Origin of the sequence: Kineosporia sp. NBRC 101677 (assembly GCF_030269265.1) — a bacterium.
Lineage (GTDB): Bacteria > Actinomycetota > Actinomycetes > Actinomycetales > Kineosporiaceae > Kineosporia > Kineosporia rhizophila.
The window spans coordinates 171,407-284,320 of sequence record NZ_BSTA01000009.1; the positions used below are offsets into that span (position 1 = coordinate 171,407).

Genomic DNA, 112,914 nt, shown 5'->3' on the forward strand with positions numbered 1-112,914 from the left:
AGGCGTCCTCAGTCTGGCTCTGGCTGTTCTCCGCATTGCCACCGGCCGGCCGCGCGGCTGGGTGGGCGGCACGTTCTTCGGTCTCGGGGTCACCGCGGCGCTCGGCTCGATGCTGGTCGGGGCGATCAGTCTCTGGGGTTTCCGTCCGCTCGACCTGCCCGAGCCCGGCGGCGAGCACCCGGTGGGCACCACGGTCGCCTACTGGACCGACGCGAAGCGGCCCGAGCCGGGCACCCCCGAGAAGGACGACAAGCGCAACGTCACCGCGCAGATCTGGTACCCGGCAACTGCTTCCGGAGCGGCAGCACCGTATCTGGGGCAGCAGGCCGAACTGGTTTCGGAAGGGCTGGGCAGCTCGCTAGGAGTGCCGTCGTTCCTGCTCAGCGAGGCGGCCAAGGGGCACAACCACTCCACCACCGATGCCGAACTGGCCACCGGCGGCCAGTTCGGTGTGGTGCTGTTCTCCCCCGGCCTGCTCGGCGTGCGCACCCAGAACACTGCCTGGGCCGAGTTCCTGGCGGCCCGTGGCTACGTGGTGGTGGCACTGGACCACCCCTACGACTCGGCCACCACCGTCACCCCCGACGGCCGGGCCATCCGCTCGACGCTGCAAGCCACCGGCGATGAGGGGCGGGACGAGGCCAACACCAACCGGGCCACCGGGATCCGCGCCGCCGATCTGAGCTTCGCCCTCGACCAGCTCGTCGCCATGCCGATGTTCCAGAACCGGCTCGACCTCGACCGGGTCGCGGTGGCCGGTCACTCCGCCGGGGGCGCCGCCGCACTCCAAGCCGCAGCGCACGACGGGCGATTCCGGGCTGCGATCGACATCGACGGGCTCCCCCGCAACAACGCCCGGCCCAGTCAGCCTGTTCTGGTTCTGGTGGCCGGCGACGGCACCGGCAACCCCGAGAACGACGCCGAGTATGCGGCCGCCGTGGCCGACGTGGTCAAGAATTCTTCCGGCGGGCGCGAGATCACCGTCGAGAACACCAAACACCTGAGCTTCACCGACGCGCCGTTCTTGCTACCCCCCGTCCCCACGCTCTTCGGCAGTAAAAGCCCGCAGGCGGCCTACGCCGCCACCACCAGCGCGACGCTGCAGTTCCTGGACAAGGTGTTCAGCGGGCCCGATGCCGGCGCTTCGGAGTGACGGGCGCCCAACGAGTCACCCAGGCCGCGTGCTTGAAGCTCATTGATGGCTCCTCGACGAACTTCCACGACAGCGCCGACACTCCGGCGGTCAGCACCAGCGTGAGCACCACGAAGGGGAAGTGGGTGTAGTCGGCGATTCCCAGCGCCACCAGAGTCTGAGCGATCGGCCAGTGCCAGACGTAAAGCCCGTACGACAGGTCCCACTTGGGCTCCCAGAACACCGGCATACGCACCATCAGATACAGGCACAGGTAGGCGAAGGCCGGGGCGCCCACCACCCGGTAGTCGTGAAAGATCAGCAGAGAAGCGACAAGAACGGCGAGACTGCCCAGGGCCAGGAAACCGTTGATAGGTAGCGAGTCGGCGAACAGCAGTGCAGCGGTGCCGAGCAGGAACACCAGGCCGAAGCGCAGCAGATAGCTGGATCCCACGTCGATGCCGGCCGCCGCAGCCACCGTGGCGGCCCAGAGCACGCCGATCAGGACCAGCACCAGTTCGGGCCGGTGCCTGAGCACGCCGGTCACTCCCAGCAGCGCGATCAGCCCGTAGCAGGCCGCCTCGTAGAACAACGTCCACAGCGAACCGTTGATCACGTCCGGGTTGCCGCCCACCCCGGGCAGGCCGGAGATGCCGAACTGGTGGATGAACAGGGCCGCGTTGGACACCAGATAGCTGAGCGCCGAGTTCTCGCCGGTGAACACTGAGGTTCCGGGCCGCCCCATGATCACCGCGAGCACCGGCGCCACCAGGAAGGCGGTGATCACCAGGCACACCCAGAACCCGGGCATGATCCGCAACGCCCGGTGCCACAGATAGCGCGGCAGCGACTCGATCCTCAGGAAGCTGCGCGCCACCAGGAACCCGCTGAGCACGAAGAACGCGTCCACCGCCAGGGCGCCGACCTCGGTCACGCCGATGTGCGGCTGGTGCCCGAACCCCAGGAACATCGCGTGGACGACCGCCACCAGGCCCGCCAGCAGCAGCCGCATGATGTTGAGCGCGTTGTTGCGGGGGTCGAACTCGGTGGCCAGCGTGGCCGGTCGGGTGGCGTTGTGGCGAGCGAGGCTCAGCTGGTCCAGCACTCGAAAACTCTAACCTTACGTAAGGGGAGAGTTAGCTGAGAGAGGCTCGAGCGTTCGCGGTTGCGCACGATCGTAGGAGCTGCTGGGCCGAATGGGTGACGTAACGGGACAGTTGAACGGCCTGCCGGTACCCCTGCGAAGGTGCCCCGAAGCGTCCGTACATCTCAGCTCCCCAGCGCTGAGGATCTGCCGTGGCCGGCTGAGCCCATGCTGAGTAAGGCCGTGGACCATCTGCCCACCGCCCGCGCACTGCCCGGGGGCTGCCTGTACGAACCAAAATGGGACGGGTATCGCGGGCTTGTGGGGGTCGGTCCCGGTGGCGGGGTGATGATTCGCTCGCGGCGCCACACCGACCTCACGCCGATCTTTCCCGATATTGCCGACGCGGCAGCGGCCCAGCTTCCCCCGGGCACCCTGCTCGACGGGGAACTGGTGATCTGGGCTGGCGACCGACTCGACTTCAGCGCCTTGCAGAGCCGTATGGCCTCGCGCTCGCGCATCAGCGAACTGTGCCGCAAGGCCCCGGCCTCATTCGTGGCTTTCGATGTGCTGCAGTGGGACGGGCAGCCCTACGCGCCGGAACCGCTGCGCGTGCGCCGTCGCAAACTGCAGGCTTTGGTCACCCGACTCTCCCCGCCGTTCGCCATCACCCCCGCCACCCGCGACCAGGAAGTAGCGGCGAACTGGCTGCGTGACTACGCGGACGCCCGGGTGGGCATCGAGGGGCTGGTGATCAAAGGGCTTGCGGTGCGCTATCAGTCGGGCCGCCGGGCCTGGCTCAAGCTCCGCATCCGGGACAGCAACGAGGCCCTGGTGGCGGCAGTGACCGGCACCCGGGCCCGGCCCGAGCGGCTGATCCTGGCCCGGCCCGGCGAGGACGGAACCCTGCACATCGCGGGGACCACCACCGACCTCAGCCCGAGCCAGCGCCGCGAGCTCACGCGACACCTGCGAGTGGCCACGGCGGAGCACTTCCTGCCCGACGACCACATCTCCAGCGGCCGGCTCGGGGCCTGGACCAACCCGCGGCGCCTGCCGATCGTGCGGGTGGAACCGGACGTGGTGGTCGAGGTGCACGCGGATCTGGCCGACCAGGGCGGCTACTGGCGCCACCCCACCCGCTTCCTGCGCGTGCGCCTCGACCTGAGCCCGGACGATCTGCGCCCCTGACTGTGATCAGTCGCCACCCTCGATCAGGATGGCCATGTTGCCGTCCTGGTCGGGGAAGGTGAACATGGGCGGCGCGAAATCGGTGTAGAGCACCTCCTGGTGGGGCGTTACCCCGGCCTCGCGCAGGGCCCGGTGGGCGGCCTCGGCGTCGGGTGTGCTGTAGCGGACGCCGATCGGCAGCCCGCCGGCCCGGGTGACCAGGACGATGCCCACCGGCGAACCGGGCGCCACGACCTCCAGATAGCGGGCACCGGGCCAGGGCTCGGCATCCACCCGCACCTGGCAGCCGAGCACGTCCCGGTAGAAGGCCAGGGCCTTCTCCTGGTCCTGCACCTCGATCGACACACTGAGAACGGCGGTGATGATGTCCATGAAGGTAGGACCGGTCATCACCGCCGTCCTCATCGGCGACCGGGCTCAGACGGTGAGACCCGAGGGGGCCTCGGCCAGGTCGGCCAGCTGACGGGCCTCTTCCAGCACCGAGCGCACGTGCTCGCGCCGGCCCTCGGTGACCGGTGTCATCGGCTCGCTCAGCGCATCCGACGCAATGACGCCCTGCTGCACCAGCGCCGACTTGAGCGCGCCGATCGCCGTGCTGTTGGGCCCACGCTCGACCTCGGTGGGCACGTAGACCTGCACCAGGATGTTGAGGACCCGCAGAATGCTGGACAGCTCGGCCCGGCGGCCCCCGGCGTGCGCGGCCATCGCCCCGGCGAAGTGGTCGGCGGCGATGTTGGACAGGCCGGTGACGGCGCCGTTCGCCCCGATGTCGAGCGCGCAGTCGAGCAGCGTGTCCGAGCCGGTGAAGATGAGCTTCTTGTCCACGTTGGGCACCTCGACGGTGACCCGGCGCAGGTTGGTCAGGTCGAGCGAGCTGTCCTTGATGCCGACGATGAGGTCCTCGGCGAGCAGCTCGATCATGTTGTGCGCGGTGAGGGCGTAACCGGTGTTGCTGGGCATGTTGTAGGCGAGAACCGGCACCGGAGAATGATTTGCGATCAGCTCGAAGTGCCGCAGAATTTCCGGCTCACTGACGTTGGCGTAGAACGGGCCGGTGACCACGATGCCGTCGACCCGGTCCGAGACCAGACGGTCTATTCCCTCCAGCACCCGTGGGGTGCTCGGCTCCACGATGCCGACAAGCAGTGGCTCGTCGTGCTTCTCGGCGGCCAGCGTCTCGACCACCTGGATCGACTGACCAGGGGTGAGATAGTGCCCCTCGCCCATGGTGCCGAGCGCGAAGATGCCGGCGGCGCCCTGCCTGATCAGGTGGGCCCGCAGGTTCCGCAGCGAGTCGAGGTCGAGCTGCCTGTCCGGCGTGAGGGGGGTGCAGATCGGCGGGACGACCCCACCGATCGAACTGAATAGGGCCGATGTGTCTGTACTGTCCGCCACCATGATCGTCAGTCCCGATCTTCTGTTGTTCGCCTTTGTCCAATGTCCGCAGGGGCGTGCGCCATTGAGCAGCGCCCATGCTGTTGCCTGGCCGCGCGCCTGAGGCGGCTTACCTGCACCTATCGGCACGCGGGCACGGAAAACCCAGGTCATCAACAGTGATTTCACGCCACTGAATACGTGGCGCCCCGGGCCGCCGCTCGTGGGGGCTGCCGGGTCCAACAGGCGATCGTCGGGCCGTGCAGAACTTTCCGCCCACGATGCTCAATGTTAACCCTTTCGGCCCCGAACGCAGTCACAAACGGGCAGGTATTCTCACTCGGCCCGGCCCAGAACGGGTTTCAGCCCGAAATCGGCACTACGCCGTCGGCGCCCAGCAGGTAGGCCGAAGCCAGTCGCTCACCGTCACCGGCGCCCGTACGGCCGCGTCCCAACGGGTCACCAGCAGCCAGAGCAGCGAGTCGCACCAGCTCAGAACCAAGTTCCAGCTCGGTCAGCACCGGGCCCAGACCCGCCACCAGGGCCGCCACACTGCTCCAGGCCGAACGCCCGATGCCCCCGGCCCGCTCCCGAAAACGGTGCACCAGCCGTACCTGGTCACCCGGGGGCACCAGGACACAGACGAAGCGCAGATGCACTCCCAGGCGCTGCGCCTCCCACGCCACATAGGCCGCCAGCGGCTCCAACGAGTGAGAGAAGGCTTCCACCCCAGCCGATGTCGCCCCGGCGGCCGACCCCGTCAACCCCACCGTCTCGGTCAGTTTCATCGGAGTGATCGATCCCGTCGAGTCGATCAGTTCCGTCGACGCAACCGGCTCAACCGCCTCGACCGGCTCACCGGAAACAGCGAAGACCGTGGCCGGCTGCCCGCCCCCGGAAGCAGCGACCCGCAGGGCGGCAGCCGCCCAGTCGAACGCCTCACTGGGGTCGAGCCGACGATCCGTCCCGTCGAGCGAGGTAGAGGTGATCACCAGCAGTTCGGGACGATGAAGCCGGAGCAACTCCTCACCACAGGCCACGCCGGCACCGACCACCTCGGCCCCGGCCTCGGTCATCGCCTCCTCGACGGCGCGCCCGAACCCCCGGGCGCTCCCGATGACCACGACGGTGACTCCGTCCAGCTCCCCCACGTCGTCCCCCGCCCCTCGCCGGCCTCTTCAGTAATGACGCGGGCGAGGCCGGGAACTCATCGCCCGACCGGGGCCCGGCCGTCACTTCTGACCCGCCGGTATCCTGAGGACAACCGTGGTCAGCGGCCAGAGTCGACCGAACAGCTGATCGTTCAGGAGCATGATGACCCTCGTCGCCGGTGTGGACTCCTCCACCCAGTCCTGCAAGATCGTTATCCGCGATGCCGACACCGGAGAGCTGGTTCGCTCCGGCCGGGCCCCGCACCCCGACGGCACCGCCGTGCACCCGGGCAAATGGCTGGAGGCGTTCCAGACCGCTGCCGCCGAGGCGGGAGGCCTGGCCGACGTGGCCGCACTCTCGGTCGGCGGCCAGCAGCACGGCATGATCGCCCTCGACGAGGCGGGCGAGGTGGTCCGCGACGCCCTGCTGTGGAACGACACGCGTTCCGCCCAGGCCGCCACCGACCTGATCGCCGAGCTGGACGAGCAGCAGTGGGCCGACGCGATCGGCTCGGTGCCGGTGGCCTCGCTGACCGTGACCAAGCTGCGCTGGCTGCGCGACGCCGAGCCGGAGAACGCGGCCCGCACCCGCGCGGTGGCCCTCCCCCACGACTGGCTGACCTGGCAGTTGGCCGGCGGCCAGAACCTGCAGAACCTGGTCACCGACCGCTCCGACGCTTCCGGCACCGGCTACTGGTCGCCCCGCACCGAGTCCTACCGGGAAGACCTGCTCGAGCGCGCGCTGGGCCACGGCGCGGTCCTGCCCCGGGTGCTCGGCGCACACGAAGGGGCCGGAACGGGCACGACCGGGCTCTACCAGGGTCTGCTCGGTCCGGGCGCCGGCGACAACGCGGCCGCCGCCCTGGCCCTGGCCCTGCAGCCGGGCGACGTCGCGGTGTCGATCGGCACCTCCGGCGTGGTCTCGGCCATCGCCGACGCCCCCACGGCCGACGGCTCCGGCATGGTCAACGGTTTCGCCGACGCCACCGGCCGCTACCTGCCGCTGGCCTGCACGCTGAACGCCGCTCGGGTGCTCGACTGGGCGGCCGGCCTGCTCGGGGTCGACCACAAGGGTCTGGCCGAGCTCGCCCTGAAGGCCCCGGCCGGCGCCGAAGGCCTGGTGCTGGTGCCCTATTTCGAGGGCGAGCGCACGCCCAACCGGCCCCGCTCCACCGCTGCTCTGCACGGCATGCGGCTGTCCAACACCACCCCGGCGCACATCGCCCGGGCCGCGGTGGAGGCGCTGCTGTGCTCGCTGGCCGACGGCATCGACGCGGTGCGGGCCGCGGGCGTGCCGGTGCAGCGGGCCTTCCTGATCGGCGGCGCTGCGCAGTCCGAGGCCGTGCAGCAGCTCGCGCCCGGCATCCTCGGCCTGGACGTGCTGGTGCCCACGCCGGGTGAGTACGTGGCCGACGGTGCCGCTCGTCAGGCCGCCTGGGTGCTCTCCGGCAAGCCCGAGCAGCCCGAGTGGTCGGCCAGCGGCGCCCCCAAGGTGCTCGCCGCCGACCAGCTCACCCCGCAGGTCCGCGAGCAGTACGCCGAGGTGCGCGAGCTCACCGCCGACCGCTGAGGTAAAGCCCGAACCCTGAGGACGTTTGTGGGCCCCCAAAGGGGCTCACAAACGTCCTCAAGTTGTTTCAGTTGAACTTCTGCAAGGCGTTCAGCCGGGTGAGGAACTCCCGCGCACCGACCTCGTGGATCAGGGCCAGCTGCTCGGTGTACACCGCGGCGAACCGCGGGTCTTCGGCCAGGTCACCGAACCAACGGGTGGAACGGGCCAGGGCCAGCGGATCTTCGCCCTGCCGGGCGCCGCGGGCCAGCACGTCGTCCTTCTCCACGTCGACCAGCTCGATCGGGCCGCCCTGCTCGTCGACCGCCTCGGCGTAGCGCGCCCAGGTCACCGCGATCGCGATCGCCCGGGTGCTGATCTTGTCCTCGGCCAGGTTGGCGCGGATCACCGGCACCACGAACTTGGGGATCCGGTCCGAGCCGTACGAGGCCAGCCGGGCCAGCGTGTCGCGCACCTGCGGGTTGGCGAAACGCTCGACCAGGGTGTCGCAGTAGGCGTCCACGTCGATGCCCTCGACCGGGGCCAGGGTGGGCCGGGCCTCTTCCCAGTAGTCGCGCAGGAACTGCACGAACAGCGGGTCCTGGGCGGTGTCGTGCGCGTAGGTGTGCCCGACCAGGTGCCCGGCGTAGGCGATGGCCTGGTGGCCGGCGTTCAGCAGCCGCAGCTTCATCAGCTCGTACGGCTCCACGTCGGCCACCATCTGCACGCCGACCTCCTCCAGCGGCGGACGCCCCTGGCCGAACGCCTCCTGCAGCACCCACTGGGTGAACGGCTCGCAGGCCACCGGCCAGGCGTCGTCGATGCCGAACCCGGCCACCGCCTCCAGCACGTCCGGGGTGGTGACCGGGGTGATCCGGTCGACCATGGCGTTGGGGAACGGAACCTCGGTGCGGATGTGCTGGGCCAGCTCCGCGTCGATCAGCCCGGCGAACGAGGCGATCGACGAGCGCGCCACGTCACCGTTGGACTGGATGTTGTCGCACGACATCACCGTGAACGGCGGGATGCCCCGCTCCTGCCGCAGCCGCAGTGCCTCCGCGACGTACCCGTACATGGTCACCGGCGGCTCGCCCCGGCCGTGTCCCTCGACCTCGGCCCGGATCACCGGGTTGTCCACGTCGAAGGCGCCGGTGGTGTTGTCGATGTTGTAGCCACCCTCGGTGACCGTCAGCGAGACGATCCGGGTGGTCGGCGCGGTCATCACCTCGAGCACGCGCTGCGGGTCCTCGGGGGCGTAGACGTAGTCCACGATCGAGCCGATCACACGCGCGTCCAGGTGCCCCGAACCGTCCTTGACCAGCAGCGTGTACAGGTGGTCCTGCTTGTGCAGGGCCTCCTGCATGGTCTTGTCGCCAGGCATCACGCCCACCCCGCAGATGCCCCAGTCCAGGGCCTTGCCCTGGTTCATCAGTTCGTCCAGGTACATCGCCTGGTGAGCCCGGTGGAAACCGCCCACCCCGAAATGGACGATCCCGACGCTGACCTGGGACCGGTCGTAGTGCGGGCGGGCCACCCGCGGGTCGAGGTCGGCGAGCGTCTTCTGGCTCAGCGGCGTTGCTTTCACAGATTCCACGTCGATCACGATAGGACTTCCGCCCGGCCGGCCCCAGACATGCGGGCGAAGCGGTCAGCGTTTGGGCGCAAACGGTCATCCGGTGCCTGTCCGTGACCATCCGCCCACCTGGTGCGATGCACTGTGGTCGGCCCGGCGACCTGCCGATGTCGGTGCGGTGCAGCCGCCTCCCCGCCGTCGCCGGGAATGCTCCCAGTTCTCCGGACTCGTCGGTACTGTGCAACTGCGAGTGAACGGCGAACGTGCGGATGCGGTGGACGAGAGGGTGTCAGGCGGATGACGGTGGACAGGTCGGTGTTCCAGGCCTTGGAGAGCGCGGCGGCGAACATGGCGCCCACCGACCCGACGAGTGTTCCGCTGCGGGTGCACCTGGCTGGGCTGTATCTCTCCGCGGGCGAGGCCGAGCAGGCGCTCAAGCACGCGACCGCGGCCCTGGCGGCGGCTCCGCACGACACCACGGCGCTGTCGGTGGCTGCGGCGGCGGCCTCGGCCACCGGTAACGAGCAGCTCGCCGACGGGTACCGCGCGGTGCACACGGCGTTGCTCTCCCCCGAAACCGCCCAACAAAGGACGCCCGAAGCGCCTCCCGTACAGAGGCCCACCGAGAGCGGTGGTCACCAGCCTCCGGTCCCGGTTCTCGAGCCGGTGGCCGAACCGGGTGGCTGGGACTCCAGCGAGCCCAACCTGGTCACCCTGGCCGACGTGGCCGGGATGAACGACGTGAAGCAGCGGCTGCAGCGTTCCCTGCTCGGCCCGATGCAGAACCCGCAGCTGCGGGAAGCGTTCGGCAAGCAGCTGCGCGGCGGTCTGATGCTGTGGGGGCCGCCCGGCACGGGTAAGACGTTCATCGCCCGGGCACTCAGCGGTGAGCTGGGAGCCAAGTTCTTCTCCGCCACCCCGGCCGACATCTACGGCAGCTATTTCGGCCAGAGCGAGCAGAACATCGCCCGCCTGTTCATCGAGGCCCGCCTGGAGACACCGGGCGTGGTGTTCCTCGACGAGCTCGACGCCATCGGGGGCCGCCGCTCGCGCCGCAACACCGACCAGGCCCGGGCCGTGGTCAACCAGCTGCTGGTCGAGCTCGACGGCATGTCCAGCAACGACGGGGTCTACGTGCTGGCCGCCACCAACGCGCCGTGGGACGTGGACGAGGCGCTGCGCCGCCCGGGCCGTTTCGACCGCACCGTGCTGGTGCTCCCGCCCGACGCGCCGGCTCGGGAGGCGTTGCTACGTCTGCAGTTCAACGGCCGTCCCATCGCACCGGACATCGACGTGACCGCGCTGGTGCGGGGTACGGAGATGTTCTCCGGCGCCGACCTGGTGCGCCTGGTCGAGGCCGCCACCGAACGGGCGCTGGAGCGCTCGATGCAGGTCGGCCTGGTCAGCCCGGTCACCAACGCCGACTTCCAGGCCGCGCTGCGCGACACCCCGCCCTCCACCCGGGCCTGGCTGTCCACCGCCGCCACCTACCTGGCGCACGCCGGCACCGGCGAGGACTTCGACGAGCTGCGGGCCTACCTGCGCACCCACAAGATCGGCTGAGCCCGGCAGAGATGGCAAGCACCGGCATGCCCGGGCCGATCATGGTCCGGCGGCCCACCTGGGCCCTGGATTCCTGGCACGACGGCACCTACCTGGGCACGTACCTGCTGGCCGGGCCCGCGGGCTGGGAACGCTGGTACGACGCGCAGGGGCCTTTGGACACCCGGCGTCTGCCGCTGGCCCTGGACGCGGCGCCCGACGCGTTGCGCCGCCTCGGCGACATCCCGACCCACCTGCGCGGGCTCTCCCTGGTCGGGCTGCCGGCCACCGACGACGACGTGCGGCTGATCGCCCGGCGCTGCAAACAGCTGCGCTGGATCGATCTTCGCGGCACCCAGGTCACCGCGGCCGGCCTCGACGAGCTGCGGCGGGTCCGGCCGCTGCGGCACATCGGGGTGGATCCGCACCTGCTGCTCTCGCGCGATCCCAACGGTCGTCAGCAGCTGATCAGTGGTTCGCAGCCGCTGATCCCGGTGAGCACCGGAGTGCCTGCCCCCGACGTGGCCGGGCTGCACGAGACGCTGCGCAAGGCGGTGAAGAACAACCCCGGGGCCGGGGCGGTCGACCCGGACGAGGCCACCGCCCGGGCCCGCGTGCTGCTCGACGCGGGCACCTCGGAGTCGGCCCAGGCCGGTCTGGCCCTGCTGGCGCCGTTCCTGGCCACCGGTGATCCCGCGGTGCTGATCGTCACGTCCCGGTGCCTGCTCAAGCAGAACCTGCCGCTGCAGGCCCTGGCCGCGCTGGCGCAGGCTCCGCCCACCGGCGCCGTGCTGGCCTGGCGGGCGGTGGTGCTGACCACGATCAACCCCTCCGAGGCGGCCCGCGTGGCCCGGGCCGCGCTGCGCGAGACGATCGAGAACCAGGTGGCCGAGTGGGCCCTGGTCACCGCCTACCTCAACCGGGCCCAGCTGGTGCTCGCCGAGGAGGCGCTGAACCTGCTGCGCTCGCGCACCTACGACGAGATCGACGAGGCCAAGCTGTCGGCCCGGCTGGCCCGGGCGAAACGGCGCTACAACGAGGAGGCGACGGCCTGGCAACGGCTGCTGGCCGTGGTGCCGGACGACGCCGACGCGCTGGCCGGCCTGGCCCGCGCCCAGCGCTCGGCCCGGCCGTACTCGCTGCGCTGGGTGCACACCCTGAACCGGGCGGCCACGGCCGACGTGGGCAAGTACGGCCGGCGGATGATGGAGCAGGTCAGCGGGCACCGGTTCACCACCGCCCTGGCCGCCGCGGCGCTCTCCTGGCCGGTGTTCATGATCGCCGGGGCCAGCTGGGAACCGACGCAGCGGCACGTCTGGGGCTGGTCGCTGGCCGGCGTGATCCTGGTCGGCAACCTGGTCAGCCTGGCCATCTGGTTCACCACCCCGCGAGAGGTGCGCCGGGTGATCCGCAACAGCGACCGGCTTACCGGCCAGCATCACGGCCCGAGCCGCCGGGCGATGCTCACCGGTGCCGTGATCGCGGCCTGCGCCGTGCTTCTCATCCCCGCCAACAATCCGGACCCCGATCCCTTCACCCCGACGGGTCCACAGCGGGTGCCCACCTTCGACTTCACCCCACCGCCGTCGCCCACCTTCTCGTTCTCGTTCCCCGACACCACTTTCTCGTTCCCCGACCTGTCCGAGACTCCCTAGGGCATCTAAGTGCTGAAGCGGCGCAAGGTCTCGTCCACGTCCTCATCGGTGAGTTGCCGGAAGTCCTCGTACCACTCCCCCACCGCCCGGAAGTCCTCCGGTTCCTGCAGACACACCACTGCGTCGGCATCTTCGGCCACCGCAGCATGGGCCCGGCGTGAGCCGACCGGAGCCGCCATCACCAGATAGGCCGGCTCGTGATCGCGCAGCCAACGCAACGTGGCCCGCGCCGTGACCCCGGTGGCCAGCCCGTCGTCCACCACGATCACCATGCGCCCCTTGGCCTCTACCGCCCGGCCCTTGCGGTAACGCTGCACTCGGCGCTTGGTCTCCGCACGCTCGCGCTCCACCGCTCCCATCAGATCGCCCTCGGTGAGCCCCAGCGTCGTGAGTGCCGAACCATCGAAAACCGGTGGTCCATCCTCGGCCAGCGCCCCGATGCCGTATTCCGGCTGCTCCGGCGCGCGGATCTTGCAAGCGACCACCAGGTCCAGATCGCCGTCCAGCGCAGCCGCCACGTGCGTGGCCACCGGCACCCCGCCCCGCGGCAGAGCCAACACCAACGGCCGCAGGGCCCCCGGGGGCCGTTGCGCATGTGCCGCCGGACTTCCGTCGTCCGGTTCACCCGGAGCATCCGGCACCAGGAACCCGAGCCGGTCGATCAGATACCGGCCCAACTGGTGCCCCGCGTCGTCGCGGTCTGCGAACTTCGTCATCCGGCCTCCCCGAGATAATGCTCGAACCACGCTCCCGCCCGGTCCGAGACCTCTTCCAGTGCGCCGCGTTCGGTGAACAGATGAGTGGCCCCCGGAATGACGTGCAACTGGCTGGGTGCACTCATCACGGCCTGGGCCTGCTCGTTGTAGTCGAGCACGTTCGTGTCGGCGCCCCCGACGATCAGCAGCGTGGGCGCCCGCATCTCCTCCAGCGCGGGCCCGGCCAGGTCGGGCCGGCCGCCACGCGAGACCACGGCCTGCACCTCTTGCGGACGATAGGCCGCGGCGGCCAGCGCGGCAGCCGCTCCGGTACTCGCCCCGAAGGTGCCGAACGGCAGCCCGGCCAGCGAGGGTTCGGCGCCGGCCCAGTCGACCACCGCGATCATTCGCTCGGTGAGCAGGTGGATGTCGAACCGGAACTCGGCGGTGTGACTGTCGATCTGCTCCTCCTCGTCGGTGAGCAGATCGGTGAGCACCGCCGCGAGCCCGCGCCGGTTCAGCTCGGCGGCCACCGCCCGGTTACGCGGGCTGAACCGGGAACTACCGCTGCCGTGCGCGAAAAGCACGACCCCGGTGGGGCTCTGCGCCGGATACTGATCTGGGAAGAGCGTGTCCGAGCCCAGATCTACCCGGCCCGCCGGGATGCGGCAGGCGGCCGTGGCTGTGGTCATTTCAGACTCCTGTCGGAAAGGTCTCCGGTTCCGTGACGTCGGTGAAGAACGTGTGCAGCGGCCGCACCGCGTGCGACTCGTCGCACCAGACGAACGCGTCGTACCGCTCGCCCAGCATGGTGGGCACGTAGTTGCCCCAGCGCTCCCAGTCCGGGCGGTAGACCACACCGATGGCCCGGTGGCCCAGCCGGTCGCGCAGCACCGCGGGCTGCTGGGCCCGGGCCGGGAAGACGAACAGCGACTGATCCGGAGCAGTTTCGTGCAGGACGTGCTCGAGGGAGTCGCGCCGGGCCTCGGGCACCGGCATGACCTCCATCGGCCGGCCCCAGTCCTCCCCGGCGACCACAGTGCCGTGGTGAGTGCCGAAACCGACCAGGACCACCCCGTCCTCACCGTAGCGCTGCCGGGCCAGCGTGCCGATGGTGGTCTCGCCCTGTTCGGCCATCACCGAACCCCACGCGTCTCCCACGTGAGTGTTGTGCGCCCAGACCACAGCCTTGGACTGCGGCCCGTAGTGGTCCAGCAGCCGGGCCAGCGTCGCGTCCATGTGCCGGTCACGCACGTTCCACGAGGCCGCGCCGCCCTTGACCAGCGACCGGTAGTAGTGCTCGGCCCCGGCCACCACCTCGGCGTTCTGCCAGGCGTTGAAGTCGTCCGAGCGGCGCAGGGCGGCCAGCAGCCCGGAGACCTCGCAGCTACACCCCTCGGGCCGGGTGTGGATCGACCGGGCGTACTGCTGGGGCTGATCGACGAACGGCTCGAAACAGTGAAAGGCGTCCAACCCCAGCGGAACCAGCTCAGGGTGACGCTCGCGCAGGTGAATCAGGATCTCGTCCAGCGATTCCCACAGCGAGTACACGTCGAGGCCATGGAAACCAACTCTCCGGGCCGGTTCCTGGAACTCGTTGTGTCCCCGCAGCCATCGGGAGAAGTCGCTGACTTCCTCGTTCGCCCACATCCAGGTGGGCCAGCGCCGGTACTGCTGCAGCGCCTCGCGGGGATCGGCGTCCTCGGCGAAACGCACCGACTGATCCACCCGTTCGCAGTCCGGCCAGTCGCCCTCGACCGCCACGAACGTGAAGCCCAGTTCCTGGATCAGGCGCTGGGTGATCCGTGATCGCCAGTCGTAGAACTCGTGCGAGCCGTGGCTGGCCTCACCCAGCATGACCACCCGGGCATCACCCACCCGGTCGATCAGGACGTTCAGGTCTTCGCTGTGCTGGAGCGGCGTGGCCAGGCCGGCCACCTCGTCACCGTAGCGGCCCATCAGAAAACCCTCCTCCGAGTCGGGTTCGGCTCCACACTGCCACCTCGGCCGGGGGTGCGCATCCACCTGTCAGGCGACTACCGGGAAAATCAGAGGACGGGCGAACGCTCGCCTGGTCATCATGGCCGGGTGCTGATCACCTGGCGCCGGCTGACCGAGGAAGACTTCCCGATGATCCGCGACTGGCTGAGCGAGCCTCGGACCAGGCGCTGGTGGAATCACGAGACCACCCCCGAGGCCGTGCAGAACGACTTCGGCGCCTCGGCCCGCGGCGAGGAGCCCGGCCAGGACTGGCTGGCCCTGCTCGACGGGGTCCCGTTCGGCCTGCTCCAGCGCTCGGCGTTCAGCGACTACCCCGAATACCTCGACCCGCTGTCCGAGATCACCGAGGTCCCGCCGGGCGCGATGAGCCTGGACTACCTGGTGGCCACCGAGTCGCTGCGGGGCCAGGGCCTCGGCGTGCAGATGATCAAATCGATGCTGGCCCGGACCTGGGCCGAGTATCCCGACGCGCCCTGCGTGGTGGTGCCGGTGGCGGCCGGCAACCGGCGTTCCTGGCGGGCCCTCGAGAAGGCCGGATTCCACCGGGTGGCCGAGGGCGACCTGGAACCGGACAACCCGATCGATCCGCCGCTGCACTACGTGTACCGGATCGACCGGCCCTAACGGTCCAAACTCGCACAACCACAACCACAACCACAACCACAACCACGCCCTGCCCGCCACTGTCCTGCCCAACGCCGCCCCACCCAACGCCGCCCCACCCAACGCCGCCCTGCCCAACGCCGCCCTGTCCTACCTCGCCATGCCCACCCGCGCCCTGCCCTGCCCACCGCGTCCTGCCCACCGCCGTCCCAACCACCGCCGTCCTGACCGCCGCTGCTCCGTCCTGCCTCGCCCTGCCCACCCCCGCCTGCCCCGCCCACCCCGCCCGGGCCCGGGCCCGGGCAGTCGGCCCACCGCATCACCGGCGGGCCAATGACTTCTCCTTGCGGCGTAACGGTCTAAGTCTCTTCACCCATGACAGCGACCGAACAACACATGCCTCCTCCGCCGCCGGCGCCCGCCTGCTCGCCTACCCGCATGCCCGCCGGCCTTCGAAACGCGCGCCGACAGGTCGACCACTGGCCCGCACCCGCACCTCGCAGGCGACTGAGCCGTCACCGAATCTCACATCGCAAGATGGGACTCTCACTATGCGAGAAGCTCGAGTACCGTCACGGGCATGTCCAACGCTGCCAAATACACGCATGGCCACGCCGAGAGCGTGCTGCGATCGCATCGCAGCCGCACCGCGCAGAACTCCGCCGCCTATCTGCTCCCGCATCTGAGGCCCGGGCTGCGCCTGCTCGACGTGGGCAGCGGGCCGGCAACGATCACCGCTGATCTGGCCGAACTGGTTGCGCCAGGTACGGTTACAGCGACCGAGATGAACGAAGAGGCGGTGGCGATCACGCTCGCCGAGCTGGAGCGGCGGGGCGTGAAGAACGTCGAGGCGGTCGTGGCCGACGTACATGCCCTGCAGTTCGAGTCGGATTCGTTCGATGTGGTGCACGCGCACCAGGTGCTGCAGCACGTCGCCGATCCGGTGGCGGCGCTGCGCGAGATGATCCGGGTCTGCCGCCCCGGCGGTGTGGTGGCGGTGCGGGATGCTGACCACAGCGGATTCGTCTGGTACCCGCAACTGCCCGCTCTGGATCAGTGGCTGACGCTCTACCAGACGGTCGCGCGGACCAACGGCGGCGAGCCGAATGCCGGACGGCGGTTGCTGGCCTGGGCACACGCGGCGGGCGCGGCCGACGTGACTGTCTCCTCGTCCACCTGGTGCCACGCCGAGCCCGAGTCGCGTGAGGGCTGGGGCGGCATGTGGGCCGACCGCATCCTGAATTCGGCCATCACGCAACAATTATTGACGAGTGAACTGGCCGCCCAGCGCGACCTGGAGTCGATCTCGGAGGCCTGGCGGGAGTGGGCCGCGCACGAGGACGGCTGGATCAGCATCCTGCACGGCGAGGTACTGATCCACGTGCACTGACGTTCAGCGGCGCTCGTCCATGAACACCATCGGCACCTCGTTGTCGGTGACCACCCGGCCGAGCAGCGCGCTCAGGGTGTCGCGCTCGGCCGGGTCCAGACTCTTGGTCAAAGCGTCTACGCGGCGGCAGGTTCCGGCGTAGAACTTCTCCGCGGTAGCGGATCCGGCCGGGGTCAGCGAGACCACCACGGCCCGGGTGTCCACCGGGTCGGTCGCACGCTCCACCAGACCGTTCGCCTCGCTGCGGTTCACCAGGCCGGTGAGGCTGGACTTGGCCAGGCTGAGGGTCTGGCTCAGTTCGGTCATGCCCAGCGGACCGGGCATGAGCACGCAGATCAGCACGCCCTGCTGCGGGGTGATGCCGTGTTCACGGGCGGAGTCGGCATACACGCGCTCGATCAGGAACGACCCGCGCACCAGCGCCGGCACCACGCCCATCCCGTCGGACTCCAAACGCATCCCACCGTCGGGCTTCACGCCCATACCGCCGCCGGTCTCCGCGCCCATCCCGCCGTCGGACTCCACGCCCATCCCGCTGCGGGTCTCCGCGCTCATGCCGCCGTCGGACCTCACGTTCATCGCCCGAGGATATCCGACCGTTCGTGCCGCGAACGACTATCCACAGGCGCCCGGTCGAGGCCGGTGCCGGACCACGTTCGGTGGCTATCGTGCCGTTATGGGGGAAATCGAACAGCCAGAGCCCACCAACTCGGGCCTGGCGTGGGACGAGGCGCAGAACCGTCAATTGGCCGAATGGCTGCAGCAGGGCATCAGTATCGGCGAGATCGCCAACCGTATGGGCCGCACCTCGGGGGCGATCCGCAGTCAGGCCGTCCGGATGGCGCCGGCCGATCTGGGGCTGGGGGCCGGGGAGGTGATCGGCTGGCTGCGGGTGCAACTGCGCCACGGTCACGACTGGCGAAAGACGCTGGAAGAGCGGTCGATGCGCCCGTCCCGCAACGGCGAGCGCTGGGGCGGGCAGGAGACCGAGCAGCTGGTCGAAGAGCTTCGGGGGGAGGCGTCGTGGCAGGCGATCGCCAACGCCCACGAACGCACCAAGGGCGCGATCATCGCGCAGGCGGCCAGAATGCTGGTGCTCACCGAGAAGACGGTCGAGTGGTCGCGTTCCCGGCGGGCCGAGCAGCTGCGTCTGGAGCTGCGCGAGCAGGCCGACTACGACTGGCGCCGCGCCCTGCTCGTCGACCAGGCCTCCGGCCGCTCGCCGTCCTGGGTGTTCATCGTGGTCGGAGCCTCACCCGACGGCGCCTGGCACGTGCGGGCGGCGGCCACCGAGGCGGCTGCCGCCCGCATCCGGAGCGAGGCCGGGGTTCCGGCAGGCACCGAGTGGGAGACGTTCGAGCGGCCGGTGCTGCCCGACTACTCGGTGAGTTCGGAAGACGAGCGCGAGGTTTCGCCCCTCGACGCCTGACCAGGATCAGCCGCGGAGCGCGCGGAGGTCTGCTCAGCGGCCTCGGGCTCAGGCATGGGCTCAGGCATGGGCTCAGGCATGGACTCAGGTCTGCTCCCGGACTCACGCCTGCTCCCGGGCTCGAGCCGACGATCTGGCCTGCTCTCCGGTTCGGGCCAGGGCCGGTACTCCTGCTCCAGCATCGCCAGCATGTCCTGTCGGCCCAGCTCCGCCGTGGCCTCCAGAACGGCCGCGTCGAGCGTGGTGCGGGCCGTCACGATGGTGCTCGGTGCCACCGTCCAGGTCGTGCGCCGCTCCAGCGCGTTCTCCGCCTTCAGCCGGGCCAGCAGGGCTGCATAGGTCTCGCTCGGCCGGCTGATGTTGTCCTTCACGAATCGTGCCTGACCCCGGGCCAGCATCCGGCCGAGCATCCGCATCGGCGTGCTCAGGTCGTCCTGCTTGAAGTCGAACGACCGGGTCATCACCACCAGGGCCTCGGGCACGCCCAGGGCCAGGGCCTGGTCCACCGGTACCGGGGCCACGATGCCGCCGTCGATGAAGTGCCTTCCGGTCAGCCCGCCCCCCAGGGCGATCCGCTTGTTGTAGAGCGCGGGCAGGGCGGCCGTGGCGCGCAGCACCTCGAGCAGGTCGTGCCCGTCGCGGTTGGAAACCGTTACCGCCTCGGCCGTCTGGGCGTCGGTCAGCACGGTGATCAGCGGAGCCGCCACGGCGTCGAGCGCGGCCACGTCCAGCGGGCGGCGGCGCTTCAGCACCTCATCCACCAAGAAATCCACATCCACCACCCGCCACAGCCGCCGGGGGTTGATGAACGAGCTGTGGCTCAGCTCGTCGACGTAGATGCGCAGGCCCTCGTTCGCCTGCCCGGCCAGGAAGTAGGCGCCGTTGATCGCCCCCGCACTGCTGCCCACGACCACCGAGAAGGCGTCCCGCAGCCCGGCGTCCTCCAGTACGGCCAGTGCCGCCATCGAGTACACGCCCCGCATCCCACCTCCCTGCACCACGAGAGCCGGCTTCTGCGCCTCGGCGGCCGAACGGGTAAGACGCGACAGATGCTCACCGAGTTTCAGGACGGGCCTCCGGGAGAGATGTGCAGGGATTTTCCGCACTCTAAACCGGACAAGACGCCCTTGAGTCAAGGATCAAGGTCGGTAACACGCCTGAGGATCGGACCAGCCCGCCCGGCGGCCCCGGAGCCTAAGCTTTTGCCGTGACGCAGCCGCCAGCCATCCGCACTCCCGCTTCCTGGGTCGTCGTCGGTCTCGACAACGGGGGCACCACCGACAATGCCACCGTGCTGGACGCGACCGGGCAGTTCCTGGTCGACCAGCTCGTCGAGATCCCCAGCCGGGTGCTCGACGGGCCCGAGCTCGCGGTCGAGGCCCTGGCCGACTCCTTCGAGAACATCTGCCGGATCACCAACACGCCGTTGACCCTGGTCAAGGCGGTCGGTCTGGACACCCCGGGCCCGGCCAGCGCGGCCGGCGTGATCTCGTCCAAGGGCGCCACCAACTTCTCGGCGGTCAGCTGGCACGGCTTCGACATCCGGGCCGCGCTCGAGCGTCGCCTGGGCCTGCCGGTGGTCTACAACAACGACGCCAACGCGGCCTCGCTCTACGCGCACCACCGGCACTTCGGCCCCGACGAGGCGATGCAGAAGTCATCGGTGGCGGGCATCGTCGGTACCGGGTTCGGCGGCGGCGTGGTGCACGACGGCCGGGTGATCAAGGGCGTCGCCGGGATGGCCGGCGAGCTCGGGCACGTGCAGATCCCGGTGCAGGACGTGATCGAGTCGGACCAGCCGATCCCGCGCTGCAACTGCGGCTTCCTCGGCGACGTGGAGAGCCTGGCCTCGCTCACCGGGATCAAGAACAACCTGCTGCCTTACTGGCTGCCCAAGTTCCCCGACCATCCGCTGGCCGGCGAGTCCATCTCGAGCGCGGCCAAGCAGCTGCGCGGCTACGCCGAGCGGGAAGACCCGCTGGCCCTGGCCGTGTTCGGGCAGCAGGCCAAGGCCATCGGCAAGCTCTTCACCATCGCCGCCAACTTCACCGACCCCGACGTCTACTTCGTCGGCGGCGGCGTGGTCGAGGCCGCCCCCTCGTTCCGGCAGTGGTTCCTCAACACCGTGCGCGAGCACACCCAGCTGCGACAGGAGCAGATCGCGGCCGCCAACTTCGCGCTGGTGCCGGACCTGGACATGGCCGGTGCGCGAGGCGCCGCCGTGGCTGCGTTCGACGCGGTGGTGGCCGACCGCTAGGGCTGAGGGGCTCGATCGAGCACTTCCTGCGGGAGGACGGTGCTCGCGAGCTCGAACCGCATGCCGAGAACTTTTCCGTGCTTGTCCAGATCGAAGAACAGGAACGCCTCACCCTGCAGACGGAACATCTGATAGGCCGGGGACTCACGCTCGTCAGCCCGGTCCACCAGGTGCAGGTAGGCCTCGTCGCCGTCACGCTCGTAGGTCATGTGCATTCGTTCAGAGTGCCCGCACTGGGACCTTTGGACTACGGGATATTCGCCAGTTATCGCTTGACTCTCGTCCGACACCTGAGAAGACCCCTCGTCAGGAGGGGCCGGTGGAGGAGGAGTAAAAGCTCGTGGCAGAACGTCGCAGGAAGCTGCGCCCGGTGCGCGTGGTGGTTGCTGTGCTGACCGCTCTGGTGTTGGCAACGGTCGCCGCGGTGGCCCTACGGATCGGTCCCGGTAACGCCGCCGAGTTGTCTGCCGCTGCGGAGTCCAACACCGTGCACCACTCCGCCGCCCCCAAGGGCAAGTGGATCAAGGTGGACAAGAAGGCCTGGCAGGCCCAGCTGGCCGAGTTCAAGAAGGTCAAGCCGCGCAAGGTCCCGGCCACCGCCAAGCAGAACCCCGAGTTCAACGCGACCTGCAAGTACAGCCACTCGGGCAAGAACGACCCGATCGTATTCCCCGGTCAGAAGGGGAAGTCGCACATGCACTCCTTCGTCGGGAACCGCAAGACCAACGCGACCACCACCCCGGCCAGCCTGATGAAGTTCACCGCGACCAGCTGCGTCCCCAAAAAGGACTTCTCTTCCTACTGGGTGCCCACGCTGACCAGCAAGAAGACCGGCAAGGCAGTGCAGCCCAGCGAGTTCATCGTCTACTACGGCAGCCTGCTCGACGACAAGAACAAGAAGAAGACCATGCCGATGCCGAACGGCATGCGGATGATCTACGGCGACGCGAGCAAGCAGGTCAAGACCCCGGCCGGCTCCCGCGACGCGTTCTACTGCTCGGGCGGCCCGGTCGAGGGCAAGACCCGCAGCACCGACGGCAACTGGCCGGTCTGCGGCGACGGCGGCACGGTGCACTTCATGATGCGCTACCCCGACTGCTGGGACGGCAAGCACCTGGACAGCCCGGACCACAAGTCGCACGTGGCCTACGGCTCGATGGGCGACTGCCCGAAGAGCCACCCGGTGCGCATCCCGGCGATCACCAAGTCGATCTACTACCCGACCGGCGGCTCCAAGGAGGGCTTCACGCTCTCCTCGGGGATGGCGTCCTCCATGCACGGTGACGTGTTCATCGCCTGGGACACCAAGACGATGGCCGACCGGGTGAAGAGCTGCGTGCGTCAGCTGGTCACCTGCGCCAGCAACGGGAAGTTCTGAGCAGACGGCAGATCGGGGCAACAACGCCTGTAGTGCACAGGCTTTGTTGCCCCGATGTCGTTTGCCGGGCTCAGGACGCCAGCCGATCCTTGAGCACGCCGATCAACGGCCCTGGATCCACCGACTGCGCGAGAACCTGGTCAACGTTCTGCAGCCCGGCTTCGGCCAGGAGACGCTTCTCATTGGTGACCCACTCTCCCCTTGAAGCCATGACCGAATGGGCATATTCCGTCGCTGCCACAGCGATCAGGCCCAACCCCTGCAGAGCCCGGCCCTGCGCGACATGGCCACTCTCGGCATAACCGAGGTGCATCCGCGCCCGGCCCAGCCACTGCTGTGACGCCGACTGACGCAACGCCACGGGATACTCCGCAACCACCGGCAGGGCACCCCGAAGCACTCGGTTGATCGCCAGCTCGGCCACCACCAGGTAGGTGGGGATCCCGGCCAGGTGAAACATCAGAGGCTGGATGTCGAACTCACCCCGGGCAGCCCTCTCGACCTCTCGTTCCACCACCGCGAGATCCCGGTAGTGCACGTCCACCGATTGCCCTTGGACCTGCAACCAGGCACCGCCGTTGAAGACCCCGCCACCCCATCCACCGATCTCGGAAACCTGACCCTCGTAGCCCATCTCGCGCAACGACTGCGGATCGAACTCGTCGCGGTAGTAGATGCCGAGGTCCCAGTCGCTGTCCGGCCGGGCCGTGCCCTGTGCTCGGGAACCTCCGAGCGTCACCGCTTGCACGCCCGGCAGCTCGGCCACCCCGTCCACGACTTCATCGATGAAGCTCTGCATGCGACGGAGTCTAGGAGCGCCCCCGAGCGGCAACCATTGCTTTTCGTGCCACGAACTATTACGTTTCGTGACACGAACTAAATGGTCTGGGGGATGAACATGAGCTTGAGCACCGCAAGGGTCGTCTTCGGATTCGGTGCAGACTCGGCCGATCCGGTACGCCTGCTGCCCAGCGTGCAGTCGGCCGACCGCCTGGGGCTGGACCACTTCTCCGTCTCCGACCACCCCTACCAGGCCAAATACCTCGACGCGTACGCGGCCCTGGCGTTCCTGCTGGGCCGGACCGAGCACATCTCGGGCTTCGTGAACGTGACCAATCTGCCCACCCGGCCTCCTGCGGTCCTGGCCCGCACGATCACCACTCTTTCGACCATGACCGGCGGACGTGTGGCGCTGGGCATGGGAGCGGGTGGCATCTGGGACCGGATCACCGATCTAGGAGTCGATCGGCTCTCCCCCGCAGCCGCCGTCGAGGCGTTCGAAGAGGCCATCGTCCTCATCCGGCAGCTCTCCTCCCCCGGGCCGGCCGTGACCTTCTCCGGAAAGCACTACCGGGTGAATGCCATTGACCCGGTCCCGATCGCTCCACTGGCCATCTGGACCGGCTCGGTCGGGCCACGGTCGCTGGCCGCCACCGGAAGGGTTGCCGACGGCTGGATTCCGGGGCATGCCGCCGACTGGCTGAGTGAAAGGTTCCGCCAATCGCGTCCTTTGGTCGACAAGGCCGCCGTAGCCGCTGGACGTTCGCCCGCAGACATCCGAACCATCTACAACCTGGCCGGCAACATCACTGCCGAAGACCTTCCTCGAACAAGGGACGATTCAGGTCGCTGGGTGGGCGGGTCGCCTGAGCAATGGGTCGAGGAGCTGACGTCTGCGGTTCTTGAGCACGGCGCCGGCGGCTTCACCTTGTTCACCGGGAACTTCGGATCCCTGGACGAGCGAAGCCTGAAGGTCTGGGCCTCGCAGATCGCACCGGCCGTGCGCTCTGCGGTGGCCGCTGCTGATTAGGCCTTGGACTGCATGTACCAGGCCGTGATCGCACCCAGCCACACCTTCTGGCTCTTGGCTGCCGAGGCCGGCGGCTCGCTGAAAGCGGCTTTCGGCCTATCTGCAGATGTGCTCAGCACACGCACCGACTCCAGCGAAACCTCGAAGTGCTTCTCCAGCAACGTTGCGCACAGGTTTGCCGTGTCCTGCGCGTAGGCGCGCTGCCACCGGCACAGCACGGGCAGCGCAGCCTGGGCCCGTTCGAGCTTCGGCCGGAACGGCATCGTCCAGGGAAACGAGCGCATCGCCGCCTTCGCCCCGAAGGCCTGGGCGAACTCGGCATCGTCGGTGGCGATGAAGGTGACCCAGTAGAAGAGCTGGCCGGCGTTGACCACGTCGATGCGCAGGCGCAGTTCGTTCGAGCCAGCAACCAGCTCCACATGGTCCAGGTCGGCCTGCATGAGGTACGGCACGAGCTCGGACTGGAAGCGGCTCTCGGGTGCGTCGGTGGTCACCGCAGCATCATGTCGGACGAGCAGGTGGCCTCCGATTTTGTACTGGCCCGTTGTGCTCAGTCGCGGCTCCTGGCTGCCGATACCGGATCGAGCAGTTCTGAGTTTTGGTAGTTCGACTAGGAGGCCCCCGTTGAGTGCGAGTCCCAATGCTTCCGTGGGCCGGTCCCCGGACGCCCGTTCCAACTCGCCCGTCCAGCGCTTCCTGGACCTCAAGCTGATCGCCAAGATCCTGACACTGGTTGCTGTGGCCCTGCTGCTGACCGTGACTGTGGGCTTCACCGGGCAGTCGGCCGTGAACAGCGTGCAGGCCAAGGCCACCGAGACCAACGAGCAGACCGTGCAGGAACTGGTGCTGGTCAAGGACGCCACCACCTCGCTGGCCCGTCTGCGGCGTTTCGTGCTTCAGACAGGGCTTGCCTACAACCAGGCGGACATCGACGCAGGCAAGGAGGGTCTGAGCACGAACGGCGAGAACGTGGTCAAGGCCCTCAACCAGCTGAACTCGCAGGATCCGACGCCGGAGCAGAAGCAGCTGATCACCGACACCCTGGGCCTGACGGCGCAGATGCAGACGGTCTACGAGGAGCAGCTGGCCCCCCTGGCCGAGGCGACCGAGCCGCTGACCGGTGCCCAGTACCGCGAGATGGGCGATCTCGTGCGCGGAGACTTCTCCACCGCTGCGGATGCGGCTCTCGCCAACACCAATGCCCTGAGTGAGATCTACACCAAGGAAATGAACGAGTCGGTGGCCGAGGGTGAGTCCACCGCGAACTCAGCCGTGGTCAAGATCTGGCTCTTCACCGGCATCGGCGCGGTGCTGCTGGTGCTCTTCGGTTTCTGGATCGCCCGCGTGGTCGCCGCATCGGTGGGCCGGGTGCGGGATGCCCTCGACGCCCTGGCCCGCGGCGACCTGACCCACGGCGTGTCGGTCAGCGCCAAGGACGAGGTGGGCCAGATGGCCCTCTCGCTCAACGTCGCCCAGGCTTCGCTGCGCCAGGCCATGCAGGAGATCGGCGGCACCTCCACCACCCTGTCCGGCAGCGCCGAAGAACTCTCGTCGGTCTCGCAGCAGATCGCCGCGGCGTCCGAAATGGCCACCTCTCAGGCGAATGCGCTGGGGGCGACCTCGTCGCAGGTCTCCAGCAACGTGCAGACCGTTGCCGCCGGCACCGAGGAGATGTCGGCCAGCATCCGCGAGATCGCCCAGTCCTCTTCGGAGGCCGTGCGGGTGGCCGGCTCGGCAGTCTCCGAAGCCGCCAAGGCCGGCGAGACCATCGGCAAGCTGGGTGCCTCGAGCACCGAGATCGGCAACGTGGTCAAGGTGATCACCTCGATCGCCGAGCAGACCAACCTTCTCGCGCTGAACGCCACGATCGAGGCCGCACGCGCCGGTGAGGCCGGCAAGGGCTTCGCCGTCGTTGCCGAAGAGGTCAAGCAACTGGCCCAGGAGACCGCCCGGGCCACCGAGGACATCTCCAGCCGGGTCGGCGCCATCCAGGAAGACACCCAGGCCGCGGTGCACGCCATCGAGCGCATCACCCAGACCATCGAGGACATCAACTCCTTCCAGACCACCATCGCCTCGGCGGTGGAGGAACAGACGGCCACCACCAACGAGATCGCCCGCACCATCGGCGAAGCCGCCAACGGCTCGGCGAGCATCGCCACCGATGTGCAGTCGGTGGCCAACGCGGCCCAGGCTTCTGGCCAGGGGATCGCCGAGGCTCAGCGGGCCTCCGCCGAGCTGGCCACCTTGTCCACCAACCTGCATGCGCTGGTGGAGCGGTTCCGGTACTGAGGCCGGCTTTGGTGGGGCTGGGCGCAGCGCAGGGCCAGGTCGCTGTGGCTCTACGTATGAACAAAGTGTCGCCAGGGTGCAACTTGTTCATGCGTAGAGCGCACAACCGGCCCCACATAGGCGCGGGCGCCCAGCCCAACCCTGTCTGATGAGCACCTCAGCAACTTCGGTAGCAACAAGGCACGGCTGCTTCGTGACATCACGCCACCCGTAACGCAGCACCACCTCACCAGCCGTGACTACCGCATTGTCTCGGCGCATGTCCCGAAACGCCTCAGACTCGGGATGCGCCTCCCGCCCGTCCAGTTCGACCACCACAAGCTGCGCCTCGTACCGAACATCGCGGTACCGCTTGCGACCGTCCGCCTCGACCCTGGGCTGATTGCGCACACCTTGCGGAAGCCCGTGGTTACTTTCGACCCGGCGGAAGAAGACGGATTCCAGAGGTGACTGAACTCCCGCATCGAACTCCCGCAGAAGATCACCCAGCAAAAGCCTCCAACGCTGCCGTTCCCGTGTGGCCAGCGCCGCCCGCACCCGCGCGGCCGTGGTCAAGCGCTTCTGCAGAGTCCCGAGCACCAGACCGGCCACCGCCTCGACCTCGTCCTCCCGACGAACAACGTCGAGAAGAGCATGCTCAATCCTGAGCCGGGGCGGCGATTTCATGTAGTCACCACGATCCGCCAGCTTCCGAGCCTGACGAGCGATCATCCCCTTCTGAGCCCGGATCTGCCGAGGAGCCGGAACGCAGATCTCCATCCGGGCCGGAGCCTTGGTCAGGGCCTGGGTAAGCCACAACGCCGTTCGCCCGCCGGCCAACGCTCCGGCCCCGCCGTACAGCACAGCAGCCCAGACGCGGGTCCGCTCAGGCACCGGACCTGAGTGCGTTACGTAAACGCCGGGGAACTGCATCTGCCAACGGCCGCCCCGGTACAGGGCACGAATCTGGCCCTGGGTCAGACCCAGCCCGAACATCTGCTGCCGGGAAACCGCCCCACCCTGGGTCTCCGCCAAAGCCCGCCACGGCTCCTCCCCCACGCCCACAATCGTCCCAAATTGGTAGCTCTTGCGTTTGGCCCTGTGGATACCGCTGGCCGAGCAGCCCTACCGGGGCAGGAACTGCCTCACCCCATAGCGGAAGCGCTCCTCGAAATCACCCGTGAGGTAATGACTTACTGCAGATAGCGTCGGATACGCACCGCCCGCCAACTCCTCCGCCAACTGCTCGCCAACCCGTCCCTGCTCCGCTGCCGCCTGCTCCTCGGCCACCAGACCGAGCGTGAAGTAGACCAGCGACCACAACGTCCAAGCCGCCTCGCGCTCGTCGAGCCCACCCTCGACCAACGACGCCACCAGCAACTCGGCGAAGCGCAGGGTGCCCGGGCGGGCGGCGAAGGTGCCGGTAACCACGCGGGCCCCGTCGCGCCGAGCAAGCAGCGCAACCCGGAACCGGGCGACGATCTCCTCCGCCCGCCGAGGCGGATCGGCCGGCAAGGCCTGGGTACCGATCCCCGCCACGATCGCGTCGGCCATGAGTTCTTGCAGGTCAGCACGCGATTTGGCATGCCAGAGCACGGTGTTCATCCGCACCCCGAGTCGGTTCGCGACGGCCCGCAGCGACACCGCGTCGGCCCCCACCTCGTCCAGCAGGTCCAGCGCGGCCGTAACGACGTCGTCCACCGACAGCCCTTGAATCTTGGTCACCGACCAAGTCTAATGTTGGTCACTGACCAAGAAGGGACGATGATGGACGACGTACTGATCGTGGGCGCCGGGCCCACCGGACTGTGGCTGGCGGCCGAACTGCGGCGCGGCGGTGTGCCCGACGTGACGATCCTGGAGGCGCGCGAGCAGCGCAGCCCCCACTCCAAGGCCCTCACCGTGCACGCGCGCACCCTGGAGCTCTTCGCCTCGCGGAGAGCACTGGAACCGTTCCTGGTAGAAGGAATCCAGATCCCCACCGGCCATTTCGGCGGACTGCCGGACCGGGTAGACCTGCGGGTGCTCGACTCCCCGTTCCCGTTCACGCTCGCCATCCCGCAGGCCCGCACCGAGGAACTGCTAGAAGAACAAGCACTCGCCCTAGGCGTGAAAATCCGGCGGGGCGTGAAGGTGACCGGGCTGACGCAGGATGCCGAGGGCGTCACGGTGCAGGCTGGCAACGACGCACTGCGAGCGCAATACGTGGTGGGCTGCGACGGCACTCGCAGTCAGGTGCGTACGAGCGCCGGCATTGGGTACACCGGCACCGACGACACGGCCTGGGGCTTGCTCGGCGACGTGGTTCTCAGCGAGGTACCGCCCGCCGTCGATGAGCCGGGGTACATGGCGGTGCCGCTGCCAGGTGGGCTGCACCGCGTCATCTGCACCACCAGCCATCGCCCCGAAGGCCCGCTCACGCTGGAGCAATTCGCCGCTCAGGTGCGCGAGGTTTCCGGCAGCGACCTCGGCATGCGCGACCCGCAGTGGCTTTCCGTCTTCGGCAATGCCGCCCGCCTGGCCGACCGATACCGCGAGGGGCGCGTTCTGCTCGCGGGAGACGCTGCCCACCAGCACTTCCCGGCCGGCGGCGTAGGTATGAACGTCGGTCTACAAGATGCACATGCCCTGGGCTGGCGCCTGGCCCGCGTTGCCCAGAAAACCAGCAGCGACGCACTGCTCGACGACTACGCCCGCGAGCGCCGCCCGGTCGGCGCGGACCTGCTGCGCAGCACCCAGGCGCAGACCGTGCTGCTGACCCGCTCCGACCCCGACGTACGGCAGCTTCGAGCGCTCCTGTCCGAGTTCATCGCCACCGTGCCAGAATTCGCCAAGGCCCTGGGCGAAAACCTTTCCGGGCACAGCGTGCGATACCCCGGCGCCCATCCCCTCACCGGCACCCGCCTGACCTCCGCGCCACTCACCACCACCAACCCGTTCGACCGGCTCGTGCCCGCCCGCCCAGTGCTGCTCACCTCCCCCGGCACGACCACAAAGCCAACAATGGACGTCGACAAGCACGAGTTCTCGTTCGCTACCGCCGACGAGATCGCCGCCGTGCTGGTGCGCCCCGACGGACACGTGGCCTGGGTCGGCACCGCGCACGAAGACCTGGCCGACCAAGCCGCCGCGGCCGTGCGGGAGTTGCTGGCATGAGCATCGAGCGCATTGATCCTCCCGGCCTCCCCGCGTTGGGCGGACTGATCAGCCACGTAGTGCGTCACGGAGAAACGCTCTTCCTGTCCGGCCAGGTCGCCTGGGACTCGAACGGGCAACTGGTCGGCGCAGGTGACCACGTAGCTCAGGCCGGCCAGGTCGCCCGAAACGTGCTCAGCGCCCTCATAGCCTGCGGTGCCAGCGGCGACGACGTGCTGACCGAGACCGTCTACGTGGCCGACCTGGCCAACGCCGACGGGATCGCCGTGATCCAGGCTCTACGTGCGGTCGGCCTCGCCCCACCCGCCAGCACCTTGATTGGGGTGGAGCGGCTGTTCGATCCGCGCTTCCTGGTCGAGGTCACGGTGACGGCGCGCATCCCGTAGCGAGCAAAGTCAGACCTCGGTCAGCAGGCTCAGCGCGGTGTCCAGGGCGATCGCGTTACCCAGCGCGAACGCCTTGCTTGCATGGGCGGCCCGCTCCCCTGCAGCCCCGCTCTTCCGGTCGGCGTCACGGCCGGGACGGGGCAGCGTCTTGTCGTGCAAACCCATCGCCCGCAGCCCCGCCAACGTCGCCCACGCACCCCACTCAACCTCGCGCGGCGGCGCCGGATCCAGCAGGGAGCGCAGCATCGCGACCTTGCGCGCACGGAGGTCGGTGATCTGGTCCGGTCGGTAGTAGGTACCCAGCCCAGACCGCACCAGACCATCGACCTCCTGCCGGAACGCCAGCAAATCAGGCCCAGGCCGCGGCGTCGACAACACGGCCGCGGTCGACCCAGCCCGACGCGCAGCCAACTCGAACGAGACCGGCAGCAGTCACGTCCCATGAATGGCAGCGCTACCCAGGCTCTCCTGAGGAATCGACGGCTCCCACACACGCACCAGCTCCGGCGCCATCCGCGCCGACGCCAGCCCAGCCTGCCGCACCCACCGCTCAGACCCCGCCGCCCCCGGCCCATCGGCACCCGGCAGCAGCCGGCACAACGTGTCGGTGACCTCGGACCGGAGCTGCCGGACCATGCCCGAGGCTGCGAAGCGCGGCACATTCAGCATTCGCGCAACGTCGGCCACGACCTCAGCATCCGAGATGCCGTCCCGCCGCCGCCCGAAGCGCATACCGGACATTATGACCCTGATGCCGCGCTGATTTCCGGCCCCGCCTACGGCAAACCCAATTGAGGACGCTTGTGGGCACCGACGGACGCGACGGCGCACGATGTGCGAGGTAGCCAAGGATCTACTCGCGCATGGCAGCAGCTATAGCCGCGCAACGGACATTCCGTGCCCCTCTCGGATGATCCGCAACTCCTGGTAGTCAGGCGCCCATTCTGGGTAACTTGATCCGCAATTGTCGGCGGGAGGGGCCACGTGAGCGCGATCCACACCAGCGAGACTCCCCCCGTCTTGCCCAGCTCCGTTACTCCCCGCTTCCGCAGCCCCAAGGTCGACTGATGTCTCGGATCGACGATCTCGCTGAGACCATCCACGGCCTGAGCGACAAGATCGACGAGGCCGCGAACGAAGCCGGGGCCACGGCCCAGGAGGCTGAAGAGGCGGTGGCCCTGGCCGAGTTCCTGGGCGATGAGACCGTGTTGACGACGCTTGACCAGGTCAAGGACCACCTGGACGCCCTGGCCGCTGAACTCAAAGGCGCTGCAGTTCAGGCCAACGGCATCCAGACGTTCGTCGTAGCCCTCGGGCAGGCCGCGGGCGGCGGCGAAGCATCGGGCTCGACGATCGTGCCTGCGGCCAGTCGAGATCCGGCAGCGGTGCCGAATCTGTCTCCGCAGAAGCCCCGGTCATCGCGAGGTGCCGGTCGTAAACGGCTGGCCGCTCTCACCGAGCAAGCCGAAAGCCCAGGAGACATCGCTTCCTTCGCGGAAAAGACAGGTAAAGGCCTGGCCGATTCCTTCAAGGACATCAAGCCACCAGAAATCACCGGCACCGGAACCCGAACTCAGGATTCCCCGCCGATGATGACGCCCACCGCCTCGGCGGGAGCCGACGTGTCCAGTGCCGCGAACGGTGTCGCCACAGTGACTCTTTTGCTCGTCGGAGGAAAACACGCGTTCCAGCAGATCCGCCGTGGCATCTCGGCTGAGGAACAGAAGCCCGAAGAGATCACTCCATCCCCTCGGGAGCGATACCCGTGGGAAGATGAGCCCCGTTCAGGTACCCGCTGACGGCCTTCAACACTGCTTGATCGATCTTCGGAGGAGAACGTAGCCATGTCGGAGCCCGTGAAGAAGTATCTGCGGTGGGTGCTGGGTGCGGAAGGAGCACCCGAGTTCGATGCGTCCGAGTACGACAGCGTCAAAACTCTCAAGGCCGCGGGTATCTCGCTGTTCACAATCTCCCTTGAGCGCTATTTCCCTCAGGAGCCCACCCCCTCGGAGGCTGCCGCTCTCGTCACCAAAATCAGGCAGATGCTCGTGCGCCCGGAAGAGCTGAATCCGGTGCTTGCTGAGCGCGTCGTCCTGAGTGGCTACGGCCATGAGGGCCTGCTCGACGATGTGCCGGAGACAGACATCGCGAGGGTCGAGAACATGATCTCCTTCGGCATCCGACGCGAACTGAAGATCGACGACGGTCCTGAGCTCGACCGCTTCCTGGACGAGATCGTCGAGTTCATGAACAGCCCTCTGGACGACTGACCATGGCTGAGCCGGCCGACGACATCACGGCATCCGTAGAGATGTTCCTGCCGCTGGACATGCAGAGGGCCTTCAGCCGCGATCCGGACCTGGCGGTCATGGCCGCAGCCCTTGGCTCATTCTCAGCTGCGGTGTTCCACACGGTCGTGCCCATGAGTCCGTCTGACCGGCTCGACTTCTGCCGCCGCGTGGCCGCTTCCTCCAACGGCGACTTCCCGGCCTGGATGGTCGAGGCCTCCCTGCGCAGTATCGAGGGAGATCGGACCGCCATGGACGGAACCGATCCGGCCGTCACGCTCGGCATCCCGATACATGGGCTCGTTGTGCTGAACTCCGACTACCTGACCACCGATGCGGCTCATGCTCTGCGAGGGCGGGCCGAAGAGCTTGCACAGGAGCTACTGCCTCGATGGCAGGCTCTTCCACCTCAGTAGGCGCGCTCAGTGTCACTGACGGCCTTTGCTCGTCTCCGTCGCAGCCTCCAGCAGGGTCACTCAAAGTCTGACGAGCGCGATGGCCGACGAGGATGGTGCCTCCTTGCCGGCTGGTGGACGACGATCCTGAGATCAAACTAGAGCCTTCTGAGCACGCCCGAGGATCCCGCGGCCAGTCAAGCTCATTGAACTGACTGGCCGCGAGATATCTTTGACATGGCCAAGAATCAGAGCCGCCGTGCACTAGCACCAGAGCATGGCGCACACGCCCATGCCTCATAATTACTTCGGCTACTGAAGCTCCACTTCTGTGCTCACCTTTTTGCCGGTGGCAAGTTCTACTGCCGTGATGACGTCCGCCAGCCTTCGGTCAATGAATCCGTCATAGTCGTCTTTCCTGAAAGGATCGTCGTCCGAATCAGCATCCAGGAGATGAGACGAAAGAATCTCCACCAACTCACGCTCTCCAAGGGTTTCCCGGAGGGCCCCGAAGTACTTACTTGGGGCCTTGGCCCCAATGGCCTTGTTCGTTGCCGAATCGATCAGTGCGCGGTTGAGGGCGAGTTCTGCGCTTAGGGCACTCGAGCCAGAAGCCAAGAACGCTTTAGGAAACACGTGATGCGAGTCGATTTTGTCGGACTTAACACGCTCAGGCGTCAGCTTGACACCCTTGTGGAAGTCGCGCGCGCCATTCATGACGGTTAGCGCGAGCATACCTGAATAAAGCGCTTTTCTCCTGGTCGTGGCAGCACGCAATGTTGCTGCCGACAAGAAGAAGTCGGTGATTGCTTCAGGGGCCTGCGCTGCTGGATCAAATAGCCAGAGTCTAAGTTTTCCGTAATCGGCGCCCGCCTGGCTGTTGGCACCCTGGTCATAGTTCGTCATGAACACCGTGCACCAGAAGAACTGCTTTAGCCTGGCCAGGATGTTGACTTGCTCCGGCCCCTTGGCTTGAGCAACTTCCTCCCAGACCGCAGCCATCGGCACAAGCAACATCCCGTACGGAAGAATCTTGGGCGTTACTACGCCGCACTCGTTCTGAAGGAACTCCAGCACCCGAGCGAAGCCCCGGACGACCACATCCCAATGGTCACGAACATCTTCGGCCTTGAGTTTGCTCAGGACGTCGGCTCGCTGAGCCGAGCCACTCGCTCGCAAGGTAATGGCCTGAAGGATGCTGTAGGCATCTACTCCGAATTCTTCGAGAATAGGGTGATCTTCCAGGGCACTCTCGTACCAATCCCGCAGTCGAATATCATTGGGATAGAACCGAGCGGTCAGGAGTTCGAAAACACCGAGCGGCTTGCCGGTATTATTGAGGGTCTCGAAGACCGTTGCCACTGCCTCGATTCGCGTATTGCTTGGCAAGGTAACAACCGGAAATCCATAAGACTTCAATGGCGCAAGATACTGATCACGGAAATCGCGGAGAAGCACCTTTATGGCCTTCCGATGCGCTCCGTCCCGCGTCTCGGCATAGTCGTCCAGCCACTCATCGAATACTCGATATTCTTCAAGCGCCAGAATTCCGCGCTCGATTCGAGCGGATCGAGTATTCAAGGCCTTTTCGTCCCTGGAACCCACCGGATGCCACAGAATAGCTTTATCGAAGTTCACTTGGTCGCGCAGCGCGCCAGTAGGGTTTTCCTTGGACGGCAAGACAGCAAATTCGTCGACAACGAGGAAGAAGCGTTCGTCGCCAATAGCATTCAACGCTCGGTAAAGTGAGGTAAGCCGTTGTTGCCCGTCGAGAACAAACTCCTGAGGGCTCTCCTTCCCCTCCTGAACGCCGGCGACCGGCCGAAACCCGAACATATTATTCTCTGGCCCTACTGACCAAAAGAGAAACGTTCCGGCCGGAAAGCGCGACATCATGGATTGGAGCAACATCTTCGTGCGCCGTGGCTCCCAGGTGAAGTCACGCTGGAAGTCCGGAATTGCTAGATTTCCCAGATGAATACGATTCAAAAGATGTCCAAGCTGAGCCGGATTTGCTTGAAACACGGGATCCGCATCGTACGCGCTTACCATCTAGTCTTCGCCTCATTCACTCTGCCCGCTTGGTTACCCAAGAGTACCCCGAGTGACACGGATGCGTGCCGTCTTTGCGGTCGCCCCGACTGCCGTAGGCCGCCCGTTTCGACACGTCTACTCAAAACGGACAGTCAGCCCGGGGGCAGGATGCAACTGACAGGCCAATCCGCTCGGAGACGGCTAGGTCCATGGTTTATTGCCGAGCCTCCAAACGACCGTTGACCATCCGAAGAGGCTCCATCACGGAAGAATCTGGTTTCGACTTCGTCCTCGGCATCTCTCATCGCTCCATCTGCCTGGGCGACTTCACGTACCATCGCCGGGTGCACGTCAGCAGAGGGGTCCTGACGATACAAACGGGTCGACGGAAGCAACCGTCGTCCGGCGGCAGGGTCTGCTTACCACGACCTGCAAAGGGCTTCGATCCACGCTTCAGCCGATGAGACTGGCCAGCTAGAGGGAGATGGACTTGCAAAAGGGACTCTACGAGGCGCTTTTGACGGCGGAGCTTCGGGATCGCCTGGCACAGGCAGCAGATCTTTCCACCGAAGTGGCAAATGTGGATCCAAGTGAGCAGCCCGGCGTCTTGACGCGCTACCTTGCTCCTATCATTCAGAGCGCTCTCGAAGCCACCAAGGCGCCCGAAGCTCGGCAGGCTCTGGTGGAAGGCATTCTGGAGCAGCTCCGCCTCTTTCACAACGGAATTGAAACGCCAGTGGTGAATGAGAAAAAGAGTAATCAACAACTCTTGCAGGTCTACCGCCCTGACTTCACGGCGGAGAGCGGGCGCGTTTCCCTGCGGCCCGCCACACCCTTGTCTGAGGCATCACTCCTTACCAACGCTCGTGGAGAGCCCACCCTTGGGGCCGAACTGCGCGCGGAACTTACGAGCGCCGACCGGGTTGATCTTCTATGTGCCTTCGTCAAATGGTATGGGCTGCGCCTTCTTAAGGATGAGCTTCACGAGCTCCGCAATCGCGGAGTACGAATCCGGGTCCTCACAACTACCTACATGGGCGCCACCGATGCCAAGGCACTAGACGCCCTCGTCAAAGACTTTGGGGCTGAAGTCAAGGTCAACTATGAAACCAATCGGACGAGGCTGCATGCGAAAGCATGGATGTTCGAGCGCAATTCGGGGTTTGCCACCGCTTACGTCGGATCAAGCAACCTGTCGCGGTCGGCCCTGGTAGAGGGCCTGGAGTGGAACGTACGACTCTCTTCAGTGGGCACTCCCGACCTCATGGAAAAATTCCGATCCACTTTTGAATCTTATTGGCAAGACAAAGAGTTCATCTCGTATGATCCCGATGAGCAGGGACAGCATCTTCGTAGTGCCCTTGCCGAGGCAGCCGGCAGCTCGCCGGGATCGCATCAGAATCCGTTGACGCTATCGGGCTTGGAAGTGCGACCCCTTCCTCACCAGCAGGAGATGCTAGAGCAGCTCGATGCCGAGCGAAAGCTGCACGACCGGCACCGCAATCTGTTGGTCGCAGCCACCGGAACTGGGAAGACGGTCATTGCAGCCCTGGACTACCGAAATCTGATTCGGGAGCGTGGTCAAGACCTTTCGCTGCTCTTCATTGCTCACCGTATTGAGATCCTGCAACAAGCTCAGCGAACCTACCGAGAGGTGCTCTCCGATGGCTCTTTCGGAGAGATCCTGGCCTCTGGGCATGTGCCCGAACGTGGCCGCCACGTCTTTGCCAGCGTCATGTCATTGTCGTCGGACCGGCTTGACTTGATCGACCCCAATCACTTCGATGTTGTCGTCATCGACGAATTTCATCACGCGCAAGCATCCACGTACCAGCGCATCCTCGAGCACCTGAAGCCGTCCGAACTATTGGGCCTCACAGCCACCCCAGAGCGCTCTGACGGAGTGAACGTCAGCGCCTTCTTTGGTGGACGGGTGGCAACCGAGCTTCGTCTCTGGGATGCGCTCGACCAAAATCTCCTTGTCCCGTTTCACTACTTTGGCATTCATGACGAGACTCATTTGGAAGATATTGCCTGGCGCAGAGGCGCCTACGATCTAGATGCGCTCACCGAGCTCTACACCGCCAGTACTGCCCGGGTGCGGATTATCCTTAAGGAACTGGGCGATAAGGTCCTCGATCCGCACTCTATGAAGTGCCTCGGATTCTGCGTAAGCGTAAAACACGCAGAGTTTATGGCCGAGCGTTTTCGGGAAGCAGGGATTGCAGCGACTTCCCTCCATGCCGGCACACCTATGGGTGAAAGGGACGCTGCTCGAAAAGCTCTTCGTAGCGGGGAGATCAACGCCATCTTCACGGTAGACCTCTTCAATGAAGGTGTCGATATCCCTGAGGTGGATACTGTACTCTTCCTTCGGCCGACCGAGAGCGCAACAGTTTTCCTTCAGCAGCTGGGGCGTGGCCTCCGCATGAGCGCCTCGAAGGCTGTGCTGACTGCTCTTGACTTCGTTGGTCACCAGCGTAAGGAGTTCCGATTCGATCAGCGCTTCAAGGCGCTCACTGGATTTGCGGGCAAGAGTCTGGAGAAGCAGGTCGAGGCGGGCTTCCCGCTGCTCCCCCCGGGATCGCAGATTGTTCTTGACGCCGTCGCGCAGCAGACCTTGTTAGAGACTCTGCGGCAACAGATCTCGCCACGCTGGGCCACGATGCTGTCGGAGGTACAGGCTCTCCGGCCTGCGTCGCTGCATGACTATCTTGCCTCAGGTCGGACTCTGCCTGACGTGCTCAGGAAAGGCACAAGGGGCAGATCGTGGGCTGCTCTACGTCGTGCAGCAGATCCGAGCCTTCCTCCTATCAGCGCGGTCGAGTCCGAACTACTTCGTCGCATAAGGGCCTTCGCTCATGTGGATGATCGAGAGCGTGCTCAGCAGTATCCGCGCTTGATGGCTGAGCACGTGAACGGATTGAGTTCCCGGGAGCGCCGTCTCGCTGCGATGCTGTTCTTCTCGTTCCATCCGAGCGGTCAAGGTTTCGCCTCCCTCGACCAGGGCCTTGAAAGCCTTAATCGTATGCTGGTTACGCAGGAAGACCTTCGCGAAGTCGTTGACTTTAGCTTCGACATCGCGCGACGGACCACTCAGGACCTGGTCCACTATGGACCTGACTTTTCTGACGTTCCGCTCAGCATCCACGCCAGTTACCAACGGGAGGAGATTCTCGCAGCGGTAGACCACGCATCACTTAAGAGACCACCCAGCAATTTCCGCGAAGGAGTTGCCTGGTGCGGAGAGATCAACTCGGACGTCCTCTTTGTGACCTGCAGGAAGGCGGAAAAGGACTTCTCACCATCCACGATGTACAAGGACTTCGCGATTACGCCCGAACTCTTCCATTGGGAGAGTCAGTCCACGACTGCCGAACATTCTCCGACCGGTCAGCGATACATTCATCATCAGGCGCGAGGATCACACGTTCTTCTCTTCGTTCGAACCGTTCAAGAAGGAGAACTGGGCACATCCCCCTATGTCTTCCTGGGTCCGGTCCAATACGTTTCGCACGAACACAGCCGTCCGATGGCCGTGACCTGGCGCCTACACACGCCGATGCCGACTGATCTGTACATGGCGACTCGTATGGCCAGCACGTAAGCCGGACTGCCGGGGGTGGACCGACAGCCACGTTCGGCCACCCCCAGGCTGTCAGGGCTGGGGCGGATCGAACTCGTTGTCGCGCACTCCGGCCAAAAACGCATCCCACTTCGCCGCACTGGTGATCACAACGGCGCCAGGTTCGTCGCTCTCGCGCAGAGCAACGTCTCCGTTCGCCAAGAACGCGACCTCCACACACGCTCCGCCAGTCCCGCTGCTATGACTGCTCTTACGCCACTTCGCGCCCTCAAGTTCCTCTTTCACCGCTCGAACTCCCTTGCCGCTTGTCGGATCAGATGGGCGGAACCCTCTTCGTCCAGGGCTGATTGCCAGAGCTCATCCCACGCGGCGTCGTAGCGAGCCAGCTCGGATGGCTTATCGAGGTACAGCGCACCGGTGAAGGATTCGACGTAGACCGTGGGAGGTTCGCTGTCCCGCCCGTCGAGCTTCACCGGGAATCGCAGAGTGATAAAGGGACGCGAGTGCAGGCCGGCATGCAGGCCAGCTGCGAACGGAACCACCCGCAACTGGATGTGCTCCAACTCCCCGAGCTCCAGCATCCGGTGGAGCTGCGCTGCCATGACTGCTGATCCGCCTACGGGGCAGCGGAGCACGGCCTCGCCGACTACAGCCTGGAATGTTGGCGGAGCTGTCATGCGGGTGAGCAAGCCCGTTCGGCCGGTACGAACTCGCACGAGGCGCTCGATCTCTTCGTCATCCAAGCTCGGGTTCGCGCCGCGGATGAGGGCCCTGGCGTACGCCTCGGTCTGGAGTAGCCCGGGCACGAGATCCATCTCGTACCAGCGGAAACTGGAGGCCGTTTCTTCGAGGCCGATGTACACGTCGAAGAACTCGGGGATCACGTCGCCGTAGCTGTGCCACCAACCCGTGGCCCGCGTTTCCTTCGCCAGAGCTTTCAAAGCGGTCGCGGTCTCGACGTCAGCCCCGTAGACCCGGCACATCAGCTCAGCATCATGACTCCGCATCGAAGACTGCCCGGTCTCGATGCGCCAGATCTTCCCCTCCGACCACTCCAGCTCCTGAGCAGCCGCCCGCACCGTCATCCGCGCCCGCCCCCGCAGGTCTCGCATGTACCTGCCGAGCTGCCGCCGCGGAACGGTCGACCCCGTGACCTCTGTCGTCTGCACCTCATCCCCCTCGGTACGCAACGGATCGTACACCCGAAATAGAAGACTCCGCCCGCCCCGGCCGAAAGACTTACCGTTCCAGGAAAGCACTTGTTCGTGGCAGGTAAATAGAATCTTGCACATTCTTTGGGGAAAGGCCAACCTGTACCCGGCGGCCGGCGAACGAGACCGGTCGCCGGGTGGCAGTCGCCGGATCAACGCTCGCAGACGGGGGTTTCGGGCGGAGCGGCTGTGCCCATCAGACGCCGGGCCCTCCGTAACGAGAGCTCCCTCCGCTCCAGCGGAGGGCCCGGCCCCACACTTTCGGGGGAGGTACAAGAATTGGTGCTACGGGCGTCCTACATTGGCAGTACTACCGATAAGCGCACGGTTGACGAAGCAAATTTTCATCTGGCGCTGCAATGTATCCGCGAACGCTTCCCGACCGGTTTCCGAGCCGTGTTCCAGACGGGTGACCAGGGGCTTTACGGGTTCTGGCTGCTCGAGGTGCAAGACGCCGCGGGGCGCAACGTGTTCAACGCGGCTGAACCGCACGTCTGGCAGGAGTACCTGGACGACCTGGACTGGGACGGGGTCATGGGTGAGGACGAGCACGGGCGGGCAGAGGTCCTGCTCAGCGCGCTGTACAGGGAAGGAGACACGGATGCGTGAAAAGAAGTACCCGGCCGGCCATCGCTGGCAGCGGTCGTCGGTGGTGGACGAGGAGGCGATCGATCACGAGCGGCAGATCGGCCAGGTGATCGGGGTGGGCAACGACGTGGTGCGGGTGCGCGTGGCCCAGCGGGAAGACTTCGATCTGCTGGCCGATCCGGTGACCCGGCGGGTGAGCGACGCCCGGATCACCCTGGGCGAAACCTTCGAGCTCACACCGGTCCAGGCCCGCGAGCTGGCCGCTGTCCTGCTCGAAGCGGTTGAGCATGCCGAGAGCGCCGGGGCGGTCCCTTGGAAGCCGCGGCTGGTGTCCGAGGGGTGAAGTTTTGGGGCGTCCCGTCCCCTGCGCCTCAGAGGCGCCGTGCGTTACGTTCGGGCCATGGCTAAGTACCCCAGGGTCCGGGAGCAGCACATCGCCGTGTTCGGGGAGAGCGGCTCCGGCAAGACCGTCCTGGTCTCGTCGTTCTTCGGCCCCACGCAGGAGGGGTCGTACGCGAACGACCTCTGGGATCTGATCGCCGACGACACCGGCCAGGGCAACCGGCTCTACCGCAACTTCTTAGGCATGCGCGACCACGCGACGACGCCGCCAACCACACACTTTGCGTCTACGACCTACTACTTCTCAGTGAAGCTGAAGGGCAATAACAACGGGAAGCAGCCGTTCGACGTCTTGAGACTGGCCTGGCACGACTACCCCGGGGAATGGTTCACGGAGTCGCCGAGCAGCGAGGAGGAGGGCAACCGGCGGGTCGACACGTTCCGCTCCCTGCTGCGTTCCGACGTCGCGTTCTTCCTGGTCGACGGTCAGAAGCTCAAGGACTACGAGGGCGAGGAGGAGCGGTACCTGAAATCACTCTTCACGAACTTCCGCCAGGGCCTCCTGCGCCTCAAGGACGACCTGCTGGACGGCGAGGACCGCCTCGTGGAGTTCCCCCGGATCTGGATCATTGCCCTCTCCAAGGCAGACCTGTTTCCCGAGTGGGACGTTCATGCCTTCCGCGACCTCCTCACCTGGAAGGCCGCCGACGACATCGACCGGTTACGAAAGACGGTCGAGGAGTTTGTGGAGACCCCTCAGGCGCTGTCGGTGGGTGAGGATTTCATGCTGCTCTCTTCGGCCAAGTTCGAGCTCTCCAAAGCCGGTCCGGCACCGGTAGGGATTGACGTCACCCAGAGGGTCGGTCTCGACCTGATCCTCCCGGTCGCCGCCCTGCTGCCACTTGAGCGCCGCATTCAGTGGCACGCGCAGATGGAGATCCCCAGGAAGGTGCTGGACAGCCTGGCCGACGGCGCTGAGACCCTGGCCGAGGCGCTGCTCGGCGGCAAGGTCACCGTCCCCGCTGCCTTCTTGGCCAAGCTGCCCAAGGCTGGGCCTTTGGCCGCCCTGGCCACGATGCCGGCGCTGGCGAAGGTCGCGAAGCTGGCCGGGGGCCAGGTGAAGGAGATCAACGCCAAGGCCCGCGAGGACCATGACTACCTCACGGCCATGCTCACCCAGTTCAAGCTGGACCTCGACGCGGGCGTCACGGACAAGCTGTTCATCCGGAGCCTGAAGTGAACGACGCTCTCATCTGGGCCACCCGAGGCCGGTCCTGGGGGTTCCGCTTTCTTCTCAACGGCGGCCTGCCCGACCCCCTCGCGGAATACGAGCGCGCCTTTGCCGATGTCGCGGACGAGCCGGCCGCATGCCATCGGGGGGACGGAAGGGTCGCCCTCCGATTCCCCGATCCGGAGGGTCGCCGGGACACCGCCGGCCGTCCTATCCCCCATGAGTTCGTCGTCTCCGGCCCCCTGGCCGAAACGATCAATTCCCTGGACGACGCTCTCCACACCATCTGGCCCATGGTCGCCGACACATACGCAGGGATCTGGGATACCGACCACCCTCCAACACCTGCAGACCTTCGCTTCGATGCCCAATGAGACTGCGCCTGCGGTTCTGAAAAGAGTTTCCCGGCGACCTCTCAGCCAGCTAGAGTCCCGGCGAAATGTCTGCTCCCACGCCCACCGCGCAGCGGCAACAACGGCATCGCCCCATCGCCGCCACGGCCCGCGTCTGGCTCCGAATCCACTGGCGCATGTTCGCCGCCGGCTGGCGCCGCGGAGCCCGTTACCGAGGGGCCGCGATCGGCGGTTTGGTCGCCAACGCAACGTTCGGCTTCCTCAAGGCCAGCATCCTGGTGGCCGCCGTAGATGCCGGGGGCGGGCGGATGGGGCCCTACGACACGGCCTCGATCACCGCGTACACCTGGCTGTCGCAGGCGTTGCTGGGGTCGGTGAATCTGACGGGGCAGAGCGATCTGGCTGACCGTATGAAAGACGGCAGCGTCGCGATTGACCTTCTGCGCCCCGTAGACCTGCAGACGGCGAGTACGGCGCAGGAAGTGGGGCGCGCGTTGTTCGCGCTGCTCCCCCGGGGCGTGCCTTTGGTTGCCCTGGGCGTGGTGGTCGGGGGTATGAGGCTGCCGCTGGATGCGCTGTCCTCGGGGTTGGGGGCGGTGAGCATCGTGGCGGGGACGATTCTGTCTTACCTAACGGTGTATCTCGTGGCCGTGGTGGGGTTCTGGAGCGTGGAGACGCGCGGGCTGCAGCTGGCCTACATGATTATTTCGGGCTTCCTGGCCGGACTCTTCGTGCCGGTCCTGCTGTTCCCCGGCTGGTTGTTCGCGCTGGCCCAGGCCACGCCCTTCCCCTCCATGCTGCAGACGCCCATCGACGTGGTTTCTGGCCGCATCACGAACTGGGATGCCGTTCAGGCGGTCGCCGTGCAGTTCGCCTGGATCGCGGCCGTGCTGGTCGTGGGTCAGTTGATGACCAGGGCAGGGCGGCGTCGGCTGGAGGTGCAGGGTGGCTGAGCGGTCGCGGTTGGCTTCGGCGGTCCGGCCTTATCGGGTGCTGCTCGGCGCGCGGGTGCGGGCGCAGAGCAGCTATCGGTCGAGCTTCGCCCTTGACCTGGTCAGTTCGGTGCTGGTGGCGCTGGTTGAGCTGGCCGAGGTCTGGGTGCTGTATCGAGCGGTCGACGAGATCGGCGGTCTCGACCTGGCGGCCGTGCTGGTGGTGTTCGGTCTGGCCGATACCGCGTTCAGCATTGCCGGTCTTCTGGTCGGGCACGTCGACACGCTGCCGCGATACCTACGGGCCGGAACCTTCGACATCTTCTGTCTGCGCCCGCTGCCTCTGCTGGCCCAGCTGATGACGAGTGACATCACCCTGCGGCGTCTGAGCCGGGTCGCGGTGGGGCTGACTGTGCTCATCGCCGCTCTGTTCGCCAACGACGTCGCCTTCTCCCCCGTCAACTGCCTGCTCATCGCCCTGTCGCTGGCAACCGGCACCTCGATCTGCGCGGCCGTCTACATCGCTGCCTCGGGGGTGCAGTTCTTCCTGATCGACGCGTCCGAAATGACGAACAGCATCGTCTACGGAGGGCGTTACGCCGCTACCCAGCCGGGATCGGTGTGGACCAGGCCGGTGGTCGCGGTCTTCGGTTTCGCCGTACCTATGGCCTTCACCGGCTACCTGCCTACCCTCACTCTTCTCGGCCTACCCACGCACTGGCATCTACCCAGCTGGGTCGGGTGGGCAGCGCCGTTGGCTGCGGTCTGGATGTGGGGGTTGGCGTGGCTGTCCTGGCGGATCGGTACCCGGCACTACCAAGGAGGCGGGGGCTGATGCCCATTGTCCAAACCGAAGCCCTGACCAGGCGTTTCCGGGTGCGCACCAAGGGGCTGAAGAGCCGTGAAGTCACAGCCGTCGAAGATCTGAACATAATTGTGGACGCCGGTGAGGCTGTCGGTTACATCGGTGCCAACGGGGCGGGTAAGTCCACGACGATCAAGATGCTCGCCGGCATCCTGGTGCCTACCTCCGGGTCCGCGCTGACCTGTGGGCTGCGGCCCGTGGCGGATCGCAAGCTGCTGGCCCGCCGGCTCGGTGTGGTGTTCGGGCAGCGCTCGCAGTTGTGGTGGGACCTGCCCCTGGCCGAGTCGTTCCGCATCCTGGCCGCCATCCACGACCTCAGCACCGACCGCGAGCGCAAGCGCACGGCCGAGCTGGTGGAGAACCTGGAGCTGGGCGAGTTCCTGGCCACACCGGTTCGTCAGCTGTCGCTCGGGCAGCGCATGCGCGGTGAGGTGGCCGCGGCGCTGCTGCACTCCCCCGAGCTCTTGGTGCTCGACGAGCCGACGATCGGCCTGGATGTGGTGAGCAAGCAGCGGCTGCGCGAGTTCCTCATCTCCGAACGGGTCACGCACGGAACCACCTTGCTGCTGACCACGCACGACATGGGTGACGTGAGCCGGCTGTGCGAGCGCATCCTGCTGGTCGACCAGGGCCGCCTGGCCTACGACGGCAGCCTGGCCGGGCTGTCCCGCACGGTGGCGATGCGCCGCGTACTGGTGGTCGATCTGGCTGCGCCTACTCCTGACCTGAACGACCTGCCGCACGCCGAGCACGTGAGCAGCGAGGCCGACGGGCTGCGCCAGCGCCTGGCCTTCGACTCCGAATCCACCACGGCAGCAGCCTTGCTCGCCGCGGTTTCTGAGCGGGCGGTCGTGCAGGACCTGTCCGTGGAGGAGCCGGATGTCGAAGACGTGGTGCGCCGCGTTTACCTCAGCAGGGGTCGGTAAGCCACCGGCTCAGAGCGGCAGGGCCAGCACCCACATCTGGGTTTCCGCCGTCCCGCACGAACGCCAGGGCAACGACCCCACCGCCGCCGGAGAACGAGTGGTGGCCCGGCGCTCGCGCCGCTGTCGCAACAGCGAGCGCAGCAGTTGCCCGCCCAAAGCCGGTGGAAACGCAGGTGCCACAAAGACTTCGAGGACCGCAAACGTCCGCAAGCCGTCTTCCCAAACGAAATCGGCACTCAGGTGCGCTTCGAGATCACGCCACCACACCGTCCCCAATTGCAACGGCACCCCGTAGGCGACGGCCACCACCTGCCCACCGACCGAGGCCACGCAGGCCATGAAGCCGTGCGCGGCCGCCTGCCGGGTGAGCACGTCCCGATGGTCGGCCAGCGAGCGTCTGGGGAACGCGGCATGGAAGACGCTGCGGATGTCCGCGAAGTGCTCCATCGTCGTCGGCCCGTTCCAGATGCTCAGCTCGGCAGCTGTCATTGGTCCATTCAACGCCGGATATGCCTGTTTCGCCCGACGAAGCCGTCATAACGAACAGGCGACGGATAGATCACGGTCAAGGCTGGCCAGTCGCGCCGGACCCAGACAGTTAGGTTAGCCTCAGCTTCGTCGTGCGGCGCAGAGTCACTGCTGCGCTGCACGCTCCTGCGCGCCCTCCACAGTAAGGATGTACCTCGTGTTTGCTCGTCGTCGCCTGATCACCGGCGCGGTCGCCACCGCGGCCGCTCTGGTGCTGGCCGCCTGTGGCGGTAGCTCGGACTCCGACGCGGAGAGCTCCGACTCCGAGACCACCGCGGCCGCCGAGGCCTCGTTCCCGATCACCGTCAAGCACGCCCTGGGCGAGACCGTGATCGAGGAGAAGCCCGAGCGCGTGGCCACGGTGCAGTGGGCCAACCACGAGGTGCCGCTGGCGCTGGGCATCGTCCCGGTCGGCTACGCCAAGGCCAACTTCGGCGACCCGGACGGCGACGGCCTGCTCTCCTGGCAGAAGGCGAAGCTGGACGAGCTCGGCGGCGAGACCCCGGTGCAGTTCGACGAGACCGACGGCATCGACTTCGAGGCCGTGGCCGACACCCAGCCGGACATCATCCTGGCCACCTACTCGGGCCTGACCGAGGAGGACTACAAGACCCTCAGCGAGATCGCGCCGACCATCCCCTACCCGAACGGGCCGTGGGAGACCAGCTGGCGCGACATGATCAAGCTGAGCAGCCAGGCGCTGGGCATGACCGCCCAGGGTGACGAGCTGATCGCCTCGATCGAGAAGACGATGACCGACGAGGCCGCGAAGTACCCGCAGCTCGCCGACAAGAAGACGATGTTCCTGACCCACGTGGACACCACCGACCTGAGCAAGGTCAGCTTCTACACGGACAAGGACACCCGCGCGCAGTTCTTCTCGGACCTCGGTCTGGGCACGCCGGACAGCATTGCCTCGGCCTCCGGTGACGAGTTCTCGAAGGAGGTCAGCGCCGAGACGGTGGACACCTTCAACGATGTCGAGATGATCGTGACCTACGGCGACGACAAGCTGATCGACACCCTGAAGAAGGACCCGATCCTTTCGAAGATGCCCGCGGTGGCCAGCGGCGCGATCGTCGCGCTCGACGGCACCAGCGAGATTGGCACAGCGGCCAACCCCACGCCGCTCTCGATCGAGACCATGGTTCCGGAATACGTGAAGATGCTGGCCGACGCGGCCGACAAGGCCGACGCCGCTAAGTGAGCACCACCGAACAGGTAACGACCTCGGGCGCCGCCATTGTGCGGCGCCCGAGGCGCGTGCGTTTGGCCTGGTTCCTGGTCGGTCTCGTTGTGCTGGCGCTCCTGGTGGTTGCGTCGATCGTGGTGGGTACGCGTTTCGTTCCGGTGCCCACGATTTTGGACGCCCTCCGCGGCTCGAACACGACCCTCGAGGAAGCGGTCATTCGGGTTCGGATCCCCCGGACCGTTCTGGCCATCGTCGCCGGCGCGGCGCTGGCCGTCTCGGGGGCCGTGTTCCAGGGGGTCACCCGTAATCCCTTGGCCGATCCGGGCATTCTCGGGATCAACATGGGCGCTTCGCTGGCCGTCATCACCGGCCTTGCGTACTTCGGCCTGAGCCAGTCCACCACCTACATCTGGGTGGCCATCGCCGGCGCCGCGTTGGCGGCGATTTTCGTCTACGCCGTCGGCTCGCTGGGGCGCGGTGGCCCCACTCCCCTGAAGCTCGCGCTCGCTGGCGCGGCCACCAGCGCGGCCCTGATCTCGTTCACTACGGCGATCATCCTGCCGCGCGGGGACATCTCCGAGAACGTGCAGTCCTGGCAGATCGGCGGGGTCGGGGGCGCTACCTTCCCGCGGATCTGGCAGGTGATGCCTTTCCTCGTCGTTGGACTGGCGATCTGCTTCCTGTCGGCTAAAAGCCTGAACTCCCTGGCACTTGGGGACGACGTGGCGGCCGGTTTGGGTGAGCGGGTTGCGGTTGCGCGGGGGTTGGCTTCTTTGGGCGCGGTCATGCTGTGCGGTGCTGCGACGGCGATCTGTGGGCCGATCAGCTTCGTCGGTCTGGTCGTACCCCACCTGTGCCGCTTGTTGGTGGGCCCGGATCACCGTTGGCTGCTGCCGTTCACGGCCCTCACCGGATCGTGCCTCCTGGTCGCGGCCGACGTGCTGGGCCGGATCGTGGCCCGCCCCAGCGAGATCGACGTGGGCATCATCACCGCGTTCGTGGGGGCGCCGTTCTTCATCTACATCGTCCGCCGCCAGAAGGTCCGCGCGCTGTGAGTACTACAGATCTACGGACGCCCGCCGCGGCGACGATCGCGACAGTCACTAAGGGGCGGGTACGTCGAAACCGGCGTCGCCGCATCGTACTCGCGATCCTGGTCGTGCTGATCGTGGTGATGGTCGCCCTGTCGCTGATGGTGGGCCGAACGTTCTACCCGCCCATGGACGTCCTCAAAGTCATCTTGGGGCAGGAGGTTCAGGGGGCCTCGTTCACCGTGGGCCGGCTACGCCTGCCCCGCACCACGATGGCGGTGCTGGCCGGAGCCTGCTTCGGCCTGGGCGGCGTGACCTTCCAGACCATGCTGCGCAACCCGCTGGCCAGCCCGGACATCATCGGGATCAGCACCGGAGCGAGCACTGCGGCCGCGTTCGCCATCATCACCCTGGGGCTGTCCGGCACCAGCGTCTCGGTGTTCGCCATCGTGGCCGGGCTGGGCGTGGCCCTGCTGGTGTACCTGCTGGCCTGGAAGGACGGCGTCTCGGGGATCCGGCTGATCCTGATCGGGATCGGTATTGCCGCCATGATGCAGTCGGCCACGTCGTACGTGCTCTCCACCGCCGGGCAGTGGGACTACGAAGAGGCCCTGCGCTGGCTCACCGGCAGCCTGAACGGCGTGCGCTGGCCGGAGGTGGTGACCGTGTTGGTCATCATGGTGATCCTGGTGCCGCTGGTGGGCATGACCGCCAAGGACCTGAACATGCTGCAGCTCGGCGACGAGACCGCCTCGGCGCTGGGCGTGCGGGTGGACCGGACCCGGCTGCTGGTCGTGATCGCCGCAGTGGGCCTGATCGCCTTCGCCACCTCGGTCACCGGCCCGATCGCCTTCCTGGCCTTCCTGGCCGGCCCGATCGCCGTGCGCCTGGTCGGCCCGGGCTCGTCGCTGCTGCTGCCCTCGGCCCTCGTCGGCGCCCTGCTCGTGCTCGTCGCCGACTTCGCCGGGCAGTACGCGCTGGGCACCCGCTTCCCGGTCGGCGTCGTCACCGGCGTGCTCGGTGCTCCTTATCTTCTGTACTTGATTATTCGATCTAATAGGACGGGAGGGGCGCTGTGACCAGCGAACACCAGCTCACCGTCGAGAAGCTCAGCCTCGGCTACAAGGAGCGCACCGTCATCGAGGGCCTGGAGCTGGAGGTGGCGCCGGGCAAGGTCACCGCCATCGTCGGGGCCAACGCCTGCGGCAAGTCCACCCTGCTGCGTTCCATGTCCCGCCTGCTCGCACCCCGCGCCGGCCACGTGCTGCTGGACGGCAAGGAGGTGCACAAGACCCCGGCCAAGGAACTGGCCCGCAAGCTCGGTCTGCTGCCCCAGTCGCCGATCGCACCCGAAGGCATCACCGTCAGCGACCTGGTCGGCCGCGGTCGGCATCCCCACCAGGGCGTGTTCTCGCGCTGGTCGGCGGAAGACGATGCGGCAGTAGCAGCGGCGCTGGAAGCCACGCACACCGTGGAGCTGGCCGACCGTGCCGTGGACGAGCTTTCCGGCGGTCAGCGTCAACGCGTCTGGATCGCGATGGCGCTCGCCCAGGAGACGGATCTGCTGCTCCTGGACGAGCCCACGACCTTCCTGGACGTGCAGCACCAGGTAGAGGTGCTGGACCTGCTCACCGACCTGAACCGCACCCGAGGGACAACGGTGGTGATGGTTCTGCACGACCTGAACCTGGCCGCCCGCTACGCCGACCGCCTGATCGCGATCGCCGGGGGCAAGGTGCACGCCGCGGGCCTGCCCGCCGAGGTGCTGACCGAAGACACCGTGCGCGCGGTGTTCGGCCTGGACAGCAAGGTGATCATCGACCCCACGTCGGGCGGCCCGCTCATGCTGCCGATCGGCCGGCACCACATGGTCACCCCTGTCATGCCCTGACCAGCCTTCACCCGCCTGGGCGGACCAGGCCGGTCTCGTAGGCGAGGACGACCGCCTGGACGCGGTCGCGCAGGCCGAGTTTGGTCAGGATGCGGTGCACGTGGGTCTTGACCGTGGTCTCGGCAATGACCAGCTGTTCAGCAATATCACTGTTGGACAGTCCCCGGGCGACCATGACCAGCACGTCGCGCTCGCGCTCGGTGAGCAGGTCGAGCCGGGCCCCACCGTGCCGGTGGGCCCCAGCAGTAGCGTCGAACTTAGGCACGAAGTGCTCGAGCAGGCGCTTGGTGGTGCTGGGGGCCACGATCGAGTCGCCCCCAGCCACCGCGCGAATGCCGTAGAGCAGCTCAGCACTGGGCACGTCTTTCAGCAGGAACCCGCTCGCACCCGCCTGGAGCCCGGCGTAGGCGTACTCATCAAGGTCGAACGTGGTGAGTATGAGCACGTGAGGCGGGTTTTCGCCCTTCTGCAGGCGCCGCGTGGCCTCGACCCCGTCGAGGTGGGGCATGCGCACATCCATGAGCACCACATCGGCCGGCGTAGAGGCCAGCAACTCCAGCGCCTGACGCCCGTCCCCCGCCTCGCCCACGACCTCCATGTCAGGCTGAGCCTGCAGCACCATACGGAAGCCCGTGCGCACAAGTTCCTGGTCGTCCACCAAGGCCACGCGGATCATGCCATCACCGCCCCCGCCGCTCCCAGCCACGCCGCTCCCAGCCACGCCGCTCCCAGCCACGCCACTCCCAGCCACGCCACTCCCAGCCGCGCCGCTCCCAGCCGCGCCGCTCCCAACCGCGCCGCTCCCAACCGCGCCGCCCACGCCGCTCCTGCCGCTCCCCACCGAGCCATGACTGCCCAATCCACCCCCGCTCACGCCGCCCCCACCGGGAACCAGGCGCGCACGGCAAATCCACCTTCGGGCGTGGGACCGATCTGGGCTCGCCCACCGAAAAGAGCTACGCGCTCGTTGATCCCGATCAACCCATGCCCGGCGCCAGGTAGATCGGCGTTGACCGCCACAGCCCGACCCCTCATCGCCCCGGCCGCCAGGCCGTGCGCCTCCCCCACAGCGCGAACCCTCGTTGCCCCGGGCGCCGGGACATCCGCCTCCGCAGCGGCACGGCTTCGCATCGCCCCGACTGCCGGGACATCTGCCTTCGCAAGCGCGATTTCCGCAGCGCTCACGCCGCTTAGGCCCACACCTGCACCCACACCTGAGCTCACATCTGGGCGCCGACTGCCCCCGTCGCGGACCTCTACACGGATCTCCCCCGCCGGCTCGAGGTACTCGAACTCAACGTCTACCCGTGCCCCCACGCCCACGTGCTTCAACGCGTTCGTCAGCCCCTCTTCCACCACGCGATAGACCGCCAGCTGAACGCTTTCCGGGACATCCCCCACCGCCGGAACCGGACTGCACCGCACGTCGAGCCCGCTGAGCCGGAACTGATCGACCAAACCAAAGATAGCACCCAAATCGGGCTGTGGAGCCACGGATTCGGCCTCGCCATCCCTTAATACGCCGAGCAGGCGGCGCAGTTCGGTGAGGGTCGAGCGTCCGGTCTCGGCGATCGTGGTGACTGCCGCCTTGGCCTGGTCGGGGGCTGTGTCGATGGCCCAGGTCGCGCCCTCGGCCTGCACCACCATGACGCTCACGTGATGCGCCACCACGTCGTGCATCTCGCGGGCGATCCGGGTGCGCTCGGTGAGCGTGGCCGCGCGCACGTCCGCGTCCCGCTCGCGTTCCAGCCGGGCTGCCCGTTCTTCCAGCGCCTGCAGATAGGCCTGCCGCAGAGCGACGTTCGTGGCGAGCACCCAGACCACGAGCACGAAGAGGCCCTGCAGAATGGTATTTCCGGGCCCTTGGAAGGGCTGGCGCAACGGGGTCACCGCGACCAGAGCCAGGCATACACCCAGCGCGATGCGGCCGGATCGCGCTGCCTCGTGCCGGGCGATGCTGTACAGCGACAGCACGAGTACCGCGTGGGCGCCGTTGACCGCCACCTCGAACACCCAGTACGCCAGCGCAGCCACCACCGCCACCCCGAACACGGCGAAAGGTGCTTGCCGGCGCCAGAACAGGGCGAGCGCCGGTAGAGGGCCGAGCACCAGGGCCGCGGGCCAGCCGATCTGGCCCGCGACGTAGAACACCGACGCCCAGGCCCCGACCAGGCCGGCGAGCACGACCAGCAGGTCGACCAGCACCGGGTGGTCGCGGACGGTTCGCCGTAGCCAGGCGTGCATACCCACGAGATTAGATCCTGTTCTGTGGATCCTCATCGAATACGAAGGAGGATGCGGTCAGCATCCGATGATGTGTACACCTGGTACCCGGTGTACCCGGTGTACACCTCATCGACCCGGATCTAGACGTCACGGGAGCGGAAGCGGGTCAGAGCGATCAGGTTGAGGGCCACCATCACGCCCAGGAACAGCACCACAGCCACCGCTGGGGCCGGGCCACCGTCGTCCACGCCGACCAGCGGGCCGAAGCTGGCGAAAGGCAGCCACAGGTTGGCGTCTTCACGGATCTCGTCGAGCAGCATGCCGGCCATCGGCTCGACCACGGCCGGATAGATGACGTAGGTCGCGATGGCGGCGGGCAGTGAGGGTAGAAGAGCGCCCAGGGCCAGGCCGAACCAGCCGATGCCCAGGCCAAGCACGACCATGCCCAGGCCGTTGCGCTGCACCAGGGAGTCGGAGGCGAATTCGGCCAGGTCGCCGCCGGTGGCCAGCAACCCGGTGAGCCAGGCCGCTGCTTCGCACAGCACCACCACGGTGAACAGGTACGCCGTCATCACCACGGTACGGGCGACCGCGAGCACCCGGCGGTCGGGCAGCACGGTCAGCAGGGGGCGGATCGTGCCGTACCTGTGGTCGTGCCCCCAGGCCAGCACGCCGAGAGTGCCCAGCAGAATGGCGAGCGGAGCGGGCTGCCCGGGGTTGAGCACCGCCCGGGCCAGGTCGGCGTCGGCGGGTTCCCCGTCCACCATTACGACTGCGAGCGCCAACCCGACCGACGAGACCAGACCCAACCCCGTGATCAACCAGGTACTGCGCAATGTGCGCAGCCGGAACCACTCCATCGCCAGCGTCCGCCGGATCTGCTCAGACATGTTCGGCTCCCCCCACATACTCGACGGCTTCCTCGGTGACCTGCAGATACGCGTCCTCAAGCCGTTCTGCTCCGGCTTCGGCCACGAACTGCTGCAGGCTCCCCTGGGCCAGTACCCGGCCGCGGCCGAGCACGACCACCTCCTGAGCCAGCGCCTCCACCCCAGCCAGCTGGTGGCTGGAAACCAGCACCGTGCGTCCTTCGTTGGCCAGCCCTCGCAGCAGCGTGCGCAGCCAGTGGATGCCCTGGGGGTCGAGGCCGTTCTCGGGTTCGTCGAGGATGATCGTGCCTGGATCGCCGAGCAGGGCCGCCGCCAGGCTCAGGCGCTGCGCCATACCTAGCGAGAATCCCCCTGGCCGCCGGTCCGCAACGTCCGCCAGACCGACCGTGGTGAGCACCTCGTCCACTCGTTGTTCGGCTACCCCACCGCCGATGGCGAGCATGCGCAGATGGTTTCGCGCAGTGCGGCCCGGGTGCCATGCACGGGTCTCCAGCACGGCGCCCACTGTGTGCACGGGGTCGCTCATCTGGCTGAACCGAGTGCCGTCGAAGGTGGTCACGCCCTCGCCGTGGTCGAGTTCGAGCATGAGCCGCAGGGTGGTCGACTTGCCGGCGCCGTTCGGTCCGAGAAACGCGGTGACCACGCCTGGCTGTACGTCGAAACTCAGGTCCTGTACGGCGATTCGGCTGCCGTAGCGCTTGGTCAGATGCCTGCACGAGATCATGACCTAAAGGCTAGGAATTTGGGGGTAGGTAATCGTCAGCCCACGGATCGGTCCCGGCGTACATCTGAGGGTGTACGGGCCGAGCGGCACTGGGTCGACCGCGTGGGTAGCGTGCCCGGTAGTGCCCGTGTGATCTTGGGCTGTCCCCCGACGCCGAGGTCGACGGAGAACCTGATGACTTTCCTGTCCCGGCTGGTCGTAGCCCGTCCCTGGTGGATGGTTGCCCTGTGGATCGCTCTGGCCGCCTTCGGCGGATTCGCTGCCCCCAAGGCCACGGAAAGGCTCGCCTACGACTTCGGCCTTCCGGGGCAGGACGCCTACGAGGCCAACATGGACATCCTCAGGGGGATCGGATCGGGCGGCTCTTTCCCGCCGGTGCTTCTGGCCGTGGGCGACGGTGAGCAGAAGGTCGATCTGCAGACCGCCGCACCGATTTCCGAGGCAGTCGGTCAGGCGCTGCCGGGAGCGCGGATTGCCAGCTACGCAGACAGTTCCGACCTCCTGTCGGACGACGGCACTACGGGAGTGATGCTGATCTACCCCGCGCCGGATGCGGCCGAACAGCCGTACGCCGTTGCGCTCGAGGCCTTGCGGCCGGTGGCCGAAGAGCTGCAAACCGAACTGGGGACGTCCGTGGTGGTCACGGGCAGGGATGCGCTGGGTTTCGAGGAGGGTGAGGTCCAGGGTAGTGCGCTGGTCGAGACGCTGTCCGGAGGGCTCGGCGCCGCGATCGTGCTGACCTTGGTGTTCGGCTCGTTCCTGGCCCTGATGCCGCTGATCATCGCCGCCGCCTCGATCCTGACCACGTTCGCGATCCTCTGGGGGCTCACCGGGCTCACCGACGTCTCGTTCGTGGTGCAGTACCTGCTGGCCCTGATCGGGCTGGGCGTGGCCATCGACTACGCATTACTGCTGGTCACGCGCTGGCGGGAGGAGACCGGGAACGGGGCGACGCCGGAGCAGGCGGTGCACACGGCGATGCGCACGGCCGGGCGGTCGGTGCTGTTCTCCGGAGTCACGGTGGCGATCAGCCTGGCCGCCCTGATCGCCATGCCGGTGCCGTTCCTGCGCAGCGTGGGCTATACCGGCCTGCTCATCCCGGTGATCAGCGTGGCTGCCTCACTCACCCTGCTGCCGGCGTTGCTGCTGTTGTTCGGGCAGAAGCTGTCCTGGCCGCACCGACGCAGCTCGAATCCGGAGAGCCGGCTCTGGCGCGGGGTGGGCGCGTTCGTGGTGCGGCACCGCTGGCTGTCGGCTGTGGGCTCGGCCGTGCTGCTCATCGTGCTGGCCCTACCAGCGTTTGGCCTGCGCCTGGGCGTACCCACAAACAATTCGCTGGCCGCCGGGGAGAGCCCGGCCGCGGTAGCGGTGACGGAGTTGTCGGGCGACGGGCCCGGGGCTGGGCTCTCGGCGCCGATCGAGATCCTCACCGACCAGCCGGAGCAGGTGGTGTCGGCAGTCGAGGGCATCGACGGGGTCGCCGGGGTGCTTGCCCCTGCGCAGTGGCGGACCGCCGACGGCCAGGCCGTGGTCGATGTGTGGACGCAGGAAGACGTCACTTCGGGAGCCGGATCGGAGGTTGCCACGCAGGTGCGCGATGCGGCTGAAGACCTCGGGGCCCAGGTCGGTGGGGTGCAGCCGCAGGACCAGGACTTCATCGAGACCGTCTACGGCAACGCCTGGTGGATTCTGCTGGCCATCATTGCCATCACGTTCCTGCTGCTGGCGGTGGCCCTGCGCTCGATCGCCCTGCCGGCCAAGGCGCTGCTGCTCAACGTGATCTCGCTGGGCGCCGCGTTCGGCATCACGGTGTGGATCTGGCAGGGCGGCCACGGCACTCAGCTGCTGTTCGACCGGGAGCCGTCGGGAGCGGTCACGGTCTGGATCCCGATCGCCATCTTCGCGTTCCTGTTCGGGCTCTCGATGGACTACGAGGTGTTTCTCCTGTCCCGGATCAAGGAGGAGCACGACGCCGGACACAGCACCGACGAGGCCACGGTGCACGGCATCTCACGCACCGGCCGGCTGGTGACCAGTGCCGCGCTGATCCTGTTCCTGGCGTTCGTCTCGCTCAGCCAGATCCCCACCACCGACGTGAAGATCCTGGCCACCGGCCTGGCGCTGGGCATCATCATCGACGCGACGATCGTGCGCGGGGTGCTGGCCCCGGCCCTGGTGGCTGCCCTCGGGCCGGTCAACTGGTGGTGGCCGTTCGGCTCGCGGGGTGAGTCAGCCGAGGGTGGCGTGGAAGTCGAAGGCGACCCCCGTCCAGAAAAGCAGCTCTGACTCGTTCTCGAGGCGGGAGATCGGGACCGTCAGCCAGCCCGGGCTCATCGGGCGGTCGCGGCCCATCATCGCCTCCTCGGCCCCACGCCCGGTGTACTCGTCGAACTTGGCCGGGTCGACGCGCACCAGCAGATCGCCGGTGTGACTGGCGGCGAACACCATCTTGCCGCCGACCAGGAAGCACAGGCCGCCGAACATCTTCTTCTCGGTGAATGGACCGCGTCCGGCGAGGACTGCACGCAGCCGCTCGGCGAGTTCCTGGTCGTACGGCATGACTCCTCCTTCGGATCTGCGGCTCAGACTACTTTCCGGAATGACGCTTTCGCGCTGTGTGTCCGCGGTGGGTCGCGGGCCATTTTGTCGGTGGGCTTCCCTAGTCTCTTGAGCGACGGAACTGGGCGACTCGGGCAAGGGGTTGGGCACGTGAGCGACGCGGTCGGGCTGGTGGTCGGAACGGAAGACTCCACGCCCCTGAAATTTGCCGTCGCGGTGGCGTCCGACGCCTACCTGCAACTGGACGACGTGGTGGTCACCCAGCGCGAGATCCCCGGTGTCGGGCCGGTGATGACGTCGGGCATCGTCACCGAGGTGCGCTCGCGGCACGAGGGGGCCAGCTTCGGTTCCGACGTGTTCCTGATCGCCGACGGGGTGCTGCCCGCCCAGGTGCAGGAGATCGCCGAGATCACCACCACCCGGGTCGATCCGGAGGTGTACGTGCCGCCCCGCCCGGGTGAGGCGGCACGCCGGGCCGAGGGGGAAGAACGGGCGCGGGCGCTCTACTTCGACCAGATGCAGAAGAAGGTGCCGGTCGGGCTCGGCCGCGACGGGGCGCCGGTCTACCTGAACCTCGAGTTCCTCAACGGCGTGCGCGGCGCCCACGTCTCGATCAGCGGCATCTCCGGGGTCGCCACCAAGACCAGTTTCGCGCTCTGGCTGCTGCACTCCATCTTCCGCTCCGGTGTGCTGGGCGGTGGCGGGCGCAACTCCAAGGCGCTGGTGTTCAGCGTCAAGGGCGAAGACCTGCTGTTCCTCGACAAGCAGAACACCCGGCTGGACGACCGGCTGCGGGAAGACTACGCATTGCTGGGCCTGCCCGCGGCACCGTTCGAGTCGGTCGGGTTCTTCGCTCCCCCCACCCCGCAGGACCCGACGGCCCGCCCCTACGTCAGCGGGCGCACCAGCGGGGTCAACGCCTTCTGGTGGACTCTGGCCGAGTTCTGCGCCGACGGTCTGCTGCCCTACGTCTTCGCCGACATCGAGGACGAGCGCAATCAGTACACGATGGTCGTGCACAACGTCGCCTCCAAACTGGCTCGTGAGGCCGAACCGGCCGGGGTCGACGGGGCGGTCACGCTGGAAGGCCGCACGATCCGCACCTACGACGCTCTGGTCGACTTCGTGGTGGAGAAGCTCAGCGACGACTCCACCCGGAGCACCTGGGCCGGCCCGGCGATCGGGCAGGGCACGGCGAACGCCTTCATCCGGCGGCTGATCTCGTCGGTGCGGCCGCTGAAGGAGATCCTGCGGGGCGACCTGACCAAGAACGACTCACGCCGGGTCTCCACCGAGAACGCGCAGATCACCGTGGTCGACCTGCACCAGTTGCAAGAGCGTGCGCAGCGTTTCGTGGTCGGTGTGGTGCTGGCCGCCGAGACGGCGCGTAAAGAGGCCGCCGGGCCGGGCAGTCTGCTGTTCACCATGATCGACGAGCTGAACAAGTACGCGCCCCGCGAGGGCAACAGCCCGATCAAAGACACGTTGCTCGACATCGCCGAACGCGGGCGCTCGCTGGGCATCATCCTGATCGGTGCGCAGCAGACCGCCAGCGAGGTCGAGCGGCGGATCATCAGCAACAGCAGCATCAAGGTGGTCGGCCGGCTCGACCCGGCCGAGGCCGGGCGCCCCGAATACGGTTTCCTGCCGCCGTCCCAGCGGCAGCGGGCCACGCTGGTCAAGCCCGGCACCATGTTCGTGGCCCAGCCGGAGATCCCGGTGCCGCTGGCGGTGGAGTTCCCCTTCCCGGCCTGGGCCACCCGCCTGTCGGAGTGTGCCACGCATCCGGATGCCGGTGCTCCGCCGGCCTCAGCGTCAGCCTCGGCCACGCCTGCGGTGCGGAAACCGGGGTCGGACGTGTTCACCCGGCTACCACCGGCTTTCGAAGACGAAGAGCCGCCGTTCTGAGAGCTGTTGAGTTCGGCTGATCCCCCATCTCATTCGTACCCGTACTGAGGAGGCCCGTCCGGATGAAGTTCCTGCACACGTCCGACTGGCACGTCGGCAAGCAGCTCAAAGGCCGTGACCGGATCGACGAACAGCGCGCGGTGCTGCGTGAGATCGTCGAGGTGGCCGGTCGCAACGAGGTCGATGCGGTGCTGATCTCAGGCGACCTGTACGAGAACGCGGTGCCCAGTGCGGCGGCCCAGAATCTGGTGGTGCGCACCCTGCTGGCGCTGCGCGATCTGGGGTGTGAGGTGATCGCCCTGGCCGGGAACCACGATCATCCCGGCACTTTCGATGCTTTCCGCCCGCTGATGGGGCGCTCGGGCATCAACCTGCTGGGCAATGTCCGGCGGCCCGATTCCGGCGGTGTGGTGCGGTTCAAGGCGCGGTCCGACGGGCAGGACACAACGGTTGCGCTGCTGCCTTTCCTCTCCCAGCGTTATGCGGTGCGAGCGGCGAACCTGATGGCGCAGACGCCTTCGGAGAACGTGGGCGCCTACGACCAGATGGTGCGGGACGTGCTGGAGCAGTTGTGCGGCGAGTTCCACGACGACACCGTGAACCTGGCCATGGCCCACCTCACGGTCACGGGTGGTGCCTTCGGTGGCGGTGAACGGCAGGCACAGTCCATCTTCGAGTACTCGGTGCCGGCCAGCGTCTTCCCGGCCGAGTGCAGCTACGCCGCGTTGGGGCATCTGCACCGCCGTCAGGCTCTACCGGCCGCCTGCCCGGTCGTCTACAGCGGCTCGCCGGTGGCGGTCGACTTCGGCGAGCAGGACAACACCTCGGTGGTCTGCCTGGTCGAGGCCACGGCCAGCACTCCGGCCCGGATCACCGACGTGCCCATCACCAGCGCCCGCAAGCTGCGCACGGTGCACGGCACGGTGGCCGAACTGGAAGCCTTGGCCGACAGTTTCGGCGAGGACTACCTTCGGGTCTGGGTGCGCGAACCGGCCCGCGCCGGGCTGCGCGAGGCGGTGAGCGATGTGCTGCCCAACGCGCTCGAGGTGCGCATCGACCCGGAGTTCAGCGGATCGGCCGAACGTTCGGCCCAGCACCGTGATCGCACCACCGGCAGTCCGCAGGAGCTGTTCGAGCGGTACTGCGAGCAGTCCGGGGTGAAGGACGACGCGGTGGCCCGGCTCTTCGCCCAGCTGAGCGACGAGGTCACGGCGGCCGGTTCGGAAGGGGCTTCGGCATGAGACCGGTGCTGCTGGAGATGGAGGGCTTCGCCTCGTTCCGCGAGCGGGCGGTGGTCGACTTCGAGGAGGCCGACTACTTCGCCATCGTCGGGCCGACCGGCTCGGGCAAGTCCACCCTGGTCGACGCGATGACGTTCGCGCTGTTCGGCTCGGCGCCGCGCTGGGGCCGCAAGAACGCGGTCAGCATGGCCCTTTCGCCGCACGGCAACCGCGCAGTGGTCCGCCTGGTGTTCGAACTGGCCGGCGAGCGCTACGTGGTGGCCCGCGAGGTGCGGCGCACCGGGGCCTCGATCACCGCGAAGAACCAGCGGCTGGAGCGGCTGCCGTCGTTGCAGAGCCGCGGCGAGCCCGACGAGGTCACGCACTCGATCGCGGCCGACAGCAAGGTCACCGAGGCGGTCGAGAAACTGCTCGGGCTCACCTTCGAGCAGTTCCGGCAGTGCGTGGTGCTGCCGCAGAACGCGTTCGCCGAGTTCCTGCACTCCACCCCGAGCAACCGGCAGCAGATCCTGCTGCGCCTGATCGGGGCCGAGCACTACGACAAGATCCAGCAGCGGGCCAACGAGAAGGCCGCCCAGGCTCAGGACAGGGTGCAGCATCTCGACCGGGCGCTCGGCGACCTGGCCGACGCCACCCCCGAGGCCGAGGCTTCCGCCCTGGCGCGTGAGCAGCAGCTCGAAGGCCTGGTCACTGAGGTGCGGGCCGCTCTGCCCGGCCTGGCCTCGGCCCAAGAAGCCCTGGCCGAAGCGCTGAGGCTGGAAGACCGCCTGGGCGGCGAGCGCAACGTGCTGGCAGCCATCGCCGTGCCTGCCGGAGTCTCCGAGATCGACCAGGCCTGGGCCGACGCTCGCTCCTCGTCCGAGGCCGCCGCGCAGGCCGAGACCACGGCCGAAGCAGCCGACACCGCCGCCCGCGAACAGCTTTCGTCCGCCCCTGCCCGCGGCCCTCTCGAGCAGGCGGTGAAAGACCACACCGAACTCGCCCGGCTCACCGCCGATCACCCGGCCCTGGTCGCGGCGACCGACACGTCCCAGCGCACCCACGAGAGCGCCGGCCACACCGTCACCGCCGCCGAACTGCGGCAGGCACAGGCTCAGGCCGCCGCTGAGCGAGCCTCCCGCACCGCCGAAGAAGTCCGCCGCCAGGTAGCCGAACTGGAAGCCCAGCACCACCTCCTCAGCCGCCCCACCCTCCCTTCCGGTCTGGACGAACTAGACCGCGACCTCACTACGGCCCGTGCAGACCTCGAGGCCGCCCAGGCCGTGCTCGCCGAAGCCGAAACGGCCGACGAAGCCGCCACCACGGCACTCTCGAGCGGCCCACCCAGAGGCCCGCTCGAGCGCGCCCGAGCCATGCTGGAAGAAGCAGCGAGTCTGGAAGAACGGCTGGCCGAACTCGAGGTACGGGTCTCGGCTGCACAGAAGGAGGCGCAGGAGGCGGCCTCACTCGTCGGCACGCAGAACGTGGCCGTTCAGGATGCCCGGCATCGGCGGGACGAGGTGCAGCTGCGGCACGCCGCCCTGAACCTGCGGGGGCATCTGGTGGCGGGGGAAGACTGCCCGGTGTGCGCCCAGGTCGTTACCGAGCTTCCCGCGGTCCCTGGCTCCGAGGTCGCCTCAAGCTCGGATTTGGCCAACTCTGGGGCCGAGCGAGAGCTGGCCGTGGCCGATGCGGCCATCGCCGCGGCCGAGGCTGAGCTGGAGCGGGCTCGGGCTCTGCTGAACCGGGTTGCGCGGGCCGAGAGTGTGGCGGAGTCGAACGTCGAATCCACCCGCCGGCGCATCGAAGAGCTCAGGGGCTCGCTCCCCCGGGCCTGCCCCGACCTCGCCACCGCCGACCGCCTTCTCGGCGAACTCGAGGCGCTTGAGGCCGCTCAACGGCAGGCCTCCGTGCTCGTGCGGCAGGCTCGGGCCAAGGCCGATGCTGCCCGTTCCCGGGTCGAACAGCTTGCCGCCACCGAGGCCCGCATCCGCAGCGGGCTCGGGCAGACGCGGGATCCTCTGGTCGCCCTCGGGGCACCTGCTGTGGAAAATCTTTCGCTGGCCGAGGCCTGGCGCACCCTGATCGAGTGGGCCGGTGAGCGGGCCGGGGCGCTGGCCTCGGAGCTGGGCGCAGCGCGGGAGAGCCGGGCTACGGCCGACGCGCAGCTGCAGCTCGCCAGCAAGGAGCTCGCCGAGAGCGAGGCCGCGCTGCGGGCCGCGCGCACGGTGCAGCAGCAGGCCCTCGCGGAGGTGGAACGGGCCAGGGCGGCTCTGGCGCAGGCTGAGCGGCGGATCGCTGAGCTGGGTTCCGCCCTGAATTCCGCCGTTGCCCTTGAAGAGGCCCAGGCTCAGCTGGAGAACATCGCCCACCTCGAAGCGGCTGCCCGCCAGACCGACGTGGCCTTGCGCGAGGCTCGGCGTGGGCGGGAGAAGGCGCGTCAGCAGCTTGCCTCGCTGGAGGGGCGGCTCACGGAAGGGTGGGCGACGCTGCGGCGCACTCGGGACTCGGTGGTGCACCTGGGGGCGCCTGAACTCGAGGGCAACGGGGTATGGGGCAGTGTTGCCAACAGCGGGAGTGCTGACGGCAGCGCCGAAAGCGAAGGGGACAGCGGCCGCAACACCGAAGCTGCTACAGCCGGCCTCGCTCCGGTTGCAGCCCAAGCGGCCGCAGCTGGCCCCGATACAGCCCGCGCCTCCGCTGGTCCCGCCCCGCAAGACCCCCGGCCGCCAGGGAGCCTGCTGGGCGGGTGGAACGTGCTCACGGCTTGGAGCAGCGCAGCCGCGCGGGAGCGTGAAGAGGCCCTGGTCTCGGCTCGCGCTGCCACCTCCGCACGACGAGAGCAGTCCGAGTCTGCGCGAGGTGAGCTGACAGACGTCCTCAAACAACACGCTATCGAGGTGACTGGCGACGATTTGGCCACCAGCGCCCTTGCCGCCGCCACCGGGGCCTACGCCGAGGCGCGGGGCACCCTGGCGCGGGTGCGCGAGCGGCGTGAGCAGGCGGCGCAGGTGGTGAGCGAGCGCGCGGCCGAGGAGCGCAGCGCCCAGGTGGCCAAGTTGCTCGGCGAGCTGCTTCGCTCCACCGGCTTCCCTCGCTGGCTGGCCACGGCCGCGCTGGAAAGCCTGGTCATCGAGGCCTCGGACACGTTGCGGCAGCTGTCCAACGGTCAGTTCGACCTCGACCACGACGACAAGGGCGAGCTCGTGGTGGTCGACCACACCGACGCCGACGCGCGGCGCTCGGTGAAGACGCTCTCCGGCGGCGAGACCTTCCAGGCCAGTCTAGCCATGGCGCTTGCGCTTTCGTCGCAGATGTCGCAGCTCTCCAGTGCCGGTGGGGCCCGGTTGGACTCGATCTTCCTGGACGAGGGGTTCGGCACGCTGGACCCGGACACCCTGGAGACGGTGGCCGGGACGCTGGAGAACCTGGCCCGGGGCGAGCGGATGGTCGGGGTCATCACGCACGTGCCGGCTCTGGCCGACCGGGTGCCGGTGCGGTTCAACGTGCGCCGAGATGCGCAGACCTCGAGGGTGGAAAGGCAGAACCTGTGACGCTGACGACCGGCCGCGCGGCGATGAGCTACTCGGTGGAGGCGTGGGACCCGAGCTACGGCACCACTTTTGCCACCGGTGAGGAAGACGCTCTTTCCGGGTCCAAGGCCGAGCTCGACCCCGAGATCGAGATACCCGCCTCCGAGTGGCGGGCGGTGCCTCCGCGCAAAGAGCAGAGTCATCCGCCCACCGTGCTTTTCGTGGACGGCGTGCGGCGCATTGACTCGCGTATCTGGATCCGGGCGACCGAGCCGGACGAGGATGCCGCTCTGGGGCTGTGCGCCTCCTACGCCTCGGGCGTGGTGGTGTGCCAGCACCACGAGCGGGGAAACTCTGCACGTATCGGCGCGAGCCAGGTTCGCCGCGGGCTGTTCACTACGGCCGTCGAGGCCCGCGACATTGCCGCTCCCGCAGGCAATTACCAGGCACACATCACCGATGCCGATCCGGCCATGCCGCTGCCGGTGCTGTTGTCGGCGGAACTCCAGCAGCACCTGGCCAAGCTCGAGATCAGTGTGGCGGTGGCCGCGCGCGATCAGCTCGAGCCGTCCCAGCAGGACGAAGATCTGCTGGTGATCGACGGTCCGCTGCGCGGACGGCAGCACCTGCCCCGCACGATCGGCTACATCAAGACCCACCACAGCCGCTACCTGCCCGACGAGCTGAACCAGCTGGTCGGGCGGCTGGAACCTGGTCATCGCACACCGGTGTTCAGTATGGGCACGAACTGGGAGCGGTACTCCTGGTATCTGCGTCTGCCCTTCCGTGAGGGGGCGCCGTGGGCGGGAATCGTGCGGGTCGAGTGCAGCGCCGACCTGACCGCCGAGGATGCGGTGAAGCTGGCGTATCTCAGTCAGTCGGTGCTGGTGCGGTACGCCAGCAGTGAGATCAAGGATCCGCGGGCGCCGCAGAACCTGTACCCGATCGCCGGGCTGGAGCGGGAATTGCGGCGTCGGCTGGGCAATCCCCAGATCCTGCACCGTTCACTGCGCTCCGGGCGGGCGGGGTGACCACCCGCCTCACCGCCCGCCAGCTCAACCGGGCCACGCTGGAACGGCAGATGCTGCTGCAGCGCGTCTACCGCGAAGTGCCCGACGCGATCGCCCAGCTGGTTGGGCTGCAGGCCCAGGAGCCGGCCTCGCCCTACCTGACGCTGTGGAACCGCCTGTCCGGCTTCGATCCGGCCGCCCTCGACCGGGCCTTCGCCGACCGCAGCGTGGTCAAGGCGACGCTGATGCGGCTCACCCTGCACGCCGTGAACCATCACGACTACGCCCCCTTCTACGCTGCCATGAACCGCCGGGTCCGGGGCAGCCGGGTCGGCGATGCGCGGTTCACCGTCAGCGGCCTGACCGGCGAAGAGGCTGATGCGCTGTTCCCGGTTCTGCATCAGTTCGCCGGTAAGCAGGCGCGCACCGGTCCGGAGTTCGAGGCGCACCTGGCTGAGCAGCTCAACGGCCTCAGGGAGGGGCTCTGGTGGGCGTTGAAGAGCTACGCCCCGCTGCACTACGCGCCTACCGGCGGCCCGTGGTCGTTCAAGGGGCGGCTTTCGTTCCGGACAGCCGACCGGGCCTGGGAGAAAGTGACCACCGAGCAGGGCATCCGGGTGTTGGCCGAGCGCTATCTGCGGGCCTTCGGGCCGGCCAGTATCGCCGATTTCGCGCAGTTCACCCTGCACACGCGCGCCACCGCGGGCGCTGCGTTCGCGGCCCTGGACACCGTGCAGCGGCCGGGGCCGGACGGGGTGCAGCTGTTCGACCTGCCCGACTGCACCGTGCCCGACGATGACATCACCGCCCCGGCCCGGCTACTCCCGATGTGGGACAGCACCCTTCTGGCCTACAGCGAGCGCGCCCGCATCATTCCCCCGGCCTATCGGCCTCAAGTGATTCGGCGTAACGGCAACGTGCTCGCCACCATCCTCATCGACGGGCTCGTGGCCGGGGTCTGGCGGCTGCTCGACGGCCGGGTCGAGGTCACCGCATTCCATCGGCTACCCGAAAGCGACTGGGCCGAGCTCGCTGTCGAATCCGACGCCTTGCTGCGCTTTCTGGGTGACCGCGACCCCAAGCTCTACAGCGCGTACCACCACTGGTGGGCCAAAGGCTTCGATTCAGAAGAGATCCGGCTGCTGCCCTAAGAAGGGCTGAGCCGGGGCAGCACCGGCGGCTCCGCCGCCAGCTGGGCCGACACTGAACGGAACAGCTCGGACAGATAGTCGTCGGCCAGGACGTCCGATGCGTTGAACGACAGTTCGCCCAGGTACTCCAGCAGGCCGGTGGTCAGCCGGGCCGTCATCACGCAGAACACGTCACCCACCGGCCGGCCGAGTCGTTCGGCGATCGCGACCTCAAGCAGCCCACGCTCGTTGACGAACTCTTCCAGAAGGCGCATGCGTGGGGCCGGGTTGGCGTTGACCACCTCGCGGATCTGCCGGAGCTGGGCCGCCTCACCCCGGGGGGCCACGAACAGCTCGGTCATCACGTGGCCGAGCGCGACGTCGAGCGGCTCCTCAGCCGGCCGGGACCGCAGACCCTCGACCAGTTTTCCGCGAAAAGCCAGCGGATCGATGATCAGGAGGTCTTTCGTGGGGAAGTACCGGTAGAGCGTGGACGTACCGATCCCCGCCGCCTCGGCGATGTCTTCCATCTTGGTCGCGTCGTACCCGTGCTCCAGGAACAGGCCCAGCGCCGTGTTGATGATCAGCTCACGGGTCCGCGCCGCGTTCCGTTCCCTCAGGCCCATGAGCATCAGAATAACAGCGAACCCCAAGTTGGTAGTCACTTCCATCTCGGGTTACTGTGCCGATCCGGCAGTCACTGCGGACGGCCGTCTGCGCGTTGCGCCTCCCCCCGCCACCCCTTGAAAGGTTGTGCCGCATGGCATGGCAACTGTTCCGGCTGGGCCGGTGGTCGTTCATCCACCGCCGGATCGTCACGGTCGTCTGGATCGCGCTGCTGGCCCTGGCCGGCGCCGGGTCGGTCACGCTGGCCGGCCAGACCAACGACAACTTCACCCTGCCGGGACTGGAGTCGACCGAGGCGTTCGACCTGATCGAGCAGCGGGCCCCGGACAGCAACCCCGAGGGCGCAACCGCGCGGATCGTGTTCGAGGCCCCCGAGGGCGAGACCATCAAGGACAACCAGGAGGCCATCACCAAGGCCCTGGCCGCGGTGGTCACCGAGGACGTCCAGCAGCCGGTGGCCGACCCGGTCACCGCGGGCACCGTCTCGCAGGACGGGCGGGTCGGCTACGCCACCGTCACCTACACGGTGATCCCGGCCGAGCTCAGCGATGCCGACAAGGACGCGCTGACCGAGGTGAAGACCCTGGCCGAGGACGCCGGGCTGCGGGCCGCCATCGGTGGTGACGCGATGGACGCGGTGCCGCACGCCGGCACCGCCGAGGTGATCGGTATCGGGATCGCCTTCGTGGTCCTGCTGATCACCTTCGGCTCGCTCGTGGCCGCCGGGATGCCGCTGCTCACCGCCGTCATCGGGGTGGGCATCGGGTACGCCGGGATCAGCACGCTGACCGGTTTCGTCGACCTGAGCTCGGTCACCCCGGCCCTGGGCTCGATGCTCGGCCTGGCCGTCGGCATCGACTACGCGCTCTTCATCATGTCGCGCTACCAGCACGAGGCCCGCACCGGACGCCCCCTGGCCGACGCGGCCGGAGCGGCGGTGGGCACGGCCGGTTCTGCGGTGATCTTCGCCGGCCTGACCGTCATCATCGCGCTGGCCGGCCTGAGCATCACCGGCATCGCCTTCCTCACCCAGATGGGTCTCGCAGCAGCGGCCATGGTCGCGGTCGCCGTCCTGATCGCCCTCACCCTGCTGCCCGCCCTCCTCGGCTTCGCCGGGACGCGGGTGCTCAGGGGCGGGATCAAGGGCCTGAAGCAGCTCGACCCGGAAGACGACTCGCAGCGCACGATGGGCCGCCGGTGGGTCGAGGCCGTCAGCCGGTTCCGCTGGCCCGCCCTGATCGGCGGGGTCGCGATCGCGGCGGTCATCTCGATCCCGGTCGCCAGCATGGAGCTGGCCATCCCGGACGACGCCACCTCCCCCTCGGGCAGCGACAACCGGGTGGCCTACGACCTGATCACCGACAACTTCGGGGCCGGCGCGAACGGTCCGCTGGTGATCGTGGTCGACACTGCCAACGCCGCCGACAAGATGGCTGCGGTGCAGAGCGTGCAGCAGACTCTGGGCGGCATCCAGGACGACGTGGCGGCCCTGATCCCGCCGCTCACCACAGACACCAAGGAGGCCCAGGCCGCCTTCCAGCAGCAGCTCGAGCAGGTCAACCTGGCCAACTTCACGATCATCCCCAAGAGCGGCCCGTCCGACGCGGAGACCAAGGAACTGGTCAACACCATCCGCGACTCGCTGGCCGGACTGCCCGACGAGACCGGCGCCCGGGCGATGGTCACCGGCCAGACCGCGGTCGGCGTGGACATCTCGGAGAAGCTGGCCGACGTGTTCCCGCTCTATCTGGTGGTGGTCGTCGGCCTGGCGTTCATCCTGCTGGTACTGGTGTTCCGCTCGATCCTGGTGCCGCTGAAGGCCGCTCTCGGCTTCCTGCTGAGCGTCGGGGTGGCGATCGGCTCGGTCGTCGCGGTGTTCCAGTGGGGCTGGCTGAACGAACTGGTCGGCCTGGACGTGACCACGCCGGTCCTGTTCATCCTGCCGCTCCTGCTCACCGGCGTGCTGTTCGGCCTGGCCATGGACTACGAGGTCTTCCTGGTGACCCGGATGCGGGAGGCCTACGTGCACGGCACCGAGGCCCGGCAGGCCGTGATCGACGGCTTCGCCCACAGCGCCCGGGTGGTCACCGCCGCCGCGATCATCATGTTCGGCGTGTTCGCCGGTTTCGCCCTGGGCGACGACGTGATGATCAAGACGATCGGCTTCGGCCTGGCGGTCGGCGTGATCGCGGACGCCTTCCTGGTCCGGATGCTGATCGTGCCGGCCGTGATGGCGATCATCGGCAAGGGCATCTGGTGGCTGCCGAAGTGGCTGGACCGCGCGCTGCCCAACCTGGACATCGAGGGTGAGGCCCTGACCGAGAAGCTCGGCCCGGCGCCCGGCCCGAAGGAGCCGGTGGCGGTGGGCAAGTAGTCAGAATTGAAGACGGCGGTGGGCCCCCTGGGAGCCCACCGCCGCTTCAGTGGCTGGAACCGATGCGGTCGTAGTCGCTCCGCGAGCGCCCCCGGCCGCGGAACGTGAAACGCCGCCGCAGGGTGTGCCCGAAGGCGAAGGTCGCGGCCGCCGGATCGGCCTCGGCCCGGGGGCCGGGCATGTGCGCGGCGGACAGGTCGACCAGTACATCTTCGGAAGGAACCTCGGGCGACTGGCCGAGATCGACCGACACCGCCCCGTCCTTTGTTTCGCTCTTCTTCTGCACCGCCCCGGAGACCTGCATCGCCGCCGCGACTGCGAGCGCCGCCGTGGTGACCAGCGACCGTACGGGCTGACGCAGCGGCAGGCCGTCGAGCGTGGCGGCGTCTACCCAGCGCGGCGTGTAGCGGTTGCTGCGGCTGGAGTGCTTGATCTCCGGACCGGACATCCGCAGCTTCGCCTCTTCCGGCACGACCGCCAGGAAGTACGCCTGCCCGTCGTGGTCGGGCAGCCGGCCGGCCAGGGTGATGGCCAGGCCGAGCTCTTCCTCGATCTCGCGGATCGCGGCCTCTTCCGGCGTCTCCCCCGGCTCCATCCGACCGCCGGGCACGCTCAGATAACGGTGTCCGCGAACGTAGCGCTCGATCATGGCCACCCGGCCGCTCGGGGCCAGCGTGACTACGCGGGCACGGCGGACCCTCTCCGGTCGCTCTTTACCTTTTGCTCGCACTGGCCCGGCCACACCAGCCATCGTGCCCCGGTCCGGCGTGGACAGCCAACCCGGAATGCCCCGGACAAGATCACAGGGCAGTCCCGGGCACGACGATCTGACGGGTCAGCAACTTGGGCGTAGCGTGACGGCCGCTACACATTGAGTGATGTTCACAAGAAAGGTTTCGCCATGCCGCCGTACCGCGCCGCGTCTGTCCTCGCCCTGGCCGTGACCCCGCTCGCCCTCGCCCTGCCCGCCCAGGCCCAGACCACCACCGCCCGGGCGAGCGTGAGCAGCGACGGCGCGAGCCTGACCTACAGCGCAGCCATGGGGCAGGTGAACCGGATCGTGGCCTCGGTCGAGTGGGACGAGGACAACGAGGAACTGATCTACCTGATCGACGACCGGGTGCCGGTCCGCACCGGGAACGGCTGCGAGCACCTGGGCAAGAGTGACCGCACCAGCATCCGCTGCATCGTGCAGCCTGCGGGCAGTGACAACCCCTACCCCACCTTGGCGATGAACCTGCGGGACAAGGACGACAACGTCGAGTTCCACAACCAGACCGCCCAGGCGTTCTACTTCGCCGAGTTCCGCCTCGGCACCGGCAAGGACACGCTGGACAGCACCCACGCCACCAAGGACGACGGCAGTTTCGTCTGGGGGCAGGACGGTCCGGACCGGATCACCACCGGCTCGGTGGCCACGGTGCAGGGCGGCGACGGCCCGGACACGCTGACCACCAGCGGCAACTACAGCGACCTGGACGGTGGGGCCGGCGAGGACAAGCTCTGGGGCGGGGTAGGCACGCAGTTCCTGCGGGGCGGCGCCGACGACGACGTGGTGCACGGCGGCGCCGGGCGGGACACGATCTACGGCGGGCCGGGCAACGACCGGCTCTATGGCGAGCAGCACCGCGACAAGGTCCTCGGTGAGGCCGGGGACGACTTCATCAACGGCGGCAAGGGCGTGGACAAGCTGATCGGCGGGCCCGGCAAGGACATGATCAAGCCCTGACGCAAGCACCCCCACGAATGGCGTAGCGTGACCAACGCAACACCATGCGTCACGTCTCTCACGGGGGTTCATCTACATGTCACTGCAGTTCTCCGCGCGCCGGGCCTTCGGCGCTGCCTCCATCCTGGCCCTCGGGCTGAGCCCGCTCGCCCTGTCCGGCACCGCGCACGCTGACGAGATCAGCGCCTCCGCCGCCGTCGCGGACAGCCAGCGGCTGGAGTACACGGCCCCGCCCGGGGTCGCCAACAGCGTGGTCGCCTCGGTGGCCTGGAGCAAGGACAAGACCAAGCTGATCTACCGCATCGACGACGTGATCCGGATCGGGATCGGCGACACCTGCGTGTACCCCGACAAGGACGACCACACGAAGGTGCGCTGTGTGGTCACCCCGGCCGAGGGCGGCTCGTACCCGACGCTGACCATGAAGCTGGGCGACGAGGACGACAAGGTCTGGCTGGACAACCGCACGAAGCAGACCAAGTACTTCGCCAAGGTCGCCCTCGGCCCGGGCGCCGACTGGCTGGACAGCACCTCCGAGGGGCTGGACGGCAGCCAGGTGCTCGGCCAGGGCGGCGACGACCAGCTCAAGATCGGCCCGCGCTCGCTGGCGATCGCCGGCAACGGTGACGACATGGTCTGGACCTGGGGCAAGAACACGGTGGCGGACGGCGGCAAGGGCGACGACCAGATCTGGGGCCACGGCGGCCGGCAGCTCCTGGCCGGTGGCGACGGCGACGACAAGGTGTGGGGCGGCGACGGCGACGACGACCTGTGGGGCAACAACGGCGACGACTGGCTGTGGGGCCAGGGCGGCGCGGACCGGATCTGGGGCGGCGACGGTAACGACGGCCTCGACGGCGGTCCGGGCCTGGACGTGCTGCGCGGCGGCCCGGGCACCAACAAGGTGCACAAGTAAGGGTTTCTGCTCAGGCCCGTCCGGCGCCCTCGGGTGCCGGACGGGCCTGTCTCAGTCGGCCTCGATCGGGGCCTCGCCGAGCACGGTGAAGCTCACCGCCCAGTACAGGACGTAGAGAGCCAGCAGGACGAAGCCGTGCTGGCGGCGCAGCCGGCCGGTGGAGATGAAGTACGCGGCCAGCCCGGTCATCACCACCAGTACCGGCAGGTGCCAGGTGAGCACTTCATCTTCGATCTCGATGCTGCCGCCGGTGAGCAGGATGATGCCCAGCTTGGCGGTCACGCCGAACACCACGCTGCCGATCACGTTGCCGATACCGATCTCCGAGACCCCTCGCCGGTTCGGTTCGACGGTCAGGAAGATGTCTTCCAGGGTGAGCACCAGGGTGGCGATGGTGGCCCCGAAGAGCGTTCCCTCGATGGAGAACTCGTCGAGGATGCCTTCGATACCCGCGCTCGTCACCGCCGCCGCGGCCACCAGGCCGACCAGCGCCAGCAAGGCCAGGGCGACACCGGCCCAGTCGGGCAACGGCCGGGATCCGGAGAACGGCGCGTGCACGGGGAACGGGGGCTGATCGGTGGTTTTCTCCACGACAGCAGTGGTCGCGCGCCCGTTTCCGCTGCCGGCGGCGGAGAGAACTTCCGCGTTACGGAACACCGGAGTGGTGCTGCGCAGCTCATTGGCCGCCACGTAGACGATGAACGCCACAAACAGCAGCACCAGCAGTACGCCGTCGCTCGAGGTCAGCGGCCCGGTGAGCACGAAGGGCACCATGGCCAGGGGCGACAGGGCGAAGATGGTGACATAGCTGCGGGGGATGTCGACGCGGGTCGGGCTGATGATCGCAGCCAGGGCCAGTACCACGCCGGTCATCGAGATCGCCGTGCCGAAGACGGTTCCCAGGGCCACGCCGTCGAGGTCCTCGAGGTTGAGCGCCACCCCGAGGGCCACGTCGTCGAACTCGATCCCGGTGAACACGATGGCCAGGAGGAAGACCGAGATGTGCAGCCCGGCCGCCGCCCCGACCAGGTAGAAGATCAGTTTCTCGGCACAGTAGACCAGCAGGGCCGCGCCCACCACGAAGATCAGGATCGACATCATGCCGCCGGAGCCTCCTTGCGCCGTTGTCAGGATCTGTGCGGTCTGGGGGTGAGCTGGAGATCGACCGGGCCGCCGCGCTGAGCCGCCTGCACCGCGTCGTCGACCACATGGCGGTCGGGTGACAGGTGACAGACCGGATCGGTGCGCGCCGCATCGCCCGTCAACTGGAAGGCCTGGCAGCGACATCCACCGAAGTCCAGATCTTTACGGTCGCAGTCGCGGCAGGGCACCGGCATCCATTCCGTGCCCCGGAAGGCGTTCATCACCGGTGAGTCGGCCCAGATCTCCCTCAGCTCGTTCTCCCGTACGTTCGCTCTGGGCAGCGGCAGGGACTGAGCGGCTGGGCAGGGCAGCACGTCACCGTTGGGAGCGATCGTGAGCTGACGCGAGGCCCAGCCGCCCATACAGGGTTTCGGATACTTGCTGTAGTAGTCGGGGATCACGTAGATGATGTCCATCTGCGAACTCAGCCGTTGCCGGGCCTCATGCACCACCGTCTCGGCCCGGGCCAGCTGTTCCCGGCTGGGCAGCAGTGCCTCGCGGTTCTTCCAGGCCCAGCCGTAGTACTGGGTGTTGGCCAGCTCCACCCGGTCGGCGCCGGCCTGCACGGCCAGTTCCAGCACGTCGGCGATGCGGTCGATGTTGCGCCGGTGCAGCACCACGTTCACCGTCAGCGGCCAGCCCAGTTCCCGCACCAGCCGCATCGCGTCGATCTTGCGCTGGAACGAGGGCGTGCCGGCGATCCGGTCGGACAGACCCGGCTGGTCAGCCTGAATGCTGACCTGGACGTGATCCAGCCCGGCCGCGCGCAGCCGCTCGGCCATTCGGCGATTGAAGCCCACCGCGCTGGTGACCAGGTTCGTGTACATCCCCAACGCTGACGCGTGAGCCACGATCTCGACGATGTCGCGGCGCAGCAACGGTTCCCCGCCCGACAGGTGGCACTGCAGCACGCCCAGGTCGCGGGCCTCGGTGAGCACCCGCAGCCACTCGCCGGTGGGCAGCTCGTCGGTGTACTCGGCCATGTTCAGCGGGTTCGAGCAATAGGCGCAGGCCAGGGGGCAGCGGTAGGTGAGCTCAGCAAGGAGGCCGAACGGATCATCCATCGGCCGGCTCCACACACCGCCGCGCGGCCAGCCCGGCCAGGAACCGCTGCACCTCTTCGGCCGGCACCTCGCGATAACGCCGCCCCAGCTCGGTCACGATCTGGGCGATCGTGCGCTGACCGTTGCAGAGCTCGAGAATGGCCGCGCCGGTGGGGTTGAGCACGACCACGGTCTCGGGCAGCAACAGAACCGGACGCTCACGGGCGGCTGAGTAGGTGAGGCGGACGTGGCGGGCCAGGCGGGGTCTGGTGGCCACTGCGATCGCCGTCACCGCGGGTACGCCCGGTCGATCACGTCCATCAGGCTCCAGAGCACGTCGCACTTGAACGACAGCGCATCGATCGCGGCCGCCTGTGTCTCGCTGGAAAGGCAGTACCGGGTGACCACTTCCAGAGCGTGCTCGCTGTCGCGCGGAGCCTGTTCCAGACGGGCCCGGAAGTAGGCCAGGCCGTCCGGATCGATCCAGGTGTAGTGCCGCTCGAACGCGGCCAGCCGCTCGGCCATCAGGTCGGGGGCGAACAGTTCGGTGAGCGACGAGGCCACCGCTTCCACCCAGGGACGGGTGCGGGCGAAAGTCACGTAGGCGTCGACCGCGAAGCGGGCACCCGGCACCAGATGCCGATGGTCGAGGATCTCTTCGCGACTGAGCCCGGTGGCCTCGCCCAGCCGCAGCCAGGCCTCGATACCCCCCTCCCCCTCGGCCGTTCCGTCGTGATCGGTGATGCGGCGGATCCAGCGGCGGCGCACCTCGAGGTCGGGGCAGTTGGCCAGGATGGCCGCGTCTTTGCGGGGGATGCACTCCTGGTAGTAGAAGCGGTTGGCCACCCAGCCGCGCAGTTGCTGCGGACTCAACTGCCCGGCGTTCATCCGGACGTGGAACGGGTGCTGGTCGTGATACTTGCGGGAGTGGGCCCGCAACGTGGAGACGAAGTCGGTCTCACCGGCCACGTAGGTCATGCGCTCATACCTCCACCTCGAGTCCGTCCACGGCCACCTCCGCCCCGGCCCGTTCGACGGCCAGCCGCTGCGGCGTGCCCTCGAGCAGGATCGGGTTGGTGTTGTTCAGGTGCACGAAGATCGTGCGCCGGCCGGCTCCGGCCAGATGCTGCAGACTCTCCTCGACCGGCGAATGCCCCATCTGCCGCGACGTCTTGGCGGCCAGCCCCAGCCGGACGAGTTCGTCGTCGCTCCAGCAGGTTCCGTCGACCAGCAGGCAGGTGCATCCCGCGATCGCCGCCCGTACCTCGGGCGTGAAGTGCTGCACACCCGGCAGGTACACCAGGGTTCCGCCGGTTCTGGCGTCGCTGATCCGGTAGCCCACGACCCGACCGGCGGCACCCCCGACCCCGAAACGGTCGCGTTTACTCGTCTTCACTTCGAAGGCTCTTCCGGTGAGCCCTTCGGACAGGACCAGAGGCGCGCCGGTGACCACCGGCGTCCATTCGACCTGACAGTAACGCTGCAGCAGGGTGAGCACACCTGACCCGTCGGACAGGGTCTTGTGCACGGTGGCCGTGGCGTACAACCTCAGCGCCGGGGCCTCCCGCAGCAGCAACAGGCCCAAGGTGTGATCGAGCTCGGCATCGGTCAGAAACACTGCTTCTACCGGCGATTCTCGCGAACCCCGGGGCCAGAGCTCGGGAAAGGCCGCGAACTGACTGAGGACGTCGGGGGAGGCATTGAACAGGAACCACCGCTTACGGTCGGGGCTGACAACAATGGACGACTGTGTGCGCGGAGGGGCGGCCCCGGCCCGTACGTCGGTGCAGACTCGGCAACCGCAGTTCCATTGCGGCGAACCGCCTCCGGCGGCCGAACCCAGCACCCGTACGAACATCCTGGCCTCCCCTCCGCGCATCGTGCTCAGTCGAACTCGGTCCAGCTCAGTCGAGCTGGGCGATGTACATGGTCACCTCGGGGGCGACCGTCACCTCATCGAACTCGGGCGTCTCCCACTCCTCGAAACGGGATTCCATGACTGAACCTCCTCTCCTCGTGGTCTGCGGCTTCTGGCGGGGTCAGTCGTCGTCGCCGCGGGTGGGCGTGTCCGACGGCAGGGCGAACACGATCAGCGCGCTACCGTGACCGGCCCCGAGCATCCCGGGCAGGAAGCCCTCCGCCCAGCCACCCCAGCCGACCGGCACTGCGATGTACTGACGGCCGTCGACCGAGTACGTGACCGGGCTACTGTGATGCCCGCTGCCGCACTGGAACTGCCAGAGCAGGTCACCGGTGCGCGCGTCGTAGGCGTTGAACTCGCCCGACGGCTCACCCGCGAACACCAGGTCTCCGCCGGTGGCGAGCACCGAGGCACACATCGGCAACTCGTTGCGCCAGCGCCACTTCTCCTCACCGTTGGCGTCGAACGCACTGAGATAGCCCACTGCCTCGTCGATGTCGACAGCCACGCCGGCACCCCAGTAGGGGATGCTCTCCTTGAACTCGCGGCGCCGACGGGCGGCGGTGGCACCTACGTCTTGGACGGGCACGTAGAACCAGCCCGTCTTCGGACTGTAGGCAGCGTGCGTCCACTCCTTGGCCCCGGCCGGACCGGGGTAGAAGTGCACCGCCACCCCCTCGGCCTCCGGATACACCTTGGGCACGACCTGCCCGTCGCGGGTGATCGCCCCCCAGGTGATCCGGTCGACGAACGGGGTGATCGAGATACGCTCGCCGTTGGTGCGGTCGAGCACGAAGAAGTAGCCGTTCTTGTCGAAGTGGCCCAGCAGTTTGCGGCCGTCCTTCTCGAACAGGATGCACTCGCTCATGCTGTCGTAGTCCCACACGTCGTGCGGGGTGCACTGGTAGTGCCAGCGGATCTGCCCGGAGTCGACGTCGACCGCGACGATGCTGTCGGTGTAGAGGTTGTCGCCCTCGCGCACCTCACCGTCGAAGTCGGGGGCCGGGTTGCCGGTGCCCCAGTAGAGCAGGTTCGTCTCCGCGTCGTAAGTGCCGGTGAGCCAGCAGTTCCCACCGCCGCGCTGCCAGGCCTCACCGTCGGCCGGCCAGGTCTCCGAGCCGGGCTCACCCGGCTTGGGCACCATGTAGCAGCGCCACTGGTGCTCGCCGCTGTCCACGTCGAAGGCGTCCAGGTGCCCGCGCACCCCGAACTCACCGCCGGAACTGCCCACGATGACCAGGTTCTTCACCACGATCGGGGCCATCGTGCCGCTCTCACCGGCCCGCACGTCGCCGTACGTCTTGTCCCAGACCCGCTTGCCGGTCTGCGCGTCGAGGGCGATCACGTGGGCGTTGGCGGTGACGAAGAAGACCTTGTTCTTGGCCACCGCGACCCCGCGGTTGACGTTGCCGCAGCAGAGCGACACGTCGAACGGCACGGCGTGCTTGTAGCGCCAGATTTCCACCCCGGTGACGGCGTTCAGGGCCCAGACCCAGCCGTCCCAGCCGGACAGGAACATCACCCCGTCGACCACGATCGGGGTGGCCTCGAACGAGTACGTCGAGGTGCCGGCGATGATGCCGCTCACGCCGGCCTGGAAGATCCACGCCGGGCCGAGCTTGTGCACGTTCTCGGTGTTGATCTGATCGAGCGTGCTGAAGCGCTGCCCGTCGTAGGTGCCGTAGTAGGTGAGCCAGTTCTCCGGCTCGGAACGGGCTTCGAGAATACGCTCGTAGGTGAGGTTCTCGGCGACCGGCGGGGCGACCTCACCACCGGCGACCTTGCCGCTGAGACGGCCCTGGTCGATAGCCTCGCCTGCGTCGATGTACGGTTCGGCGGACTCCGCAGTAGTCATCGTTCTCCTCCTGGCGACGGTCGGCTAGGGACGCGGCTGGTCGGGACGGTCCAGACGGGCTTCCGGCGGCACCTCGCCGAGCACCACGATGGCCCCGGTCAGGCCGCGGCCCTCGTCGTTGCCGGAGGGCGAGCTGAACCAGTAGTAGCCCGGCCCGTCGAGATTGAGCCTCGCGGTGCCGCGGGAGTGGTTCACCAGCCAGATGAACTTGCGGTCGCCGTTGCTCGGCAGCAGCGCGCAGTGCGTGTTCAGGTCGTCGTTGATCAGTTCCAGTTCCAGGTCGCCGCCGTGCGGCAGGACCAGGATGGACGGGTCCCAGCAGATGTCGTCGGGCTGGATCCGGATGGTCGCGGTCATCACCCCGTCCTCGCGCTCCTTCGCCTCGGCCACGTTGCCGGTGTTCAGCAGGCGGCCCAGCGAGGCGGTGTTCTGGCCCGCCAGGCCGAGCCTTCGCAGCAGATCCTCTCGTTCCTCCACGGTCGTCATGGACTTCAGCTCCTCATCGGAAACGATCAAAGCCTCTACCGTGAGGGACCTTACGCGAGACCACCGACAACATCAGGAGCGCACCGTTCGCCCGGCCGCAGCTACCGTTCACACGCCGTCTGCGCACACCGGCCCAGATTCATCACCTTCACCCAGGCGGCGACGAAGTCGTGCACGAACTTCTCCGGGGCGTCGTCGGCCGCGTACAGCTCGGCGAGCGCGCGCAGTTCCGGGTTCGAGGCGAAGACCAGGTCGGCCCGGGTGGCCCGCCACCTGGTCACCCCACTCTGCCGGTCAATCCCCTCGAAAGTCGCTTCAGCAGAGACCTTCACCGAGGATTCCCGCCATTCGTAGCGGAGATCGAGCAGATTGACGAAGAAGTCATTGGTCAGCACACCGGGTCTGTCGGTGAACAGGCCCAGGTCGGTCCGGCCCGCACCGAGCACCCGAAGACCGCCCACCAGCACGGTCATCTCCGCTGCGGTAAGGGTGAGTTGGGCCGCGCGGTCGATCAGCAGGCGCTCGGACCGGTGCCGGGCACCCTTGCCGCGATAGTTGCGGAACCCGTCGGCCACCGGTTCCAGCACGGCGAACCATTCCGGGTCGGTCCACTCCGGCGACGCGTCGGTGCGGCCGGGAGTGAAGGGCACCTCGATGTCGTAGCCCGCCTCGTGGGCAGCTTTCTGCACTGCGGCGCAGCCACCGAGCACGATCAGGTCGGCCATCGAGACCTCCGGTGGCCGCAGCTCTTCCAACATGGTCAGCACTTCACCGAGAGAGTCGGGATCGTTGGCCGGCCAGTTGCGCTGGGGCTCCAGCCGCAAACGTCCACCATTTGTTCCACCGCGTTTGTCGCTGTTGCGGAACGTCGAGGCCGACGCCCAAGCGGTTGCGACGAGCTGTAACACCGTGAGACCGGAATCCAGGACGCGGCTTTTCAGGCTCGCGAGCTCGCCTGGGCTGGGCAGGGCATGCTGGCGCTCGGGCACCGGGTCTTGCCAGATCATCGGCTCGGCCGGCACCAGCGGCCCGAGGTAACGCTCACGAGGGCCGAGATCGATGTGGGTGAGCTTGAACCAGGCCCGGGCGAACGCCTCACTCAACTGCTCGGGGTTTTCCAGGAAGCGGCGGGCGATCGGCTCGTAGTCCGGATCCACCCGGAAGGCCAGATCGGTGGTCAAGAAGGTGGGCGCGTGCCGACGCTCGGGGTCGTGCGGATCCGGCACGGTGTTGGCCCCTGCTCCCCCGCGCGGCACCCATTGCCACAACCCGGCCGGGCTGAGGGCCACGTCCCACTCGTACTGGAACAGGTTCTGGAAGTAGCGGTTGTCCCAGGTGGTGGGGGTCTGCGTCCAGGCGCCTTCCAACCCGCTGGTCACCGTGTCCCCAGCCTTGCCGCTGCCGTGCGCGCCCCGCCAGCCCAGCCCCTGCTCTTCCATGCCGGCGGTTGCGGGTTCCGGCCCTAGGTAGCGCTCTGGATCGGCCGCTCCATGCGTCTTGCCGAACGCGTGCCCACCTCCAACCAGCGCGACCGTCTCCTCGTCGTCGAAGCCCATGCGCCGGAACGTGGCCCTGATGTCGCGGGCCGACATCAGCGGGTCGGGCACCGTGTTCGGCCCCTCCGGGTTGACGTAGATCAGGCCCAACTGGTCGGCGGCCAATGGCTCGTCCAGTTCATGTACCCCGGTGTGCCGCTCGTCGGCCATCCACGCCTGTTCCGGCCCCCAGTCCACCCGCTCGCCGACGTAGACCTCGTTCCGGCCGCCCGCGTAGCCGAAAGTGCGCAGCCCCATCGATTCCAGCGCCCGGTTGCCCGCGAACACCATCAGGTCGGCCCAGGAGATCCGGCGGCCGTACTTCTTCTTCACCGGCCACAGCAGACGGCGCGCCTTGTCGAGGTTGCGGTTGTCGGGCCAACTGTCCACCGGAGCGAAACGCTGCAGGCTCGCGCTCGGGCCACCACGGCCGTCCCCAGTTCTGTACGTACCCGCGCAGTGCCAGACCATGCGCACGATCAGCGGCCCGTAGTGCCCGTAGTCCGCCGGCCACCAGTCCTGCGACGTGGTGAGCACCGCGTCGACGTCGGCGGCCAGCGCGTCCAGGTCGAGTTCGGCGAACGCTGCGGGGTAGTCGAAATCATCGGGTTGACTCTTGGGCAGGATGCTCAGGTCGAGCGGCCTGTTCTGCTCGTTCGGGTTCGTGGCCTGGGCCAGAACAGCTGAGTACGGACGTTCGAACGGGCTTGGGAGCCCAAGCCCGCCTCCGGGGGCACCACCGCTGTCGCTCACTTCAGATGTCCAGGGCTCGACGTACAGCGGGAGCGTTGCGGCGGGAGACCGGAACGTCTCCCCCGCCGTCCATGATCAGGAGCAGTTCACCGTTGCGGCCGCGTTCGACCTCGCGCACCCGCCCCAGGTTGACCACGTAACGGCGGTGCACGCGCAGGAACCCGACGTCAGCCAGCTCCCCACCCAACCGGTCGAGGCTCGCCGATGCCGCTCGCAAACGTCCTTGATCAGTAGAGAGCCACACGTCGTTCCCGTCGGACTCGGCGAAGCAGACCTCCGGCAGACGTAGCAGCACCATTCGGTTCTCCCGGGTGCCGACCACCCGGCGGGGCCTCGGTTCGGCTCTCTCCGGACGATCAGCCGTGGGTAGGGCTGCTCCGGTGTCCGTAGTACCGAAGTGCACCAGGTTGCCGATCAGGTGGCCGGAGAGAAAGACCGGACGAATGACGATCGGGGTCGGCTCATCGGAGAGATGCGTGAAGATCTGCGTGGAACCGATCCAGTCCGGGTTCCGCGCCGCCTGCGTGGTGGCGTACTGGGCAGCACCGATCAACTCAGGTAAGCCGGGATTCCAGCGCACCGTCGGATCAAGCGCAGGGGTGGCGGCCGGCACTCCCATCAGCACACTCGCCGTCTCGTCGGCGATCACCACCTTCCCCGCCGTGTCGAGCGCGGCCAACGGCGTCGTGTTCGTGGCCCGCGCCTGCGTATAGGCCGCCACCAACTCAGCCCCGCTGTTGCGAGCCCGTCGCCGCAACTGTCCCTGGGTGGTAACCGCTGCATTGGTCAGCCAGTTCGCTGCAAAGGAAGGCAACTGACTGCGCCAGCACGAGATGTTCAGCACCGCGATCGGCTCACGGGTGACCACGTCGCGCACCGCCACCCCGGCGCACGTCCAGTCATGGAACGCCCGGCACCAGTGCTCCGGCCCCTTCACCAGCACCGGCCCATGGCTCTCGAGCGCCATGCCCATGCCGTTGGTGCCCGCCGCCGACTCCGACCAGCAGAACCACGGCGCCAGGTTGGCCTCGGCCGCCCGGGCCAGCGTGGCCTGGTCACCCCACTCGGCCAGGATCCGGCCCGTGGAGTCGGTGACCGTGAGCACTCCCCCGGCGAAGCTCACGTCCTGCGCCACCGACGCCGCCCGGAACCCCAGCTCGGCGAAGACCCCGTCGTGCTCGGGCGTGTGCTCGATCTCGGCGACGGCGATCGGCGCCTCGGTCAGGTGCGGATCGACCCGGTAGCGCTCCCGACAACGATGCCAGGAGATCGCCACCTGCGGGCGGACGCCCAGCACCTGGTCGTCGCCCTGGACGAAGCGTTCCCAGGCCTCGTAGACCGGAGCCAGGAGCTCGTCCCGTCGTGCATCCTTCATCGTGGAGAACCGCCCTTGGTCCGTCCCCAACGCCCGCCGTGATGCTGCTGTGACCAAAGCCACTGTATGTACCGATTTCAGACGTGGCTAGCCACCTAAGCGCCGGTTCGGCCACCGGTCCATCGGTCGGTATGCACGGCATCGGACAGCGGCCGACGACGCCGCCAGTCGTGGCGTTCCAGGTCGGGAACGGTCTCCAGATGAGTGACCGGGCCCAGGCACAGCCAGGCCACCGGCCGCACGCCGGCCGGGATGCCGAGCAGATCAGCCAGGAACGGCTCGCGGTAGAACGACACCCAGCCCACGCCGAGCCCCTCCGCAGTAGCCGCCAGCCAGAGGTTCTGGATGGCCAGGCACACCGAGTACAGCCCCGCGTCGGCAATGGCATGGCGGCCCAGGACGGCCGTGCCGCCGCGCTCGGCGTCGTACGTCACCACGACCGACAACGTGGATTCCAGTACTCCGTCGATCTTGATGCGAGCGAACCGTTCAGCCGCTTCAGGATCCAGCGTGGACGCGAAGACCTTCCGCTCCTCCTGGACGTGCCCGTAGAACTGCTCGCGCAGCTCCCGGTCGCGCACCACCACGAAGTCCCACGGCTGCGAGAGCCCGACGCTGGGCGCCGCATGCGCCGCGCTCAGCATGCGCTCGAGGACATCGTCGGGGATCGGAGCACCGGTGAACTGGCCGCGGACGTCCCGGCGGCGATGGATGACGTCGTACAACTCGTTGATCACAGACGAGCATCCTTGCAGGCCGGTCGCCGGCCGAGCCCGGGACCTCGGCTCTCAGACCAGCCCGACCAGTAGTCGTTGGACCGAGCAATGCCCTGGTCCGCCGCCTCTGACGTGACTGGTTCAGGCAACGTCCTCGAGGCGGCGGACCTTGGGCTTACCGGCGGCGCGTTCGATGGCCAGGTCATAGGCGATCTGCATAGCCAGCCAGGCACGGGCGGTGCCAACCCCGGCTTCTTCCAGCCGAATGGCCAGACTCGGGCTGATGCGAGCATGACCGTGCAGGACACGGCTGAGGGCGACACGGGAGACGCCCAGCCGGGATGCGGCTTCGCTGACGCCAAGGCCGATGTCGGCCAGAACGTCTTCGCGCAGGATCTCGCCGGGGTGCACGGGGGTCTTCATGGTCATGGTGGGCACCTCCTGCTCAGTGGTAGTCCTGATAGTCCACGAGTTCAATGTCGTTGTCGATGAACCGGAACGTGATTCGCCAGTTCGCATTGACCCAGATCGACCAGTGGCCTGCCATGTCTCCTCTGAGGGGATGAGTTCGGAACGATGGGATTGCAAGATCGTCAGGGCCCTGAGCGACATCCAAGGCAGAAAGGATGCGCAACAGTTTCGGGACATGGGATGCCTGCACCCCCTTCTTCGAACCGTCACGGTAGAGACGTTCCAGGCTCTTGTGCTGGAAGCTGACGATCATTTCCCAACCGTATCGCGTATCGCAACGCGATACAATCTGCACGGGCGCCGTGGCCCACCCGCAGCACCCTCGGCCGGACTTGATCAGACGTTGATCCTCCACTCGGTCGTCAGCTTGTCGCCGTACTCCAGGCCGTCACTGCCCAGGTTCAGCTTGAGCTCGCCGTTCTCGCGGCTGATCACGTAACCGGAGCCGGCCTTCGAGATGCTGAACGCCAGGTTCTCCTCGCCGGTACCGCACTCGCCGGCGACGATCGGCGACGGGCTGATCTCGTCCGCGTCGGGCGCCCGCCAGCACAACGGCTCCAGCTCGCCCGAGCCGTCCGTGGCCTTGACCTGGTAGAGATCACCGCCGAGCGACTTGAACGTGAAGAGCTGGCGGCCGCTGTCGTCGTCGGTCATCGACAGGCCCTCGTCCTCCAGCGTCAGGCCCCCTTCGAAGCCGTCGACCGGAACGATCGTCACGCCCTTGCCGCTGTCGGGAAGTGCCTCGTCGGCCGTCGCCTCTGGCGTCCCTGGCGTCTCGCTGGTGGTGGGGGCCGTCGTCGTTTCGGTGGTCTCCTGTGTCTTCACTGGGCCCGAGGCCGCGCCCGACGCCGAGTCCGACCCGCAGGCCGAGGTGGCCAGCGCACCGATCGCCAGGATCCCTGCGGCGGTAACTCCCCTGAGCCGTGTCATGACCACTCCTCTGCTCATCTCTTTCTGACTGAGGTCTGCGCTGCCGTAGCGCCCTACAGAGAAGTGAGATGCACGCAGATCGGGTTTGGGTCGGAAGAATCTTTACTTCAGTAGCGACAGGTTCCAGTCGGCCCGGGCAGCGCGGGTCAGAGCCTCGCGCACCCGCAGCACATCAGGATTGCTTTCGGAGCCGGGACGGTGAACCAAGAAGTACGTGTTCAGTGGCGGTTCGGCGGGCGCGCCCAGCATGATCAGTCGGCCGTCCCGCAGATGCTCCTCACAGATCGAGCGGGGTACTACGCTGTAGCCCGCGCCGGCGGAGACCGCCGACACCACCGCATGCAGATTCGGCACCGTCAGGCCAGGCTGCCCGGGCGGTGACGGCCGGCCCAGCACCGTGCGCCAGTAACGCCGCACGATCGGCATGTCCTCGGAGTAGCTGACCAGGGGTACGCGCCGCAGCCCGGTGGCCAGGTCCTGCTCGGCCTTCAGGTGCTGCGTCCAGGCCGGGGCGACGATCAGGACGTACTCCTCGTCGCTCAGAGGTACCGACGGCAGAGCGGTTCCCCGCGGACGACGGGTGGCAATGACCAGATCGTGCCGACCGTCGCGCAGATCTTCGAGCAGGGTCTCGGTGAGGCCCTGGGTGACGCGCAACTGCACCCCGTCTGCAATCAGGCCGGCAAGCGCCGGAAGCACGCGTACGCACAACAGCTCCGAAGGACCGCCGAGGTGAATTGGGGACGTCCGTCCCGGCTGGGTGCCGCCCTCACCAGTGAGCGCATCGAGTGGGTCTCCCACTCGCGCGGCCAGATCGTGGGCGAAGGGGGTGGGCTGCACGCCCCGGGGCAAACGGGTGAACAGCGCACGCCCGACATGCCGCTCCAGCGCCCTGACCTGGGTGGTCACGCTGGGCTGAGACAGGCCGAGGCGGGGTGCCGCCGCGGTGAACGAACCCGCTCGGTACACCGCCAGGAAGGTGCGCAGCAGGTTCAGGTCGGCCGGCGGGGTCCACTCCACGCAGCCGATGCTAATCCCGCCTGCCATAGGCTGGCCTATTCCAGACATCGTTCAGACTATTGGTAGATCGATGTCTTGCCGACTTAGCGTGAACGCATGACGACACAGAACGCGATCACCTGGCCCGAGCGCTACCTTCCCGGCACCGGCGACAACTTCGTCTCGAACGAGGTCGTGGTGGCCGGCCTGAGCGCCGCCCAGGTCTGGCCCCTCCTGACCGACACCAGCCGCTGGGAGGGCTACTACGACAACGTCGCCGACATCAGCTTCCCGGCCGGCGACGGCCCGGTGCTGTCCCAGGGCGTCCACTTCTCGTTCGGCACGTTCGGCTTCCCGCCGCTGGATGCCGCGGTGGTCGAGTTCCAGCACCCGGGCGAGGGCACTCCCGGCCGGCTGTCCTGGACGGCGAAGCAGGAGGGCACGCCGGACGAGAAGCTGGACGTGCTGCACGCCTGGCTGGTCGAGGACCTGCCCGTTGGCCGGGTGCGCGTGCTCACTCAGGAGACCCAGATCGGCCGCCCTGCCGCCGAACTCGCGGCCCAGCGACCGAACCCGATGCTCAACGGGCACCAGGCGTGGCTGGACGGCCTGGTCGGGGCCGCCCGGAACTCCTGAAGGGTCACGCCGGCGACAGCCCTCATCGCGGACCACGCGACACCAAAACGGAAACAGCCGGGACGACAATGTCGGACCCGGCCGTTAACCCATGCGGTGGAGCTGAGGGGATTCGAACCCCTGACCCCCTCCATGCCATGGAGGTGCGCTACCAGCTGCGCTACAGCCCCGCCCCTGGTTCGGCCCGCCTTGCGGCGTTCCTGCTCAGGAAGCTCCATGAGCATATCCCACTCCGGGGACTGCTCCGGACCACCCCTGACCGGCGAGCCGAACCGAGGTGGTGCGACTACTTCGCGTAGGTCTCGAACTCCGCGATCTGCGGGGTGCCCGAGGCCGCCTTGATCACCAGGGTCAGCTTCTTGGTGGAGACGGGGGTGAAGCTGGCCGTGCCGGTCTTGGTGCCGGAGGCGAGGACCTTGTTCTTGTTGGTCTCGTCGACCAGCTGCCAGGAGGTGACCTTGCTCGACGTCTCCTTGATCACCACGGAGCCGACGGTCTTGGTGCCGGCGAACTTGACCGACACGTCGCCGGTGGTGCCGCTGGGCGACCAGTACGTCTTGGTGTCGCCGTCGATCACCTTGCCGAAGCTGGTGCCCGAGGCCTTGCTGCTGCCGTCCGCACCCGCGCCGATGGACAGGTTGGTGCCCGTCGGGGTGCTCGGGTTGCTGGTGGTGGGCGGCGTGGTGGTCACCGGCGGCGTCGTGGTGGCCGGGGTGGTGGTGGCCGGGTTCGACGTGGTGGCGCTCGGGGCCGGGACGGTGGTGCTGCCGTCCGACGTCTTCAGGCCGGTGCCGGCACCGGCCATGCTCTTGACGATCGTCGGGACCGAGGCGGCCGCGTCCAGCTTGGCCGTGTAGGGCACGGTCACGGTGCCGTTGGAGGCCATGCTCGCCCCGGCGTGGATGCCGTCACCGGTCCAGGTCACGTTGTCGAGGACGTTGCCCGCGGCCTGCCAGGTGCCCTTGAGGTCGGTGTAGTAGGTGCCCAGGACGTTCTGCGAGTTCTTGAAGTAGTTGTTCTGGACCAGGGCCTTGCCGCCGTTGCGCGGGTTGATGCCCGAGGAGCCCAGGTTCTCGTAGTAGTTGTTGTAGATGTGCGCGGTGGCCGCACGCAGCAGCGGCGCGCGCGACTCGATGTTCAGGTAGTAGTTGTGGTGGTAGGTCACCGGGCCGTTGCCGGTGTCCGTGTCACTGGAACCGACCAGGCCACCACGGCCCGAGTTCTTCAGCACGCTGTACGAGAGGGTCACGTACTTGGTGCCCGACTTCATGTCGAAAAGGCCGTCGTAGCCCTCGGACTCGCCGCCGGAGGCCTCGAGGGTCAGGTGGTCGGCCCAGACGTTGGTGACGCCCGACTCCATGCCGATCGCGTCACCACCGTTGGAGGTGGCGCCGTTCGACTTCTTCACGTTCTTCACGTGCAGGTTCTGCAGGATGATGTTCTTGGCACCGCGCAGGTGGATACCGATCTGGTCGAACACCGCGCTGCTGCCGACCCCGACCAGGCTGATGTTGCTGACGTCCTTCAGCTCGATCACGCCCGCCGCGGTGCTGCAGCTACCGGATACCTTGGCGGTGTTGCCGATCGTGATGGTGCCCGCGACCTCGATGATGATCGGGGTGTCCACCGCCGCGCGACCGCAAATGGCCTCGTGGATCTGGGTTCCCGTGGTCGCCCGGACGGTCTTGCCGCCCGCGCCACCGGTGGTGCCGCCGTTCTGCGCCGCGAAGCCGTTCGCACCGCTGGGTTCGGCGGCCGTGGCGCCCTGCAGGTTCACCACGGCGGCGGTGGCCACCGCGGCGACCGCAACCGTCGCTGCGCCGCCGATACCCAGAACGCGCTTGCCCCGTCGCTTCATCGATGTCTTCCAATCGTTTCCCGCCGCCCGCCGGTTCGGGCCGCTGTTCCGCCCCCTTAGTCGCACCAGGCGGCCCGAAAGTTGCCTTGTTCCGGAAGTTTTTCGCAGGATCGCCAACAGAGGACGGGGTAGGTCAAGCGAGCGTCAAGGTCAACTTGTTTCTGTCTCACGGCTTTGCGGTCACCTCGGCGCCCACCAGAGCCCGGCCAACATTCACCGCCGTCTCACGCGGGCGCCATTACCGCCGAACTACGGTGATTACGGACTTCCCGGGCAGTCGTGATGAATCATCGACGCATCGGTCGGAGATCTGATGCCCCTGCACTCCCGGACGAGGCAACTCGTCCTCACTGCGGTTCTGACCCTGTGCGGCGCGAGCGTGACCCTTCCCGCCCACGCCGCCACCCCTCGTCCATTGTTTGATCTGCAGGCCCACCGCGGTGGGATCGGCCTGACCACCGAGAGCTCGATCGAGGGTTTCGCCAAGGCTCTCCAGGTGGGGGTGAGCACCCTGGAGCTCGACACCCAGGTCACCAAGGACGAGAAGGTCATGGTGACGCACGACCGGCAGGTCAACGCCACCAAGTGCCGCGACACAGCACCGGTCTCACCTGGTGACCCGCAGTACCCGTACGCGGGTAAATACGTGAAGGACCTCACGCTCGCCCAGCTCAAGACCCTGAACTGCGGCTACCAGCAGTTGCCGGGCTACCCCAGCCAGGAAGTGGCTCAGGGGATGCGGATGATCGAACTCAAAGACGTGTTCGGTCTCGTACGTAAGCACCGCGCCTGGGGCGTGAAGCTGAACATCGAGACCAAGGTGGAAGCCGGGGCGCCGGAGCAGACCGCCCCCAGGAAGGTTTTCGTGCGGCGGGTTTTCGAGGAGATCCGTGCCTCCGGACTGCAGCGTCAGGTAACGGTTCAGTCGTTCGACTGGGGAGCGCTGCGGCTGATGCACCAGCTGGCGCCGCGCTTGTCCCTCGTCGCACTCACCAACTACGACTTCCTGCAGGTGGGTAAGCCGGGTGCCTCTCCCTGGCTGGGTGGGATCGACGCCGACGACTATGACGGCGACTTCGTACGGGCGGCCGACGCCGTCCCCGGTGTGAAGACCCTCTCCCCCGTGTACGGCTTCCCCCGGAACGGCACGATCGCCGACCCCACGTTCCGCTTCTACGTAGACAGCTCCATGGTGCGGCGGGCCCACGCCCGAGGGCTGAAGGTGGTGCCCTGGACTGCCAACGACCTGCCCACCATCGCGGCCCTGATAGACCTGGGGATCGACGGGATCATCACCGACTATCCCGACCGGGTACGGGAGCTGATGGCCGAGCGCGGGCTGCGGCTGCCCAAGCAGTACCGCTGATCCGGCCGTACGGCAGACCAGGGCAGCTTCTTGGCGTAGCGTGCCGATGCTCCATGATGAGTCACATCTTCTGCAGAGGACGCACACCATGGCTCTGTTTACTGCCGTCCGCCGCACGGCCTCTGTGCTGGCGCTCGGCCTCGTCCCGTTCGCCCTGGTCGACACCGCCCATGCCGCTCCACGGGTCGGGGCCACGGTGGCGGAGAAGGACGGCCGGCTGGTCTACACCGCGGCGCCCGGCGTGGTGAACGACGTAGCGGTCTCGGTCCGCTGGAACACCACTCAGGACAAGCTCGTCTACCTGATCGACGATGCCGTCCGGATCAAGGCCGGAGGGCCCTGCATCCATCCGGACGAGGACGACACCACCAAGGTGCGGTGCACACTGACGCCGCCCGACGAGACCGACCAGAAGCCCGTGCTGAACCTGAAGCTGGGCGACCGCAACGACTCCGTCTCGCTGGTCGACCGCACCGGTAAGGGCGAGTTCTTCAACACCGTGGCTCTCGGCCCGGGCGCTGACCGCTACAAGGGCAGCACCACCGAGATCGACCGCAACCTGGTGCTGGGGCACACCGGCAACGACACGATCGAGGCCGGGGCGCAGGCCGCCGTGATGAGCGGCGACGGCAACGACCGGATCACTCTCTCCGGGGCGGACAGTGCTGCCTCGGCCGGCCCGGGTGACGACGAGATCCGGGCCGGGGCCGGGTTCCAGCACCTGATCGGCGGTCCCGGTGACGACCGGATCTGGGGCGGCGCGGGCAACGACCAGATCTTCGGTGAGGACGGGAACGACCGGCTCTGGGGACAGGGCGGGAACGACCTGATCCGCGGGGACAACGGGAACGACCACATCTGGGGCGGCAAGGGCGACGACGTGCTGCGCGGTGGGCCGGGGCGGAACGTGGTGAAGCAGTAGATCGGGCCGGACAGGAAGGCGGCCGGACCAACGATGTCGGTCCGGCCAGCCTGCGGTCCTGATCAGGAGGCCAGGACGATGACCTTGCCGGGGATACGGCCGGCGGCGGCCTCGGCGTGCAGGGCGGGCAGCTCGGCCAGCGGGATCCGGCGGGTGACCTCCACCTTGAGCTCGCCCTTGTCGACCAGGGACACCAGCTCGGTCAGGCGCTCGCGGTTCGGCAGGACGAACACCGTGGCCGCGGTGACGTTGCGGGCCTCGTCCCTGGGGGTGGCCATGAAGGCGGTGGTGCTGACCACCTTGCCGCCGTCGCGGACCAGGGCCACCAGGGCGGCGAACTGCTCCGGGTCGATGGGGGCGAGGTTGAGCAGTACATCGACCTGCCCCTCGACCGCGCTCAGCAGGTCGGTGGCGGTGTAGTCGACGATCTCGTCGGCGCCGGCGGCGCGGACGGCCTCCTCGCTGCGCGGGCTGGCGGTGGCCACCACGTGCACGCCCGCTCGCTTGGCCAGCGCGATGGCGTACTTACCGACCACGCCGCCGGCGCCGTTGATCAGCACGCGCTGCCCGGCCTGCAGGTTGCCGTCGTCGAACAGTGCCTGCCAGGCGGTCAGTGCCACCGACGGCAGACCGGCCGCGTCGGCCAGCGGGATGCTGGTGGGAGCGGTGACCAGGCGGTCGGCCGGGACGATCGTGTACTCGGCCGCGCCGCCGTCCCGCTCCATCGGGAAGAAACCGACGACCTGATCGCCGACCGAGAGGCCGTCCACGCCCTCACCAAGCGCGTCGACCGTGCCCGAGACGTCGTAGCCGGGCACGTGCGGCAGCACCACCGGGATGGGGAGGAAGCCGGCCCGCATGCCGTTGTCGGCCGCATTGAACGCCGAGGCCGCGACTCGGATCCGGACCTCGCCGGCGCCGGGGGTGGGCTGCTCGACGTCCTCGAAGCGCAGAACCTCGGGGCCGCCGACCTCGTGGAAACGCACTGCCTTCATGGCTGAACCTGCTCTCGTGAAATGTTGCCGTCGGGGTGACGTCAACAAACTTCGCAGGTTCGCGAGCAATGATCCTGGGCCAGATCGGCCCACCCAGACGACGGCCTGTCCGCCCGGAACGAGACCCGCTGCTCCGTCCGGTGCGAACCCCCGTGATCACGCTCGCTGAGTCACGAACACTGTCATCTGAGGCAGCACACGCTCCACCGCATCGACGATCGCTGCCGCCGCCGGCAGGTCGGCCTCGACATCTTCGGCATGCAGTCGGTCTTCGGAACCCGCGTAGTCACCGTCATTGCGGCGTCGCTTGATCCGCCGCATAGGACGCATGACCTCTCCGAGCGGCGGCACCAACTGTGCTTGCACTGCCTCAATTACGACCTCATGCCCTCCGGCCCTGGTGGGACGGAGCCCCTGCTGAATCAGGAGGGCCGTAAGCGCCTTACGTGCCGCCGCGTACAGCGCCCCGTAAGCGATCTCCGGATCCAGGTCCGAAACGCTCTGAGCTGTTTGCAGATGAGAGTGCGCCTTGGCCAGTAAGTGCTGGGCCTCGGACTCGTTACCCGGTACGTGCTCAAGGTGACCCCGCCTGAGCAGATCTTCGATGACGTCGCGTCCCTTGTTCCAGCTCACAGTCTCATTCCCCCGAAGAGAGTTTCAGCAGAGGACGCCGTCTCACCTCACTGAGAAACGGGTCGTCCTGGGCAGACCAGCGTTGCCACGAAACGACAGTGGCGTTGACCTCGCGCCACAGGCGCCGGGCGGCTCGCTCAGCCGCGTCGTACACGTCGTCACGATCGACCGGGCCGACGACGAGGACGTCCACGTCGCCTGGCACCGACCCCCATTCCCCCTCGTACCGGGCCGCCCACGATCCAAAAATGTACAGCTCTCCCAGACCGGACAGATCCCCGAACTCCTCCGGCACGACCTGCCGCGGTCCGAAGGTGACCGCGATGAGCTGCCGCAGCGGTTCCGTCGCCGGGTTGGTCTCGTTCGCTGAGACCAGCTGGGCCCGGCCCTGCTTGTCCACGACCAGCAGGCCACCCTCACGCAGGCGACTCACCTCACGGGCAACCGTCGGGAGCGGGGCGGTCAGGTCCCGCGCGAGGTCAGCGATGCTGATTGGCGTGCTGCCGAGCAGTACCCGGGCCAGCAGCTCCCCCTGGAGACGACTGCGCAGGAGCGGCAACAATGGCGAGGCTGAAGCTCTCATATCACGAGAGCTTACTCTCATAAATGGAGAGCCTCCCAGGCTGCTGACTGCTTGCTCAGCCGGACCGGCCGTCTTCCAGGCCCAGACCGCGATCGCGGCGCGATTACGGGCGCCCAGCTCCTCCTGGATGGTGGCCAAGTGGTTCTTGGCCGCACCGGGGCCGCCTGGACCTGGGCCAGGACCTCGCTCACGTCCCACTCATTCTGGCAACGCCTGGCCCAACTTCTGACCGAGGCAACATCAGGAAAGCAGCTGTCCGCATCGGGTTCTAGCGTGCGTCGCATGACAACCAGCCGGCCCGACCTTCGCCCGTTCCGGATCGACATCCCGCAGTCTCAGCTCGACGACCTGGCAACCCGCCTGGCCACCACCAGGTGGCCGCAGGAGCTTCCCGGGGTCGGCTGGAGCCGCGGAGTCCCCACCGGATATCTCCGGGAGGTGGCCGACTACTGGCGCACCGACTACGACTGGCGTGCTCAGGAGGCCGTTCTCAACCAGTACCCGCAACACCTGATCACCATCGACGGGCAGAATCTGCACCATTTGCACGTGCGCTCGCCCGAACCAGACGCCACACCGCTGATTCTGTTGCACGGCTGGCCCGGCTCGGTGGTCGACTTCCTCGACGTGATCGGGCCCCTGTCCGATCCCCGTAGCCACGGCGGCGACCCCGCCGACGCCTTCCATCTGGTGATCCCGTCGCTACCGGGTTTCGGGTTCTCCACACCCCTGGCCGGGCCGGGGATGAACGCAGCCCGGATCGCCGGGATCCTCGCCGCCCTGATGACCCAGCTCGGCTACGACCGGTACGGCGTGCACGGCTACGACATGGGCGCGTGGGTCGCCCCCAAAGTGGGTCAGCAGGACCCGGAGCGTGTCATCGGCATCCACCTCACCGCCATGGTCACCCTGCCGGTCGGGGCCGACGGGGAGATGGACAACCTCAGCGAGGCCGAACAGCAACGTTGGCAGCGGATGCAGAACTCCAACGACGGTTACTTCCAGTGCAACAGCAAACGCCCCCAGACCGTCGGTTACGCCCTGAACGACTCCCCGGCCGGCCAGCTGGCCTGGATCGTGGAGACGTTCAAGGAGCACACCGCTCCCGCAGAGGGGCTGCCGGAGGACAGCATCGACCGTGACCGCTTCCTCACCGACGTGTCGATCTACTGGCTGACCGGCACCGCCTCATCCGCCGCCCAGATCTACTACGAAGAGATCTCCCAGGGCGGGGCCGACTGGGGAGACAGCCAGCAGGACCGGACCCTGAGCCAACTCGGGACCGTGCCCACCGGCGTCCTCGTGTCCGGCAACGACAACGCCATCCGGCCCTGGGCCGAGCGTGACCACAACATCGTGCACTGGACCGAACTCGGCCAAGGCGGTCACTTCCTGGCCATGGAAGCGCCCGGGCTGCTGGTCGACGACATCCAGGTGTTCTTCCGCAAGCTTCGGTAGCGGAGCCCACACGCCGCTGAGGCAGTGACATCGTCGGCCTTGACTTAAAGCGCTTCAAGGGGCGCAGACTCCTGGCATGACGACGCAGGCGCCCGGAGCGGACTTGACCATCGCCCAGATGGCGGCCCGCTCCGGCTTCAGCGAACCGACTCTGCGCTACTACGAGAGGATCGGACTGCTGCGGGAAGTCGCCCGCGACCAGGACAGCGGTCACCGTCGCTACGACGAGGCGACTGCGCAGAGGGTGGAGGCCCTGGCCTGCCTACGGTCGTCAGGCGTGGGCGTGGCGGACATGCGCCGCTACCTGGAACTGCTCGAACGCAGTGACCAGGGGGACGAGGCGGCCCGGCGGGAGCAGCGAGATCTGTTCGCCGCGCACGCACAGCGCGTGGAGGAAGAGATCGCGACGCTGCGCGTCCGCGCCGAGTACCTACGACGCAAGACCGAACTATGGGACGCCCGTGTGCGCGGCGATGTCGACGGGGAGGCACGTGCCGTCGCAGCCGTGGGCGAGGTGATCCAGCGATTCTAGGAGGAACCGATGAACCGGACGATCGTGGTGACCGGAGCCAGTGGCTTCGTCGGCAATCATTCGGTGGTAAGGCTTTTGGACGACGGGGAGACGGTTCGGGCGGTTGTCCGCAACGCCGCAGGCAAAGACTTGGTGCTGCAGGCCGTCGCTCAGGCCGAGGCGAACGCGGCAGGTCTGGAGTTCGTCACGGCGACTCTGGACGATGAAAGTGGCTGGGATTCGGCCCTGGAGGGCGCGGACGGGGTGTTGCACCACGCTTCTCCTTTCCCAGCGGCGGAACCGGACGACCCCGAGCACATCATTCGGCCTGCCCGCGACGGTGCTCTACGGGTGCTGGCTGCCGCGCGACGGCAGAATGTGCGGCGGGTTGTCCTGACCTCGTCGTTCGCTGCGGTGGGGTACTCCCGTCACAGCGGCGAGCCCTACACCGAGGCGGACTGGACTGACGGAGAAGACACGTCGCTTCCCGCGTACATCCGCTCCAAGGCCCTGGCCGAACGTGCGGCGTGGAAGTTCGCGGCCGACGGGGGTCCGGAACTGGTGGTGGTCAACCCGACCGGCATCTTCGGGCCGGCCCTCTCCCCGAAGCTGTCCGTCTCGGTGGAGATGGTGGCTGCGCTGCGCTCGGGCCAATCCCTGTCCGGTCCCGGCCGCCCCTTCACGATCGTTGACGTACGGGACGTCGTTGAGCTGCACCTTCGCGCTCTGGATGCCCCCGAAGCAGTGGGACGACGCTTCATCGCCTCTTCGGGGCGTCCGGTGACGGTGGAGTGGATGGCGCGTGTTCTGGCCGAAGGGCCGGGGGTGGCAGCGCCGGCCACGGACACCCCGCCGATCTCGGCCGAGGCGGCCCGGAACATCCTGGGCTGGGGGCCGCGGGATCCCGCATCCACCATTCTCGACACTGCCGACAGCCTGCCGGGCCTGCTGCCCGCCTGACCTACCACCAATGAAAACGGCCGGGCCGACAGTGTCGGCCCGGCCAGTGGCTCTGACCCCCGTCAGGAGGTTCGAACAAGCCACCTTTGGTGGAGCTGAGGGGATTCGAACCCCTGACCCCCTCCATGCCATGGAGGTGCGCTACCAGCTGCGCTACAGCCCCGCCACGCGACGAGCCCGCTTGCGCGGCCTCTTGTTCGGCGTCATGGAACTTTACCGCAGGACACGGGGGCAACTACAAATCGAAAACTTCGGGAGCGTCGGCGGCGGCCCCAGAGAGCGTGACGAGCGCACCACCGGCAGGCGCCCCGGCGGCGAGAACGTCCTCCAGCGAAACCATTTCGTCCATGGTCACGATCCCGGGCCGAGTTCCGGCGATCCGGGTGGCCGCCAGGGCGGTGAGCACGCCGGTGGCTACGGACTGCCCCACACCAGCAGCAGCCAGGCGCTCGCCGGTGCGCCGATTGATGCAGATCACATGCCAATCGCTGGAACCGATGTGCGGTGAGCGGGCGAGCAGACCCTTCAAACGGGGCAGGCGGGCCACGACGCCGAGGGCACCTGCCGCCAGGGGAGAGCTCAGGGTCAGGTAGCTGCGGATTGGGCGCCCGAGAAGCCAATGGTCGGGAAAGTCGGCCCGGAGGTAACGGCGGGTACGCCCGTCTGGCCCAACGCCGGAAAGGCCTGAGGTCAGGTTGCGCACGGTGCCACCCTCAGCGGGCTTGTACAGGTCAGCCCCGATCAGGCCGGCGGTCCAGGCCACGGCGGCGGGGCCATGCGCTTCACCGCTGCCCAGCATGACCAGCACGTCGATCTCGTCGGAGGGGGCAGCCTTGAGCGCCTGCACCAGCACCGTGCTCAGCCCCGGGATCAGCCCCGCGCCCAGCAGCACGTTCGTCCCGCTCTCGCGTAACTGCTCCAGATACGCAGCAGTGGCCGAGATCTCGACCAGGGGTGTCTCCCCCACCGACGGGCCGATGCGAGCGTCCTCAATGCCCGATGCATTGACCACCACATCGACACTGGCCGCCGCCCGCTCCAAGGCGCGCCACCCGTCCATTGTTGGTAGTTCGATCCGGACCCCGCCGGGAACCGCCGTGCGCCCGGCCGGGATCACTACGTGCCCGTCGGCGAGCAGTTCGGCCGCAATCACTCGCCCGACTGCTCCGCGCGCACCCAGCAGCAACGTCTTCATGAGCTAACTCCAAACGCTTGGTTGGGTTTAGCAGCGTAGGCAGGTCTCGCCGATATCTGCAACCATCCGGTTGGAGTTGTACGGTGGTGGTCGTGGCATGGGACACCGAGGCGACCAGGAAGAAGCTTTTGGACGCGGGTGCGCGCCAGTTCGCGGCCCACGGGTTCGCGGGGGCCCGGATGGACGCGATCGGCCGGGACGCCGGCGTGAACAAGGAACGCGTCTACAAGTACTTCGGCGACAAGCAGCAGTTCTTCGCCGCAGTGCTGGCGCATGAACTGTCGGGCTTGCTGGCGGACATCGACATGACGCCGAGCAGTCCGGGGGCAGTCGGCCGCTTCACCGGTGAGCTCTTCGACCGTTGCAACAGAAGGCCCGAGTTACCCCGGCTGCTGGCCTGGGAGAGCCTGGAGGTGGGGCAGGCGGTGGCGCTTGAGCGACGGCGGCCGATCTGTGCGGGGCAGGTGGACTGCTTCCGCGCAGCAGTGCCGGGGCTGGATCAGGCGGCGGCCGAACACCTGCTGCTGACGGCCGTCACGCTGGTGACCGCCTGCTGGTCGCTGGGCGCGGTGGCGGAGTCGGTGCTGGGCGCCGGGCTGGATCTACCTACCCGGCGCCAGGCCGTGGTCAGTCAGATGGAACTCCTGACCAAGGCCCTCAGCTGACGTTGTAGCGGCTCAGCCGCCAGCCCCGCTCAGAGTTCTGCAGCTCGGCCCAGTGCGCGTTGCGCAGGCCCTCCAGCGCGTACCAGGGCCAGTCGGGCGTACCCAGCAGCGTGAAGATGGCTCCCCGCAGGGCGCCGCCGTGCGACACACACACCAGCGTGCCGCCGGTCATCGCCTTCTCGGCCTCGACGATCGCGGCGGCGCAGCGCTCGGCCGCCTCCGACCGGGTCTCGCCGTCGTTGCCCAGCCGCACGTCGGCGTCGCCGCGGCGCCAGGCCGCGTAGTCGTCCGGCCAGACCTTCGTGATCTCGTCGCGGGTCAGGCCCTCCCAGGCGCCCGCGGAGACCTCGCGCAGCCGCGGCTCCAGCCCGACCTCGACGTGCAGCCGGGTGGCCAGGGCACGGGCGGTCTGGGCGGCCCGGGCCAGGTCGGAGGAGAGGATCTTCACCTCGGTGCCGACCAGCTGCTGGTAGAGCGCCTCGGCGGTGCGCTGGGCCTGGCCCACACCCACGTCGTCGAGCGGGATGTCGGTCTGCCCCTGGAAGCGCGCGGTGGCGTTCCAGGTGGTGCGACCGTGCCGGATCAGGATCACCCGGTCGGCGGTCACTCCTGGCCGCTCTGCGGCTGGTTGACCTCGGCCGGGAGCTCCAGGACCGGGCAGTCCTTCCAGAGCCGCTCGAGGGAGTAGTACTCGCGCTCGTCCTCGTGCTGCACGTGCACCACGATGTCGCCGAAGTCGAGGAGCACCCAGCGGCCCTCCTGCTGACCCTCCCGGCGGATCGGCTTGGCGCCCGCCTTGAGCAGCTCCTCCTCCACCCCGTCGACGACCGACCGGACCTGGCGCTCGTTGTTCGCCGAGGCCACCAGGAAGGTGTCGGTGATCACCAGGTGGTCACTGACGTCGATGGCGACGATGTCGGTGGCGAGCTTCTCGGCGGCCGCGCGGGCAGCACGGGTGGCGAGGTCGATGGCATGGTCTGACGCGGTCACACCCCCAACCATCTCACGCCTTCAGAGGGCTTCCGGACGCTCCGGACGGTAGAGGCCGTGCTTGGCGATGTACTGGACCACGCCGTCGGGCACGAGGTACCAGACCGGTTCCCCGTCGGCGACCCGGTCGCGGCAGTCGGTGGAGGAGATCGCCAGGGCCGGCACCTCGAGCAGGCTGATCCGGTCGGCGGGCAGGCCGGAGCCGTCCAGCCGGTGCCCCGGGCGGGTGACCCCGATGAAGTAGGCCAGCTGGAACAGCTCGTCCGGGTTCTTCCAGGACAGGATCGCGGTGAGCGCGTCGGCACCGGTGATGAAGTACAGGTCCGCGTCCGGGTACAGCTCGGACAGGTCGCGCAGCGTGTCCTTGGTGTAGGTGGGCCCGCCGCGGTCGATGTCCACGCGGCTGACCGTGAACCGCGGGTTGGCCGCGGTGGCGATCACCGTCATCAGATAACGGTGCTCGGCCGGGCTGACCCGCCGGTCGTCGACCTTCTGCCAGGGCTCGCCGGTGGGCACGAACAGCACCTCGTCGAGACCGAACCGGCTGCCCACCTCCGAGGCCGCCACCAGGTGGCCGTGATGGACCGGGTCGAAGGTGCCGCCCATCACCCCGATGCGCCGCCGGGGCCGGTCCGGGGCCGGCCCGGCGAGCTCACCGGTGGAGGAGGCGTTCACTCAGTGCTTGCTGGCAACGTTGCGGAACGCGTACGTCAGCAGGAAGAGCACGAAGAAGATCACGGCCGCGATGAGCGGGTAGACCCACGCGTCGAGCGGCAGTTCGTGGTGCTCCTCGGCGGCCTCGGTGGCAGCGGCGACCAGAGCGGCGGGCACGATCATCGTGGAGAACCTCTCATCGAACGGGTGCACCGGGTGATCGTCCCGGGCGGACCTACTCTGCCATGCCGGGTTGCCACCCGCGCGAGCGGCCCGCCCACTGCCCGGTTCGCCGCCCGGCCGGGGCCACCTGGTCGGGCCACTACGCTGACTGGTGATGAGACCCGGAGCCGGCACCGATCGCGACCACGCCCTGCCCCCGCAGCTGAGCGTGGTCGTGCCGATGTTCGACGAAGAGGCCGTGATCGGCATGTTCGTCGACCGGCTGCGGCCGGTCCTCGACGACCTGGGCCAGTCCTACGAGGTCGTGGTGGTCGACGACGGCAGCCGTGACACCACCCCGGCGCTGCTGGAGAAGGCGCGCCGCGACTGGCCGCAGCTGCGGGTGATCCGGCTGCGGGCCAACGCCGGGCACCAGGCGGCGCTGTCGGCCGGGTTGATGCGGGCCCGGGGCAACTGGGTCGCCACCATCGACGCCGACCTGCAGGACCCGCCGGAGACGATCGCGGAGATGCTCACGGCGGCCCGGGAACAGTCCGCCGACGTGGTCTACGGCGTGCGCAACGACCGCACCACCGACTCGGCGTTCAAACGGCTCACGGCCGACGGCTACTACCGGATGATCCGGCGGCTGGTCGGCCATCACGTGCCTGCCGACGCGGGCGACTTCCGCCTGATGTCACGGGCCACGGTCGACGCGGTGAACCGGCTGCCGGCCCAGAACCGGGTGCTACGGCTGGTCGTGCCCGCGCTCGGATTCCCCAGTGCACAGGTCGGTTACCGGCGGGAGGAGCGGGCCGCGGGCACCACGAAGTACCCGCTGTCGCGGATGATCCGGCTCACGGTGGACAGCCTGACCGGTTTCTCGGTCGCCCCGCTGCGCCTGGCCACCTACTTCGGTCTGGGCGGCGCCCTGGTCACCGCGGTGCTGTTCGCAGTGGCGATCGTCGCCTTCCTGACCGACCACACACTGCCCGGCTGGACCTCGACGTTCGTGGTGGTCGCGGGGGTCGGCGCGGTGCAACTGCTGTGCCTGGGGCTGCTCGGTGAGTACGTCGGCCGGCTCTACACGCAGTTGCAGGGGCGGCCGACGTACCACATCGCGTACGACTCGTTCGAGTGGGACCCGGAAGAGAATTGAGGACGTCGGTGACGGCCCGCGTTCCTACGCGGGCTTTTTCGCGTGGACCAGCAGGGTGACACCCGGCAGCGACTTCACCGGCAGATAGCGCTCCAGCGTGATCACCGCGCGCAGGGCGTTGTTCAGCAGCGCGGGCGGGTTGTCCAGGTCGCTACCGGTGGAACTGCGGCGGCGCAGCTGCACCAGCGGGCGCATCAGCACGTTCCAGCTGATCATCGGTTCCAGCTCGAAACCCGCACCCTGCAAGAGGTCTCCGAGCGTCTGCCGGGTGTAGCGGCGCACGTGGCCGACCGCGTCGTCGTGTGCCGACCAGAGCTTCGGGTCGCACGGGACCGCCACCAGGAACGTCCCTCCCGGCTTGAGCGCGTCGAACACCCCGGTGGCGGCGGCCTTGTCGTCCTCCAGATGCTCGAGCACGTCGAAGGCGACCACCAGGTCGAGACTGGCCGGCTCCAGCGGGAGCCGGGTGGCATCGCCGCGTAGCACCGGAATGCCCCGGGCGGCGCAGACTTCGGCGCCGGTGGGGCCGTACTCCAGGGCTGCCGCCTGCCAGCCGAGCGACTGCAGCACCCGGGTGTTGCCACCACCCGCGGCGCCCACGTCGAGCGCGCGCCCCGGCTTCAGATCGGCGACGGCCTGGGCCAGCAGGTGCCGGCGCTCGCGGTACCACCAGTGCCGCTCCTCAAGCTCGGTGAGCTTGCGGACCTCGGTCGCCTCCATGCGTTGGGTACTCCCGGTTTTCGTCGAAGGGGGATGATCAGGGACGGGTGTGGCCGTCGCCGTTGACGATCCACTTGGTGGACGTCAGCTCGGCCAGGCCCATCGGCCCACGGGCATGGAGCTTCTGGGTGGAGATGCCGACCTCGGCGCCGAGCCCGAACTGGCCGCCGTCGGTGAACGCGGTGGAGGCGTTGACCGCCACCACGGCGGAGTCGACCTCGGCGGTGAACCGCTCGGCCGAGCGCAGGTCGGAGGTCAGGATCGCCTCGGTGTGACCGCTGGAGTAGGTGCGGATGTGCTCGATCGCCCCGGTCAGGTCGTCGACCACGCCGACCGCGATCTCGGCGGCGAGGTACTCGGTGTACCAGTCGTCTTCGGTGGCCGGCTCGGCCTTCACCCCGGCTGCCTCGGCGGCGGCCAGAGCGCGCGCGTCGGCGTGGATGCGCACCCCCTGCTCGGCCAGCGCGGTGAGCGCGGCGGGCAGGAAGGTGTCGGCGGCGGACGCGTGCACCAGCAGCGTCTCGGCCGCGTTGCAGACGCTGGTGCGCCGCAGCTTGGCGTTCAGCGTGACCTCGAGGGCCATCGCCTGGTCGGCGCTCGCGTCGACGAAGACGTGGCAGTTGCCGGTGCCGGTCTCGATCACCGGCACGGTCGAGTTCTCCACCACGGTCCTGATCAGCCCGGCCCCGCCGCGCGGGACCAGCAGGTCGACCAGGCCCCGGGCGCGCATCAGGTGCTGCACGCCCTCACGGCCCCACGGGTCGATGGTGGCCACCGCGTCGGCCGGCAGACCGACACTCTGCAGGGCCTGGCGGATCAGGTCGACCAGCACCGTGTTGGTGGACTCGGCGGCCGAGCCACCGCGCAGCACCGCCGCATTACCGCTCTTCAGGGCCAGGCTGGCCGCGTCGATCGTGACGTTCGGCCGGGCCTCGTAGACCATCCCGATGACGCCCATCGGCACCCGCACCTGACGCAGGCGCAGACCGTTGGGCAGCGTGGAACCGCGCACCACCTCGCCCACCGGGTCGGGCAGGCCGACGATCTCGCGCACCGCACCGGCGATCGCCTCGATCCGCGGCGGGTCGAGCCGGAGCCGGTCGGCCAGGTTGGCGGCCAGACCGGTGCGCTCGCCGCGCTCCAGGTCTTCTGCGTTCGCGGCGACGATGCGCGGGGTCTCGGCCACCAGGGCCTCGGCGAGGGCGCCGAGCGCCGCGTCCTTCACCTCACGCGGGGCGGTGGCCAGAGCCCGGGCGGCCTGCTTGGCCCGGCCCGCCACCTCGTGCACGGCATCGCGGACGTCTGTCGCGGAAGCACTGGGCGACTCGACTTCGGTACTCACCGGGCCACTCTAATGGGATCACCCGCCGGTTAACCCAAATAAACCGACGTACCCGACCGCCGGACGGGTGTCCGGGCCGCCCCGATCGTCCACAGTTCTCAGGGTTCTCTCAGTCGTCAAAAGGGACGATCTCTCCCAAGGCATACACCCGCTGGTGTCCGTCCCGGTCCCACTGCTGCTGGGCCGAGGCCAGGTCGACCACCTCGAGGCCACTCACCCGCCAGCCGGGAAGCTCCTCGAAGACCTCCTCGTCGCCCCACAGCGAGAGGGCCTGACGGGTGGCCTGGGCCGCGTCGTCGCACTCGTCCCAGTAGCGCACCTGGGCCCGCGTGCGGTCGTAGCGGATGCTGACCACGAACGCCCGCTCGACGCTGAGCCGCTCGAGCGCGGCCCGGACCTCGGGCAGGACGAGGGCGCCCCCGCCGACCGTGACCGTGACGAACCACAGTTCGCGCGCAGCAGCAGGATCTTCGGCGCGGGCGATGTACGGCTGCTGCTCGAGGGCTGCGCGCCGCACGCACGACGTGGAGGGGACGTCGTGACGTGATCCGATTGACACCCCTCTAGTTGAGCAGATGGCGACGCGAACGTCTCGGGAATCGGCCACGAACCGCTGAATTCGTAGGATCAGCACAGCCGCGCAATCTTGATGCGTGGTGTGGCGGGATAGTCACGGGGCAGGTGATCTGCCCGTTTTCTGTGCGTCCGATCCCGCTCAGCGACCGCGCAGCAGGACGATGTCGTCGCGGTGCACGATCTCCCGCGAGTAGTCCGGCCCGAGCTCCTCGGCCAGCTCACGGGTGGAACGCCCCAGCAGGGCGGGCAGTTCACCCGAGTCGAAGTTCACCAGCCCCCGGGCCACCGCGGCGCCGGCCGGATTCACCAGGTCCACCGCCTCCCCCGCGGCGAACCGGCCCTCGACCTTGACCACCCCGGCGGGCAGCAGCGACATCCGGCGCTGCACCACGGCGGCGACCGCCCCCTCGTCCAGCACCAGGCGCCCGCCCGCCTTGGCCGCGTGACGCAGCCAGAGCAGGCGGCTGGCGGTACGTCCGCCGCGGGCCTCGAACCAGGTGCCCACGTCTTTGCCGGCCAGGCCGTCGGCGGCATTCGCGGCCGAGGTGAGCAGGGTGGGGATGCCTGCGACGGTGGCGATCCGGGCCGCGTCGACCTTCGTCACCATGCCGCCGGTGCCGACATTGCTGCCCACCGAGCCGATCTCCACCCCTTCGAGATCGGCCGGGCCGCTCACCAGGTCGATCCGGCGGGCGCCGGGACGGCTCGGCGGGCCGTCGTAGAGCGCGTCGACGTCGGACAGCAGCACCAGGGCGTCGGCCCGGACCAGGTGCGCCACCAGGGCGGCCAGCCGGTCGTTGTCGCCGAACCGGATCTCGTCGGTGGCCACCGTGTCGTTCTCGTTCACCACCGGCAGCACCCCCAGCCCGAGCAGCCGGGTGAGGGTGCGCCGGGCGTTGGCGTAGTGCGTGCGCCGGATCACGTCGTCGGCGGTCAGCAGGACCTGCCCGACGGTGATCTCCCGCCGGGCGAAGGCCGCCGTGTAGTGCGCCATCAGCAGGCCCTGCCCGACGCTGGCCGCGGCCTGCTGGGTGGCCAGGTCCTTCGGGCGCCGGGCGAGGGTGAGCGGGGCCAGGCCGGCGGCGATCGCGCCGGAGGAGACCAGGACGATCTCCTGACCGGCCCGCCGGTGCTCGGCCAGCGCCGCGACCAGCTGCTCGATCCGCTCCGCGGCGATCGGGCCGCCGGCCGCCGAGGTCAGGGACGAGGAACCGACCTTGACCACGATCCGCTGGGCGGCCACCAGCCGCTGACGACCCGACTCCTGAGCATCCACGGTGCTAGTCCTACCAACCCCGGCCCGGCCCCGGTCAAAGCGGTTTCACGCCTCGGACTCAGTCCCGCCCGTCCTCCAGCACCCCGGCGGGCGCCTCGTCCGGCTCTTCGGACCGGGCCGGATCGGTCCAGTGACCGGCCTGGCGCTCATGAGCCAGCTCGTCCCGGGCCTCCGTCTTGGCGTTCATCGAGTCCACGTACTTCTCGCGCCGCATGGCACGGGTCGGACGGGCGTCGGACTCCAGCCGGACGTCGGAACCACGCGGCGCCGCCGGGCCGGTGGCGGCCGCGATCAGCGTGGGCTCCCAGTCGAAGATCACACCGTCGTCGCCACCGATCACCACCGTGGCGCCGGCCACCGCACCGGCCTTCGCCAGCGCGTCCTCGACCCCGAGCCGGGCCAGCCGGTCGGCCAGGTAGCCGACCGCCTCGTCGTTGGCGAAGTCGGTCTGGCGCACCCAACGCTCGGGCTTGACCCCGCGCACCCGGTAGAACGGGCCGTCCGCGCTGTTCTCGCGGCGCACGTCGAAGGCGTCCTTCTCGGTCACCGGGACCGGCCGGACGACCACCCGCGGGGCCTCGACCGGACCGGCGTCGGCGCGGGCCTGGGCCACCAGGTCGGCCATCGCGAAGGTGAGCTGACGCAGCCCCTCGTGGGCGATGGTGGAGACGACGAACACCTTCAGGCCGCGGGCCTCCAGGTCGGGCTTGACCATCTCGGCCAGCTCACGAGCCTCGGGCACGTCGACCTTGTTCAGCACGACCAGGCGCGGCCGCTCCTTCAGCGGCTTGGTGCCCGGCTCGACCGGGTAGGCGTCCAGCTCGGCCTCGATCACGTCGAGGTCGCTGAGCGGGTCGCGGCCGGGTTCCAGGGTGGCGCAGTCGAGCACCTGCACCAGGGCGGCGCAGCGCTCCACGTGACGCAGGAACTCCAGGCCCAGGCCCTTGCCCTCGCTCGCGCCGGGGATCAGCCCGGGCACGTCGGCCACGGTGAACCTCACGTCGCCGGCCTCGACCACGCCCAGGTTCGGGACCAGGGTGGTGAACGGGTAGTCGGCGATCTTCGGGCGGGCCGCCGAGACGGCCGCGATCAGGCTGGACTTGCCCGCGCTGGGGAAGCCGATCAGGCCGATGTCGGCGACCGTCTTCAGCTCCAGCGTGACGTCACCGGCCCAGCCGGGCTCACCGAGCAGCGCGAAGCCGGGCGCCTTGCGGCGGGCCGAGGCCAGCGCCGCGTTGCCCAGGCCGCCGCGGCCGCCCTCGGCGACCACGTAGCTGGCCCCGTTGCCGACCAGGTCGGCGATCAGGTTGCCGTCGGCGTCCTTGACCATCGTGCCGTCCGGCACCCCGAGGATCATGTCCTCGCCGTTGGCGCCGTTACGGTGGTCGCCCTCGCCGGGCTTGCCGTTGGTGGCCTTGCGGTGCGGGGAACGGTGGTAGTCGAGCAGCGTGGTGGTCTGCGGATCGACCACCAGGGTCACGTCACCGCCCTTGCCGCCGTTGCCGCCGTCCGGCCCGCCCAGGGGCTTGAACTTCTCCCGGTGCACGGAAGCACACCCGTGCCCGCCGTTACCTGCCGCAACGTGCAGCGTGACCCGGTCTACGAAGGTCACCATGCCGGCCTCTGCTCTCTTCGGTGGTACCCCGCCCGTAGTGATGGATCAGTTCGTGGGTACCAGCGCGAACTGACTGCCGCTGCAAGGCCGAATTGAGGATGCCGGTGTTCTCTTCAGGGACTTCCTCGGCCCCGAGCATGCTTCCTGATCCGTGCAACGTTGTCGTACTACCCGTGAGTCGGGTGCAACCAGGACATGATGCGTACCTGGACACGCAAGAGGGCGAGCCGGTCACCCGGCCCGCCCTCGTGCGGAAAGCTCGAAGCGGTGCTTACTCGGCGCCGACCGGGCTGACGATGCTGATGATGCGACGGCCACGACGCTGGCCGAACTCCACCGCACCCGGGGTCAGCGCGAACAGCGTGTCGTCCTTGCCGCGGCCGACGTTCTCGCCCGGGTGGAAGTGGGTGCCGCGCTGACGCACGATGATCTCGCCCGACTTGACCAGCTGACCACCGAACCGCTTGACACCCAGACGCTGAGCGTTGGAGTCGCGGCCGTTACGGGAGGAGCTGGCGCCCTTCTTGTGTGCCATGTGATTCTTCCTGCCTTCTGCTCAGCCGTGGACTACTTGGAGATACCGGTGATCTTGATCTTGGTCAGCGGCTGGCGGTGGCCCTGGCGCTTCTTGTAACCGGTCTTGTTCTTGAACTTCTGGATGACGATCTTCGGGCCCTTGGCGGCCTCGACGATCTCGGCGGCGACGCTCACCTTGGCGAGGGCGTCGGCGGCGCTGGTCACGTCGGTGCCGTCGACCAGCAGCAGCGGGACGAGCTTCACGGCGTCGCCGGGCGCGCCCTCGACCTTGTCAACAGTGAGGACGTCGCCGACGGACACCTTCTCCTGGCGGCCACCAGCGCGGACGATCGCGTACACGTGAAATCACTCTCCGGTCAGTTCAACGGGGGTGCGGTTCTCTCCCCGACACCCCGGAAGGGTGAGGGCTCAACGCAGGCATATCGATGCCAGGCGGCGCACCGCAGTAAAGATTACGGATAGCGAGGCCAAGGAGCAAACCAGCGCCTTCGCCGGACCCCGGATATCCCGCTTCCGGTGGACATCCTCTCAGGTCAACGACCGGTTCCGCCGATCTTCACCGGAAGTGACGCCGACGGCCGGAACGGACTCGTGAGCAGCATGACCAGGTGGCGCGCACTGTCGGCGGGCGCGGCCGCACGAGCGCAGGCCCTGTCCCGGTGGGTGCGGGCCGAGGTAAGCCACGTCACCGTCGGCTCCGGCCGCGGGTTCGGCGCCTGGGACGTTCCGGAGGCGAACCGCTCGGCCATCGGCATCCTGCTGGCCGGCATCGTCCTGCTGCCGGTGGACGCCTTCGTCTTCGGCTACACCGGCGCCGCGGCGGTCTGGGGAATCGTCCTGGCGATCGCCCTGGCCGGGTCTCTAGCCCTCCTGGTGAGCCACGGTCGGCGGCTGCCCGCCGGGTTCTTCCTCGCCCTGCCGCTGGGCATGTCGGCCCTGCTGGCCGGTCTGAGCCTGGCCAAGCAGGAGGCCGGGATCACGACCCTGCTGGCCTCGCTGCTCCCGGTCTACTACGCCGCCGCCGTGCTCAAGGCGGCCGGCAGCTACCTGGTGCTGGCGTTCAACCAGGCCAACGACGCCCTGCTGCTGTTCAGCCACTACCCGCTCGCCGAGGCCGTACGCGACTTCGTCTACCTGTGGGTGGTGGCCACCTCGTCGTCGGTCCTGCTGACCCGCGGCAACCAGGCCCGCCGCCGCCTCACCGAGCAACTCCGCCGCCAGGCCGACCTGGACGACCTGACCGGGCTGGTCACCCGCCGGGTCCTCGACGAGGCCGCCCGAGGTGCGCTCGCGGCCGGCCCCGGGCCGCCGGGCGCTGCTCTGCTGGTGGTCGACCTGGACCGGTTCAAGACCATCAACGACACCTACGGCCACCCGGTCGGCGACGCCGCCCTGAAGCACCTGGCCGCCGTTCTGGCTGCCAACACCCGCCCCGACGCGGTGATCGGGCGGATGGGCGGCGACGAACTCGCCGTACTGCTGCCGGGCTGCGACCACGAGGTGGCGGTGCGACGGGCCGAGCAGCTGGTCCAGACGGTGCGCGCCTCCCCGCTGGAACTCCCGGACGGAACCGTTCTGTCCTTCACCGTGAGCATCGGCGTGGCCCACGCCCCGACCGACGGACGCGATCTGCCGGAGCTCTACGCCAGCGCGGACGCGGCCCTGTACGTGGCCAAGCGCGATGGGCGGGACCGCTCGGCCTACGCCGGGATGGCTCCTGGCGCCAGGGGTTAGAGCTTGAGGTCCAGTTCGGTCGTCGAGCCGGGAATCAGCCGCACCGGGATCTCCCAGCGGCGCCGGTGCAGATGACAGACCGCTCCCGCCTCCTGGCTGATGTCACAGGAAGCCGCGCGGGCCTCGACCAGGAGCCGGCCGTTCACCCGTCCGCCCGAAAGCTCTCCGGCGAAGGCGATCCGACGGTTCAGGCCCCGCTCACCCCCAGCCCCCTGCTCGAGCAGTGAGGCCGGCTGAGCAGTGATCTCGAGCCAGGTGGGGTCACCGTCCCGCGTATCGGTCTCCTCCCCCGGCGGCGGAGTGAAACGAACTGTCACCTGGGCACCTTCGGGATCCAGATCGGCTACCGACTGCTGCACCGGAGCCGGTCCGGCCGGTTCGTCCCAGCCGCCTTCGAGTCGGTGCACCTGGTGCTGCCCGGCGTCGGCCACCCAGAGCTGATTGAGGACGATGGTGAGCGCGGACGGCTCCCCGAGTCCGGTGAGCAGGGTGGTCACCTGGTCGGTGATCGGGTCGTAGGCCCGGACCGAACCGTTGAAAGTGTCGGCGACAGCGATCTTCCCGTCCGGCAACGCCTGCACGCCGAGCGGGTGCTGCAGACGGGCGTCCCAGGCCGGGCCGTCGTCCTGCCCGAACTCGAAGAGACCCTGCCCGATCGCCGTGCGGACCTGGAGACTGCCGTCGTCCGCGCGGTAGAGCAGACGTAGGGCAGAACTCTCGGCGTCGACGATCCACAACCCTCGGAAATCCACCGAGAGCCCGGAAGGCTGGGCGAACCAGGCCTTCTCGGCCGGGCCGTCGACAAGCCCTTCCTTGCCGGTACCGGCGTAGACCTGCACCTCGCCGCAGGCCGGGTCCACCGACCAGAGCTGGTGCCGCCCGATCCCCGCCACCACGATCCGGCTGTCGAACCAGGCCACGTCGCCGGGTGTCGAGATGCCGGTGGCCACCGTACTCACCGAGAGATCGTCGAGCCTCAGCCCGCGCAGAGCGTCGTTACCGCTGTCGGCGATCACCACGTCGTACCCGGCCTTGGCCGCCACGTCGGGTGGCAGGACGGCAGCGCCGAGAGGATCGGCGAACTGAGCAGTGCCGGCCGGCCCGTCGACGAAACCCCGGATCCCGGAACCGATGTGCTTCTGCCCCAGGAGAAGACGCTGATTGCCGGTGTCCGAGGTCAGCACCTCGCCGTCCGACAGGGCGACCAGGCCACCGGGAAAGCGAAGGCCCTGAGGACTCTCCACACGCACTGGTGCGGGTGGGACCGAGGCGGGCACCCCGTCCTCAAGCTTTTCCGAGATCAACCCGGCCAGCTCGGGAACGTGCCCCTCCCCCGAGACCTGGGCCACCACGTACCCGTCCGGATCGATGAGAACCAGCGTGGGCCAGGCATTCACCGCATACGCGTCCCAGGTGAGCAGATCCGCGTCGTCCAGCACCGGATGCTCCACCCGGTAGCGCTCCACGGCATTGGCCACCGCCGAAGCCGTGGCCTCGTAGGGGAACTTGGGCGAATGCACCCCGATCACCGTGAGCACGTCAGCGAACTGCCGCTCCAGCGGCCGTAGTTCGTCGAGCACGTGCACACAGTTCACGCAGGCGCCGGTCCAGAAGTCGAGCATGACCCAGCGACCGCGCAGCTGCTGCAGGTCCAGGCCGGGCGAGTTGAGCCACCCCCGGCCGCGCAGGCGGGGCGCACGGATCCTCACCGTTCGCCCCGCCGGCCCGAAACCCTTAGTGGTGGTGGTTGTTGCGGCCCTTACGACCACCGCCGCCACCGCCGTTGCCGTTCTCCTGCTGCTTCTTCTCGACCGGCTCGTCGTGCATGATCAGCCCACGCCCGCCGCAGTGCTCGCAGGTCTCGCTGAACACCTCGAGCAGCCCCTGGCCGACCCGCTTACGGGTCATCTGCACCAGGCCGAGCGAGGTGACCTCGGCGACCTGGTGCCGGGTGCGGTCGCGGCCCAGGCACTCCAGCAGCCGGCGCAGCACCAGGTCCCGGTTGGACTCCAGCACCATGTCGATGAAGTCGACCACGATGATGCCGCCGATGTCGCGCAGCCGGAGCTGGTGCACGACCTCCTCGGCAGCCTCGAGGTTGTTCTTGGTGACGGTCTCTTCCAGGTTGCCGCCGGCCCCGGTGAACTTGCCGGTGTTGACGTCGATGACGGTCATCGCCTCGGTCCGGTCGATCACCAGCGAACCGCCCGAGGGCAGCCAGACCTTGCGGTCCAGGCCCTTGGCCAGCTGCTCGTCGATCCGGTACTTGGCGAAGACGTCCTTGTCGCCGGTCCAGTGCTCGACCCGCTCGGCCAGGTCCGGCGCGACGTGCGCGATGTAGCCCTGCAGCGTCTCCCAGGCCTCGTCACCGGAGATGATCAGCTTGCTGAAGTCCTCGTTGAAGACGTCCCGGACCACCTTGATCGCCAGGTCCGGCTCGCCGTACAGCATCGCCGGGGCGTTCGCCGAGTCGATCTTGGCGGTGATGCTCTCCCACTGCGCCTGCAGCCGGGTGACGTCGCGCTCCAGCTCGTCGTCGCTGGCGCCCTCGGCCGCGGTGCGCACGATCACGCCGGCGTTGTCCGGCACGACCTCGCGCAGGATCTTCTTCAGGCGGGAACGCTCGGTGTCGGGCAGCTTGCGGCTGATCCCGGTCATCGAGCCGTCCGGCACGTAGACCAGGTAACGGCCGGGCAGCGAGATCTGGCTGGTCAGGCGGGCGCCCTTGTGACCGATCGGGTCCTTGGTGACCTGCACCAGCACCGAGTCGCCGGCGTGCAGCGCGTGCTCGATGCGGCGCGGCTGGCCTTCCATGCCGGCGGCGTCCCAGTTCACCTCACCGGCGTAGAGCACGGCGTTGCGGCCCTTGCCGATGTCGACGAACGCGGCCTCCATGCTCGGGAGCACGTTCTGCACCCGGCCGAGGTAGACGTTGCCGACGGTGGAGGTCTGGGTCTTACGGGCGACGTAGTGCTCGACCAGCACGCCGTCTTCCAGCACACCGATCTGGGTGCGGCCGTCGCGCTCGCGCACCACCATCTTGCGCTCGACGCTCTCCCGGCGGGCCAGGAACTCGGCCTCGCTCAGGATGGTGCGCCGGCGGCCGGCCTCGCGACCCTCACGGCGGCGCTGCTTCTTGGCCTCCAGGCGGGTGGAACCGCGCACCGACGTGACGTCGTCGCTGCTGGTACCGCCGCCGGAACGGCTGCGGCTCTCGCGGACCTTGGTGACGACGGTGGTGCCCTCGTCGACCGAGACCTCACCGTCGGTGCCGGCCGAGCCCCGGCGACGACGACGGCGACGGCGACGGCTGCCGGTCGACTCCGACGACTCCTCGCCGTCCTCGTCCTCGCCACCGTCGGTGTCGTCGGACGTGGGCTCGGCCTCTTCGGCGCTCTCCGGCGCAGCTGCCGCGGCGGGCGCCGCGGGCGCGGCCTCGGGCTGGTCGCCCGAGTCGCCCCGGCTGCGGCCTCGGCGGCCCCGGCCACCCCGGCGGCGACGACGACGGGGAGCGCTGCTCTCCTCCTCGTCCTCCTCGCCGGCTGCTTCGTCGCTCTCGTCCTCGTCGACGACGTCCTGCTCGTCGGCCGCGGCCTCGTCGTCGGTCTCGTCCTCGACCTCGTTCTCGTCGAGGTCGTCGAGGTCGTCGGCCTCGTCGGACAGGTCGCCGGCCGGGCCGTCGAGCAGGCCGGTGGCCTCCTCGGCGACGTCCTCGGCGGCGACGACCTCGTCGTCATCGATGTCATCGACGGGGCGGGTGGTCGCGGCGACCTCGTCCTTCGGGGCTTCCTCGGCGACCGGCTTGGGCGGGCCCGCCGGACGGGAGGCGGCCCGGCGCGGACGCGCGGAGACCGGCTCGGGAGCCTGGAAGAGCGGCATGATCGCCGGCCGCGTGGGCGCAGCCTGGACGTCACCCTGCTGGGCGGCGATCTGCGCGGCGGTACGGCCGGCCTCCGGCGCGTCGCCCCGCTGGGCGGCGGCGGCCTGGTCGCGGGCGGCCTGGGCGGCCTCTTCGGCCGCGGCCTCGGCGGCGCGCTCCGCGGCCGAACGCACACGGGTGCGCGGGCGGCTGCGCGGCGCCTCGGCGGAGGGCTGGGTCTCGATTGAGGACGACTGTGCGGACGACGCGGCCAGGTCACCGGACGCGTTGGTCAGGTTGCCGGAGCCAGCCTCGGAACCGCTCGCTTCAGTGCCACCGAGTTCGGTGCCACCGGCTCGCGTGCCGCTGGTTCCGGCTCCACTGGCTGCGGCGCCGCGGGCCTGCGTGCCACCAGCTTGCGTGCCACCGACCTGGTTGCTGCCTGCACCGTCCTGGTCGGCACCTGCTTCGGTACCGCTCGGCTGGGCGGCGCTGCCCTGGGAAGCGTCGCCCTGGAGCGAGCTCGCCTGGGTGCTGCTGCTCGGGCTCGCGCTGCTACCGGCTTCCCCGGCCTGGGTGTTCTCGCCGGCCGAGGCGCTCTCGGACTGGGCAGCCTGCGTGCTGGTCGCCGGGGCAGAAGCCTTGCGGGTGCTGCGGCGGCGGGCGGTCTTCTTGGCCGGTGCGGCGGCGGGCTCGGCGAACAGGGTGTCGGCGCCCGGCGCGGACGGAGCCTCGACCCCGGCGACACTGGCCAGGACCTCGGCCGTCTCGAGCTCGGCGGCGCTGATGGGCTGCGCGCTGCCTGCGGCGTTCTGCGCGGCGGCGGCGGCACCTGCACCGTCAGCCACCGCGCTACCCGCACCGCTGCTCCCAGCAGCCGCGCTACCCGCGCCGCTGTTCCCCGCGCCCGTGCTACCCACAGCGGTGTTCCCCGCGCCCGTGCTACCCGCAGCAGTGTTCCCCGCGCCGGTGCTACCCGCAGCAGTGTTCCCCGCGCCGGTGCTACCCGCAGCAGTGTTCCCCGCGCCGGTGCTACCCGCAGCAGTGTTCCCCGCGCCGGTGCTACCCGCGGCGGTGTTCCCCGCGCCGGTCTTCCCGGCAGCCGTGCTGTCCGCGCCGGTGTTGGTGGCGCCGGCGCTATCTGCGGCGCCATTGCTACCCGCCGTGCCGCTGGCGACCGCGTCAGCTTCGGTGCCCGCCTCGGCGGCGGCCGCGGCGGCGCGCTTCGACGTGCGCTTACGAGTGGTGCGGGCGCGCTTGACCGGCGCCGGGGTCTCCCCCTCGGCCGCCTCGCCCGTGCTCTCGGCGCCTTCGGCAGCTGCGCTCTCCCCCGCGGCGGCCTCGGCCGGAGCGGCCACGGCCTTCTTCGCGGTGCGGGCGCGGGTGCTGCGGCGCCGGGTGGTGGTGGCGGGCGCCTCGGGATCGGGGACCACGGCCGCGGGCTCGGCGCCGGTGGCGTCGGCCGAGGTGTCGGGCACGGCGATCGCTTCTTCGCTGGCCAGCGTCACGTGCTGGGTGTGCTGAGGCGCCGGGGCCTGCGGCGTGTCGCCGGCCGCGGCCTGGGGGTCGCTCGCGCTGTGGTGGCTCGCGGCCAGGTTGCCGATCGGCGCGGTGCCCGCGTCCGGATCGAGGACCGGGCCGGTCGCCGCGGAGACCGAGTCCCGGCCCGCGGCGGTGTCGGGCACCGGGACCGCGGTGGCGTCGGCGGTACCGGCCTGGCCGGCGGCGGCCGCGTCAGCCGGGCCCCCAGCGGCGTCGGTACCAGCCGGGCCGGCGGCCGTGTCGGTACCGGCGGCCGTGTCGGTACCGGCGGCCGTGTTAATACCGGCCGGGCTCCCAGCCGTGTTGGTGCCGGCGGCGGCCGCAGTGTGCGTGCCGGTCGCGGCCGAGTCGGCACCGGCCGTCTCAGCGGTACCAGTGCTGCCGGTGCCGCCATTGGTGTCAGTGGTGTCAGCGGCCGAGGTCAGGCCGGTGTCGTTACCGACGACCTCGCCGCCACGTTCTTCGCCGTCTGCGGCCACAGGTGTTTCTTCATTGCTCGCCACGGGCGTTCTCCCGTCAACCCCGGGCGCCGACCACACCGCATCGGCGCCGCTCGGGGCACTCGTGTAGGTCGCCGCGCCTACCGGTCGCGGCGGAAGTCAAGACTCTGCGCCCTATCGGTTGCGCGCCGTGCCGGTCAGGGCTGGGGCGCGGCACCGGTCAGGCGCCGCCGCCGTCCCGATCGGGGACCAGTGGGTCGGTCACCGATCCGTCTGCCTCGTCGAGCAGCCCCTGCGCCAGACGCGTCACTCGGGGAGGTGACGGAGGCGCGAAGTCGGCTACCGCGCGGAAAGCGGAAAGGACGTCGTCGGGGCGTACGGCCGGTGTGTTATGCCGCACGACCAAGCTCAGTATCGCACAACCGTTACCGGGTCTTGATGTGACACTAGGCTCCACTTGGATCCGGAGCACCGCCTCGCGGGCGTCGAACGTTCGCAACCCGTTCTTCGTCATCCGCTGGACCTCGACCCGCTCGGCCGCCAGGAAGCGCTCGACCACGTCGCGGACCTGCGCCTCGTTGTCGGCCGCGGCCTGCTCACCCGGCTGGTTCGCGAACAGCTCGATCTGCCAGACCGAGGCCTGCAGCCGGTCGGCCAGCAGGCCCGGCCCGGCCTCCACCACGTCGATGATGTCCAGGCCGTCGGGCAGCGCCTCGTTCAGCGAGTCCCGGATCGCCTGCGGCTCCCGGCGCTCGGCCAGCGAGATCTCGATGTACTCGGCCTCGCTGGCCGTGCCGGTGGGCGCGGCGTTGGCGTAGGAGATCTTCGGGTGCGGGTGGAACCCGGCCGAGTAGGCCATCGGGATCGCGGCCCGGCGCACGGCCCGCTCCAGCGCCCGCTGGAAGTCGCGGTGGCTGGAGAAGCGCAGCCTGCCTCGCTTGGCGTACTGCAGGCGGAGCTTCTGGACGACCGGGGGCGGCGGCGGGCCGTCCGGCGTGCGCGCCGCCATCAGCCGACCGGCCCGGTGATCGGCGTGTGGGTGTGGGTGTGCGTCTGGGTGGGCAGCGAGGACTTGACCGCGAGCGGCAGCAGCGAGCGGCCGGTCGGGCCGACCTGGATCTCGGTGTTCATCTGCGGGCAGACCCCGCAGTCGAAGCACGGCGTCCAGCGGCAGTCCTCGACCTCGTCCTCGGACAGGGCGTCCTGCCAGTCGTCCCAGAGCCACTCCTTGTCGAGCCCGGAGTCGAGGTGGTCCCAGGGCAGGACCTCGGTCTCCTCCCGCTCCCGGGTGGTGTACCAGGCCACGTCCACCGGGGTGTCGGCCAGGGCCTTCTCGGCGCAGCTCATCCAGCGCTCGTAGGAGAAGTGCTCGCTCCAGCCGTCGAACCGGCCGCCGTCCTCCCAGACCGCGCGGATCACCTGGCCGACCCGGC

Annotated in this window: 110 protein-coding genes and 2 tRNA genes (2 of these 112 only partly in view); 47 read left to right on the plus strand and 65 right to left on the minus strand. The window is 68.3% G+C overall.

The window, feature by feature from the left end:
• Positions 1–1,153: the 3' portion of an alpha/beta hydrolase family protein gene (locus QSK18_RS25265; protein ID WP_285624038.1), read on the plus strand. It extends 179 nt beyond the left edge of the window; 1,153 of the gene's 1,332 nt are visible here — the last part of the coding sequence; its start codon lies off the left edge, out of view; the stop codon is at positions 1,151–1,153.
• Here the strand turns inward: QSK18_RS25265 and QSK18_RS25270 are convergent.
• Positions 1,122–2,237 (minus strand): acyltransferase family protein, encoded by a 1,116-nt coding sequence (locus QSK18_RS25270; RefSeq protein WP_232813715.1) that lies wholly within the window; start codon positions 2,235–2,237, stop codon positions 1,122–1,124. The two genes, QSK18_RS25265 and QSK18_RS25270, sit on opposite strands and share 32 nt — an antisense overlap.
• A 207-nt stretch (positions 2,238–2,444) precedes the next feature.
• Here QSK18_RS25270 and QSK18_RS25275 point away from each other — a divergent pair, with 207 nt between their 5' ends.
• On the plus strand, positions 2,445–3,407 hold the full coding sequence (locus QSK18_RS25275) for an ATP-dependent DNA ligase (protein ID WP_232813714.1): 963 nt from the start codon (positions 2,445–2,447) through the stop codon (positions 3,405–3,407).
• A 6-nt stretch (positions 3,408–3,413) separates the two neighbouring features.
• Here QSK18_RS25275 and QSK18_RS25280 read toward each other — a convergent pair whose 3' ends face one another.
• From QSK18_RS25280 to QSK18_RS25290, 3 genes are all read right to left on the minus strand, one after another.
• Entirely contained in the window at positions 3,414–3,797 is a 384-nt protein-coding gene (locus QSK18_RS25280; protein WP_232813713.1) for a VOC family protein, read from the minus strand.
• 27 nt (positions 3,798–3,824) lie between these two features.
• Positions 3,825–4,805, minus strand: coding sequence for a dihydrodipicolinate synthase family protein (locus QSK18_RS25285; RefSeq protein ID WP_269810889.1), 981 nt, complete (start codon positions 4,803–4,805; stop codon positions 3,825–3,827).
• Between the two features lie 338 nt (positions 4,806–5,143).
• The gene (locus tag QSK18_RS25290) at positions 5,144–5,932 is read right to left on the minus strand and encodes a hypothetical protein (protein ID WP_285624049.1); all 789 of its coding nucleotides are present in this window, start codon (positions 5,930–5,932) and stop codon (positions 5,144–5,146) included.
• A 163-nt stretch (positions 5,933–6,095) separates the two neighbouring features.
• Between QSK18_RS25290 and xylB the strand changes: the two genes are divergently transcribed.
• Positions 6,096–7,502 carry a xylulokinase gene (gene xylB, locus QSK18_RS25295; protein ID WP_352396648.1) on the plus strand — a complete coding sequence of 469 codons (1,407 nt, stop codon included), beginning with the start codon at positions 6,096–6,098 and terminating at the stop codon, positions 7,500–7,502.
• Between the two features lie 67 nt (positions 7,503–7,569).
• On the opposite strand, the gene QSK18_RS25300 is transcribed toward xylB, so the two are convergent.
• On the minus strand, positions 7,570–9,075 hold the full coding sequence (locus tag QSK18_RS25300; protein WP_285624054.1) for a mannitol dehydrogenase family protein: 1,506 nt from the start codon (positions 9,073–9,075) through the stop codon (positions 7,570–7,572).
• A gap of 276 nt (positions 9,076–9,351) precedes the next feature.
• Between QSK18_RS25300 and QSK18_RS25305 the strand changes: the two genes are divergently transcribed.
• Both QSK18_RS25305 and QSK18_RS25310 read left to right on the plus strand, forming a co-directional pair.
• Positions 9,352–10,617, plus strand: a complete 1,266-nt coding sequence (locus QSK18_RS25305) for an ATP-binding protein (protein WP_232813708.1) — start codon at positions 9,352–9,354, stop codon at positions 10,615–10,617.
• 11 nt (positions 10,618–10,628) lie between these two features.
• Positions 10,629–12,251 carry a hypothetical protein gene (locus QSK18_RS25310; protein ID WP_232813707.1) on the plus strand — a complete coding sequence of 541 codons (1,623 nt, stop codon included), beginning with the start codon at positions 10,629–10,631 and terminating at the stop codon, positions 12,249–12,251.
• A 5-nt stretch (positions 12,252–12,256) separates the two neighbouring features.
• Here the strand turns inward: QSK18_RS25310 and QSK18_RS25315 are convergent, their stop codons facing one another.
• From QSK18_RS25315 to QSK18_RS25325, 3 genes are read right to left on the minus strand one after another with little or no spacing between them, the layout of a single operon-like run.
• Complete coding sequence (locus QSK18_RS25315) at positions 12,257–12,967, minus strand: phosphoribosyltransferase (RefSeq protein ID WP_232813706.1); 711 nt, start codon at positions 12,965–12,967, stop codon at positions 12,257–12,259.
• Positions 12,964–13,638: a dienelactone hydrolase family protein gene (locus tag QSK18_RS25320; RefSeq protein ID WP_285624057.1), complete on the minus strand. Its 675-nt coding sequence runs from the start codon at positions 13,636–13,638 to the stop codon at positions 12,964–12,966. The genes QSK18_RS25315 and QSK18_RS25320 overlap by 4 nt, the downstream gene beginning before the upstream one ends.
• 1 nt (position 13,639) lies before the next feature.
• The gene (locus tag QSK18_RS25325) at positions 13,640–14,905 is read right to left on the minus strand and encodes an erythromycin esterase family protein (protein WP_285624059.1); all 1,266 of its coding nucleotides are present in this window, start codon (positions 14,903–14,905) and stop codon (positions 13,640–13,642) included.
• 132 nt (positions 14,906–15,037) lie between these two features.
• Between QSK18_RS25325 and QSK18_RS25330 the strand changes: the two genes are divergently transcribed.
• Positions 15,038–15,571 (plus strand): GNAT family N-acetyltransferase, encoded by a 534-nt coding sequence (locus QSK18_RS25330; protein ID WP_269810895.1) that lies wholly within the window; start codon positions 15,038–15,040, stop codon positions 15,569–15,571.
• 559 nt (positions 15,572–16,130) lie between these two features.
• The gene (locus tag QSK18_RS25335; RefSeq protein ID WP_285624061.1) at positions 16,131–16,940 is read left to right on the plus strand and encodes a class I SAM-dependent methyltransferase; all 810 of its coding nucleotides are present in this window, start codon (positions 16,131–16,133) and stop codon (positions 16,938–16,940) included.
• 3 nt (positions 16,941–16,943) lie between these two features.
• Here the strand turns inward: QSK18_RS25335 and QSK18_RS25340 are convergent, their stop codons facing one another.
• Positions 16,944–17,519: a MarR family winged helix-turn-helix transcriptional regulator gene (locus QSK18_RS25340; RefSeq protein ID WP_232815400.1), complete on the minus strand. Its 576-nt coding sequence runs from the start codon at positions 17,517–17,519 to the stop codon at positions 16,944–16,946.
• A 97-nt stretch (positions 17,520–17,616) separates the two neighbouring features.
• Here QSK18_RS25340 and QSK18_RS25345 point away from each other — a divergent pair, with 97 nt between their 5' ends.
• On the plus strand, positions 17,617–18,369 hold the full coding sequence (locus QSK18_RS25345; protein WP_285624065.1) for a hypothetical protein: 753 nt from the start codon (positions 17,617–17,619) through the stop codon (positions 18,367–18,369).
• Here the strand turns inward: QSK18_RS25345 and QSK18_RS25350 are convergent.
• Complete coding sequence (locus tag QSK18_RS25350) at positions 18,318–19,475, minus strand: patatin-like phospholipase family protein (protein WP_352396641.1); 1,158 nt, start codon at positions 19,473–19,475, stop codon at positions 18,318–18,320. The genes QSK18_RS25345 and QSK18_RS25350 overlap by 52 nt on opposite strands.
• 101 nt (positions 19,476–19,576) lie before the next feature.
• Here QSK18_RS25350 and QSK18_RS25355 point away from each other — a divergent pair, with 101 nt between their 5' ends.
• On the plus strand, positions 19,577–20,626 hold the full coding sequence (locus QSK18_RS25355; protein WP_232815403.1) for an ROK family protein: 1,050 nt from the start codon (positions 19,577–19,579) through the stop codon (positions 20,624–20,626).
• On the opposite strand, the gene QSK18_RS25360 is transcribed toward QSK18_RS25355, so the two are convergent.
• Positions 20,623–20,835 (minus strand): hypothetical protein, encoded by a 213-nt coding sequence (locus QSK18_RS25360; protein ID WP_232815404.1) that lies wholly within the window; start codon positions 20,833–20,835, stop codon positions 20,623–20,625. The two genes, QSK18_RS25355 and QSK18_RS25360, sit on opposite strands and share 4 nt — an antisense overlap.
• A 131-nt stretch (positions 20,836–20,966) precedes the next feature.
• On the opposite strand from QSK18_RS25360, the gene QSK18_RS25365 reads away from it, so the two are divergent.
• Positions 20,967–22,004 carry a DUF1996 domain-containing protein gene (locus QSK18_RS25365; RefSeq protein WP_232815405.1) on the plus strand — a complete coding sequence of 346 codons (1,038 nt, stop codon included), beginning with the start codon at positions 20,967–20,969 and terminating at the stop codon, positions 22,002–22,004.
• A gap of 70 nt (positions 22,005–22,074) precedes the next feature.
• Here the strand turns inward: QSK18_RS25365 and QSK18_RS25370 are convergent, their stop codons facing one another.
• Complete coding sequence (locus QSK18_RS25370) at positions 22,075–22,803, minus strand: nucleotidyltransferase domain-containing protein (protein ID WP_232815406.1); 729 nt, start codon at positions 22,801–22,803, stop codon at positions 22,075–22,077.
• Positions 22,804–22,908: 105 nt separating this feature from the next.
• Here QSK18_RS25370 and QSK18_RS25375 point away from each other — a divergent pair, with 105 nt between their 5' ends.
• Complete coding sequence (locus QSK18_RS25375) at positions 22,909–23,814, plus strand: LLM class flavin-dependent oxidoreductase (RefSeq protein ID WP_352396649.1); 906 nt, start codon at positions 22,909–22,911, stop codon at positions 23,812–23,814.
• Here the strand turns inward: QSK18_RS25375 and QSK18_RS25380 are convergent.
• The gene (locus tag QSK18_RS25380; RefSeq protein ID WP_285624078.1) at positions 23,811–24,308 is read right to left on the minus strand and encodes a hypothetical protein; all 498 of its coding nucleotides are present in this window, start codon (positions 24,306–24,308) and stop codon (positions 23,811–23,813) included. The genes QSK18_RS25375 and QSK18_RS25380 overlap by 4 nt on opposite strands.
• A gap of 130 nt (positions 24,309–24,438) precedes the next feature.
• On the opposite strand from QSK18_RS25380, the gene QSK18_RS25385 reads away from it, so the two are divergent.
• Positions 24,439–26,106 carry a methyl-accepting chemotaxis protein gene (locus QSK18_RS25385; RefSeq protein ID WP_285624081.1) on the plus strand — a complete coding sequence of 556 codons (1,668 nt, stop codon included), beginning with the start codon at positions 24,439–24,441 and terminating at the stop codon, positions 26,104–26,106.
• An 87-nt stretch (positions 26,107–26,193) separates the two neighbouring features.
• Here the strand turns inward: QSK18_RS25385 and QSK18_RS25390 are convergent, their stop codons facing one another.
• The gene (locus tag QSK18_RS25390) at positions 26,194–27,144 is read right to left on the minus strand and encodes a putative endonuclease domain-containing protein (RefSeq protein ID WP_285624083.1); all 951 of its coding nucleotides are present in this window, start codon (positions 27,142–27,144) and stop codon (positions 26,194–26,196) included.
• Between the two features lie 66 nt (positions 27,145–27,210).
• Complete coding sequence (locus QSK18_RS25395) at positions 27,211–27,810, minus strand: TetR/AcrR family transcriptional regulator C-terminal domain-containing protein (RefSeq protein ID WP_285624085.1); 600 nt, start codon at positions 27,808–27,810, stop codon at positions 27,211–27,213.
• 42 nt (positions 27,811–27,852) lie between these two features.
• Here QSK18_RS25395 and QSK18_RS25400 point away from each other — a divergent pair, with 42 nt between their 5' ends.
• Both QSK18_RS25400 and QSK18_RS25405 read left to right on the plus strand, forming a co-directional pair.
• Positions 27,853–29,241 carry an FAD-dependent monooxygenase gene (locus QSK18_RS25400; protein WP_285624087.1) on the plus strand — a complete coding sequence of 463 codons (1,389 nt, stop codon included), beginning with the start codon at positions 27,853–27,855 and terminating at the stop codon, positions 29,239–29,241.
• Positions 29,238–29,627, plus strand: a complete 390-nt coding sequence (locus tag QSK18_RS25405; protein ID WP_285624089.1) for a RidA family protein — start codon at positions 29,238–29,240, stop codon at positions 29,625–29,627. The genes QSK18_RS25400 and QSK18_RS25405 overlap by 4 nt, the downstream gene beginning before the upstream one ends.
• 9 nt (positions 29,628–29,636) lie before the next feature.
• Here the strand turns inward: QSK18_RS25405 and QSK18_RS25410 are convergent, their stop codons facing one another.
• Together QSK18_RS25410 and QSK18_RS25415 are read right to left on the minus strand one after the other, a co-directional pair.
• Positions 29,637–29,942 carry a hypothetical protein gene (locus QSK18_RS25410; protein WP_285624091.1) on the minus strand — a complete coding sequence of 102 codons (306 nt, stop codon included), beginning with the start codon at positions 29,940–29,942 and terminating at the stop codon, positions 29,637–29,639.
• Positions 29,943–30,059: 117 nt separating this feature from the next.
• Positions 30,060–30,359 (minus strand): hypothetical protein, encoded by a 300-nt coding sequence (locus tag QSK18_RS25415; RefSeq protein WP_285624092.1) that lies wholly within the window; start codon positions 30,357–30,359, stop codon positions 30,060–30,062.
• 335 nt (positions 30,360–30,694) lie between these two features.
• Here QSK18_RS25415 and QSK18_RS25420 point away from each other — a divergent pair, with 335 nt between their 5' ends.
• Genes QSK18_RS25420 through QSK18_RS25430 form a run of 3 tightly spaced genes read left to right on the plus strand, consistent with a single transcriptional unit; the run spans position 30,695 to position 32,331 of the window.
• Positions 30,695–31,426, plus strand: a complete 732-nt coding sequence (locus QSK18_RS25420) for a hypothetical protein (protein WP_285624094.1) — start codon at positions 30,695–30,697, stop codon at positions 31,424–31,426.
• 45 nt (positions 31,427–31,471) lie between these two features.
• Positions 31,472–31,897, plus strand: a complete 426-nt coding sequence (locus QSK18_RS25425) for a hypothetical protein (RefSeq protein ID WP_285624096.1) — start codon at positions 31,472–31,474, stop codon at positions 31,895–31,897.
• Positions 31,898–31,899: 2 nt separating this feature from the next.
• Positions 31,900–32,331 (plus strand): hypothetical protein, encoded by a 432-nt coding sequence (locus QSK18_RS25430; protein WP_285624106.1) that lies wholly within the window; start codon positions 31,900–31,902, stop codon positions 32,329–32,331.
• A gap of 291 nt (positions 32,332–32,622) precedes the next feature.
• Here the strand turns inward: QSK18_RS25430 and QSK18_RS25435 are convergent, their stop codons facing one another.
• Positions 32,623–34,362 carry a GmrSD restriction endonuclease domain-containing protein gene (locus QSK18_RS25435; RefSeq protein ID WP_285624120.1) on the minus strand — a complete coding sequence of 580 codons (1,740 nt, stop codon included), beginning with the start codon at positions 34,360–34,362 and terminating at the stop codon, positions 32,623–32,625.
• 472 nt (positions 34,363–34,834) lie between these two features.
• Between QSK18_RS25435 and QSK18_RS25440 the strand changes: the two genes are divergently transcribed.
• Complete coding sequence (locus tag QSK18_RS25440) at positions 34,835–37,951, plus strand: DEAD/DEAH box helicase (RefSeq protein WP_352396650.1); 3,117 nt, start codon at positions 34,835–34,837, stop codon at positions 37,949–37,951.
• A 51-nt stretch (positions 37,952–38,002) separates the two neighbouring features.
• Here QSK18_RS25440 and QSK18_RS25445 read toward each other — a convergent pair whose 3' ends face one another.
• Positions 38,003–38,215, minus strand: coding sequence for a DUF397 domain-containing protein (locus tag QSK18_RS25445; protein ID WP_285624134.1), 213 nt, complete (start codon positions 38,213–38,215; stop codon positions 38,003–38,005).
• Positions 38,212–39,132, minus strand: coding sequence for a helix-turn-helix domain-containing protein (locus QSK18_RS25450; RefSeq protein WP_232810162.1), 921 nt, complete (start codon positions 39,130–39,132; stop codon positions 38,212–38,214). Before QSK18_RS25450 ends, QSK18_RS25445 begins: the two co-directional genes overlap by 4 nt.
• 405 nt (positions 39,133–39,537) lie before the next feature.
• On the opposite strand from QSK18_RS25450, the gene QSK18_RS25455 reads away from it, so the two are divergent.
• The 7 genes from QSK18_RS25455 to QSK18_RS25485 all read left to right on the plus strand — a co-directional run bounded on the left by QSK18_RS25455 (position 39,538) and on the right by QSK18_RS25485 (position 44,378).
• The gene (locus QSK18_RS25455; protein ID WP_285624136.1) at positions 39,538–39,750 is read left to right on the plus strand and encodes a hypothetical protein; all 213 of its coding nucleotides are present in this window, start codon (positions 39,538–39,540) and stop codon (positions 39,748–39,750) included.
• Complete coding sequence (locus tag QSK18_RS25460; RefSeq protein WP_285624138.1) at positions 39,743–40,072, plus strand: hypothetical protein; 330 nt, start codon at positions 39,743–39,745, stop codon at positions 40,070–40,072. The genes QSK18_RS25455 and QSK18_RS25460 overlap by 8 nt, the downstream gene beginning before the upstream one ends.
• A 57-nt stretch (positions 40,073–40,129) precedes the next feature.
• On the plus strand, positions 40,130–41,311 hold the full coding sequence (locus QSK18_RS25465) for a TRAFAC clade GTPase domain-containing protein (RefSeq protein ID WP_285624139.1): 1,182 nt from the start codon (positions 40,130–40,132) through the stop codon (positions 41,309–41,311).
• Positions 41,308–41,676: a hypothetical protein gene (locus QSK18_RS25470; protein ID WP_285624141.1), complete on the plus strand. Its 369-nt coding sequence runs from the start codon at positions 41,308–41,310 to the stop codon at positions 41,674–41,676. Before QSK18_RS25465 ends, QSK18_RS25470 begins: the two co-directional genes overlap by 4 nt.
• 65 nt (positions 41,677–41,741) lie before the next feature.
• Positions 41,742–42,608 (plus strand): ABC transporter permease, encoded by an 867-nt coding sequence (locus QSK18_RS25475; protein ID WP_285624143.1) that lies wholly within the window; start codon positions 41,742–41,744, stop codon positions 42,606–42,608.
• Entirely contained in the window at positions 42,601–43,422 is an 822-nt protein-coding gene (locus QSK18_RS25480) for an ABC transporter permease (protein WP_285624145.1), read from the plus strand. Before QSK18_RS25475 ends, QSK18_RS25480 begins: the two co-directional genes overlap by 8 nt.
• Entirely contained in the window at positions 43,422–44,378 is a 957-nt protein-coding gene (locus QSK18_RS25485) for an ABC transporter ATP-binding protein (protein ID WP_232810157.1), read from the plus strand. Before QSK18_RS25480 ends, QSK18_RS25485 begins: the two co-directional genes overlap by 1 nt.
• Positions 44,379–44,387: 9 nt before the next feature.
• Here QSK18_RS25485 and QSK18_RS25490 read toward each other — a convergent pair whose 3' ends face one another.
• On the minus strand, positions 44,388–44,867 hold the full coding sequence (locus QSK18_RS25490; RefSeq protein ID WP_285624149.1) for a hypothetical protein: 480 nt from the start codon (positions 44,865–44,867) through the stop codon (positions 44,388–44,390).
• Between the two features lie 196 nt (positions 44,868–45,063).
• Between QSK18_RS25490 and QSK18_RS25495 the strand changes: the two genes are divergently transcribed.
• From QSK18_RS25495 to QSK18_RS25510, 4 genes are all read left to right on the plus strand, one after another.
• A complete protein-coding gene (locus QSK18_RS25495; RefSeq protein ID WP_285624150.1) occupies positions 45,064–46,113 on the plus strand; it encodes an iron-siderophore ABC transporter substrate-binding protein in 1,050 nt (349 codons plus the stop codon).
• Positions 46,110–47,153: a FecCD family ABC transporter permease gene (locus QSK18_RS25500; RefSeq protein ID WP_285624152.1), complete on the plus strand. Its 1,044-nt coding sequence runs from the start codon at positions 46,110–46,112 to the stop codon at positions 47,151–47,153. Before QSK18_RS25495 ends, QSK18_RS25500 begins: the two co-directional genes overlap by 4 nt.
• 104 nt (positions 47,154–47,257) lie before the next feature.
• The gene (locus tag QSK18_RS25505) at positions 47,258–48,208 is read left to right on the plus strand and encodes a FecCD family ABC transporter permease (protein ID WP_285624154.1); all 951 of its coding nucleotides are present in this window, start codon (positions 47,258–47,260) and stop codon (positions 48,206–48,208) included.
• Positions 48,205–49,020 (plus strand): ABC transporter ATP-binding protein, encoded by an 816-nt coding sequence (locus tag QSK18_RS25510; RefSeq protein WP_232810152.1) that lies wholly within the window; start codon positions 48,205–48,207, stop codon positions 49,018–49,020. The genes QSK18_RS25505 and QSK18_RS25510 overlap by 4 nt, the downstream gene beginning before the upstream one ends.
• A gap of 7 nt (positions 49,021–49,027) precedes the next feature.
• Here the strand turns inward: QSK18_RS25510 and QSK18_RS25515 are convergent, their stop codons facing one another.
• The 4 genes from QSK18_RS25515 to QSK18_RS25530 all read right to left on the minus strand — a co-directional run bounded on the left by QSK18_RS25515 (position 49,028) and on the right by QSK18_RS25530 (position 52,860).
• A complete protein-coding gene (locus QSK18_RS25515; protein WP_232810149.1) occupies positions 49,028–49,696 on the minus strand; it encodes a response regulator transcription factor in 669 nt (222 codons plus the stop codon).
• 194 nt (positions 49,697–49,890) lie between these two features.
• Positions 49,891–51,300 carry a sensor histidine kinase gene (locus QSK18_RS25520; RefSeq protein ID WP_502894262.1) on the minus strand — a complete coding sequence of 470 codons (1,410 nt, stop codon included), beginning with the start codon at positions 51,298–51,300 and terminating at the stop codon, positions 49,891–49,893.
• A gap of 86 nt (positions 51,301–51,386) precedes the next feature.
• Positions 51,387–52,136 carry a hypothetical protein gene (locus QSK18_RS25525; RefSeq protein ID WP_285624159.1) on the minus strand — a complete coding sequence of 250 codons (750 nt, stop codon included), beginning with the start codon at positions 52,134–52,136 and terminating at the stop codon, positions 51,387–51,389.
• Positions 52,129–52,860: an ABC transporter ATP-binding protein gene (locus QSK18_RS25530; RefSeq protein ID WP_232810146.1), complete on the minus strand. Its 732-nt coding sequence runs from the start codon at positions 52,858–52,860 to the stop codon at positions 52,129–52,131. Before QSK18_RS25530 ends, QSK18_RS25525 begins: the two co-directional genes overlap by 8 nt.
• A gap of 174 nt (positions 52,861–53,034) precedes the next feature.
• On the opposite strand from QSK18_RS25530, the gene QSK18_RS25535 reads away from it, so the two are divergent.
• Positions 53,035–55,146, plus strand: coding sequence for an MMPL family transporter (locus tag QSK18_RS25535; RefSeq protein WP_232810145.1), 2,112 nt, complete (start codon positions 53,035–53,037; stop codon positions 55,144–55,146).
• Here QSK18_RS25535 and QSK18_RS25540 read toward each other — a convergent pair.
• On the minus strand, positions 55,090–55,419 hold the full coding sequence (locus QSK18_RS25540; RefSeq protein ID WP_232810144.1) for a TfoX/Sxy family protein: 330 nt from the start codon (positions 55,417–55,419) through the stop codon (positions 55,090–55,092). The genes QSK18_RS25535 and QSK18_RS25540 overlap by 57 nt on opposite strands.
• A gap of 150 nt (positions 55,420–55,569) precedes the next feature.
• Between QSK18_RS25540 and QSK18_RS25545 the strand changes: the two genes are divergently transcribed.
• From QSK18_RS25545 to QSK18_RS25565, 5 genes are all read left to right on the plus strand, one after another.
• Positions 55,570–57,327, plus strand: a complete 1,758-nt coding sequence (locus tag QSK18_RS25545; RefSeq protein WP_232810143.1) for an ATP-binding protein — start codon at positions 55,570–55,572, stop codon at positions 57,325–57,327.
• 62 nt (positions 57,328–57,389) lie between these two features.
• Positions 57,390–58,568, plus strand: coding sequence for an exonuclease SbcCD subunit D (locus QSK18_RS25550; protein ID WP_285624162.1), 1,179 nt, complete (start codon positions 57,390–57,392; stop codon positions 58,566–58,568).
• Complete coding sequence (locus tag QSK18_RS25555; protein ID WP_285624164.1) at positions 58,565–62,101, plus strand: AAA family ATPase; 3,537 nt, start codon at positions 58,565–58,567, stop codon at positions 62,099–62,101. Before QSK18_RS25550 ends, QSK18_RS25555 begins: the two co-directional genes overlap by 4 nt.
• Positions 62,098–63,111 (plus strand): DNA double-strand break repair nuclease NurA, encoded by a 1,014-nt coding sequence (locus QSK18_RS25560; RefSeq protein WP_285624166.1) that lies wholly within the window; start codon positions 62,098–62,100, stop codon positions 63,109–63,111. The genes QSK18_RS25555 and QSK18_RS25560 overlap by 4 nt, the downstream gene beginning before the upstream one ends.
• On the plus strand, positions 63,108–64,241 hold the full coding sequence (locus tag QSK18_RS25565; RefSeq protein ID WP_285624168.1) for a winged helix DNA-binding domain-containing protein: 1,134 nt from the start codon (positions 63,108–63,110) through the stop codon (positions 64,239–64,241). Before QSK18_RS25560 ends, QSK18_RS25565 begins: the two co-directional genes overlap by 4 nt.
• Here QSK18_RS25565 and QSK18_RS25570 read toward each other — a convergent pair.
• A complete protein-coding gene (locus QSK18_RS25570) occupies positions 64,238–64,846 on the minus strand; it encodes a TetR/AcrR family transcriptional regulator (protein WP_232810138.1) in 609 nt (202 codons plus the stop codon). The genes QSK18_RS25565 and QSK18_RS25570 overlap by 4 nt on opposite strands.
• 134 nt (positions 64,847–64,980) lie before the next feature.
• Between QSK18_RS25570 and QSK18_RS25575 the strand changes: the two genes are divergently transcribed.
• Positions 64,981–67,221: an MMPL family transporter gene (locus tag QSK18_RS25575; RefSeq protein WP_285624172.1), complete on the plus strand. Its 2,241-nt coding sequence runs from the start codon at positions 64,981–64,983 to the stop codon at positions 67,219–67,221.
• 46 nt (positions 67,222–67,267) lie between these two features.
• Here the strand turns inward: QSK18_RS25575 and QSK18_RS25580 are convergent, their stop codons facing one another.
• Positions 67,268–67,972 carry an NUDIX domain-containing protein gene (locus tag QSK18_RS25580; RefSeq protein WP_285624175.1) on the minus strand — a complete coding sequence of 235 codons (705 nt, stop codon included), beginning with the start codon at positions 67,970–67,972 and terminating at the stop codon, positions 67,268–67,270.
• 150 nt (positions 67,973–68,122) lie between these two features.
• Between QSK18_RS25580 and QSK18_RS25585 the strand changes: the two genes are divergently transcribed.
• The gene (locus tag QSK18_RS25585) at positions 68,123–68,950 is read left to right on the plus strand and encodes a calcium-binding protein (RefSeq protein WP_285624178.1); all 828 of its coding nucleotides are present in this window, start codon (positions 68,123–68,125) and stop codon (positions 68,948–68,950) included.
• Positions 68,951–69,026: 76 nt separating this feature from the next.
• Positions 69,027–69,866, plus strand: coding sequence for a hypothetical protein (locus tag QSK18_RS25590; RefSeq protein WP_232810134.1), 840 nt, complete (start codon positions 69,027–69,029; stop codon positions 69,864–69,866).
• Between the two features lie 51 nt (positions 69,867–69,917).
• Here the strand turns inward: QSK18_RS25590 and QSK18_RS25595 are convergent, their stop codons facing one another.
• The 15 genes from QSK18_RS25595 to QSK18_RS25665 all read right to left on the minus strand — a co-directional run bounded on the left by QSK18_RS25595 (position 69,918) and on the right by QSK18_RS25665 (position 83,141).
• Positions 69,918–70,967, minus strand: a complete 1,050-nt coding sequence (locus QSK18_RS25595; protein ID WP_232810133.1) for a sodium:calcium antiporter — start codon at positions 70,965–70,967, stop codon at positions 69,918–69,920.
• 26 nt (positions 70,968–70,993) lie between these two features.
• Positions 70,994–72,073: a pyrroloquinoline quinone biosynthesis protein PqqE gene (gene pqqE / locus QSK18_RS25600; RefSeq protein ID WP_232810132.1), complete on the minus strand. Its 1,080-nt coding sequence runs from the start codon at positions 72,071–72,073 to the stop codon at positions 70,994–70,996.
• Positions 72,066–72,329: a pyrroloquinoline quinone biosynthesis peptide chaperone PqqD gene (gene pqqD / locus QSK18_RS25605; protein WP_285624183.1), complete on the minus strand. Its 264-nt coding sequence runs from the start codon at positions 72,327–72,329 to the stop codon at positions 72,066–72,068. Before pqqD ends, pqqE begins: the two co-directional genes overlap by 8 nt.
• Before the next feature lie 11 nt (positions 72,330–72,340).
• A complete protein-coding gene (pqqC, locus tag QSK18_RS25610; RefSeq protein ID WP_232810130.1) occupies positions 72,341–73,030 on the minus strand; it encodes a pyrroloquinoline-quinone synthase PqqC in 690 nt (229 codons plus the stop codon).
• 4 nt (positions 73,031–73,034) lie between these two features.
• Positions 73,035–73,931, minus strand: a complete 897-nt coding sequence (pqqB, locus tag QSK18_RS25615; protein WP_352396643.1) for a pyrroloquinoline quinone biosynthesis protein PqqB — start codon at positions 73,929–73,931, stop codon at positions 73,035–73,037.
• 25 nt (positions 73,932–73,956) lie between these two features.
• Entirely contained in the window at positions 73,957–74,049 is a 93-nt protein-coding gene (gene pqqA, locus QSK18_RS25620; protein ID WP_232810128.1) for a pyrroloquinoline quinone precursor peptide PqqA, read from the minus strand.
• A 42-nt stretch (positions 74,050–74,091) separates the two neighbouring features.
• Positions 74,092–75,828 carry a PQQ-dependent dehydrogenase, methanol/ethanol family gene (locus QSK18_RS25625; RefSeq protein WP_232810127.1) on the minus strand — a complete coding sequence of 579 codons (1,737 nt, stop codon included), beginning with the start codon at positions 75,826–75,828 and terminating at the stop codon, positions 74,092–74,094.
• A 24-nt stretch (positions 75,829–75,852) separates the two neighbouring features.
• A complete protein-coding gene (locus QSK18_RS25630) occupies positions 75,853–76,314 on the minus strand; it encodes an MSMEG_3727 family PQQ-associated protein (protein WP_232810126.1) in 462 nt (153 codons plus the stop codon).
• A 101-nt stretch (positions 76,315–76,415) separates the two neighbouring features.
• Positions 76,416–78,602 (minus strand): catalase/peroxidase HPI, encoded by a 2,187-nt coding sequence (gene katG / locus QSK18_RS25635; protein ID WP_285624193.1) that lies wholly within the window; start codon positions 78,600–78,602, stop codon positions 76,416–76,418.
• 1 nt (position 78,603) lies between these two features.
• On the minus strand, positions 78,604–79,977 hold the full coding sequence (locus QSK18_RS25640) for a DNA-binding protein (protein ID WP_232810124.1): 1,374 nt from the start codon (positions 79,975–79,977) through the stop codon (positions 78,604–78,606).
• A gap of 95 nt (positions 79,978–80,072) precedes the next feature.
• Positions 80,073–80,714: a 5,6-dimethylbenzimidazole synthase gene (gene bluB, locus QSK18_RS25645; protein ID WP_232810123.1), complete on the minus strand. Its 642-nt coding sequence runs from the start codon at positions 80,712–80,714 to the stop codon at positions 80,073–80,075.
• 120 nt (positions 80,715–80,834) lie between these two features.
• Positions 80,835–81,122, minus strand: a complete 288-nt coding sequence (locus tag QSK18_RS25650) for a HigA family addiction module antitoxin (protein WP_232810122.1) — start codon at positions 81,120–81,122, stop codon at positions 80,835–80,837.
• A gap of 16 nt (positions 81,123–81,138) precedes the next feature.
• Positions 81,139–81,417, minus strand: coding sequence for a type II toxin-antitoxin system RelE/ParE family toxin (locus tag QSK18_RS25655; protein WP_285624202.1), 279 nt, complete (start codon positions 81,415–81,417; stop codon positions 81,139–81,141).
• Positions 81,418–81,500: 83 nt separating this feature from the next.
• Positions 81,501–82,094, minus strand: a complete 594-nt coding sequence (locus QSK18_RS25660; protein WP_285624205.1) for a hypothetical protein — start codon at positions 82,092–82,094, stop codon at positions 81,501–81,503.
• A gap of 102 nt (positions 82,095–82,196) precedes the next feature.
• Positions 82,197–83,141 carry a LysR family transcriptional regulator gene (locus QSK18_RS25665; RefSeq protein WP_502894263.1) on the minus strand — a complete coding sequence of 315 codons (945 nt, stop codon included), beginning with the start codon at positions 83,139–83,141 and terminating at the stop codon, positions 82,197–82,199.
• Between the two features lie 69 nt (positions 83,142–83,210).
• On the opposite strand from QSK18_RS25665, the gene QSK18_RS25670 reads away from it, so the two are divergent.
• Positions 83,211–83,729: an SRPBCC family protein gene (locus tag QSK18_RS25670; RefSeq protein WP_285624211.1), complete on the plus strand. Its 519-nt coding sequence runs from the start codon at positions 83,211–83,213 to the stop codon at positions 83,727–83,729.
• Between the two features lie 97 nt (positions 83,730–83,826).
• On the opposite strand, the gene QSK18_RS25675 is transcribed toward QSK18_RS25670, so the two are convergent.
• Both QSK18_RS25675 and QSK18_RS25680 read right to left on the minus strand, forming a co-directional pair.
• Positions 83,827–83,899, minus strand: a tRNA-Ala gene (locus QSK18_RS25675).
• Positions 83,900–84,015: 116 nt separating this feature from the next.
• Positions 84,016–85,587, minus strand: a complete 1,572-nt coding sequence (locus QSK18_RS25680; protein WP_285624214.1) for a pectate lyase family protein — start codon at positions 85,585–85,587, stop codon at positions 84,016–84,018.
• Between the two features lie 313 nt (positions 85,588–85,900).
• Here QSK18_RS25680 and QSK18_RS25685 point away from each other — a divergent pair, with 313 nt between their 5' ends.
• Both QSK18_RS25685 and QSK18_RS25690 read left to right on the plus strand, forming a co-directional pair.
• Entirely contained in the window at positions 85,901–86,953 is a 1,053-nt protein-coding gene (locus tag QSK18_RS25685; RefSeq protein ID WP_285624217.1) for a glycerophosphodiester phosphodiesterase family protein, read from the plus strand.
• A gap of 88 nt (positions 86,954–87,041) precedes the next feature.
• Entirely contained in the window at positions 87,042–87,875 is an 834-nt protein-coding gene (locus QSK18_RS25690) for a calcium-binding protein (protein ID WP_285624221.1), read from the plus strand.
• Positions 87,876–87,937: 62 nt separating this feature from the next.
• On the opposite strand, the gene QSK18_RS25695 is transcribed toward QSK18_RS25690, so the two are convergent.
• The 3 genes from QSK18_RS25695 to QSK18_RS25705 all read right to left on the minus strand — a co-directional run bounded on the left by QSK18_RS25695 (position 87,938) and on the right by QSK18_RS25705 (position 90,086).
• The gene (locus QSK18_RS25695; protein ID WP_285624224.1) at positions 87,938–88,870 is read right to left on the minus strand and encodes an NADP-dependent oxidoreductase; all 933 of its coding nucleotides are present in this window, start codon (positions 88,868–88,870) and stop codon (positions 87,938–87,940) included.
• A gap of 156 nt (positions 88,871–89,026) precedes the next feature.
• On the minus strand, positions 89,027–89,503 hold the full coding sequence (locus QSK18_RS25700; RefSeq protein ID WP_232810113.1) for a HEPN domain-containing protein: 477 nt from the start codon (positions 89,501–89,503) through the stop codon (positions 89,027–89,029).
• Between the two features lie 4 nt (positions 89,504–89,507).
• Positions 89,508–90,086 (minus strand): ArsR family transcriptional regulator, encoded by a 579-nt coding sequence (locus QSK18_RS25705; protein ID WP_285624229.1) that lies wholly within the window; start codon positions 90,084–90,086, stop codon positions 89,508–89,510.
• A 282-nt stretch (positions 90,087–90,368) separates the two neighbouring features.
• Between QSK18_RS25705 and QSK18_RS25710 the strand changes: the two genes are divergently transcribed.
• The 3 genes from QSK18_RS25710 (at position 90,369) to QSK18_RS25720 (ending at position 93,015) form a co-directional block, all read left to right on the plus strand.
• Positions 90,369–91,544, plus strand: coding sequence for an epoxide hydrolase family protein (locus tag QSK18_RS25710; RefSeq protein WP_285624232.1), 1,176 nt, complete (start codon positions 90,369–90,371; stop codon positions 91,542–91,544).
• Positions 91,545–91,620: 76 nt separating this feature from the next.
• On the plus strand, positions 91,621–92,076 hold the full coding sequence (locus QSK18_RS25715; protein ID WP_232810110.1) for a MerR family transcriptional regulator: 456 nt from the start codon (positions 91,621–91,623) through the stop codon (positions 92,074–92,076).
• Between the two features lie 9 nt (positions 92,077–92,085).
• Positions 92,086–93,015: an NAD-dependent epimerase/dehydratase family protein gene (locus tag QSK18_RS25720; RefSeq protein ID WP_232810109.1), complete on the plus strand. Its 930-nt coding sequence runs from the start codon at positions 92,086–92,088 to the stop codon at positions 93,013–93,015.
• A gap of 87 nt (positions 93,016–93,102) precedes the next feature.
• Here the strand turns inward: QSK18_RS25720 and QSK18_RS25725 are convergent.
• Positions 93,103–93,178 (minus strand) — tRNA-Ala (locus QSK18_RS25725).
• A 72-nt stretch (positions 93,179–93,250) separates the two neighbouring features.
• Positions 93,251–94,210 carry a Rossmann-fold NAD(P)-binding domain-containing protein gene (locus QSK18_RS25730; RefSeq protein WP_232810108.1) on the minus strand — a complete coding sequence of 320 codons (960 nt, stop codon included), beginning with the start codon at positions 94,208–94,210 and terminating at the stop codon, positions 93,251–93,253.
• A gap of 92 nt (positions 94,211–94,302) precedes the next feature.
• On the opposite strand from QSK18_RS25730, the gene QSK18_RS25735 reads away from it, so the two are divergent.
• Positions 94,303–94,875, plus strand: coding sequence for a TetR/AcrR family transcriptional regulator (locus QSK18_RS25735; RefSeq protein WP_232810107.1), 573 nt, complete (start codon positions 94,303–94,305; stop codon positions 94,873–94,875).
• On the opposite strand, the gene QSK18_RS25740 is transcribed toward QSK18_RS25735, so the two are convergent.
• The 4 genes from QSK18_RS25740 to QSK18_RS25755 are packed head-to-tail and all read right to left on the minus strand — an operon-like array spanning position 94,868 to position 96,732.
• Positions 94,868–95,482 (minus strand): histidine phosphatase family protein, encoded by a 615-nt coding sequence (locus QSK18_RS25740; protein WP_285624239.1) that lies wholly within the window; start codon positions 95,480–95,482, stop codon positions 94,868–94,870. The two genes, QSK18_RS25735 and QSK18_RS25740, sit on opposite strands and share 8 nt — an antisense overlap.
• A complete protein-coding gene (rsfS, locus tag QSK18_RS25745; RefSeq protein WP_232810105.1) occupies positions 95,479–95,865 on the minus strand; it encodes a ribosome silencing factor in 387 nt (128 codons plus the stop codon). Before rsfS ends, QSK18_RS25740 begins: the two co-directional genes overlap by 4 nt.
• Before the next feature lie 21 nt (positions 95,866–95,886).
• Positions 95,887–96,540, minus strand: coding sequence for a nicotinate-nucleotide adenylyltransferase (gene nadD / locus QSK18_RS25750; protein ID WP_285624244.1), 654 nt, complete (start codon positions 96,538–96,540; stop codon positions 95,887–95,889).
• Positions 96,541–96,732: a hypothetical protein gene (locus QSK18_RS25755; protein WP_232810103.1), complete on the minus strand. Its 192-nt coding sequence runs from the start codon at positions 96,730–96,732 to the stop codon at positions 96,541–96,543. It lies immediately after the preceding gene.
• A gap of 124 nt (positions 96,733–96,856) precedes the next feature.
• Here QSK18_RS25755 and QSK18_RS25760 point away from each other — a divergent pair, with 124 nt between their 5' ends.
• A complete protein-coding gene (locus tag QSK18_RS25760) occupies positions 96,857–97,840 on the plus strand; it encodes a glycosyltransferase family 2 protein (RefSeq protein ID WP_232810102.1) in 984 nt (327 codons plus the stop codon).
• A gap of 24 nt (positions 97,841–97,864) precedes the next feature.
• On the opposite strand, the gene QSK18_RS25765 is transcribed toward QSK18_RS25760, so the two are convergent.
• From QSK18_RS25765 to rplU, 7 genes are all read right to left on the minus strand, one after another.
• Positions 97,865–98,560, minus strand: a complete 696-nt coding sequence (locus QSK18_RS25765; RefSeq protein WP_232810101.1) for a class I SAM-dependent methyltransferase — start codon at positions 98,558–98,560, stop codon at positions 97,865–97,867.
• 37 nt (positions 98,561–98,597) lie between these two features.
• Positions 98,598–99,902, minus strand: a complete 1,305-nt coding sequence (locus QSK18_RS25770; RefSeq protein ID WP_285624249.1) for a glutamate-5-semialdehyde dehydrogenase — start codon at positions 99,900–99,902, stop codon at positions 98,598–98,600.
• Between the two features lie 109 nt (positions 99,903–100,011).
• The gene (locus tag QSK18_RS25775; protein ID WP_232810099.1) at positions 100,012–100,461 is read right to left on the minus strand and encodes a DUF8830 family protein; all 450 of its coding nucleotides are present in this window, start codon (positions 100,459–100,461) and stop codon (positions 100,012–100,014) included.
• Between the two features lie 156 nt (positions 100,462–100,617).
• Entirely contained in the window at positions 100,618–101,724 is a 1,107-nt protein-coding gene (gene proB / locus QSK18_RS25780; protein WP_269809920.1) for a glutamate 5-kinase, read from the minus strand.
• 88 nt (positions 101,725–101,812) lie between these two features.
• Entirely contained in the window at positions 101,813–103,369 is a 1,557-nt protein-coding gene (gene obgE / locus QSK18_RS25785; RefSeq protein WP_285624254.1) for a GTPase ObgE, read from the minus strand.
• A 271-nt stretch (positions 103,370–103,640) separates the two neighbouring features.
• Positions 103,641–103,904 carry a 50S ribosomal protein L27 gene (gene rpmA / locus QSK18_RS25790; protein ID WP_232810096.1) on the minus strand — a complete coding sequence of 88 codons (264 nt, stop codon included), beginning with the start codon at positions 103,902–103,904 and terminating at the stop codon, positions 103,641–103,643.
• Between the two features lie 32 nt (positions 103,905–103,936).
• Positions 103,937–104,245, minus strand: a complete 309-nt coding sequence (rplU, locus tag QSK18_RS25795; RefSeq protein ID WP_232810095.1) for a 50S ribosomal protein L21 — start codon at positions 104,243–104,245, stop codon at positions 103,937–103,939.
• Between the two features lie 261 nt (positions 104,246–104,506).
• Between rplU and QSK18_RS25800 the strand changes: the two genes are divergently transcribed.
• Positions 104,507–105,640 (plus strand): GGDEF domain-containing protein, encoded by a 1,134-nt coding sequence (locus tag QSK18_RS25800; protein WP_285624262.1) that lies wholly within the window; start codon positions 104,507–104,509, stop codon positions 105,638–105,640.
• Here QSK18_RS25800 and QSK18_RS25805 read toward each other — a convergent pair.
• The 4 genes from QSK18_RS25805 to QSK18_RS25820 form a co-directional block, all read right to left on the minus strand.
• Positions 105,637–107,349, minus strand: coding sequence for a thioredoxin-like domain-containing protein (locus QSK18_RS25805; RefSeq protein WP_285624265.1), 1,713 nt, complete (start codon positions 107,347–107,349; stop codon positions 105,637–105,639). The two genes, QSK18_RS25800 and QSK18_RS25805, sit on opposite strands and share 4 nt — an antisense overlap.
• A 25-nt stretch (positions 107,350–107,374) precedes the next feature.
• Positions 107,375–111,544, minus strand: a complete 4,170-nt coding sequence (locus QSK18_RS25810; protein WP_285624266.1) for an Rne/Rng family ribonuclease — start codon at positions 111,542–111,544, stop codon at positions 107,375–107,377.
• A 157-nt stretch (positions 111,545–111,701) separates the two neighbouring features.
• Positions 111,702–112,490: a TIGR03936 family radical SAM-associated protein gene (locus tag QSK18_RS25815; RefSeq protein WP_232810091.1), complete on the minus strand. Its 789-nt coding sequence runs from the start codon at positions 112,488–112,490 to the stop codon at positions 111,702–111,704.
• Positions 112,490–112,914, minus strand: the 3' end of a protein-coding gene (locus QSK18_RS25820; RefSeq protein ID WP_232810090.1) for a TIGR03960 family B12-binding radical SAM protein. It continues 1,591 nt past the right edge of the window; 425 of the gene's 2,016 nt are visible here — the last part of the coding sequence; its start codon lies beyond the right edge, outside the window; the stop codon is at positions 112,490–112,492. Before QSK18_RS25820 ends, QSK18_RS25815 begins: the two co-directional genes overlap by 1 nt.

Coding starts and splice junctions, on each gene's coding strand:
- QSK18_RS25280 (WP_232813713.1), bottom strand. CDS start 3,797: ATGACCGGTCCTACCTTCATGGACATCATCACCGCCGTTCTCAGTGTG.
- QSK18_RS25435 (WP_285624120.1), bottom strand. CDS start 34,362: ATGGTAAGCGCGTACGATGCGGATCCCGTGTTTCAAGCAAATCCGGCT.
- QSK18_RS25815 (WP_232810091.1), bottom strand. CDS start 112,490: ATGGCGGCGCGCACGCCGGACGGCCCGCCGCCGCCCCCGGTCGTCCAG.
- QSK18_RS25640 (WP_232810124.1), bottom strand. CDS start 79,977: ATGAAGGATGCACGACGGGACGAGCTCCTGGCTCCGGTCTACGAGGCC.
- QSK18_RS25580 (WP_285624175.1), bottom strand. CDS start 67,972: ATGGCTGGTGTGGCCGGGCCAGTGCGAGCAAAAGGTAAAGAGCGACCG.
- QSK18_RS25305 (WP_232813708.1), top strand. CDS start 9,352: ATGACGGTGGACAGGTCGGTGTTCCAGGCCTTGGAGAGCGCGGCGGCG.
- QSK18_RS25705 (WP_285624229.1), bottom strand. CDS start 90,086: ATGAGAGCTTCAGCCTCGCCATTGTTGCCGCTCCTGCGCAGTCGTCTC.
- rpmA (WP_232810096.1), bottom strand. CDS start 103,904: ATGGCACACAAGAAGGGCGCCAGCTCCTCCCGTAACGGCCGCGACTCC.
- QSK18_RS25320 (WP_285624057.1), bottom strand. CDS start 13,638: ATGACCACAGCCACGGCCGCCTGCCGCATCCCGGCGGGCCGGGTAGAT.
- QSK18_RS25800 (WP_285624262.1), top strand. CDS start 104,507: ATGACCAGGTGGCGCGCACTGTCGGCGGGCGCGGCCGCACGAGCGCAG.
- QSK18_RS25595 (WP_232810133.1), bottom strand. CDS start 70,967: ATGATGTCGATCCTGATCTTCGTGGTGGGCGCGGCCCTGCTGGTCTAC.
- QSK18_RS25360 (WP_232815404.1), bottom strand. CDS start 20,835: ATGACCTACGAGCGTGACGGCGACGAGGCCTACCTGCACCTGGTGGAC.
- QSK18_RS25515 (WP_232810149.1), bottom strand. CDS start 49,696: ATGATCCGCGTGGCCTTGGTGGACGACCAGGAACTTGTGCGCACGGGC.
- QSK18_RS25520 (WP_502894262.1), bottom strand. CDS start 51,300: ATGAGGATCCACAGAACAGGATCTAATCTCGTGGGTATGCACGCCTGG.
- QSK18_RS25655 (WP_285624202.1), bottom strand. CDS start 81,417: ATGATCGTCAGCTTCCAGCACAAGAGCCTGGAACGTCTCTACCGTGAC.
- QSK18_RS25550 (WP_285624162.1), top strand. CDS start 57,390: ATGAAGTTCCTGCACACGTCCGACTGGCACGTCGGCAAGCAGCTCAAA.
- QSK18_RS25720 (WP_232810109.1), top strand. CDS start 92,086: ATGAACCGGACGATCGTGGTGACCGGAGCCAGTGGCTTCGTCGGCAAT.
- QSK18_RS25630 (WP_232810126.1), bottom strand. CDS start 76,314: ATGACGACCGTGGAGGAACGAGAGGATCTGCTGCGAAGGCTCGGCCTG.
- QSK18_RS25285 (WP_269810889.1), bottom strand. CDS start 4,805: ATGGTGGCGGACAGTACAGACACATCGGCCCTATTCAGTTCGATCGGT.
- QSK18_RS25765 (WP_232810101.1), bottom strand. CDS start 98,560: ATGGAGGCGACCGAGGTCCGCAAGCTCACCGAGCTTGAGGAGCGGCAC.
- QSK18_RS25680 (WP_285624214.1), bottom strand. CDS start 85,587: ATGAAGCGACGGGGCAAGCGCGTTCTGGGTATCGGCGGCGCAGCGACG.
- QSK18_RS25460 (WP_285624138.1), top strand. CDS start 39,743: ATGCGTGAAAAGAAGTACCCGGCCGGCCATCGCTGGCAGCGGTCGTCG.
- QSK18_RS25485 (WP_232810157.1), top strand. CDS start 43,422: ATGCCCATTGTCCAAACCGAAGCCCTGACCAGGCGTTTCCGGGTGCGC.
- QSK18_RS25525 (WP_285624159.1), bottom strand. CDS start 52,136: ATGTCTGAGCAGATCCGGCGGACGCTGGCGATGGAGTGGTTCCGGCTG.
- QSK18_RS25425 (WP_285624096.1), top strand. CDS start 31,472: ATGTCGGAGCCCGTGAAGAAGTATCTGCGGTGGGTGCTGGGTGCGGAA.
- pqqE (WP_232810132.1), bottom strand. CDS start 72,073: ATGGATGATCCGTTCGGCCTCCTTGCTGAGCTCACCTACCGCTGCCCC.
- QSK18_RS25325 (WP_285624059.1), bottom strand. CDS start 14,905: ATGGGCCGCTACGGTGACGAGGTGGCCGGCCTGGCCACGCCGCTCCAG.
- QSK18_RS25340 (WP_232815400.1), bottom strand. CDS start 17,519: ATGAACGTGAGGTCCGACGGCGGCATGAGCGCGGAGACCCGCAGCGGG.
- QSK18_RS25400 (WP_285624087.1), top strand. CDS start 27,853: ATGGACGACGTACTGATCGTGGGCGCCGGGCCCACCGGACTGTGGCTG.
- QSK18_RS25310 (WP_232813707.1), top strand. CDS start 10,629: ATGGCAAGCACCGGCATGCCCGGGCCGATCATGGTCCGGCGGCCCACC.
- QSK18_RS25665 (WP_502894263.1), bottom strand. CDS start 83,141: ATGGCAGGCGGGATTAGCATCGGCTGCGTGGAGTGGACCCCGCCGGCC.
- pqqA (WP_232810128.1), bottom strand. CDS start 74,049: ATGGAATCCCGTTTCGAGGAGTGGGAGACGCCCGAGTTCGATGAGGTG.
- QSK18_RS25540 (WP_232810144.1), bottom strand. CDS start 55,419: ATGCCGTACGACCAGGAACTCGCCGAGCGGCTGCGTGCAGTCCTCGCC.
- QSK18_RS25730 (WP_232810108.1), bottom strand. CDS start 94,210: ATGAAGACGTTGCTGCTGGGTGCGCGCGGAGCAGTCGGGCGAGTGATT.
- QSK18_RS25475 (WP_285624143.1), top strand. CDS start 41,742: ATGTCTGCTCCCACGCCCACCGCGCAGCGGCAACAACGGCATCGCCCC.
- QSK18_RS25335 (WP_285624061.1), top strand. CDS start 16,131: ATGTCCAACGCTGCCAAATACACGCATGGCCACGCCGAGAGCGTGCTG.
- QSK18_RS25570 (WP_232810138.1), bottom strand. CDS start 64,846: ATGGGCCTGAGGGAACGGAACGCGGCGCGGACCCGTGAGCTGATCATC.
- QSK18_RS25430 (WP_285624106.1), top strand. CDS start 31,900: ATGGCTGAGCCGGCCGACGACATCACGGCATCCGTAGAGATGTTCCTG.
- QSK18_RS25555 (WP_285624164.1), top strand. CDS start 58,565: ATGAGACCGGTGCTGCTGGAGATGGAGGGCTTCGCCTCGTTCCGCGAG.
- QSK18_RS25575 (WP_285624172.1), top strand. CDS start 64,981: ATGGCATGGCAACTGTTCCGGCTGGGCCGGTGGTCGTTCATCCACCGC.
- QSK18_RS25275 (WP_232813714.1), top strand. CDS start 2,445: ATGCTGAGTAAGGCCGTGGACCATCTGCCCACCGCCCGCGCACTGCCC.
- QSK18_RS25760 (WP_232810102.1), top strand. CDS start 96,857: ATGAGACCCGGAGCCGGCACCGATCGCGACCACGCCCTGCCCCCGCAG.
- QSK18_RS25585 (WP_285624178.1), top strand. CDS start 68,123: ATGCCGCCGTACCGCGCCGCGTCTGTCCTCGCCCTGGCCGTGACCCCG.
- QSK18_RS25690 (WP_285624221.1), top strand. CDS start 87,042: ATGGCTCTGTTTACTGCCGTCCGCCGCACGGCCTCTGTGCTGGCGCTC.
- QSK18_RS25370 (WP_232815406.1), bottom strand. CDS start 22,803: ATGCAGAGCTTCATCGATGAAGTCGTGGACGGGGTGGCCGAGCTGCCG.
- QSK18_RS25535 (WP_232810145.1), top strand. CDS start 53,035: ATGACTTTCCTGTCCCGGCTGGTCGTAGCCCGTCCCTGGTGGATGGTT.
- QSK18_RS25660 (WP_285624205.1), bottom strand. CDS start 82,094: ATGACACGGCTCAGGGGAGTTACCGCCGCAGGGATCCTGGCGATCGGT.
- QSK18_RS25345 (WP_285624065.1), top strand. CDS start 17,617: ATGGGGGAAATCGAACAGCCAGAGCCCACCAACTCGGGCCTGGCGTGG.
- QSK18_RS25315 (WP_232813706.1), bottom strand. CDS start 12,967: ATGACGAAGTTCGCAGACCGCGACGACGCGGGGCACCAGTTGGGCCGG.
- QSK18_RS25685 (WP_285624217.1), top strand. CDS start 85,901: ATGCCCCTGCACTCCCGGACGAGGCAACTCGTCCTCACTGCGGTTCTG.
- QSK18_RS25710 (WP_285624232.1), top strand. CDS start 90,369: ATGACAACCAGCCGGCCCGACCTTCGCCCGTTCCGGATCGACATCCCG.
- QSK18_RS25415 (WP_285624092.1), bottom strand. CDS start 30,359: ATGCGCTTCGGGCGGCGGCGGGACGGCATCTCGGATGCTGAGGTCGTG.
- pqqC (WP_232810130.1), bottom strand. CDS start 73,030: ATGACCTACGTGGCCGGTGAGACCGACTTCGTCTCCACGTTGCGGGCC.
- QSK18_RS25715 (WP_232810110.1), top strand. CDS start 91,621: ATGACGACGCAGGCGCCCGGAGCGGACTTGACCATCGCCCAGATGGCG.
- obgE (WP_285624254.1), bottom strand. CDS start 103,369: ATGGTGACCTTCGTAGACCGGGTCACGCTGCACGTTGCGGCAGGTAAC.
- xylB (WP_352396648.1), top strand. CDS start 6,096: ATGACCCTCGTCGCCGGTGTGGACTCCTCCACCCAGTCCTGCAAGATC.
- QSK18_RS25590 (WP_232810134.1), top strand. CDS start 69,027: ATGTCACTGCAGTTCTCCGCGCGCCGGGCCTTCGGCGCTGCCTCCATC.
- QSK18_RS25405 (WP_285624089.1), top strand. CDS start 29,238: ATGAGCATCGAGCGCATTGATCCTCCCGGCCTCCCCGCGTTGGGCGGA.
- QSK18_RS25670 (WP_285624211.1), top strand. CDS start 83,211: ATGACGACACAGAACGCGATCACCTGGCCCGAGCGCTACCTTCCCGGC.
- QSK18_RS25490 (WP_285624149.1), bottom strand. CDS start 44,867: ATGACAGCTGCCGAGCTGAGCATCTGGAACGGGCCGACGACGATGGAG.
- QSK18_RS25465 (WP_285624139.1), top strand. CDS start 40,130: ATGGCTAAGTACCCCAGGGTCCGGGAGCAGCACATCGCCGTGTTCGGG.
- QSK18_RS25625 (WP_232810127.1), bottom strand. CDS start 75,828: ATGACTACTGCGGAGTCCGCCGAACCGTACATCGACGCAGGCGAGGCT.
- QSK18_RS25650 (WP_232810122.1), bottom strand. CDS start 81,122: ATGACCATGAAGACCCCCGTGCACCCCGGCGAGATCCTGCGCGAAGAC.
- QSK18_RS25420 (WP_285624094.1), top strand. CDS start 30,695: ATGTCTCGGATCGACGATCTCGCTGAGACCATCCACGGCCTGAGCGAC.
- QSK18_RS25530 (WP_232810146.1), bottom strand. CDS start 52,860: ATGATCTCGTGCAGGCATCTGACCAAGCGCTACGGCAGCCGAATCGCC.
- QSK18_RS25695 (WP_285624224.1), bottom strand. CDS start 88,870: ATGAAGGCAGTGCGTTTCCACGAGGTCGGCGGCCCCGAGGTTCTGCGC.
- pqqB (WP_352396643.1), bottom strand. CDS start 73,931: ATGCGCGGAGGGGAGGCCAGGATGTTCGTACGGGTGCTGGGTTCGGCC.